At 57.2% G+C, this 95504-nt stretch carries 90 protein-coding genes, 1 tRNA gene and 9 pseudogenes; 49 read left to right on the top strand and 51 right to left on the bottom strand.

Translation table 11 applies throughout. The features are described from left to right. Window positions 1-37: 37 nt before the first annotated feature. Window positions 38-127, bottom strand: a tRNA-Ser gene (locus CAI21_RS09330). A gap of 232 nt (window positions 128-359) precedes the next feature. Between CAI21_RS09330 and mltF the strand changes: the two genes are divergently transcribed. Further along, a complete protein-coding gene (mltF, locus tag CAI21_RS09325; protein WP_116302032.1) occupies window positions 360-1817 on the top strand; it encodes a membrane-bound lytic murein transglycosylase MltF in 1458 nt (485 codons plus the stop codon). Here the strand turns inward: mltF and tadA are convergent. Both tadA and guaA read right to left on the bottom strand, forming a co-directional pair. Then, window positions 1748-2317 (bottom strand): tRNA adenosine(34) deaminase TadA, encoded by a 570-nt coding sequence (gene tadA / locus CAI21_RS09320; RefSeq protein WP_116302031.1) that lies wholly within the window; start codon window positions 2315-2317, stop codon window positions 1748-1750. The two genes, mltF and tadA, sit on opposite strands and share 70 nt — an antisense overlap. A gap of 12 nt (window positions 2318-2329) precedes the next feature. Next, on the bottom strand, window positions 2330-3907 hold the full coding sequence (gene guaA / locus CAI21_RS09315; protein WP_116302030.1) for a glutamine-hydrolyzing GMP synthase: 1578 nt from the start codon (window positions 3905-3907) through the stop codon (window positions 2330-2332). Window positions 3908-4162: 255 nt separating this feature from the next. On the opposite strand from guaA, the gene CAI21_RS09310 reads away from it, so the two are divergent. Continuing rightward, entirely contained in the window at window positions 4163-4984 is an 822-nt protein-coding gene (locus CAI21_RS09310; protein ID WP_116302029.1) for an ATP-grasp domain-containing protein, read from the top strand. A 44-nt stretch (window positions 4985-5028) separates the two neighbouring features. Here CAI21_RS09310 and guaB read toward each other — a convergent pair whose 3' ends face one another. Then, window positions 5029-6495: an IMP dehydrogenase gene (gene guaB / locus CAI21_RS09305; RefSeq protein ID WP_116302043.1), complete on the bottom strand. Its 1467-nt coding sequence runs from the start codon at window positions 6493-6495 to the stop codon at window positions 5029-5031. A gap of 214 nt (window positions 6496-6709) precedes the next feature. Between guaB and xseA the strand changes: the two genes are divergently transcribed. From xseA to CAI21_RS09290, 3 genes are all read left to right on the top strand, one after another. Next, window positions 6710-8080 carry an exodeoxyribonuclease VII large subunit gene (gene xseA / locus CAI21_RS09300; RefSeq protein ID WP_116302028.1) on the top strand — a complete coding sequence of 457 codons (1371 nt, stop codon included), beginning with the start codon at window positions 6710-6712 and terminating at the stop codon, window positions 8078-8080. Window positions 8081-8082: 2 nt separating this feature from the next. Further along, the gene (locus tag CAI21_RS09295; protein WP_116302027.1) at window positions 8083-8892 is read left to right on the top strand and encodes a peptidoglycan DD-metalloendopeptidase family protein; all 810 of its coding nucleotides are present in this window, start codon (window positions 8083-8085) and stop codon (window positions 8890-8892) included. Window positions 8893-9151: 259 nt separating this feature from the next. Continuing rightward, window positions 9152-9352 carry a PA3496 family putative envelope integrity protein gene (locus CAI21_RS09290; RefSeq protein WP_116302026.1) on the top strand — a complete coding sequence of 67 codons (201 nt, stop codon included), beginning with the start codon at window positions 9152-9154 and terminating at the stop codon, window positions 9350-9352. Window positions 9353-9730: 378 nt separating this feature from the next. Here CAI21_RS09290 and CAI21_RS09280 read toward each other — a convergent pair whose 3' ends face one another. The 4 genes from CAI21_RS09280 to relA form a co-directional block, all read right to left on the bottom strand. Further along, window positions 9731-10630, bottom strand: coding sequence for a sensor histidine kinase (locus CAI21_RS09280; protein WP_116302025.1), 900 nt, complete (start codon window positions 10628-10630; stop codon window positions 9731-9733). Window positions 10631-10635: 5 nt separating this feature from the next. Beyond that, window positions 10636-11247 (bottom strand): hypothetical protein, encoded by a 612-nt coding sequence (locus CAI21_RS09275; protein ID WP_147305076.1) that lies wholly within the window; start codon window positions 11245-11247, stop codon window positions 10636-10638. Window positions 11248-11396: 149 nt separating this feature from the next. After that, entirely contained in the window at window positions 11397-12326 is a 930-nt protein-coding gene (locus CAI21_RS09270; protein ID WP_116302023.1) for a hypothetical protein, read from the bottom strand. A gap of 177 nt (window positions 12327-12503) precedes the next feature. Beyond that, on the bottom strand, window positions 12504-14768 hold the full coding sequence (gene relA / locus CAI21_RS09265) for a GTP diphosphokinase (protein WP_258868178.1): 2265 nt from the start codon (window positions 14766-14768) through the stop codon (window positions 12504-12506). A gap of 131 nt (window positions 14769-14899) precedes the next feature. Here relA and lexA point away from each other — a divergent pair, with 131 nt between their 5' ends. The 3 genes from lexA (at window position 14900) to CAI21_RS09250 (ending at window position 17947) form a co-directional block, all read left to right on the top strand. Then, the gene (lexA, locus tag CAI21_RS09260; RefSeq protein ID WP_116302022.1) at window positions 14900-15502 is read left to right on the top strand and encodes a transcriptional repressor LexA; all 603 of its coding nucleotides are present in this window, start codon (window positions 14900-14902) and stop codon (window positions 15500-15502) included. Between the two features lie 122 nt (window positions 15503-15624). Next, complete coding sequence (gene imuA / locus CAI21_RS09255) at window positions 15625-16401, top strand: translesion DNA synthesis-associated protein ImuA (RefSeq protein WP_116302021.1); 777 nt, start codon at window positions 15625-15627, stop codon at window positions 16399-16401. A 124-nt stretch (window positions 16402-16525) separates the two neighbouring features. Next, window positions 16526-17947 carry a Y-family DNA polymerase gene (locus CAI21_RS09250; RefSeq protein WP_116302020.1) on the top strand — a complete coding sequence of 474 codons (1422 nt, stop codon included), beginning with the start codon at window positions 16526-16528 and terminating at the stop codon, window positions 17945-17947. A gap of 35 nt (window positions 17948-17982) precedes the next feature. Here the strand turns inward: CAI21_RS09250 and CAI21_RS09245 are convergent, their stop codons facing one another. Continuing rightward, window positions 17983-19113 carry an HD-GYP domain-containing protein gene (locus CAI21_RS09245; RefSeq protein ID WP_181919347.1) on the bottom strand — a complete coding sequence of 377 codons (1131 nt, stop codon included), beginning with the start codon at window positions 19111-19113 and terminating at the stop codon, window positions 17983-17985. A gap of 239 nt (window positions 19114-19352) precedes the next feature. Here CAI21_RS09245 and CAI21_RS09240 point away from each other — a divergent pair, with 239 nt between their 5' ends. After that, window positions 19353-20477: an aminotransferase class V-fold PLP-dependent enzyme gene (locus tag CAI21_RS09240; protein WP_116302018.1), complete on the top strand. Its 1125-nt coding sequence runs from the start codon at window positions 19353-19355 to the stop codon at window positions 20475-20477. 15 nt (window positions 20478-20492) lie between these two features. On the opposite strand, the gene CAI21_RS09235 is transcribed toward CAI21_RS09240, so the two are convergent. From CAI21_RS09235 to CAI21_RS09165, 15 genes and pseudogenes are all read right to left on the bottom strand, one after another. Beyond that, complete coding sequence (locus CAI21_RS09235; protein ID WP_116302017.1) at window positions 20493-21293, bottom strand: TatD family hydrolase; 801 nt, start codon at window positions 21291-21293, stop codon at window positions 20493-20495. A gap of 14 nt (window positions 21294-21307) precedes the next feature. Next, the gene (locus CAI21_RS09230) at window positions 21308-21670 is read right to left on the bottom strand and encodes a PilZ domain-containing protein (protein ID WP_116302016.1); all 363 of its coding nucleotides are present in this window, start codon (window positions 21668-21670) and stop codon (window positions 21308-21310) included. An 8-nt stretch (window positions 21671-21678) separates the two neighbouring features. After that, complete coding sequence (locus tag CAI21_RS09225) at window positions 21679-22158, bottom strand: hypothetical protein (RefSeq protein WP_258868177.1); 480 nt, start codon at window positions 22156-22158, stop codon at window positions 21679-21681. A gap of 48 nt (window positions 22159-22206) precedes the next feature. Continuing rightward, a pseudogene (locus tag CAI21_RS09220) lies at window positions 22207-22640 on the bottom strand (DNA polymerase III subunit delta'); the annotation flags it as partial. Further along, window positions 22640-23266 (bottom strand): dTMP kinase, encoded by a 627-nt coding sequence (gene tmk, locus CAI21_RS09215; RefSeq protein WP_116302041.1) that lies wholly within the window; start codon window positions 23264-23266, stop codon window positions 22640-22642. The gene tmk and the pseudogene CAI21_RS09220, both read right to left, overlap by 1 nt. A gap of 20 nt (window positions 23267-23286) precedes the next feature. Beyond that, complete coding sequence (gene mltG / locus CAI21_RS09210; RefSeq protein WP_309544948.1) at window positions 23287-24282, bottom strand: endolytic transglycosylase MltG; 996 nt, start codon at window positions 24280-24282, stop codon at window positions 23287-23289. A gap of 42 nt (window positions 24283-24324) precedes the next feature. After that, window positions 24325-25155 carry an aminodeoxychorismate lyase gene (pabC, locus tag CAI21_RS09205; RefSeq protein WP_116302012.1) on the bottom strand — a complete coding sequence of 277 codons (831 nt, stop codon included), beginning with the start codon at window positions 25153-25155 and terminating at the stop codon, window positions 24325-24327. A gap of 19 nt (window positions 25156-25174) precedes the next feature. Beyond that, window positions 25175-26415, bottom strand: a pseudogene (fabF, locus tag CAI21_RS09200) (beta-ketoacyl-ACP synthase II). Between the two features lie 95 nt (window positions 26416-26510). Continuing rightward, entirely contained in the window at window positions 26511-26750 is a 240-nt protein-coding gene (gene acpP / locus CAI21_RS09195; RefSeq protein ID WP_116302011.1) for an acyl carrier protein, read from the bottom strand. 98 nt (window positions 26751-26848) lie between these two features. Continuing rightward, complete coding sequence (gene fabG / locus CAI21_RS09190) at window positions 26849-27598, bottom strand: 3-oxoacyl-ACP reductase FabG (RefSeq protein ID WP_181919346.1); 750 nt, start codon at window positions 27596-27598, stop codon at window positions 26849-26851. Window positions 27599-27600: 2 nt separating this feature from the next. Beyond that, window positions 27601-28548 carry an ACP S-malonyltransferase gene (gene fabD, locus CAI21_RS09185; RefSeq protein WP_116302010.1) on the bottom strand — a complete coding sequence of 316 codons (948 nt, stop codon included), beginning with the start codon at window positions 28546-28548 and terminating at the stop codon, window positions 27601-27603. A 189-nt stretch (window positions 28549-28737) separates the two neighbouring features. Beyond that, a pseudogene (locus CAI21_RS09180) lies at window positions 28738-29714 on the bottom strand (beta-ketoacyl-ACP synthase III). Beyond that, window positions 29711-30738, bottom strand: a pseudogene (gene plsX, locus CAI21_RS09175) (phosphate acyltransferase PlsX). The pseudogenes CAI21_RS09180 and plsX overlap by 4 nt, the downstream one beginning before the upstream one ends. A 97-nt stretch (window positions 30739-30835) precedes the next feature. Next, a complete protein-coding gene (gene rpmF / locus CAI21_RS09170; RefSeq protein ID WP_116302008.1) occupies window positions 30836-31015 on the bottom strand; it encodes a 50S ribosomal protein L32 in 180 nt (59 codons plus the stop codon). A gap of 17 nt (window positions 31016-31032) precedes the next feature. Beyond that, window positions 31033-31428, bottom strand: a complete 396-nt coding sequence (locus CAI21_RS09165; protein ID WP_181919345.1) for a YceD family protein — start codon at window positions 31426-31428, stop codon at window positions 31033-31035. Window positions 31429-31772: 344 nt separating this feature from the next. Here CAI21_RS09165 and CAI21_RS09160 point away from each other — a divergent pair, with 344 nt between their 5' ends. Beyond that, window positions 31773-32345, top strand: coding sequence for a Maf family protein (locus CAI21_RS09160; RefSeq protein ID WP_116302006.1), 573 nt, complete (start codon window positions 31773-31775; stop codon window positions 32343-32345). 90 nt (window positions 32346-32435) lie between these two features. Here CAI21_RS09160 and CAI21_RS09155 read toward each other — a convergent pair whose 3' ends face one another. Next, complete coding sequence (locus CAI21_RS09155) at window positions 32436-33086, bottom strand: S49 family peptidase (RefSeq protein ID WP_116302005.1); 651 nt, start codon at window positions 33084-33086, stop codon at window positions 32436-32438. A 180-nt stretch (window positions 33087-33266) separates the two neighbouring features. Here CAI21_RS09155 and CAI21_RS23140 point away from each other — a divergent pair, with 180 nt between their 5' ends. The 3 genes from CAI21_RS23140 to CAI21_RS09140 all read left to right on the top strand — a co-directional run bounded on the left by CAI21_RS23140 (window position 33267) and on the right by CAI21_RS09140 (window position 34705). Beyond that, the gene (locus CAI21_RS23140; RefSeq protein WP_181919344.1) at window positions 33267-33479 is read left to right on the top strand and encodes a hypothetical protein; all 213 of its coding nucleotides are present in this window, start codon (window positions 33267-33269) and stop codon (window positions 33477-33479) included. Window positions 33480-33710: 231 nt separating this feature from the next. Continuing rightward, window positions 33711-34049, top strand: coding sequence for a CobW family GTP-binding protein (locus CAI21_RS09145; protein WP_116302004.1), 339 nt, complete (start codon window positions 33711-33713; stop codon window positions 34047-34049). A 101-nt stretch (window positions 34050-34150) separates the two neighbouring features. Then, the gene (locus tag CAI21_RS09140; protein ID WP_147305075.1) at window positions 34151-34705 is read left to right on the top strand and encodes a GTP-binding protein; all 555 of its coding nucleotides are present in this window, start codon (window positions 34151-34153) and stop codon (window positions 34703-34705) included. Window positions 34706-34732: 27 nt separating this feature from the next. Here CAI21_RS09140 and CAI21_RS09135 read toward each other — a convergent pair whose 3' ends face one another. Then, window positions 34733-35533, bottom strand: a complete 801-nt coding sequence (locus CAI21_RS09135) for a response regulator (RefSeq protein ID WP_116302002.1) — start codon at window positions 35531-35533, stop codon at window positions 34733-34735. Between the two features lie 312 nt (window positions 35534-35845). Here CAI21_RS09135 and CAI21_RS09130 point away from each other — a divergent pair, with 312 nt between their 5' ends. The 5 genes and pseudogenes from CAI21_RS09130 to CAI21_RS09115 all read left to right on the top strand — a co-directional run bounded on the left by CAI21_RS09130 (window position 35846) and on the right by CAI21_RS09115 (window position 40477). After that, complete coding sequence (locus CAI21_RS09130; protein ID WP_116302001.1) at window positions 35846-36055, top strand: dodecin; 210 nt, start codon at window positions 35846-35848, stop codon at window positions 36053-36055. A gap of 328 nt (window positions 36056-36383) precedes the next feature. After that, a pseudogene (locus tag CAI21_RS23740) lies at window positions 36384-36620 on the top strand (superoxide dismutase family protein); the annotation flags it as partial. A gap of 164 nt (window positions 36621-36784) precedes the next feature. Continuing rightward, the gene (locus tag CAI21_RS24775; protein WP_258868923.1) at window positions 36785-36997 is read left to right on the top strand and encodes a patatin-like phospholipase family protein; all 213 of its coding nucleotides are present in this window, start codon (window positions 36785-36787) and stop codon (window positions 36995-36997) included. 2 nt (window positions 36998-36999) lie between these two features. Further along, window positions 37000-37989 carry a patatin-like phospholipase family protein gene (locus CAI21_RS09120; protein WP_258868922.1) on the top strand — a complete coding sequence of 330 codons (990 nt, stop codon included), beginning with the start codon at window positions 37000-37002 and terminating at the stop codon, window positions 37987-37989. Between the two features lie 346 nt (window positions 37990-38335). Continuing rightward, window positions 38336-40477: an adenosylcobalamin-dependent ribonucleoside-diphosphate reductase gene (locus tag CAI21_RS09115; RefSeq protein ID WP_116302000.1), complete on the top strand. Its 2142-nt coding sequence runs from the start codon at window positions 38336-38338 to the stop codon at window positions 40475-40477. A 39-nt stretch (window positions 40478-40516) separates the two neighbouring features. Here CAI21_RS09115 and CAI21_RS09110 read toward each other — a convergent pair whose 3' ends face one another. From CAI21_RS09110 to hemN, 3 genes and pseudogenes are all read right to left on the bottom strand, one after another. Then, window positions 40517-41773 carry an acyl-CoA dehydrogenase family protein gene (locus CAI21_RS09110; RefSeq protein WP_116301999.1) on the bottom strand — a complete coding sequence of 419 codons (1257 nt, stop codon included), beginning with the start codon at window positions 41771-41773 and terminating at the stop codon, window positions 40517-40519. Window positions 41774-41846: 73 nt separating this feature from the next. Continuing rightward, on the bottom strand, window positions 41847-42875 hold the full coding sequence (gene moaA, locus CAI21_RS09105; protein WP_116301998.1) for a GTP 3',8-cyclase MoaA: 1029 nt from the start codon (window positions 42873-42875) through the stop codon (window positions 41847-41849). Between the two features lie 15 nt (window positions 42876-42890). After that, window positions 42891-44278: pseudogene (gene hemN / locus CAI21_RS09100) on the bottom strand (oxygen-independent coproporphyrinogen III oxidase). Between the two features lie 245 nt (window positions 44279-44523). Between hemN and CAI21_RS09095 the strand changes: the two are divergent. The 4 genes from CAI21_RS09095 (at window position 44524) to ubiT (ending at window position 47003) form a co-directional block, all read left to right on the top strand. After that, window positions 44524-44970: a hemerythrin domain-containing protein gene (locus CAI21_RS09095; RefSeq protein WP_116301997.1), complete on the top strand. Its 447-nt coding sequence runs from the start codon at window positions 44524-44526 to the stop codon at window positions 44968-44970. Further along, window positions 44971-45213: a DUF2249 domain-containing protein gene (locus tag CAI21_RS09090; protein WP_116301996.1), complete on the top strand. Its 243-nt coding sequence runs from the start codon at window positions 44971-44973 to the stop codon at window positions 45211-45213. It abuts the gene before it with no gap. Between the two features lie 840 nt (window positions 45214-46053). After that, window positions 46054-46521 carry a hypothetical protein gene (locus CAI21_RS09085; protein ID WP_116301995.1) on the top strand — a complete coding sequence of 156 codons (468 nt, stop codon included), beginning with the start codon at window positions 46054-46056 and terminating at the stop codon, window positions 46519-46521. A 17-nt stretch (window positions 46522-46538) separates the two neighbouring features. Continuing rightward, entirely contained in the window at window positions 46539-47003 is a 465-nt protein-coding gene (ubiT, locus tag CAI21_RS09080; RefSeq protein WP_116301994.1) for a ubiquinone anaerobic biosynthesis accessory factor UbiT, read from the top strand. Window positions 47004-47087: 84 nt separating this feature from the next. Here the strand turns inward: ubiT and CAI21_RS09075 are convergent, their stop codons facing one another. The 8 genes and pseudogenes from CAI21_RS09075 to CAI21_RS09045 form a co-directional block, all read right to left on the bottom strand. Further along, window positions 47088-47972, bottom strand: coding sequence for a U32 family peptidase (locus CAI21_RS09075; RefSeq protein ID WP_116301993.1), 885 nt, complete (start codon window positions 47970-47972; stop codon window positions 47088-47090). A 20-nt stretch (window positions 47973-47992) separates the two neighbouring features. Then, window positions 47993-48987 (bottom strand): annotated as a pseudogene (gene ubiU / locus CAI21_RS09070) (ubiquinone anaerobic biosynthesis protein UbiU). 9 nt (window positions 48988-48996) lie between these two features. After that, complete coding sequence (gene mnmL / locus CAI21_RS09065) at window positions 48997-49725, bottom strand: tRNA modification radical SAM protein MnmL/YtqA (RefSeq protein WP_309544686.1); 729 nt, start codon at window positions 49723-49725, stop codon at window positions 48997-48999. After that, entirely contained in the window at window positions 49710-49910 is a 201-nt protein-coding gene (locus tag CAI21_RS25555; RefSeq protein WP_309544685.1) for a hypothetical protein, read from the bottom strand. The genes mnmL and CAI21_RS25555 overlap by 16 nt, the downstream gene beginning before the upstream one ends. 133 nt (window positions 49911-50043) lie before the next feature. Next, window positions 50044-50796: a fumarate/nitrate reduction transcriptional regulator Fnr gene (fnr, locus tag CAI21_RS09060; protein WP_116301992.1), complete on the bottom strand. Its 753-nt coding sequence runs from the start codon at window positions 50794-50796 to the stop codon at window positions 50044-50046. Between the two features lie 109 nt (window positions 50797-50905). After that, window positions 50906-51595, bottom strand: a complete 690-nt coding sequence (locus tag CAI21_RS09055; protein ID WP_181919343.1) for a Crp/Fnr family transcriptional regulator — start codon at window positions 51593-51595, stop codon at window positions 50906-50908. Between the two features lie 212 nt (window positions 51596-51807). Then, window positions 51808-52446: a two-component system response regulator NarL gene (gene narL / locus CAI21_RS09050; RefSeq protein ID WP_116301990.1), complete on the bottom strand. Its 639-nt coding sequence runs from the start codon at window positions 52444-52446 to the stop codon at window positions 51808-51810. Continuing rightward, window positions 52446-54281: a type IV pili methyl-accepting chemotaxis transducer N-terminal domain-containing protein gene (locus tag CAI21_RS09045; protein ID WP_116301989.1), complete on the bottom strand. Its 1836-nt coding sequence runs from the start codon at window positions 54279-54281 to the stop codon at window positions 52446-52448. The genes narL and CAI21_RS09045 overlap by 1 nt, the downstream gene beginning before the upstream one ends. Window positions 54282-54701: 420 nt before the next feature. On the opposite strand from CAI21_RS09045, the gene CAI21_RS09040 reads away from it, so the two are divergent. Beyond that, the gene (locus tag CAI21_RS09040; RefSeq protein ID WP_116301988.1) at window positions 54702-56120 is read left to right on the top strand and encodes a NarK family nitrate/nitrite MFS transporter; all 1419 of its coding nucleotides are present in this window, start codon (window positions 54702-54704) and stop codon (window positions 56118-56120) included. Between the two features lie 432 nt (window positions 56121-56552). Here the strand turns inward: CAI21_RS09040 and CAI21_RS09035 are convergent, their stop codons facing one another. The 3 genes from CAI21_RS09035 to CAI21_RS09025 all read right to left on the bottom strand — a co-directional run bounded on the left by CAI21_RS09035 (window position 56553) and on the right by CAI21_RS09025 (window position 60353). Continuing rightward, a complete protein-coding gene (locus CAI21_RS09035) occupies window positions 56553-58109 on the bottom strand; it encodes an MFS transporter (protein WP_116301987.1) in 1557 nt (518 codons plus the stop codon). Window positions 58110-58163: 54 nt separating this feature from the next. Next, the gene (locus CAI21_RS09030; protein ID WP_116301986.1) at window positions 58164-58622 is read right to left on the bottom strand and encodes a universal stress protein; all 459 of its coding nucleotides are present in this window, start codon (window positions 58620-58622) and stop codon (window positions 58164-58166) included. Window positions 58623-58691: 69 nt separating this feature from the next. Then, window positions 58692-60353: an MFS transporter gene (locus CAI21_RS09025; protein ID WP_116301985.1), complete on the bottom strand. Its 1662-nt coding sequence runs from the start codon at window positions 60351-60353 to the stop codon at window positions 58692-58694. A 167-nt stretch (window positions 60354-60520) separates the two neighbouring features. Here CAI21_RS09025 and CAI21_RS23135 point away from each other — a divergent pair, with 167 nt between their 5' ends. The 7 genes and pseudogenes from CAI21_RS23135 to CAI21_RS24765 all read left to right on the top strand — a co-directional run bounded on the left by CAI21_RS23135 (window position 60521) and on the right by CAI21_RS24765 (window position 68522). Continuing rightward, on the top strand, window positions 60521-60688 hold the full coding sequence (locus CAI21_RS23135) for a hypothetical protein (RefSeq protein WP_181919342.1): 168 nt from the start codon (window positions 60521-60523) through the stop codon (window positions 60686-60688). Between the two features lie 287 nt (window positions 60689-60975). Continuing rightward, window positions 60976-64723: pseudogene (locus CAI21_RS09020) on the top strand (nitrate reductase subunit alpha). Window positions 64724-64805: 82 nt separating this feature from the next. After that, the gene (gene narH, locus CAI21_RS09015) at window positions 64806-66269 is read left to right on the top strand and encodes a nitrate reductase subunit beta (RefSeq protein ID WP_258868077.1); all 1464 of its coding nucleotides are present in this window, start codon (window positions 64806-64808) and stop codon (window positions 66267-66269) included. 11 nt (window positions 66270-66280) lie between these two features. Further along, the gene (gene narJ / locus CAI21_RS09010) at window positions 66281-67081 is read left to right on the top strand and encodes a nitrate reductase molybdenum cofactor assembly chaperone (protein WP_116301984.1); all 801 of its coding nucleotides are present in this window, start codon (window positions 66281-66283) and stop codon (window positions 67079-67081) included. Further along, window positions 66996-67676 carry a respiratory nitrate reductase subunit gamma gene (gene narI, locus CAI21_RS09005; RefSeq protein WP_116301983.1) on the top strand — a complete coding sequence of 227 codons (681 nt, stop codon included), beginning with the start codon at window positions 66996-66998 and terminating at the stop codon, window positions 67674-67676. Before narJ ends, narI begins: the two co-directional genes overlap by 86 nt. A gap of 76 nt (window positions 67677-67752) precedes the next feature. Continuing rightward, complete coding sequence (locus CAI21_RS24770) at window positions 67753-68100, top strand: hypothetical protein (protein WP_258868921.1); 348 nt, start codon at window positions 67753-67755, stop codon at window positions 68098-68100. A 32-nt stretch (window positions 68101-68132) separates the two neighbouring features. Beyond that, the gene (locus CAI21_RS24765; protein ID WP_258868920.1) at window positions 68133-68522 is read left to right on the top strand and encodes a peptidylprolyl isomerase; all 390 of its coding nucleotides are present in this window, start codon (window positions 68133-68135) and stop codon (window positions 68520-68522) included. Between the two features lie 85 nt (window positions 68523-68607). Here CAI21_RS24765 and CAI21_RS08995 read toward each other — a convergent pair whose 3' ends face one another. Next, complete coding sequence (locus CAI21_RS08995; RefSeq protein WP_116301982.1) at window positions 68608-69570, bottom strand: integron integrase; 963 nt, start codon at window positions 69568-69570, stop codon at window positions 68608-68610. A gap of 223 nt (window positions 69571-69793) precedes the next feature. On the opposite strand from CAI21_RS08995, the gene CAI21_RS08990 reads away from it, so the two are divergent. The 13 genes and pseudogenes from CAI21_RS08990 to CAI21_RS25905 all read left to right on the top strand — a co-directional run bounded on the left by CAI21_RS08990 (window position 69794) and on the right by CAI21_RS25905 (window position 82419). Continuing rightward, a complete protein-coding gene (locus CAI21_RS08990; protein ID WP_116301981.1) occupies window positions 69794-70162 on the top strand; it encodes a hypothetical protein in 369 nt (122 codons plus the stop codon). A gap of 90 nt (window positions 70163-70252) precedes the next feature. Further along, complete coding sequence (locus CAI21_RS08985) at window positions 70253-70726, top strand: hypothetical protein (protein WP_116301980.1); 474 nt, start codon at window positions 70253-70255, stop codon at window positions 70724-70726. A 100-nt stretch (window positions 70727-70826) separates the two neighbouring features. After that, window positions 70827-71789, top strand: coding sequence for an SET domain-containing protein (locus CAI21_RS08980; protein WP_116301979.1), 963 nt, complete (start codon window positions 70827-70829; stop codon window positions 71787-71789). A gap of 127 nt (window positions 71790-71916) precedes the next feature. Further along, on the top strand, window positions 71917-72870 hold the full coding sequence (locus tag CAI21_RS08975) for a potassium channel family protein (protein WP_116301978.1): 954 nt from the start codon (window positions 71917-71919) through the stop codon (window positions 72868-72870). An 80-nt stretch (window positions 72871-72950) separates the two neighbouring features. Then, window positions 72951-74051 (top strand): hypothetical protein, encoded by a 1101-nt coding sequence (locus CAI21_RS08970; RefSeq protein WP_147305074.1) that lies wholly within the window; start codon window positions 72951-72953, stop codon window positions 74049-74051. A gap of 512 nt (window positions 74052-74563) precedes the next feature. Then, window positions 74564-75559 (top strand): hypothetical protein, encoded by a 996-nt coding sequence (locus CAI21_RS22875; RefSeq protein WP_147305073.1) that lies wholly within the window; start codon window positions 74564-74566, stop codon window positions 75557-75559. A 312-nt stretch (window positions 75560-75871) separates the two neighbouring features. Further along, on the top strand, window positions 75872-76471 hold the full coding sequence (locus CAI21_RS08960) for a hypothetical protein (protein ID WP_147305072.1): 600 nt from the start codon (window positions 75872-75874) through the stop codon (window positions 76469-76471). Between the two features lie 100 nt (window positions 76472-76571). Continuing rightward, the gene (locus CAI21_RS08955) at window positions 76572-77390 is read left to right on the top strand and encodes an alpha/beta fold hydrolase (protein ID WP_116301974.1); all 819 of its coding nucleotides are present in this window, start codon (window positions 76572-76574) and stop codon (window positions 77388-77390) included. Between the two features lie 79 nt (window positions 77391-77469). Beyond that, window positions 77470-78027 (top strand): hypothetical protein, encoded by a 558-nt coding sequence (locus CAI21_RS08950; protein ID WP_220347815.1) that lies wholly within the window; start codon window positions 77470-77472, stop codon window positions 78025-78027. A 924-nt stretch (window positions 78028-78951) separates the two neighbouring features. Further along, window positions 78952-79794 (top strand): macrolide esterase EstX, encoded by an 843-nt coding sequence (gene estX / locus CAI21_RS08940; RefSeq protein ID WP_116301972.1) that lies wholly within the window; start codon window positions 78952-78954, stop codon window positions 79792-79794. Window positions 79795-80030: 236 nt separating this feature from the next. Next, window positions 80031-81404 (top strand): amidase family protein, encoded by a 1374-nt coding sequence (locus CAI21_RS08935; RefSeq protein WP_220347813.1) that lies wholly within the window; start codon window positions 80031-80033, stop codon window positions 81402-81404. 281 nt (window positions 81405-81685) lie between these two features. Further along, window positions 81686-82306 (top strand): annotated as a pseudogene (locus CAI21_RS08930) (IS3 family transposase); the annotation flags it as partial. 2 nt (window positions 82307-82308) lie between these two features. Further along, window positions 82309-82419, top strand: coding sequence for a DUF3703 domain-containing protein (locus CAI21_RS25905; protein WP_220347821.1), 111 nt, complete (start codon window positions 82309-82311; stop codon window positions 82417-82419). A 93-nt stretch (window positions 82420-82512) separates the two neighbouring features. Here the strand turns inward: CAI21_RS25905 and CAI21_RS08920 are convergent, their stop codons facing one another. The 4 genes from CAI21_RS08920 to CAI21_RS08905 all read right to left on the bottom strand — a co-directional run bounded on the left by CAI21_RS08920 (window position 82513) and on the right by CAI21_RS08905 (window position 85375). Beyond that, on the bottom strand, window positions 82513-82806 hold the full coding sequence (locus tag CAI21_RS08920) for a hypothetical protein (RefSeq protein WP_116301970.1): 294 nt from the start codon (window positions 82804-82806) through the stop codon (window positions 82513-82515). A gap of 52 nt (window positions 82807-82858) precedes the next feature. Beyond that, a complete protein-coding gene (locus CAI21_RS08915; RefSeq protein ID WP_116301969.1) occupies window positions 82859-83833 on the bottom strand; it encodes a DUF2382 domain-containing protein in 975 nt (324 codons plus the stop codon). A gap of 41 nt (window positions 83834-83874) precedes the next feature. Beyond that, window positions 83875-84315 (bottom strand): DUF2382 domain-containing protein, encoded by a 441-nt coding sequence (locus CAI21_RS08910; protein WP_116301968.1) that lies wholly within the window; start codon window positions 84313-84315, stop codon window positions 83875-83877. A gap of 508 nt (window positions 84316-84823) precedes the next feature. Next, the gene (locus CAI21_RS08905) at window positions 84824-85375 is read right to left on the bottom strand and encodes an IS110 family RNA-guided transposase (RefSeq protein ID WP_181919341.1); all 552 of its coding nucleotides are present in this window, start codon (window positions 85373-85375) and stop codon (window positions 84824-84826) included. A 145-nt stretch (window positions 85376-85520) separates the two neighbouring features. On the opposite strand from CAI21_RS08905, the gene CAI21_RS23130 reads away from it, so the two are divergent. From CAI21_RS23130 to CAI21_RS23125, 4 genes are all read left to right on the top strand, one after another. Further along, window positions 85521-85691: a hypothetical protein gene (locus tag CAI21_RS23130; protein ID WP_181919340.1), complete on the top strand. Its 171-nt coding sequence runs from the start codon at window positions 85521-85523 to the stop codon at window positions 85689-85691. A 177-nt stretch (window positions 85692-85868) separates the two neighbouring features. Continuing rightward, window positions 85869-86228 carry a hypothetical protein gene (locus tag CAI21_RS08900; RefSeq protein ID WP_116301966.1) on the top strand — a complete coding sequence of 120 codons (360 nt, stop codon included), beginning with the start codon at window positions 85869-85871 and terminating at the stop codon, window positions 86226-86228. Window positions 86229-86306: 78 nt separating this feature from the next. Beyond that, entirely contained in the window at window positions 86307-86756 is a 450-nt protein-coding gene (locus tag CAI21_RS08895; protein ID WP_116301965.1) for a hypothetical protein, read from the top strand. Further along, entirely contained in the window at window positions 86749-86925 is a 177-nt protein-coding gene (locus CAI21_RS23125; protein WP_181919339.1) for a hypothetical protein, read from the top strand. The genes CAI21_RS08895 and CAI21_RS23125 overlap by 8 nt, the downstream gene beginning before the upstream one ends. Window positions 86926-87347: 422 nt before the next feature. Here the strand turns inward: CAI21_RS23125 and CAI21_RS08890 are convergent, their stop codons facing one another. The 3 genes from CAI21_RS08890 to CAI21_RS08880 are packed head-to-tail and all read right to left on the bottom strand — an operon-like array spanning window position 87348 to window position 90165. Further along, window positions 87348-87575 carry a hypothetical protein gene (locus CAI21_RS08890; RefSeq protein WP_116301964.1) on the bottom strand — a complete coding sequence of 76 codons (228 nt, stop codon included), beginning with the start codon at window positions 87573-87575 and terminating at the stop codon, window positions 87348-87350. A 53-nt stretch (window positions 87576-87628) separates the two neighbouring features. Then, window positions 87629-89341, bottom strand: a complete 1713-nt coding sequence (locus tag CAI21_RS08885; RefSeq protein ID WP_116301963.1) for a serine hydrolase domain-containing protein — start codon at window positions 89339-89341, stop codon at window positions 87629-87631. 44 nt (window positions 89342-89385) lie between these two features. After that, window positions 89386-90165, bottom strand: coding sequence for a MipA/OmpV family protein (locus CAI21_RS08880; RefSeq protein ID WP_116301962.1), 780 nt, complete (start codon window positions 90163-90165; stop codon window positions 89386-89388). A gap of 491 nt (window positions 90166-90656) precedes the next feature. On the opposite strand from CAI21_RS08880, the gene CAI21_RS08875 reads away from it, so the two are divergent. Both CAI21_RS08875 and CAI21_RS08870 read left to right on the top strand, forming a co-directional pair. Continuing rightward, window positions 90657-91253, top strand: coding sequence for a response regulator transcription factor (locus CAI21_RS08875; protein ID WP_220347811.1), 597 nt, complete (start codon window positions 90657-90659; stop codon window positions 91251-91253). Further along, window positions 91250-92689, top strand: coding sequence for a sensor histidine kinase (locus CAI21_RS08870; RefSeq protein ID WP_181919338.1), 1440 nt, complete (start codon window positions 91250-91252; stop codon window positions 92687-92689). Before CAI21_RS08875 ends, CAI21_RS08870 begins: the two co-directional genes overlap by 4 nt. A 383-nt stretch (window positions 92690-93072) precedes the next feature. Here CAI21_RS08870 and CAI21_RS08860 read toward each other — a convergent pair whose 3' ends face one another. The 3 genes from CAI21_RS08860 to CAI21_RS08850 form a co-directional block, all read right to left on the bottom strand. Continuing rightward, window positions 93073-93606: an AAA family ATPase gene (locus CAI21_RS08860; RefSeq protein ID WP_116301959.1), complete on the bottom strand. Its 534-nt coding sequence runs from the start codon at window positions 93604-93606 to the stop codon at window positions 93073-93075. A gap of 297 nt (window positions 93607-93903) precedes the next feature. Further along, window positions 93904-94311: a hypothetical protein gene (locus CAI21_RS08855; protein ID WP_147305071.1), complete on the bottom strand. Its 408-nt coding sequence runs from the start codon at window positions 94309-94311 to the stop codon at window positions 93904-93906. Between the two features lie 81 nt (window positions 94312-94392). Continuing rightward, the gene (locus CAI21_RS08850; RefSeq protein WP_116301957.1) at window positions 94393-94869 is read right to left on the bottom strand and encodes an AAC(3)-I family aminoglycoside N-acetyltransferase; all 477 of its coding nucleotides are present in this window, start codon (window positions 94867-94869) and stop codon (window positions 94393-94395) included. Between the last annotated feature and the right edge of the window lie 635 nt (window positions 94870-95504).

Below are 95504 nucleotides of genomic sequence, written 5' to 3'. Positions count from 1 at the left end.
GTCTAAGGCTAAGGCGTCTCGTACGCTCTTGCTTATATGGCGGAGAGGGTGGGATTCGAACCCACGTGGGCGTAATGCCCCAACCGATTTCGAGTCGGTGCCGTTATGACCGCTTCGGTACCTCTCCAATGACTCCGCTTTTTTAAAGCCCCAGCGCCTTCCGGCGCTGGTTTCGGCGGCGGTCGAGTCGGTGTCGTTATGACCGCCTCGATACCGCGCCTGATAATCTTTTTGCCGTGCCTCTAATCGGCACAGGACACTTATCTTAAATTCAGATGCAGCTAAAATAAAGCCATGCCCTGAACACGCGGCGTAGTTTACAATAGTTTGACCAGAAAGACGAAGAGTTATCCCACCGAATGCTGAAATCGCCCGCACGCATGCTCATGGCCTTGGTCGCCGTTGGGCTTATTTACCTCGCCTGGGCTGGATACATCAGCCGCCCGAACTTGCTTGAGCGGATTCAGCAATCGGGAGAGCTTACCGTAATCACACGTGTAGGACCAGCCACTTATTATCAGAGCCAAACCGGTCTCGCCGGCTTGGAGTATGAGCTGGTCAACCGATTCGCTGAAGAGCTTGGCGTGGAGCTGCGCCTGATCACCGTAGAAAGTCGGGAAGAGATTTTCCAAAATCTCGCCAGCCGGCGCGCGCATTTGGCCGCCGCGGGCTTGACGGCGACAGAAACGCGGCTGGAACGGTTCCAGTTCACAGAGCCGTACATGACGGTACACCAACAGCTGGTCTACCGCCTCGGCGAGCGCCGCCCTAGGGACTTGAGCGAGATCGAGCCCGGCACTCTGAAAGTGGTCGCCAACAGCAGCTATGCCGATACGCTGCGAAGCGTTAGCGAGGAGTTTCCCAACTTAGAATGGGAAGAGACACAAAACTATAATATCGAAGAGCTGCTCTACCGGATCTGGAATGGCGAGGAGAAATACACGGTCGCTAATTCAAACGAAGTCATTCTGCACCAGACATTTTATCCGGAACTGCGCTCCGCCTTCGATTTATCAACCGGGCGCGGACTAGCCTGGGCGTTTCCTCGCTTCGACGACGACAGTCTCTTTGAAGAGGCCGAGCAGTTTTTCCACCGTATACGAGAAGACGGCACCCTCGCCCACCTGCTCGAAAAATACTACGGCCATCTTAGTCGCTTCGATTATGTGGGAACGCGTACCTATTTACGCGATATCACCGAACGTCTGCCGCAGTATCGCCCCTTATTTAAAGAAGCCGCCGAACAGTACGATCTCGACTGGCGGCTGCTAGCCGCTATCGGGTATCAAGAATCCCATTGGAATCCGCGCGCGGTTTCGCCGACAGGCGTTCGAGGCATCATGATGCTAACCCTGCGCACCGCGGGCGAGGTTGGCGTGACTAACCGTTTGGACCCCGAGCAAAGTATATTCGGCGGCGCACGCTACTTTGCGCACATGCACGAGCGAGTACCTGACCATATTGAGGAGCCAGTGCGCACTTGGCTCGCATTGGCCGCCTATAATGTTGGCCTGGGTCATTTGGAAGACGCTCGCATTATCACCGAGCAACGCGGCGGCGACCCCAACTCGTGGGTCGATGTCAAAGAAAACCTCCCCTTACTGGCGCAAAGGGAATGGTATACGCAGACACGCTTTGGCTATGCCCGCGGCTGGGAGCCGGTGCGCTATGTCGAGAACATCCGCGCTTACTACGAGCTGCTGGTCCGAATCACCGAGCCCGGCGGCCCGCCGGAGCTACCGGCGGATTATTCGCCCAATTCCCCTCGTAAAGCACCCGGCCTAAGGCTTTCGCCGGCAGTCGAATCTGCTTTCTGAACAACCGCTTGAGCGCCCTTTTTACGGCGACTGCGGAAGAAGTTTCGTAGCATGTCGGCGGCGTCCGCTTCGAGAACGCCGCCGCTCACGTCTACGCGATGATTGTGCTGCTCCGCCTGTAGTAGCGAAAACACACTGGCGACTGCGCCTGTCTTCGGCTCATAAGCACCGAAAACAACCCGTGCGATACGAGCATGGACGATGGCGCCTACGCACATGGTGCACGGCTCTAAACTGACATAGAGCGTCGTCCCGACCAGGCGATAGTTGCGCAAACGCTGAGCGGCCTCGCGAATAGCCTGGATTTCGGCGTGGGCGCTGGGATCGTGGGCACTGATGGGCCGATTCCAGCCTTCGCCAACGATTTCGCCATCCCGAACCAGAACCGCGCCAACCGGCACTTCGCCTTCGGCCGCCCCCCGTTCAGCCAAGGCGAGCGCATGTCGCATCCACGCTTCATCGCTCGCCTGTTGGGCTTGCTCATCGGTTTCAACGCTCATTACGGCGATCTATCACTCCCACTCGATAGTCGCTGGCGGTTTGCCGGAGATGTCATACGTTACCCGAGAAATGCCCTCTATCTCGTTGATAATGCGACGCGACACCAAATCGAGGAAGTCATACGGCAGATGCGCCCAGCGGGCGGTCATAAAATCGATGGTTTCTACCGCACGTAGCGCAATCACGTACTCGTAGCGCCGACCGTCGCCCGTCACGCCTACCGACTTCACCGGTAGGAATACGGCAAAGGCTTGACTGACTTTGTCGTAGAGGTCGTGTGCACGCAGCTCTTCGATAAAGATATGATCGGCAGGGCGCAGCAGATCGGCGTAGTCTTTTTTCACTTCGCCGAGAATGCGCACACCTAGGCCAGGCCCCGGGAACGGATGCCGATAGACCATATCGGCCGGCAAACCGAGCTCCAAACCGACCTTGCGCACTTCGTCCTTGAACAGCTCACGTAACGGCTCGACCAACTTCAACTTCATGTCCGCGGGCAAACCGCCCACATTGTGGTGCGATTTGATGACATGAGCCTTACCGGTTGCCGCGCCGGCCGACTCGATTACGTCGGGATAAATCGTGCCCTGCGCAAGCCATTGCACGTTCTTCAGCTTAGCGGCCTCCGCATCGAACACATCGATAAAGGTATTACCGATGATCTTTCGTTTTTGCTCGGGGTCGGTCACACCGGCCAAACGGCTCAAGAAAACGTCTTCGGCATCGACACGAATGACGCGCACGCCCATATGCTTGGCAAAAGTCGCCATCACCTGGTCGCCCTCGCCTTGCCGCAACAAGCCGTTGTCGACGAATACGCATGTTAGGCGATCGCCGATGGCTTTATGCAACAAAGCGGCAACGACCGAGGAATCGACGCCACCGGATAAACCAAGCAGCACTTCGTCCTCGCCCACTTGCTGGCGCACGCGCTCTATGGCGTCGTCGATGATGTTGCCAGCCGTCCAATCGCCGGCGCAGCCGCAGATTTCATGCACAAAGCGACTTAGAATGCGGGCGCCCTGTGCCGTGTGGGTGACTTCGGGGTGAAACTGCAAACCGTACATACGGCGTTCATCGTCGCCGATACCGGCAATTGGCGCACTCTCTGTGCTGGCGATCACCTTAAATCCGGCCGGCAACTCGCTCACGCGGTCGCCATGACTCATCCACACATCCAACAGCCCCCAGCCTTCGGGACTGGCGTGATCCTCGATATCCTGTAACAGGCGAGAATGCCCACGGGCCCGGATCTGCGCATAGCCAAACTCCTTGTGACTAGAAGGCTCGACGCGCCCGCCCATTTGGAAGGCCATCGCCTGCATGCCGTAGCAGATGCCAAGCACCGGGACGCCAAGCTCAAACACTAATTGCGGTACTCTCGGCGTCGCGTCAAAGGTTACCGACTCCGGACCGCCGGAGAGAATAACCCCCTTAGGCCGAAAGGCACGAATCGCTTCGGGGTCGCAATCGCAGGCATAGATTTCACAATACACCCCCGCTTCGCGCACACGACGCGCAATCAGTTGCGTGTATTGGGAGCCAAAATCGAGGATCAGAATCCGGTCGCTATGTATGTCTTGAGCCATTGCCTTCGCAGCACCTAAAAATCAGCGAAATCAGCCACGAACCTCGATCTGCACCAGTGCTTGACGAAATTCTGTAGCTGCAGTATATCCTTGCCACGGCCAGCCTCCCGGCTGCGCGCGCGGGTAGCATAACCTAATGGCCCCTTAACCTAAATTCCTGCGATACAGCGCATCGCGCGTCCGTGGGCTTGAGGATTCGAACCAAGCCCACCTCCGCCTTGCCCTGGCGGCAGGATTTGTCGTGAGCATTATACCGTGTCCGTCGCATCCGAACTGATCACGCTAAACGCTTATCGAGCACTCGGCATCCCTGGCGTACGCTACATCAAACCTGAGTTACTGTTCCGCCATCTTCCCGAGATTAGACAAGCACGATGGGTCTTATTTCCGGAATACTGGCAAGTCAACACCCTGACCTATGCGCTAAAGAAGCGCTTATTTCCTAACCCGGCCACCTATCACCTCGGCCACGATAAAATCGAAATGACGCGGGCCTTCCTCTCGGTAGCTCCCGCCCACGTACCGGAGACCCGTATCCTACCGAGCACAGAATGGGACGGCGATGCGGTACACGAGCTAGGCTTGCCGCTAGTCGCGAAAGAACCTCGCAGTTCGATGGGCATCGGCGTCCATCTTATAAAAACACGCCGCGAACTGCGGGAGTTCGCAGCCAAGCACGACACGCTTTATCTGCAAGAGTACCTTCCTATCGACCGCGATCTACGCGTCGTTTATGTCGGCCGAAAGGTTATCGCGGCCTATTGGCGCATCGGCGCCGAGGGCAGCTTTCACAACAACGTGGCGCGAGGAGGCAGCGTAAGTTTCGACGATATCCCGCAAGCAGCGTTGGAATTAGTCGATCAGGTAGCCACAGAGCTGGAGGTAAACCATGCCGGCTTCGATATCGCCGAAGTCGGGGGGCATTACTATTTATTGGAGTTCAATACGCTCTTCGGTAACGAAGCCTTGAACAGCCGGGGCATTTCAGTGGCTCAGCACATTTGGCACTACCTATGCGAGCAAGACGAAACGCCGCCTCTCAGCCCGCAGGATCCGCCGCTGTTGAAATCCGCCTAAAAGCGCCCCTCCGCCAGGAGGCTGCCGGAGGGGCACCGACACAACTAATCGATGCGGTAATTCGGCGCTTCCTTGGTAATCGTCACGTCGTGAACGTGACTTTCCCGCATACCCGCGCCGGTGACGCGCACGAATTGCGGTTTTGTCCGCATCTCTTCCATGGTGCGGCAACCGACATAGCCCATGCTGGCACGCACACCGCCCAGCATTTGATGAACAATCGCCACCAGGCTGCCTTTGTACGGTACGCGCCCTTCGATGCCTTCCGGCACCAGTTTGTCCGCCTGACCGGTGTTCTCCTGGAAATAGCGGTCGCTCGACCCCTGGCTTTGCGACATCGCCCCCAAGGAACCCATGCCTCGGTAGGACTTATATGAACGACCTTGATACAACTCGACTTCGCCCGGTGCTTCTTCGGTGCCGGCTAGCAAGCCGCCGACCATAACGGAGTAAGCGCCTGCCGCCAACGCTTTCGCCATATCGCCCGAGAAACGAATGCCGCCGTCGGCAATCAAGGGAACGCCGGTGCCCTTCAGGGCAGTGGCGACATTATCGATCGCCGTAATCTGCGGCACCCCGACCCCTGCGATGATACGGGTAGTACAAATCGAACCAGGGCCGATACCGACTTTAACAGCGTCGGCACCGGCTTCGGCCAATGCCGTGGCCGCATCGCCGGTGGCAATATTACCGGCGATGACCTGAATCTCGGGGTAGGTCTGCTTGAGCCAACGGACCCGATCGATCACCCCTTGCGAATGACCATGCGCGGTATCCACCGTAACCACGTCGACGCCCGCCGCGACCAAAGCCTCGACACGCTCTTCGGTACCGGCTGCGGTACCAACGGCAGCGCCTGCCCGCAGACGACCCTGCTCGTCTTTACACGCGTTCGGATAATCGGTCGCCTTTTGGATATCCTTCACGGTGATCATGCCGCGCAGCTGGAAGTTCTCGTTGACGACCAGGACTTTTTCAATGCGATGCTGGTGCAGCAAGCGCAATACTTCGTCGCGCTCCGCGCCTTCCCGCACGGTTACCAAACGGTCACGCCCGGTCATCGCCACCGACACCGGCTCGTCCAAGCGGGTTTCAAAGCGTAAGTCGCGGCTCGTTACGATACCGACCAGATCCTCGCCGTCGACAACCGGCACCCCGGAAATATTATTCGACCGGGTTAAGGCGAGCACATCGCGGATGCTGGCGCTGGGGTGTACCGTAATCGGTTCCTTGATCACGCCGCTTTCGAATTTCTTTACCTTTCGGACCTCAGCGGCTTGTTGCTCCACCGACATATTTTTGTGGATCATCCCGATACCGCCCTGCTCGGCCAAAGCGATGGCCAACCGCGCCTCGGTCACAGTATCCATAGCGGCCGACACCACGGGGATGTTCAAGCGGATATCGCGCGTCAGCTGCGTGGAAAGGTCAACATCGCGCGGCAGCACATTGGAGTGCGCCGGCAGCAGCAGAACGTCATCGAAAGTGAGAGCTTCCTGAGCTATTCGCATATAACGGACACCTTCTTGGCGGGGAGCGGCTGCCATTTTAAGCAGCTCATTGCGAAGTTAGCCGGACATTATAAAAAACCACAGGCAAAAGCGTAAACCTTATATATTGCATGGGTAGCATTTATCGTCTTTTTATTGAACCTCCAAGGGCGAGAGCAGCGAATATTTGCCTATCCCGATAGGCGCTACAGCACAGGCTTGCTATCATGCATCGATGCTTGTCGACGAACCTTTAACCACCGATTCCCGCCAAGTCTACAGTGTCTCACGCCTTAATCGAGAAGTGCGTACGCTGTTGGAAGGCAGTTTTCCGCTTATCTGGCTCGAAGGCGAGATCTCCAACCTCGCGCGGCCGGCCTCCGGGCATTTGTATTTTTCTCTGAAAGACGCACAAGCTCAGGTTCGCTGTGCGATGTTTCGAAACCGCAACCTGCTGCTGCGGTTCCGCCCGGAGAACGGAGCCAAAGTCCTGGTTCGGGCTCGGGTCAGCCTTTATCCGGCACGCGGCGAGTTTCAACTGAGTATCGAGCATATGGAACCGGCCGGCGCCGGTGCGCTACGACAGGCCTTCGAAGCGCTCAAGGCCAAGCTCGACCGAGAAGGCTTGTTCGCGACCGAGCACAAACGCCCCTTACCCTCGCTGCCGCAAAAGCTAGGCGTTATTACCTCGCCCTCCGGAGCGGCCATTCACGACGTATTGACCGTGCTCCGGCGCCGCTTTCCGGCAACCGAGGTATTAATATACCCGGTACCGGTACAAGGGGAAGGCGCTGCCGAAGAGATTGCCGCTACGATTCGATTAGCATCCGAGCAAGCGACAGTCGATGCCTTGCTACTGACCCGAGGCGGCGGATCGCTGGAGGACTTGTGGTCGTTCAACGAAGAAGTCGTTGCCCGTGCAATTTTCGATTGCGAAATACCCTTAGTATCGGCCGTTGGTCATGAAGTCGATGTAACCATTGCCGACTTCGTAGCCGATCGCCGCGCCCCTACGCCGTCGGCGGCAGCAGAGCTGCTCACGCCCGACGCCCAAAGCTGGCTGGCCACGCTAGCTCAGCAAGAGCAACGCTTGCTCGCTCTGACCCGACAACGGCTGGAGCGGCTGCACGAGCGCTCGTACTGGCTACAGCAGCGCCTCATGCAGCAGCACCCCCATCGACGACTACAGGATCGCAGCCAGCGGCTCGATGAGCTGGAACAGCGACTCCTGAATGTGACCCGCAACCGGATACAGACGGCCCAAACACGGTATAACCACGCTCTAAGCCGCTTGCGGCAAACAACGCCGGTGGAACGTTTCCGCACTGCCGAGCGTCAATGCGCCGACTTGCAGCACCGGCTCGGCACCGCAATAGAGCATATCGTTAGCCAGCAGCAGCGACAGCTAGAAGGCTTGGCGCGTGCACTGGATGCGGTCAGCCCCTTAGCGACCTTGGGGCGTGGCTACGCTATTGTGCGCCGACCGGACGACCAAACGGTGCTTCGCAACGCCGCGGAGGCAACTCCCGGCGATCGAATTGTAGCAAAACTCGGCCATGGCCAATTGCACTGCCTCGTCGAATCGATTGCCAAGGAGGAGAATTAACCATGCGCTCGCTCGCACTCGTTGTCGGCTTTTTAGGATTAGCTCTGCCTGCCGTGGTCAGTGCAAATTTACCTAACAATAAAGCCGTTCCCGGCGGGGTGGCCATCGTACCGCTGAGTAGCAGCGAGGAAACCCCGCCTACGGTAACATACAATGGACGCTCGGTACTGGTTACCAAGACCGACGATGGTTGGAGTGCAGTTGTCGGCATCGGCCTTAGTGCGGAAATCGGCGAACATCGCCTAAAGGTCAATGGCAAACCGACCGCTTTCGAAGTACAAGACAAACAGTACGCCGAGCAACGGCTCACCATCAGCAATCGGCGACAGGTTAATCCGTCGCCGGAAGATTTGGAGCGTATCGGCAGCGAACGGACCCGCATTCGTGCCGCGCTGGAAACATACAGCGAGGCGGCAAGCCCCGAAGCGTTACGGTTTGCCATTCCAGTAGAAGGGCGGCGCAGCAGCCCCTTCGGGTTGCGCCGCTTCTTCAACGATCAACCGCGCAACCCTCACAGCGGACTTGATATCGCAGCCCCCACAGGTACCCCGATTCACGCCCCAGCCTCCGGTACGGTTGTCGAAACGGGAGACTTTTTCTTCAACGGTAAATCCGTTTTCATCGACCACGGCCACGGCCTAGTCACCATGTACTGCCACATGGACAGCATCGACGTTGCCGTAGGAGATCGGGTAGAACTCGGGCAATTTATCGGCACGGTCGGCGCCACCGGACGCGTTACCGGCCCCCACTTGCACTGGAGCGTAGCGCTCAACGGCAATCTCGTCGATCCGGAATTATTTATCGATTAATAACTTACTTCAAACCGGCGGCATCTTGCCGCCGGCTATCCGCCCCTCCCTCCCCGGCATCATTCTTTTCATCGATTTTAAACACGTCAAAGTGTGAAAAAATCTATTTCTTGCAACCCCCGAACGCAGGTATATAGCAAGGGAAAGACAGGAAACGCTGAATGCCCCGCTCTCGCGCAGGGTCTTTCCACGCTTCCGAGAGAACCTTCAGGTAACACGACCTGGGGAGTCATAGGCATCTTTCCGGAGGAAGGAAAAGATGGATAACGACCTTGATTATGCCGATGCCTGGGATGACACCGAAGAAGATCTTGCCGGTCAATGGATTGAAGATAAGCTGACACGAAACAACAACAACCAGCGCCGACAACGAGGCAACTGGCGAGTCATAGAAGAGCTGCGGGAAGCGAAACGCTTACGCCAGCTACTCGACGACTATGACGATTACGACGACATCTGACCTAATTGGCCTGGGGTTGCCCATGCATTCGATGGCAACCCCACCCGCTCCTTAAGGAGACGCTGATTAATTCCCTGGGGTCTCTGCGAACCTGAGCCGTGCTCTGGCTAGGCGCGGCTCGCAGCGAATGGCCGTCGCCCTTTGCAAGAGTCGCAACAACGCCAGGGTGCGGCTCAGGTTCGCCCGCAGGGGCCGTGTGGCGCGCCCGCAGGCGGCGTTGCGCTCCTTGACAAGGGCGACGGCCATTGCCTGCGGAGCGCGCCTTGCCTGCGGAGCGCGCCTTGCCTGCGGAGCGCGCCTTGCCTGCGAACGCGCCACGCGGAGAGAGACCCCAGGGAATTAATCAGCGTCTCCTTAAGCAATTGGCACTCTGTTCTGTTAATTTGCAGGTAAAGTAAACCAAAAGCGCGCTCCGGCTCCAGGCTCCGACTCTACTCCGACCCGCCCCCCATGACGGGCCACAGCCCACTGGACACGCGCGAGCCCAGCTCCTAATCCGGGATACTCTTCCTCAGTATGCAAACGCTGAAAGGGCTGAAAGATTCGCTCGGCGAACTGAGGGTCCAGACCGATACCATTGTCGGTCACTGCAATTTCCCACTCCGAGCCGAGTCGAGCCGACGAGACCGTGATTCGGGGCGGCTTTTTTCCGCGGAATTTCAATGCATTATCCAATAGATTCCAAAGCGCCATCTCCAATAATTGACGGCTGCCTTGCACCATGGGTAAAGCACCGATCTCAAGTTTAGCGTCCGCGGTATTTAACTGATTAGCAAACTCTTCGCGCAGATCTTCAATCACAGCATTCAGATCGACCTCCGTACCGGATACCGGCTCTCGGAGAATACGGGACAGTTGCAGTACGACGCCCAACATAGCCGACATGCGTAGCGCACTTGCCGTGGTAAGCTCCAGAAACTCCCTCCCTTCGTCATCCAACGGCTCGGCATAGCGCTTCTCTAATAATTGGCTGAAACCAATCACCATCCGCAAAGGCTCTTGCAAGTCGTGGGAGACGACGTAAGTGAAATGCTCCAAGTTATCCTCAGCTCGCCGCCTAGCAGCATCCGCAACTTCCAGCTCGAGCTGAAGCTCGTCTCGCTCTGCCCGCAATTCCCGGAGCGCTTCCCGCAGATTCTTGCCTCCTACAGAGCGCGCCTCCGGCGCGGCAGAGCCGCCGGAGGCGTATGGTCGACGAAAGCGATTGGCATAGTGCCGCCAGAGCAACGCACCCGAAAGGCCAGCAGCAAAACCAGCGGCAAGCTTATCGGCAAGCATATCGCTTAATTCGGAACAGTACCGGGCATGGCGTGCTCAGCCTGCCGCTCTTCGTATTCCTGATGCTTCTCGGTAAACTCGGCGATAATCTCTTCCGTTTCCGGATCTTGCTCCTGCATCGCGGTCATAACGTTCTCTTCGAACTGCTCGTGAGCGGCCTGAACCTGCTCATCCTCCATTACCGCCATTTGCGCCTGCTCAAGCAGCAGGTACTCTGATTCCGCCTCTTCCATCAGTGCCATCTGCTCTTCCGGGGTAAGATCAGGCTGTTGCAAAGCCATCTGGATTTCCTCGATCCGCGATATGCTCTGCTGTGGATTGAACCCCTCTTCCTCCATCGCAGCAACCATGATGGTACTCAGCTCTTCGGCTTGTTGCTCCAGCTCTGGATTGGCATCCAAAGCGGCCATTTGAATTTCCTCCAAACGCTGCTGCAACATCACCAGCTCCAGCTCAAGCTCTAAGAGGTCATCGTCAGCCTCCGGCATCACCTCGCCTTCCGGAACCGGCGCAGGAGCGGGCTGCGCGGCCAACGCTTGACTGCCGAGAAACAAACCAATAATCAGAATACTCAGGATACAGAGGCTATAACGGAGTGGACGGCGTTCGACTGTCATCGGCAACATCTCCCGTTCGGGGCTAAAGCCCCTGCTGCGATCGTGCAATGGGCAACTGCCCGCCCTCTCACTTTCGTGAGCAACCAAGCAGCAACCGGCCTATTAGCCGAATCTGAGGGCATGCCAGCCTCTCCACAAGGAAAGCCTAATCAATCGCCTTTTAATACCATACGCAGATTCCGTTCATGCGGCGCCTCTTCTTGCTTGCGCGTAGCATGCTCCGAAGACTTCTTAGCGGCTGCCGGCGTATTCTTGGTACTTAACCGGCGTACGGCCTCTTCTAGCTCGTCGATACTGCTATGCGCCAGAATGCGATATTCGTCATCGTCGATCGGACTATCGAGCTCATCACGAATGGCAAGGTATGCCGGAATAGTTAACTTAGCGAGCTTTAATGAAGACTTAGCAGCTTCTAGGGCTAATTCGTGCTTGAGTCGATTACGCTCGCGCATCATCCTCGTCCGCTCATCAAGCGCACCGGTTATTTGCCGCTGCAAACGATCGAAACGAAGATTAAGGTCGTTCCAAATCCCCTGCTCTTGCATCCCCTCGCCGGCCACACGCGTAATTTGCGCCAATAGCTGGTCTCGCTCATACGCCATATGCGAGATTTTGCTATCGACCCCCTCCACTTCTTGCTCCAAATCCCAGATCGGGCGCTGCCGCGTGGTTAGCGTCATATACCCCATACTGAACTCGGTAGCGACGGCCATGGTGGTTCTTATCGCGTGCTCGCCACCCACCACATTCACTTTGCCTAAGGCGCCATTGAGATAATCGACGACAACGCTCCCTTCCTCTTTCGTCCAGTTTTTACCCGGAAACTTACCGAGAAAGTCTTGCGCGCGCGCCATGGCTTCCGCAGCGGGTAGAAAAACGTCTCGTTTCAATTGTTGAGATCGCTGTTCGGCGTCGCGCGCTCTATTTTCTTCGGCAAGGATTTGCCGGGCCCGTAGCGACCAACGGATAGAGACCATCGCCACCAACAACAGCGTAATCGCCACGCCGACATACAACCACTCAACCGGCACCGGCAGTTCCGATAAGCTCTGTATCCCGGAAGCATTAAACCCTTCCATGGAAACTCCTTTTTCTTTAGGGGGAGACACACACCGTACGCATCATCGAGAACACGACGGCATGCGCAAAAAAGCGAAGCGGGAGAAGTAGACAAGAAATGGGGGTCGAGAAAAGAAGAAGCAATAGACGAGCTTGAGCGCCCGCCTATTCAGCACGGCACCCTAAGCAGCTTACACTTATGTGCGCCGACGCACGTCGAGCACATTACGTAAACTGGCAATGCGATGCATAATCCGGCTCATCTGGGCGACATCGCGGATTTCCATCGTCAACGTCATGCGCGCTCGGTGATCGCGAGGGTCGGTTCGGGTATTTACGCCTAGAACGTTAATCTTCTCGTTCGACAGCACGGCCGACACATCGCGCAACAGCCCTTGCCGATCCACGGCATCGACTTCGATATCCACCGGGTAAGCTTTATCGCCCGGCCGCGTCCAGCTCACCTCGATTAAACGCTCTCCTTCGCTCTCGCTTAATCGGGAAAGATTGCGGCAGTCGCGCCGATGAATCGTCACCCCTTGGCCACGAGTAATAAATCCGACAATGGGGTCGCCCGGCGCCGGCTTGCAACAACGCGCCAATCGCGTTAACAAATTACCGACACCATAAATCGTTACATCGTCGCTGGCGCCCGAACGTTTCTTATCGCTTGAAGGCGTACCGGTCGGGATAACCTCCAACGACACATCCGGCTTGGGTAGAATCTGATCGGTCAGCAGATTGGCGATCTGGCTACTGGTAATATCGTTACGCCCAATAGCTGCCAAGAAGTCCTCGACCTTCGGGAAGCGGCTCTTTTGCGCCAACCGCTCCAAACTCACGTCCTGCACCCCCAAACGATGCAACTCCCGATCCAGGGCATGCCGACCGGCTGTCACGTTCAGCTCTTGATCCTGCTGGCGGAACCAGGCCTTAACCTTCGACCGCGCTCGAGAGCTGCGCAAATAGCCTGCGCCCGGGCTGAGCCAATCCCGGCTCGGCTTGCTATGTCGAGCGGTTAAAATCTCCACCTGCTCGCCGTTCTTGAGCTCGTAGGTCAGCGGCACGATACGACCATTAACTTTAGCGCCTCGGCAACGATGGCCGATATCGCTATGGACGTGATAGGCAAAATCCAGCGGCGTCGCCCCGCGCGGGAGGTCGATGACATCGCCGCGCGGACTGATAACGTAAACACGATCCTCGAAAATTTCCGCCTTAAAACGGCTAATGAAATCTTCCGCTCCGTCTTCTTCCTGCCCCCACTCCAGGATCTGGCGTAGCCAGGCGATTTTCTGCTCGTAGGATTGATCCTGCGAGCCGCCTTCTTTGTAACGCCAATGCGCCGCAATCCCAAGCTCTGCCTGCTGGTGCATCTCGTAAGTGCGAATCTGCACTTCCAAAGTCTTACCTTCCGGCCCCACCACGGCTGTATGCAAAGAGCGGTAATTATTCTCCTTCGGCGTGGCGATGTAATCGTCGAATTCTTTGGGGATATGCCGCCAAAGACTATGCACCACACCCAGTACGGCGTAGCAGGTGGCAACGTCCTTAACCATCACCCGCAGCGCGCGGATATCGAACAAGCCGTCGATACCCGACCCCTTTCGCTGCATTTTGCGCCAAATACTAAATAGATGCTTCGGCCGCCCATTAACCTCCGCTTCGATGCCAGCCTTTTGCAAGGCGTCGCGCAGCTGCTGGTTGACTTCGGCAATATAACGCTCGCGGTCCACGCGCCGCTCGGCAAGCATACGCGCAATATGTTTGTACGTGCCCGGCTCCAAATACCGAAAACACAGATCCTCCAACTCCCATTTCAAGCGCCAGAGGCCCAGACGATTAGCCAGCGGAGCATACAGATCTTGCGTCTCGCGAGCGAAGGCTTCCTGCTCGGCTAAGGAACGATGCTTTAGATTACGCATATCGTCCAGCCGCTCAGCGAGGATGATAAAGACCACACGCACATCCTGAGCCATAGCCAACAGCATCTTACGCAATGCCTCGGCATGCTCCGACTCCGGCATGACGGCCTCGGCATTGTCGTGCAGGGCGTTAATCACCTCCATGCGCGACACGCCGCCGATCAGATTCACCACATCGATGCCGAAATCGCTTTCCAGCGCCTTGGCATCGAAACGCTCCAGCGGCGGCAAATCATGCAACACCGCAGCGGCTAGCGTTTCTGCATCGAGCCGTAGCTCGGCAATCAAACTCGCCACTGTCAACGCATGGGTAAAATAGGTCTCGCCGCTTGGCCGTCGCTCATCGCCATACTGTTGACGAGCGGTATCCCAGGCTCTTTTCAAAAGCGCCTGATCGGCCTCATTGAAGCTTATCGGCAGGTGGCCGAGCCAGGTATCGAACTGGAGCGTATCGTCAGCGAGCAACTCGCTGAGCTCGGCGTTTACACTAACCATGTGCGTAATATGTCTTAGCTGGAACGCGAAAATCGGCGCCATTCTAACCCAGCCTGAGCCTTCAAGGTAAATAACCTGTCTCCTAATCGAGATTAACCTCCTCGGACATAGCCATCTTTCGCTTGCATCGCACAGGCCCAATACTGTAAAAATAACCAGCAAAGGGAGGTTGTATGCAAAAACTCACACCACGGCAGACCGAAATACTGGAACTGATCAGGGACCATATGGCCGAGTCGGGGATGCCGCCAACGCGGGCCGAAATTGCCAAAGCCTTAGGGTTTCGCTCGGTTAACGCCGCAGAAGACCATCTCAAGGCGCTAGCCCGAAAAGGGGCGATTGAGCTGGTTCCCGGCGCCTCGCGCGGTATCCGCCTGTTGACGGAAAACGGTTTGCCCGTGGTCGGCCGCGTCGCCGCCGGCAGCCCCCTGCTTGCTGAAGAGCATATCGACCGGCGCTATGACATCAGCCCCGATCTATTCACTCCACGAGCAGATTACCTACTCAAGGTACGCGGTATGAGCATGCGGGACGCCGGGATTCTGGATGAAGACTTGCTCGCCGTACACAAAACGAGCGAAGCCCGCGACGGACAGATCGTAGTGGCGCGCTTACAAGATGAAGTCACCGTTAAACGTTTGGAGCGGCGCCAACACTTAGTAAGGCTACTGCCTGAGAACCCGGACTTCGAACCCATCGAAGTCGACCTCCGGCGCGAGCCGGTGATTATCGAAGGTATTGGCGTCGGCATCATACGTAACGGCAGCTTGCTTTAACACAGCAGCAAGCACATAAGCACTGCGCAATGCCGCTAACGGGTCGCTGTAAGGTCTACAACTGCGGCAGCAGAGAACGGCTTTTCGCCTGATCACCACCTGCGGGATCAACGAGGTTGCTCATGAACAAGAACAAAGCCTTGGACGAATTGCTACAACAGCCCAGTATCTGGCGGGCTGGCGATCGACAGCGGCATAGCGACGAGCGCCATATCGGCAGCGGCTATAGCGAACTCGACAACGCTCTCCCCGGCGGAGGCTGGCCTATCGGGGCTTTAAGCGAAATTCTGCACGAACACAACGGTATCGGCGAATTGCGCCTAGTCATGCCGGCCCTCTCCCGGCTCAGTCGGCAAGGCCGTTGGATCGCTTTTATCGCCCCGCCGTTTATTCCCTACGCGCCCAGCCTAGCGGGATGCGGCATCGATCTCTCCCGTGTTCTGCTGGTACACCCGCGGACGGCGAAAGAAGGCCTGTGGGCTTTGGAGCAAGCTCTTCGCACTGGGACCTGCGGCGCCGTCTTGGCTTGGCCGCGCCATATCGACGAACAGAGCCTGCGGCGCTTACAACTGGCTGCCGAAACCGGCGGTGCCCTGGGGCTTTTATTTCGAGACGAGCAAGCCGCAGCGCAGGCCTCTCCCGCAGCCCTTCGCCTCTGCGTCGACCACACTTATGGGCAAATAAAAGTGCATTTGCTTAAATGCCGTGGCGGTCGCAGTGGCGGAACCGTGACTTTACAGCTGAACGATCCCGCTACGCACCATAATGTCCCGAGAACGCCCGCTAAAGCGCCAAGCAAACCTCAACCAAACCACCCTTGGCCGATGTCTTCCGTGCAGCGCCCCCGGCGACCGGCTATGCCGCCGCGAGGCACGACCCGTCCAGCGAGCCGCAACTAGAGCTGCCGTTAGCAACGACTAAGCATGTCGCAGCTACGGCTCCCCTCCAACGACAGGAAGTCGGCAAACAGGCGGCTAATGCCTTTTCTCGCGGTTAAACCGCGGCTCACGATCAGCGGCTACTATGTTATGGCTTGCCCTATGGTTACCTCAGCTTCCCGTTTCGGTATATACCCGCACGCAAAAAGCACAACTACCGCTTGCCGTTATCGAAGGCAAACGCCTGTTAGCCGTCAACCTAAGCGCCCGGCGATTAGGCATAGAACCAGAAATGTCGCTCGGTGCCGCCCACGCCCTGGCTCCAACGCTCGCCGTACTACCGCGCAACCTAACCGCGGAACAGGAAACGCTTGAGCGATTAGCAGGTTGGGCTTTGCAGTTCACCTCTTGGGTTAGCCTGCAACAGCCCAATGGCCTGCTACTGGAAATTGCCGGCAGCCTACGCTTGTTCAACGGTTTATCGCATTTAGTAAAAGAAATTCTCGCCGGCCTTAGGGCATTAGGCTTGCGGGCGCGATACGCGATTGCGCCAACGCCCAGCGGAGCTTGGCTACTCTGTCAGGGTAAGCAAACCCAGCCAGCCTGCGATACTGACACGCTGCACGCTCAGCTATCGGCCTTACCCTGCGAAGTGCTCGCGCTGGATAAGCGGCAACACAAACACTTAACCGCCTTAGGCCTTTACCGACTAGGCGATTGCCTAAAACAGCCCCGTGCCGGTTTCTCCCGTCGTTTCGGACTGGAGACGCTCGAACAGCTCGACCGCGCCTTCGGTTATGCGCCAGACCCGCGTCACGCTTACTCGCCACCGCCTCGATTTAGGCGGAAATTAATGCTACCCGCCCCCGTTGCCGAAACGGAACCGCTACTGTTCGCCCTACGTCGTCTGCTATTGGAGCTGGAAGGCTACTTACGCGGCCGAGACGCCGGGGTACAGCAGCTTAGGATTCTTTTATCCGATGACGATGCGCTCACTCAAAGCTTAGATATTCGTCTTTTAACGCCGCAACGGGCCGCCAGTCATTTGCTTATGCTCGCTCGCCACCGTCTCGAACACACGCCGTTAACTGCGCCAGCCGAATGCATCCAGCTCATTACGGGCCGTGTTTACGCTTATCAGCCGACCACGAACGATTTACTCGATATTCGGGATAGAGTAGAGGAAGACGATGATTTGCTTGAGCGCTTCCATGCTCGCTTAGGAAAAAACGCCGTGCATGGATTACAGGTAGTCGCCGAACACCGGCCCGAACGCGCCTGGCGCTATGCACCTCCTGGTTCGCATAGCAACGACACACAATCTCCCCCTCGGCCGCTCTGGTTGTTGCCGCAACCGCAAAAACTACCCCTGAGAGAAGGGTTACCTTATTGGAAAGGCCCTCTAATACTGGAATTTGGCCCGGAAAGAATCGAAAGCGGTTGGTGGGACGATGTTGATGTAAGCCGCGACTACTACATCGCGAGCAACAGCCACGGCGAGCGACTATGGATATTCAGGGAGCGGCGTGCGCCGCGCTGTTGGTATTTACACGGCCTGTTTGCTTAAGGCGCCACACAAACAGGCCGCACGATCGGCAACCCTTACACTGACCAAATCTTGCTTAGGTTGACCGGGTAGTTCAAATCGGGCTTACAGGTACCCTTCACCTCATACGCCAACTGCCCGGTATCGCGCCGAAACGGCCTCGGCAGCGGCGCCCCCCTAGGACCGATGTAACTCGATACCACAGGTTTCAGCGACGAGCGGCCTCGCTTGACGACAATGCCGACTTCACCGTTAGCCAATTTAACAAAAGAACCCGGCGGATAAACGCCGATCTCTCGGATAAACCGCTGGGTAAAGGCCGAGGCGTAGCCTTTATCCTGACTCAAGTAGATATCGCGCAAGCCCTCTTTCGCCGTCATCCCATCTCGATAACCGCGCGAAGAAATCAGCGCCGCATAGCGATCGCTGATGGCAATAATTTGCGCCTCCTGGCTGATCGCCATCCCCTCCAGCCCATAGGGGTAGCCTTTTCCGTCAAACCGCTCATGGTGCTGCGCAACCGCCAGCAACCAAACCGAATCGTCGACGCCGATATCGCGCAACAGCTTCACCGTCTGCTCGGGATGCTCGTCGACTTGATGGCGTTGCTCTTCGGTCAACGGTTTTGCCTGGTTATGCAGCCTCGTCTGCAGGCGCAACATGCTGATATTCTGGCTTAGCGCGGCAGCCGCCAGGCTTTCGGCCCGAGCCTCATCGTAACCGAACGCGTGCGCCATCATCTCGCAGAGGAACACGCAATGGACAGGGTGACACACAGGGTATTCGTACTCATGCGTCAGATGCACCGCACCTAACATCGCATCCGGATACTCGGCATATAAGCGACGCAAATCGCCGGCTAATCGACGCAAACGCTCCCCAGCCTGGGGCTGTCGCTCCAACGCCGAACGGAAAATGCCGGGGATTCGCATGATAATGCTATCCAAACGCTCGAACGGCGACCCGAAATCGCTTTCGCTGCGTTGGTCGGCGTTCTCGCTCTCCACATAGCTACGCCGTCCGTCGTTGTCCTCTAACCGATAAACGCCACGCAAAACTAGCGCTTCGAGCTGCCTCGCGGAGGCAACCGTCGCACCCGCCTGAAGCAACAACCACCCTCGCCCGTCGAATACTGCCCAAGGCACGATCATACCGACTTCCAGCTCATTTTTTAGGATCGGCACCATGGTCATCGCGTCTTTACTCTCCCCCTCCCGTAAGGGCTACTTTAGGAAAACGCGGAATCGACCTTTTATTCCTTCAAACCGCCAACCTGGCCGGCAGAGGAGCAAAGGCGATTCAACGCTTCATTAGACTATCAGAATAGGCTACCGCAAAAGCGGCGACTAACGTAGTGCAAGCCCCCCTATTTCCGCGTATCACCCCGCGTAGTGTTATCCTCGTTGATAACAAAGGAGAGCAAGCTATGACGGAATTTCCTCACGAAGAGGATCTTATCTACCTCAATCATGCAGGCGTCGGCCCCTGGCCCCGGCGCACAGCACAAGCGGTGGTTAACTTTGCCGACCAAAACCTTCGCAGCGGCGCTCGCCATTACCCCGACTGGCTCGCCGCCGAGCAACGCCTCAGGGAGCGTTTTGCGCGTTTACTGAACGCACCCAGTAGCGACGATATCGCTTTGGTAAAAAACACTTCCGAAGGCTTGTCGTTAGTCGCCTACGGGCTCGACTGGCAGAGCGGCGACGAAGTGATCATCAACAAGCAGGAATTCCCTTCCAACCGCATTGTCTGGGAGTCCCTGCAAGAGCGTTTTGGCGTACGCGTGCGCGACATCGATCTCGGCACCGATAGTAGCCCGGAAGAGCGTCTACTCGCCGCCGTGAACGAGCACACCCGTCTCTTAGCGGTCAGTTCCGTACAATACGGCACCGGGTTGCGCATGAATCTGGAGCGCCTCGGCGCAGCCTGTAGAGAACGGAATGTCTTATTCTGCGTCGATGCCATCCAAAGCCTTGGTGCGCTTCGTTTCGATGCCCAACGCGTACACGCAGACTTCGTCATCGCCGATGGACACAAATGGATGTTGGCGCCGGAAGGGCTCGGCGTATTTTACAGCCGCCCGGAAAGCCGCGATCGCTTACGCCTTTTACAATACGGCTGGCACATGGTCGCAGCGCCCGGCGACTATAGCCGTAGCGATTGGTCCATCGCGCCTACGGCGCGCCGCTTCGAATCGGGAAGCCCCAACATGCTCGGCATCCATGCCTTGGATGCCAGTCTGAGCCTATTCGAAGAGTTAGGCATGCAGCAGATAGAAAAAGCGGTATTAAGCAACAGCCAATACTTGTGCGAGTTGATTAGCGACACGCCGGAGCTTGAGTTGATTACAAATCCGGCGTCGGACCGACTGGCCGGTATTGTTACCTTCCGCCCCTGCGACCACGACCCGGAGCCTATCTATCGGCAGTTGATGGCGGCCGGGGTCATCTGTGCTCATCGTGCCGGCGGCATCCGCTTTTCGCCGCACTTCTATAACACAAAGGCACAACTTAAGACCGCGTTAACGGCCGTTAAACGGTATAGTCGCTAATCTCTAACCGCTCGCTCACACGGAGCGAGCGGCCAACGGAAACAGCTTAAAGAAATTATCCGTGGTGGCACTCGCCACTGCTTGGTAAGTACATGCTTGCAGCTCGGCAACCTGCTCGGCCACCAGGCGCACATACGCCGGTCGGTTTTGCTTGCCGCGGTGCGGGACCGGTGCCAGATAGGGCGCATCCGTTTCGACCAGTAAGCATTCCAGCGGAATTCTGCGAGCCACATCGCGCAGCATCTCGGCGTTTCGGAAGGTCAGAATACCGGATAACGAAATATAAAAGCCCAGATCCATAAACGCCTGGGCCGTATCCCAGTCCTCGGTAAAGCAGTGGATAACGCCGCCGGCTTCGGCCGCCTTTTCCTCACGCAAAATTCGTAAGGTGTCTTCCGGCGCTCCTCGCGTATGGATAATCAGCGGCTTACCGACTTCACGAGCAGCACGCACATGACGCCGGAATCGATCGCGCTGCCATTCAAGATCGCCCTCGTTGTAAACGTAATCCAACCCCGTTTCACCGACAGCGACGAACTCAGGCGCAGCTGCCAGCTCTACTAGTTCGTCCACACTAGGCTCATACCCGGTTCCGCTGGGGTGGACGCCGATCGAGACCGAAACTTGCGGAAACCGACGCGACATATTCTTCAACAGATCGGCCGACTCGACATCGACCGCTACGTTGAGAAAATGGCCGACCCCGGTTGCCTCCGCCGTCGCCAACGCTTCCGCCGGGTCGTTATCGTCCAGGCCCAGCATATGCAAGTGACAGTGGGAGTCCACCAACTCGATCGTCGCGTTTTCCGAATGCATGCTCGCCCTTGTTCCTACATCGTATGGGTCGGCCGCTCCGATTCGAGCGACCCTGCAAGATACGTCTCGATCTTAGTCCGCGCCGGGCCGCCGTCTTTATCGGTAAACTGCAAACCAATTCCAGGTGTTCGGTTACCCTGCGCGCCTTTAGGCGTAATCCAAACGATTCGCCCGACCACCGGAATTTTCTCTGGCTCGTCCATCAAGCTCAGCAAAATAAACACTTCGTCGCCAAGTTTGTAGGTATTGGCGGTCGGCACAAACAAGCCGCCGTTACGCACAAACGACATGTACGCTGCATAGAGCGCGTTTTTATCTTTGATCGTCAGCGACAAAATACCCTGACGGGCACCGGATGTGGGTTTGCGTGTTTCCATAATTCTTATTATCCAATCCTTGAGCGACGACAAAGGCCAGTCCAGTCGATGAACAACTGCTCGGCCGCTAACGCGTCGTTGAGCGGATGAGCGATGTGTCGCTTTGCTTCGAATACCGTATCAAGATAATCATGTAAGGCGAGCAAGTCCAACCCTTGGCCTAATTCCAAGATCGCCGCGTTGTTTGCTACCGGCCGTGCCTGCCCGCCGATTAGCTCGCTGACCAACCTGAGCAGTAACTCGACTAAAACCGCCCGCTCCCCCTGCCAATCGGCGGCTACCGCGACAGGGTCGGCCTGTCCGCTGCGCAGCCCTTGCAGAGCCGCCAGTAAATGCTCGTAACGCGCTGCCATACCGCTCTCGGCATACTGGAGCGCCTGCAAGGGCGCTCCGCCAGCCAAAGGCAGATTGCGCACGGCCTCCGCCCCGCCTTCCAGCTCGCGCAACCAGGCCTCTGCAACCTCGGCGGCCGGCACCGGAATACTCACCTGTTGACACCGACTACGAATCGTAGCCGGCAGGCTCGCGGGCTTGGCGGAAACCAAAATAAGCACCGCTTCCGAAGGGGGCTCCTCCAATGTCTTCAAAAGGCTATTTGAAGCATTAATATTCATTGCATCGGCGGGATTAATCACCCCGACGCGGAAACCTGCGTATTGACTCTTGAGGAGCAAAAATCCGACACCGCGCGGATTTGATCGACCCGAATCTGTTGCTTGCCTTCCGGTGGCACGATTGTTCGGCTATCCGGATGCGTCCCGGCGGCCTCTAATTCACACCCCCGACAGTGCCCGCACGCGCCCGCCTCCGACGGTTGTTCGCAAACCAGTAGGCGTACCATTTGCTCGGCCAACCAGCTCTTTCCAACGCCCGGCAACCCCGTCAACAACAAGGCATGCGGAAAGCGCCCCTGTAGCCTCCGCTCGCTGAACTGTTTCAATAGCGGTTCCAACCACGGTAACGCGCGCATTACAGGACTCCCCGTTCGAGAATCTGCTCTCGCAATACCTCTCCGATCTGCGCCTGCACGGCATCCAAAGGCTGGCTGGCGTCAACGATCCGAATCCGATCGGGATAGCGGCGCGCACGCTCCAGGTAACACCCTCGCACCCGGTCGAAAAAGGCCTGCCGCTCCTTCTCGAAGCGATCCGGCGCCCCTCGGCGCGCTGCCCGCTCTCTCCCCACCTCTGGCGGCAGATCGAGCAACAAGGTTAGATCCGGGCGCTGCTCGCCTAGCACCCATTGCTCCAAGGCCGAGATACGCGCTGGATCGATACCTCGGCCACCGCCTTGGTAAGCATAAGTGGCATCGGTAAAGCGATCGCTGACAACCACTCGTCCGGCACAGATAGCGGGGCTAATAACGGATGCCCAGTGCTCGGCGCGCGCGGCAAACATGAGCAACAACTCGGTATCGCTACTCATGCCGGCATAATCGTCGCCTAGCAACAATCCACGCACCGCTTCCCCTAACGGCGTTCCTCCCGGTTCGCGGGTAAGCAGAGGATCGTAGCCGGCTGACTTTAAATATGTCCCGATGTAGCTAAGGCAGGTGCTTTTCCCTGCCCCTTCGACTCCCTCGACCGTTATAAACATACCCTGCCCCGTTACGGTCATCACAACTCGCCGCAGTTAGAGCGCTTCAAAATATAAATGCAAACCGCGCGGTTATGCTCTCGTAAGGTGTTAGAAAAATGATGAGTGCCATCCCCGCGCGAAACGAAATACAGCTCCGTCCCGTCTTCGGGGTTAAGCGCGGCTCGTATCGACGCCCCGCTCGGCATTGCGATAGGCGTCGGCGGCAAACCGCCTCGCGTATAGGTGTTATAGGGCGTATCGGTACGCAAATGCACCGTCCGTAACCGCCCTTCGAAACCTTCGCCCAACCCGTATATGACGGTGGGATCGGTTTGCAGCCGCATGCCGATTTGCAATCTCCGAGTGAACACACCGGCAACTTTACCCCGTTCATGCGGTTGGCCGGTTTCGCGCTCGATGATCGACGCCAGAATCAGCGCCTCGTAAGGCGTATTAACCGGCAGCTCCTCGGCTCGCCGTTCCCACTCCGTCTCTAGTACTGCTTTCAAGCGCTCGTTCGCACGGCGCAAAAACTGCACGTCAGTCGTTCCGGATGGAAATCGATACGTATCCGGATAAAACTTACCTTCCGGGTACGCGGTATCAAGGCCGACACGCTCGCCAACTTCCTCCGGCGTCAACCCCTTCAGCTCCGACTCGATATGCGGATGTGCCTGCAAGGCGTTCATCAATTGCCAGAACGTCCAGCCTTCCACAATAGTAAAGCTGTACTGAACGACATCGCCACGCGCCATTTTCTCGACCAGTTCCGGCAAGCTCATACCCGGCGTAACGGCATACTCACCGGCCTGAATCCGCCCTGCACCCTCGCTCAGCCGCCCCCACACCCGGTACCATTCCGACGGTTCCAGCAGGCCTTGGGCGGCCAAGTTGCGGGTTAGCTGCTGAAAGGAAGTTCCTCTCTCGACCTGCACATGTACGGTTTGGTCGGATAGTACAAGCGGCCGCTCAATTGTGTGCTGATAGTCCCAATAGAGCCATCCGCCGACAGCTAACATCGCGACAACAAGCAGAACCCCTACACGGGCTATGATTTTTTCATGCGTATCTCGTCGTTAGGCAGTAAACCAGTCGGGAATATCCTCCCGCGCCCGCAGCTCGACCAGTAAACGTTGGCTTACAGGGCCGACCGGATAGGGTGTGCCGTCTAATTCCGTAACCGGCCACAACCCGATCAGGCTGTTACTCACAAACACCTCGTCCGCCACGACGACGTCCTCCGGTTCCAGACGCGTCACCTGTGTTTGCAACTCCAAAGCGGCAGCCAGCGCAAGCAGATGCTCACGCATAACGCCTGCAACGCCCGCCTCCGTTAACGCTGGCGTATATAAGACATTCCCTCGCACGATGAAAAGATTGGTCATAGTGCCCTCGACCACCGCTCCATTGTCCGACAGCAAAATGCCTTCGGCAACCGACGGCGTCTCCCATTCGGCACGCGCCAAAACTTGTTCCAAACGGTTAAGGTGCTTAATTCCGGCAAGCTGCGGCTGACGGGCCAAACGCAATTGACACCAACGCACCGCCACGCCATCCCTCCACCACTGTTTCGGGTAACGCGGCAGCTCGCTCCGAATCAGGACGCGAGTCGGTTCCGCACCGGCACGACGAAACCCTCGCCCACCGACACCGGCACTCCAAATAAGCTTTAACACACCGCCCGTCACTCCCTTACACAGCATTTCCGCTTCATAAAGCAGTTGTTCCTCGTCCGGCCGCGGCAAACCGAGTCGGTCGCAGCCAAGATACAAACGCTTTAAATGGAGATTCCAAAGGCGGGGTTTAGAATGAACAACGGCGACGGTTTCGAACAAACCGTCGCCGTAGGCAAAAGCTCGGTCAGCGATATCATGCACACGCTGTCGCCGACCGTTGATCAAAATCATTAAACTTGGCGTCGCCGCTTTATTTCAGCCGGCGGAACAATACGCTACCGTTCGTACCACCGAAGCCGAACGAATTCGACAATGCTATGTCGATCTTCATGGCGCGCGCTTCGTTCGGCACATAATCCAGGTCGCATTCCGGATCGGGCGTCGTATAGTTGATCGTCGGCGGCGCAACTTGATCGCGTAGTGCAAGCAACGTAAAGATTGCTTCGATCCCGCCGGCCGCACCCAGTAAGTGGCCCGTCATCGACTTGGTAGAACTCACGGCAACCTTATACGCCTTATCGCCAAGCGCCCCTTTAACCGCGTCGCTTTCCGCACGGTCGCCGGCCGGGGTGGAAGTCCCGTGGGCGTTGATGTAATCGACTTCGTCCGGGTTGATGCCGGCATCGCGAAACGCGTTCAGCATACAGCGCTTCGCGCCGTCTCCACCCTCCGCAGGCAGAGTCATATGGTAAGCATCTCCGCTCATACCGTAACCGATCAGCTCACCGTAAATGGTCGCACCACGTTTTTTAGCGTGTTCATACTCTTCCAATACTAAAACACCGGCTCCGTCGGATAGCACAAAACCGTCACGCTCTTTGTCCCAAGGCCGGCTTGCCGCCTGTGGGTCGTCGTTGCGCGTCGATAAGGCGCGCGCAGCGGCAAATCCGCCCAAGCCAAGTTCCGTGGTGGCATATTCGGCGCCGCCTGCGAACATTACGTCGGCATCGCCATATTGAATAATACGCGCTGCCTCTCCGATGTTATGAGCGGCAGTCGTGCAGGCAGTGACGACCGAAATGTTCGGCCCCTTAAAGCCGTACATGATCGACAAGTGCCCAGAAATCATATTGATAATTGCGCTTGGTACGAAGAAGGGCGAAATCTTCCGCGGCCCCCTTCCTGATAAGCGACGCAATTCTTCTCGATAGTGCCGATACCACCGATACCGGAGCCGATGGCAACACCGATCCGCTCGGCATTTTCCTCGGACACCTCCAAGCCGGAGTCCCGAAGCGCTTGCACTGCGGCACCGATCCCGTAATGGATAAACGGGTCCATTTTGCGGGCATCTTTCGCGCTCAGATATTCGGCCAGTTCAAACCCTTGAACCGTACCGCCGAAGCGAACCGAGAAATTGGACGTATCGAATTTATCGATCGGGGCTATCCCGCTCCTGCCGGCGAGAATGTTATCCCAGGCTTCCTTAACGGAACTGCCCACCGGAGAAACAATCCCCATTCCGGTGACTACAACACGCCGTTTGGACAAGATACACCTCTCAATCTCGTAACCGAGAAATAAGTCAGGGCCGGAAAACCGGCCCTGCAATATCGCCGGTTAAGGCGGCAGAAGCACCTAGAGGCTTACTCGCCCAGGTGCTGTTTAACGTAATCGATTGCCTGCTGAACAGTGGTGATCTTCTCGGCTTCTTCGTCAGGAATTTCGCACTCGAATTCCTCTTCCAGAGCCATCACCAGTTCGACGGTGTCAAGCGAATCGGCGCCGAGATCGTCAACGAAGGAGGCTTCACCATTAACCTCTTCTTCTTTCACTCCCAGCTGTTCTACAACGATCTTCTTAACGCGTTCTTCGATGCTACTCATCAGTCTTTTCCTCTCACGTTGCGCCCGGCACGGATGTATAACTGCGGGCGTATTGTATGTGAAGACCCTGACTCGCGCCACTCGGCAACGAATTCGGCCTAGCTCATATGCATTCCGCCATTGACATGCAGGGTTTCGCCGCTGATGTAGCCGCCGGCGGGAGACGCCAGAAAGGCGACGGCCGCAGCGATATCCTCGGGCTGGCCCAGCTGGCCAAGCGGAATCTGGTCCAACAACGCGGTACGGCTGGCTTCCGGCAGCTCCCGCGTCATGTCGGTATCGATAAATCCGGGGGCCACGGCATTGACAGTAATCCCCCGAGAGCCCAGCTCGCGAGCTAGCGATTTCGTCAAACCAACCAGCCCAGCCTTAGCAGCGGCATAATTGGCTTGACCGGGGTTACCGGTGGCGCCGACGACGGACGAAATATTAATGATGCGACCATGCTTTGCCTTCATCATGGCACGCAGGCAGGCTTTGATTACGCGATACGCCGACGTTAAGTTGGTGTCGATAATCGACTCCCATTCGTCGTCCTTCATGCGCATCATGAGGTTGTCGCGGGTAATACCCGCATTGTTCACCAATACTGTTGGCGCACCAAAGCGTTCGCCGATCTCTTTAATAACCGCAGCGATGTTCTCCGCATCGGTTACGTTCAAGACCATGCCGACACCTTTAACACCTGCCTCGGCAAGCCCGGCGCTAATCGCCTCCGCTCCCTTCTCGCTGGTAGCGGTGCCGATCACGGTTGCCCCGAGACTACCTAGCTCCAGAGCAATGGCCCTTCCTAAACCGCGGCTCGCACCCGTTACCAGTGCGACCTCTTGATCCATCTTCAAGTTCATTCTTATTTCGCCTCGTTATCGGCCAGCACCTTATCGACACCGGCAGGATCGAAAACCGGCGTAGCCGCCATACCCCGCACAATTCGCTTATTCAAACCGGCGAGGACTTTACCGGGGCCACACTCAACGACTTGCTCTATACCTTCAGACGCCATGCCTTGAATGGTCTCCACCCAGCGCACGGGACTATACAGCTGCCTAACCAAGCGCTCGCGTACCGCATCCGCATCGCCTGCTTTACTAACGTCGGCATTATGAACGACGGGAATGGTCGGTGCGCTAACCGTAATATTATTCAGCCGTTCAGCCAAGCGCTCCGAGGCCGGCTTCATCAAAGCGCAATGCGACGGTACACTGACCGGCAGCGGCAACGCGCGTTTCGCGCCCGCGGCTTTCGCAGCATCGACCGCGCGCTCGACAGCCGCTTTAGCACCTGCAATGACAACCTGGCCGGGCGCATTGAAATTGACCGGCTCGACAACCTCGCCTTGGGCGGCCTCGTCGCAGGCAGCCCGGACTTGGTCATCATCCAAGCCCAGAATGGCAGCCATCGCGCCTTCGCCCTCTGGAACGGCTTCTTGCATAAAACGCCCGCGATCTGCGACTAGCGCAACGGCGTCGCCAAAAGCCAAGGCTTCGGCGCAAACAAGGGCCGTATACTCGCCCAAACTATGCCCGGCAAGCAATGCCGGCTTTGGCGCGCCCTGCTCCGCCAATACGCGCCAAACAGCAACACCTGCGACCAACATTGCGGGCTGCGTCCTGTCGGTGCGATTCAAATCGGCCTCCGGGCCCTGCTGAACCAAATTCCACAAATCGTACCCTAACGAGTCGGATGCTTCGTCAAAGGTTCGTTTAACCACGTCGTACGCCTCAGCCAACTCCGCAAGCATGCCTACGGCTTGCGAGCCTTGACCGGGAAACACATAGGCGAGCGTTTTGTTAACCATCGATCAAACCTTCTCCACCTGAAGATACGCCTCTTCGTCGACCATTGGTCGCGTGTTCGTATAATGAGGCGAGCCTCCGGCGTAAAAATAGGCCAGAGAGCAAATATGTATCCGATTGCTTATCCTGAGCGAAAGCAATTGCTGCAAGGCCTTGCGGCCTACGCGCAATTTTCTCCGCACGCAGTACGCTCAGAAGCGTACCAGTGCCGACCCCCAGGTAAAGCCCCCTCCGAATGCTTCCATGAGCAACAAATCGCCTGCCTTGACTCGACCGTCTCGCACTGCTGTATCAAGCGCCAGAGGGATGGAGGCAGCCGACGTATTACCTTGCTTCTGCAAGGTCACGACGACCTTTTCCATCGGCATGTCCAGCATCTTTGCCGTGGCGCCGATAATGCGAATATTGGCCTGATGAGGAATTAGCCAGTCGATATCGTTCTTGTCCAGATCGTTTGCCGCCAGCGTCTCGTTGACAATGCGCCCAAGCGTACGCACCGCCACTTTGAACACCTCGCTTCCATTCATGCTAATAGCCGCCAACTCCGGCGCCGCGATGAGTTTCTCGATGCCATGCGACGTTCCCCATTCCGTATGCAGCAAGCGAGAATATTCGCCATCGGCATGCAGATGGGTATTGATAATGCCCGGCTCCTCGCCCGCCTCCAACACGACAGCCCCGGCTCCGTCGCCGAACAGCACGCAGGTTGTACGGTCCTTCCAGTTAAGAACCCGCGACATCGTTTCCGCACCGACCACTAAAGCACGCTTAGCGGCACCGCTACGAAGAAACTGATCGGCGATGCTCAATGCATACACAAAGCCAGAGCACGCTGCCGAAACGTCGAAGGCACAACTACCCGCTCGCATACCGATTCGCCGTTGGATCAAGCAAGCGGTACTTGGCAGCGCTGCATCGGGCGTACTAGTAGCCAGAACCAATAGGTCGATCTCAGCCGGATCGATGCCGGCACTCGCTATCGCCCGCTCGGCAGCCATTGCAGCAAGATCGCCGCATGTCTCGCCCTCAGCTGCAATTCGACGTTCCTGAATCCCGGACCGCTCGCGGATCCATTGATCAGAAGTATTAACGATTTTTCCAAATCCTGGTTTGTCAGGACCCGCTCCGGAAGATAACTTCCGGTTCCCGTAATTCTGCCATACATCATGAGGCGCGCCCTTTGGATAACAGGGAGTCGAGTTTTTGATCGATCAAACTCGGCACTGCCTTTTCAACTTCCAGCACGGCCATTTCGATGGCACGCTGGAAGGCTATCACATCCGCTCCGCCGTGACTTTTAAGAACAATACCGCGCAAACCTAAAAGGCTAGCACCATTGTACTGGCGCGGATCGATCCGTTGTCTCAATCGACGCAACACCGGAAGCGCTACAAGACCCGCCAAACGCGTGAACAGATTACGCCTAAACTCTTCTCGCAAAAACTGCGCGATAATCGAAGCAACGCCTTCGGTAGTCTTTAACGCGACGTTGCCGACAAAGCCATCACAAACGACCACATCGGCTACCCCCCGAAAGATAGCATCTCCTTCGACATAGCCAATGTAATTTAGGTCACTATTCGCCAACATTTGTGCGGCTTGTTTGACCTGATCGTTGCCTTTAATTTCTTCCTCGCCGATATTCAAAAGCCCGACACGGGGTTTTGCAGGCCATCGATCGCCTCCGTCAACACAGACCCCATAACCGCGAATTGGAATAGATGCTCTGCGCTTGAATCCACGTTAGCACCCAAATCCAGCATACGGGTATAACCGTTGACGCTTGGAATGGTCGTGATAATTGCAGGCCGATCAATACCAGGCAACGTTTTCAGGACATAACGCGCCGTTGCCATCAGCGCACCGGTATTACCCGCGCTGACTGCGGCATCCGCCTGTTCGGCCTTAACAAGGTTAATAGCAACCCGCATCGAAGAGTCCTTCTTCAATCGGAGCGCTTGGGAAGGAGGCTCGTCCATGCCCACCTGTTGAGATGCGTGATGGATACGCAGTCGTGCGTTTTGGCTGGTACCGTGCCGTTCGAGCATTGGCCCGAGCACAGCCTCGTCACCGACGAGCACCAGTTTAACCCGACGGTCGCGCTCCAACACGGCCAGAGCTGCGGGCACAACCACATCGGGCCCGTGGTCGCCCCCCATTGCATCGAGGGCGATAGTCGCTGCGTTTGGCATATTTGACAGGCGGCCGTTACAAATTTAGGAAGTGGACCGGACTCCGCCATTGCCACCCTCTGTCATAGGCGGGCAATGGCGGCGGTATTCGAATGGCTTACTCGCCTTTTCCAGGCAGGACTTTCCGCCCGCGGTAGTATCCATCCGGGCTGATGTGATGGCGGCGGTGAGTTTCACCCGTCGTCGGCTCAACAGACAGCGTAGACGCCTCGAGGGCATCATGGGAACGCCGCATGCCACGCTTGGACGGAGTCTTGCGGTTTTGCTGAACGGCCATAGCGCAGTCTCCTAATGCTAGTCTTGATGGTTTCGGTTCTTTAAATCGGCGAGTGCGGCAAACGGGTTTTCCCGCTTTTGCGCCGTCTCGGCTATGCTACCGTTGCCGGCGCTAAGCGCCTCCTGCGGTATACAATCAATCTCTTTGTCATGCAATGCCAGCAAGGGCAAAGCGAGAATCAGTTCATCTTCGATCAACGTCGAAGTCCGCTCTCGGTCGCTTACCAACCAAGGATCGTACTCCGAAGGCAACAACTCCGCCTCCGCCTCGGAACCAACGATCCCCAACAACAGTTGGGTGTCGATGGACTCCTCGCATGCCTCAAGGCAGCGTTGGCAAATACGCTCGACTTTGGCCCGCACACGCCCCTCGACGATAGGGCGACCGCCTTGGTCGCGCCCAAAGCGCAGCACAACTTCAGCTTCCCCTACATCAGAGGCTAGGCTGTCGCACAAACGCCTCAGAAGCCGTAAAGGAAGCACTCCTTTCAGCTCGGCGTTTTTATCCGCCAGACGCAGCGGATCGAGATATTCTGGAAGCGGCGTAGCCAACATAAGGCGCGAATATTAACCGTGCGGGGAAGGCCTGTCAAAACGCGCTGCACCAAAGCGTTCACATTTTCCTTGACCATAAAGGGAACACTGCATAAGTTGCGCTACGCGCCAAGCCCTTCTCGCCCAGGAAGGGCAACGCGCCAAGCGCGCACAGCCCTCACCCCGGCGCCGCCACAAGATCGAAAAGACAAGGAGATCCGCTCATGCTGGTATTAGCATCAAGCTCACCCTATCGCCGTGCGTTACTCGATCGGCTCGCCGTTGGCTATGAAGTATGTTCGCCGGATATTGACGAGACGCGCCTGGACAACGAAGCGCCCGCCGAATACGTCGCTCGCCTTTCCCGCGAAAAAGCCCAGGCGGTGGCAAGCCGTTACCCGCAACATCTGATCATCGGGTCCGATCAAGCCGCCACCCTCGACGACGAGGTGCTCGGCAAGCCCGGAGATCACTCGCGCGCCAGAGAACAGCTACGCAAAGCATCCGGCCGCAAGGTTGTTTTCTTTACCGGACTTAGCCTACTCAACAGCGCCACCGGCCGTATACAAACCGCTACCGAGCGCTATGCTGTCCACTTTAGAGACTTAAGCGACGAGCAGATAGAGCGTTACCTCAGTAACGAACAGCCCTACCAATGCGCAGGAAGCTTCAAAGCAGAGGGGCTTGGGATCGCACTGTTCGAGCGCTTGGAGGGCAACGACCCCAATAGCCTTATCGGGCTACCTTTAATCCAGCTCGTCTCGATGTTGGCGCAAGAAGGCGTGACTATCCCCTAACCCTCCCCCTCCACGGACTCAACGGTTAGCAACGCCGTCGAAATAAGGCGGCGGGACGTCTGCACAGCACCTCCCGCCAACAAGGCCGGCTCAAAAACTAGGCGATACGCCCTCACCGCCGAGGAAAGCCGCTATACGCGCGCCCGCGGACGCCCCTATCCGCTCAGCAAACTGCGAAAAGAAATCCAATCGAGGCGTATAATCGACCAGCTCCGGCGCACCAATGACTTCCCGAGCAACGAATTCCGTACTACCGAGTTCATCGGCCAAGCCCAACTCGATACTGCGCTCGCCAGTCCAAATAAGACCATTGAACACGTCGGCATCTTCCGGCAAGCGATCCCCACGCCCGTCGCGAACCACGTCGACAAACTGCAAGTAAATTTCATCGAGCATCGACTGGACATGCCGCTCATCCTGCTCGGAGGCGGGCAAAAAGGGGTCGAGAAACCCCTTCTGCTCTCCAGCGGTATATAAACGCCGCTCGACCCCCAGTTTATCCAGCGCCTCGGTAAAACCGAACGTGCTCATCACGGCACCGATAGAACCCACCATACTGGCTTTATCGACATAAATCTGCTCGGCTGCCACCGCTATGTAATACGCTCCCGAGGCACACATATCCTCAACAACCGCGTACACCGGAATATCGGGATATTGGCCGCGCAGACGAACGATTTCGTCGTTGATACGCCCAGCCTGAACCGGACTCCCGCCCGGGCATGAGTCAAGTATGAACACCGTAACTTTCGGTTTAACTACTCGCTAATCGAGTCTCATCGCAGCGGCGCCTGCGCTGAAAGTTGCGTCAGCAAAGGCTCTCCAGCGAGTTGCTCACGATCGGCGTGCACTTGGCACGGTGCCTGCTATACACGGGATGACAATTCACAAAAGGCCACTCTAAGGAGGCTCAGCATTATCATGCGTAAGGTATCCGTAGCAGCATTGTTCGCTTTCGTTCTCGGTCTGTTCGCGCTCGCCGGTTGCGAGTCCGGCGGTCAGGACGGGATGGGCGACTTTGAACAGCCGCCGGCTGGCCAGGGTGCGCCGCAACAGGATGAAGGCTTCGGCGCTCCGCAGCAGGACGACGGCTTCGGCGCTCCGGCGCAGGACGAGGACGGCGGCGGTATGTAAACCGGCGCGGTTGAGCATCTGGCCGGCCTTTGCGCCGGCTTTTTTGTGTGCGGCCGACGCCGCAGCGCTACGCGCCGATACGGCAGCGAGCGATAAACGATAGGGGCGGTGATCGGCCGCCCGTTAGGGGCTCGTTGCTTCTACGTGAGTCTGGCCTTATTATTCAGGCGCTTGAAGTTATCCGAACGAGGTTCGAGTTTAGGCTGCTCCCATTCTTTGCAAGGAGTGCATATGCCGCATCGGGTGCCTACCAATCTGATAACCGGGCCGCTTGGCGCCGGCAAAACTACCGCTATTTCCCATCTGCTGGAGCATCGTCCAGAAGGCGAACGTTGGGCCGTTCTGGTTAATGAATTCGGGGCGGTTTCGGTTGACCAGGCACTACTCCCACAGATCGATGGCGTTGTCGTGCGCGAACTTGCCGGTGGCTGCCTCTGCTGTACCTTAGGCGTGCCGCTCCGGGTCGCATTAACCGATATTCTGCGTAAGGTAAAACCGGATCGTTTGCTCATCGAGCCGAGCGGCTTGGGGCATCCGGCGCGGGTTGTTACGGTGCTCAAAATGAGCTGAGTGCTGCCGTCGAGTTGCGTCAGACCTTATGCCTTGTCGATCCCCGACGGCTTGCCGAGCCCAAGTTTAGACATTCCCCGCTGTTGCGCGATCAGGTGGCCATGGCGGATTTGCTGGTGGCGAGCAAAGGCGATGTTCTTACCGCTGAGGAAAAGGCGGATTTTTATGCTTTTGCGGCCGAACGGGGCGCGATGCGTACCGCGGAGATCGAACACGGTGCCTTGCCCTTTGCTTGGTTGGACGGGATGTCTCTCGATAAACCGCTACCGATGCATCCGGACCATGCGCATGAGGGCGAGAACGCGTTGGCGGTAACGGCAGGCTTCGACCAGACGCAGCCGCAACCTGGGCGACCGGTTATGAGGGAAAGCTCGGGGCAGGGGATGTATGCCTGTGGCTGGATTTTTCACCCCAGTGATGTGTTCGTGGCCGACCGCTTAGTGGCCGGCTTGGCGGCGCATAAGCACATGGCGCGTTTAAAGGGCGTATTTCAATTGGGCGGCGAGGCCTTGGCCGTGCAGACAGTTGGCGGCAGACTCAGTGTCGAATCGAGTATCTATCGCGGTGAAAGCCGGATCGAGGCAATTGCCGATGTGCCGCAAGATTGGAAGGCTATCGGTGCCATCTTGCAAGAGGCGTTGCGAACGGCTGCCTGAATCGATCCGGCTTTGGCGTTTCCTCGGTTACAGTGTCAGCAGGTTGCGTGCAATCTCGCGTATGTTGGCAACGTCGAACGGCTTATCGCACAGTGCCGAGACGCCGGCTTGCCTTACCGAAGCCAAGCGGGAGTCGTCTCGCTCGCAGGTTACCATCAGGACGGGTAGCTCGGGTTGGTCGCTAAGGTTGCGGATGTAGGAGACTAGTTGCTGGCCGTCCATTTCGGGCATGTTGTAGTCCGTTACCACCAAATCGAACCGCTCGTCGCGGATCAATTCCGCCGCTTCCCGGCCGTTCGGCGCTAAGCTGATGTGCTCAATACCGAGTTGATGCAATATGTGCTGAATATGCCGTTGCGAGAAGCGGCTGTCGTCGACGACTAATACCCGCAGATCCTCGACATCGATATGGCTGACTTCCAGTGCTTCCGGATCGAGGAATTCTAAACTTCCATAGAGCGCTCGCTTTAAATCCGCGAGATCGAACGGCTTGGGGAGAATCGCCAAGACACCGGCTTGCCGTATCGGCTCAAGATTGTGCGGATGCGTTTCGCTGGAAACCAGAATAAACGGCGTGTACTCAAGCATCGAGTCCGACCGCATCGTCTCTACCAAGTCGGAGCCGGTCATGTCCTCGAAGTACATAGCGCTGAGCACCAGGTCCGGAACATGGCGTTTCATTTCGGTCAGGGCGTCTCGGCCGTTGTGGACCACTTCGATTTTATTGAGCCCTACATTGGCCAGATGCTCGACGATAATGCGTGCCTGGGTCGATGAGGGCTCGACTAGCAAGATCGACAAGTCGTGTAGAGAAAGATTTTGACTCACGCTGGATACCGCCTATTGCTCTCGTGTTGGGGCGTTCTTGCACGGCTATCGCGTTGCGACTGCCGTGCGCATGGTCGGCATGATTCCTTGCCGAGACGTCCAGCCGCCGCGAGCCCCATGTCCTGCCGCTGACTGCGTCGCGAGTTTCGCGACCCTCGCCTGTACTTATTTGTATGTTCCGTCATAGCCAAAAGGAAACACCGGTACGCCTATTGAGTCAGAGGTGCAACGCCGTGTTTCGTTCACGTTTGGCATCCGTGGCCGGAGGCCATATTTCCTGGATGAACCGCATCGACAGTAACGGGAGCCATCATGAGCGATCACGTCTATAAGTCGATCGAGCTGACCGGCTCGTCGCAGCAGAGCATGGAGCATGCCGTGCGCAACGCGGTAACTAAAGCTGCCAAGACTTTGCACAACATGCACTGGTTCGAGGTCGTGGAAACCCGTGGGCATATCGTCGATGGCGATGTCGCGCACTGGCAAGTTACCCTTAAGATCGGCTTTACCTTGGATGACTGAAGGGCTTTATCGCTAACAAATACAAGCCTTGTGCAGGTGGTCCGATGAAGTGCTGGAAAATTGCCCTCGGGCTTATGCTCGGTGGGCTATGGAACAACGCGCAAGCAGTCACTGTGGAGATGCATAGCATCGACGATGACGGCGTTGGCCAGGCAATTGGGACGGTCGAACTAGCGGACCACGCGGGCGGCTTATTGTTGACGCCCGATTTGCAAGGCTTGCCGCCAGGTGCGCGCGGGTTTCATTTGCATGAGTATCCCCGTTGCGAGCCAGGTGAAGACCAAGGACATGGAAAAGCTGGTATGGCGGCCGGGGGCCCTATGATCCGCATGAGACGGGGCGGCATGAGGGACCGTATGGTGACGGCTATTTGGGCAATTTGCCGATTCTTTATGTACGAGCCGATGGGTCTGCGACAGATCCGGTGTTGGCGCCGCGTTTGACGCTAGACGATGTTCCGGGGCTATCCTTAGTGGTGTACGAAGGCGGCGATAATTACTCCGACGACCCCGAGCCGAATGGGGGCGGCGGCACCCGCATTGCGTGTGGCGTGATCCCTGAGTGAGCGGGGAGGTTTCGGAGGCCGAGCCTGGTACGGATAGTGGTTGCTGCCGTCGTTTGAGGACTCGTTCTCGACACCAGATTCCTTATTGAGATAATTAATCATATTAGACACTAATGAATGAAGCATTTGAACTAATGACTTCCCTCGTGATGAGGAAAAAGCCTGTGGCAAGCGGCGAGCAGCAGAAGAAAACGGCGCTTATTTTATCGGGCGGTGGGGCCCGTGCCGCCTACCAAGTTGGGGTGCTGAAAGCGATTGCCGAGCTATTGCCGCGCGATGTGCATAACCCTTTTCCGGTAATTTGCGGTACTTCCGCCGGCGGTTTGAATGCGGCAGCTTGGCAACGCATGCCGGTCGGTTTCGTGCCGGCGTTTTAGGCGTGGAATCGGTATGGCGTCATTTGAGCAGCGAGCAGGTATATCGCACCGAGATGGGCGTCATTTCCCGCCGCGCGCTGAAGTGGATGAGCGCGTTATTCCTCGGCCGGGCGCCCAGGCGGGCTCCGATATCGTTGCTTGATAACAGCCCTCTACGGGCATTGATTGAACGGACCATCCATTTCCGGCGGATACAAGCTGCTGTCGATGCCGGCGATTTGCACGCCTTAAGCATTACCGCTTCTGGGTATACGACGGGCGAGTCGGTGAGCTTTTACCAGGGGCATGGCGATATTCGCCCTTGGCGCCGCTCGCGTCGGTTGGGAGTGCCGGCGTTGCTGGCGCCAGAGCACCTGCTTGCATCAGCGGCGATTCCCGCCGTTTTCCCGGCCGTGCGGCTCGGCGACCAGTACTTTGGCGACGGTTCGGTGCGCCAGCTGGCTCCCTTAAGTCCGGCTTTGCATCTTGGCGCCGACCGTATCCTGGTTATTGGCGTAAGCGCGAATGCCGAGATTATGCAGGCGCCGGTCGATAACACGGACCCTGGCTATCCGTCCGTCGCCCATATTCTTGGGCACGTGCTAAATAGCGCCTTTGTCGACAGTTTGGAAGGCGATGTCGAACGCCTGGAGCGAATTAACCGCACGTTAGAGCAAATGCCGGCAGGGCAGGTGTTTGACGGTGCCGACCGCTTGCGAAAAATCGATGTTCTAAAGATTTACCCCAGCCAACCCCTAGACGTTATCGCCGCGGAGCACGCGGAGGATTTGCCGCGAACCTTGAGGATGTTTCTGCGCGGTAGCGGAGCGACCTCGGGGCAAGGGTCGACGCTTATGAGTTATTTGTTGTTCGAGCCGGGCTTTTGCCATGAGTTGATCAAGCTCGGCTATCATGATGCGATGCGCTTGGAGCGTCCTATTATGCGTTTCCTCGGCCACGATCCGTTGGCTGTGCACGGTAAGGCCGGTTTGCCGGCCTCGGATACCTGCTAAAAGCACGCTGAAGCAGCCTTTCAGAGAAAGGCAACGCCACTCCGCGATAACGACTCAACGCTTACCCCGTTTCTGCCTCGGGTTGCTGCTGCAGGAGCCGAAAAGTCGGTAGCGACTTCTTCCGGTTTGTTTGTTTTTGATCGAAAGATGGCTTCTCCTGCCTCGCTGGCTTCTTCTTTATCAGCTTGTTCAGGGCTTTAGGGCGGCCTTGATTAGAAGCTGGTAGGACCCCGATATATGGGGTAGAATTCCCGGCGACCACAAGATATAGGGGATATGCGGGGATCGCATGTTGATATGTTGTGGATAAGTTTTCCGTCGCTGTTCTATCGGAGGGGAGCTGTATATGACGACCGCAGCCAAGGTGCGCGTGGTGAGTAATGATGTCGCCGAAATCCCGGTTCAGGATGCGTCCCTGGATATCTGGGATAAAAAATACCGTTTGAAGGCAAAGGACGGTGAGGTTATCGACAAGACCATGGACGACACCTTCAAGCGTGTTGCTCGTGCCTTGGCCGATGCCGAGGAGACCAAAGAAAAGCGGGAAGAATGGTACCAGCAGTTTCTGTGGGCGCTCCGCCACGGTGCTATTCCGGCAGGTCGTATTACCTCGAACGCGGGTGCTCAGCAGCACAAGCCGGCAACCTCGACCATTAACTGCACCGTCTCAGGCACCATCGGAGACTCGATGGACGACATCCTTGGCAAAGTGCATGAGGCAGGGCTTACGCTGAAGGCCGGATGCGGTATCGGTTATGAGTTCTCCACGCTGCGTCCGCGCGGTGCTTATGTCTCCGGTGCCGGTGCCTATACGTCCGGCGCGCTCTCCTTCATGGATATCTACGACCGAATGTGTTTTACCGTCTCTAGCGCCGGCGGACGTCGCGGCGCGCAGATGGCGACATTCGATGTCGGTCACCCGGATGTGATGGACTTTATCCGCGCCAAGCGCGAGAACGGGCGTTTGCGGCAGTTTAATTTGTCCCTGCTGATTACCGACGAGTTCATGCAGGCGGTGGCCGACGACGCGGACTGGCCGCTGGCGTTTCCGTTGAGCGAGAAAGAGGCTGTCGAGGACGAAGTCGACCTGAAGGATTCGAGCCAGATTGTGTGGCGCGAATGGCCGAGTAACGAAGGCTACGTGACCAGCGAGGAAGGGCTGGTAGCATGCCGTGTCTACAAGGTGGTGAAGGCTCGCCGCCTGTGGGACATGATCATGACCTCGACTTACGATTTCGCCGAGCCCGGTTTCATTCTCATCGACCGTGTCAACGAGATGAACAATAACTGGTTCTGCGAAGATATCCGTGCCACCAATCCCTGCGGAGAGCAGCCTTTGCCGCCCTATGGCGCCTGCTTGCTGGGCTCGGTGAACCTGACTAAATTCGTCCGCGACCCGTTTACCGATAAGGCGCGGTTCGATTGGGACGAGTACGCCAAGGTTGTATCGATCTTTACCCGGATGCTGGATAACGTTGTCGAAATCAACGGCTTGCCGTTGGAAGAACAGCGTAACGAAATTATGCGCAAGCGCCGCCACGGCATGGGTTTCCTTGGCTTGGGTTCGACGTTGACCATGCTGCGTATGAAGTACGGCGAGCCGAAATCGCTGGAGTTCACCGAGCGTGTGGCGAAAGACATGGCCTTGGTGGGCTGGCGGACCGGCTTGGAGCTAGCCGAAGAGAAAGGTCCGGCGCCGATCATGGAAGAAGACTTCACGGTGACCACCGAGATGTTGGCGAAGCGGCCGGAGATGGTTGCCGACGGTCTGAAAGCGGGCGATACGATCAAAGGTAAAGTATTGCACGCTAAGTACTCGCGCTACATGCAGCTGGTGGCTAGCGAAGATAAGAAACTGGTTGAGAAGATCGCCAAGAAGGGCGTGCGCTTCACGCACCATAGCTCGATAGCGCCGACCGGGACGATTTCGCTGAGCCTGGCAAACAATGCCAGCAACGGTATCGAGCCGAGTTTTGCCCATCAGTACTCGCGGAACGTGATTCGGGAAGGCCGTAAATCCAAGGAAAAGGTCAACGTCTACTCGATGGAGCTGTTGGCCTACCGCCATTTCATCGACGAAAGCGCCACGGCCGAGGTTGGGCTGCCGGATTATTTCATCACGGCAGACGATATTACGCCGAAGGAGCACGTCGACATTCAAGCGGCGGCGCAGAAATGGGTGGATTCCTCGATCTCCAAGACGGCCAACGTGCCGACGGATTACCCTTACGAGGACTTTAAAGACATCTACCACTACGCGTATCGGCAGGGCCTGAAAGGCTGCACGACTTTCCGCTTCAACCCGGAAGCGTTCCAGGGCGTACTGGTCAAGGAGAAAGATCTGGAAAACACGACGTATCGCTTCCAGCTCGAAGACGGTAGCTGGGTCGAAGCCAAGGGCAACGAAGAAGTGGAGTACGACGGTGAAACCCACACCGCTGCTAACTTGTTCGATGCGCTGAAAGAAGGTTACTACGGTAAGTTCTAAGTCTGTAAAGAGGGGGCGAGCATAGCTCGCCCCCTTGTCCTATAAATTCTCCGGCAACGTGAAATACGGCATGGTTTCGCCGCGCTGTTCGCGCGCTTTTTTCATCTCTTCGCGGGCCACTGTCCGTAGATGCACTTCATCCGGCCCGTCGAGAATGCGCAACGCTCGCCCCCAGGTCCATAAATAACTCAGCGGTGTGTCGGGCGATAAGCCCATGGCGCCAAAGACCTGAATGGCGCGGTCGACGATGCGGGTCTGTAACTGCGCAACTACAACCTTGATGCCCGCCACCGCACTGCGGGCCGCTTCGTTACCGCCGGTATCGAGCAGCCAGGCAGCATGCAACACCAAAAGCCGGGCTTGCTCGATTTCGAGCCGCGATTGGGCAATCCAATCGCTTAAGTTCGCATATTCATGTAAATACTTACCGAACGCGCGGCGCTCTAAGGCCCGCTCCCGCATGAGCTCCAGGGCCAGCTCGCACTGGCCGATAGAGCGCATGCAATGGTGTACTCGCCCAGGGCCAAGCCGCGCCTGAGCCATGGCAAAGCCACCGCCGAGTTCGCCGAGCAGGTATTCGGCCGGCACCCGAACGTTGCGGAAGACCAGCTCGCAATGGCCTTCCGGCGCCTCGTGCTGCAAAACCGGGATGTTCCGCACGCAGTTCAGTCCCTCGCTATCCATGGGTACGAGGATCATGCTATGGCGTTGATGAGGCGGCTGCTTATCGCCCGGATCGCTGTTGCCTACCACGACAACTAATCGGCACTGAGGATGATTGGCACCGGAGACGAACCATTTGCGGCCGTTGATAACGTATTCGTCTCCCTCGCGCCGGATTGAGGTTTGTAGATTGGTCGGGTCGGCGGAGGCCGTATCCGGTTCGCTCATGGCAAAGCAGGAGCGAATCTCGCCTTCGAACAGGGGCGTTAACCAGCGCTGTTTCTGCTCCTCGCTGCCGAACCGGTGCAGCAGCTCCATATTGCCGCTATCCGGCGCGCTACAGTTGAAGGCTTCCGACGCCCAGGGGATGCGGCCCATGATTTCCGCCAGAGGCGCATACTCCAGGTTGCTCAGGCGCTGCCCTGGCGCGGTTTCGGGTAAATCGGGGAGAAACAGATTCCAGAGTTGCTCGTCTTTGGCGAGCGCTTTTAGATCGTTAAGCAAGGTAAGCGGATAGCGCCCGCTGCGGGTCTCCCGGTGCCATTCGTCGTTGTACGGCAGAATGAAACGGTCCATGAACGTGGCGAGCTCTCTACGCAGGGCCTCAACGCGGTCGCTATAGGCAAAGTCCACTCGGTGATCTCCTGTGCTTAACGTTTCGTTGCCTACCCAAGCAAGGCGGCCATCGAAAACTCAGGCGGTACGCTTATCCGCCTAACCCATGCATGCTGATGGGACGTGCGACAGCAGCACTGGTAACGGAAAAACCACGCCCTTTCTGCCAGATCGCCCCCCGAATGCGCTGCTCAAGCTGCGTTGGCGAGCCCTCGCGCAGGCAGGGTTTGAGATCGCTACAGACGGGAGAGAACAAGCAAGGGTAAAGTTCGCCCCCGGCTGTTACACGGACGCGGTCGCAGCTGGCGCAGAATGGATTGGAGACGGTGGAGATGATGCCAAGGGGGTAGTGATCGTCGATCAAATAACGCGTTGCCGGTTCGCGCGTCCTCGGCAAGAGGGCAGCGCGGTGCAAGGCGCGAATTCGGTTCAGTATCTCCGCTTCCGTAACCACCCGCTCCGGACGCCACGCGCCACGGCCGTCTAAAGGCATGAATTCGATGAAGCGTAACGGTATGTTCTCGCCCATAGCCCATTCGGTCAGCGGTACGACCTCGTCTTCGTTCTCGCCTTTAATGACAACGCTGTTGAGCTTGATGGATAAGCCGGCATCGCGAGCGGCTAATATGCCGTCCAGTACCGGCCCTATTTGGCCGCCGCCGGTCATGGCCGCGAAGCGCTGGGGAGATAAGGAGTCGAGGCTGACGTTAACATCGTCGATGCCGTATTGCTTCAGCGACTGCGCATAACGCGCCAGTAGCGTTCCGTTGGTGGTGAGGGAAATACGCCGCAACCCCTTGCTCCGTAGGGTGTCGAGCGCTTCTACCAGGCGTAGAATGTCGCGCCGCAGCAAGGGCTCGCCGCCGGTGAGCCGTATCTGCTCGATCCCAAGCCGTTCGACAAACAGTTCCGCCAGAGCCGTTAATTCGTCCAGGCTGAGGATCTCGTCCTTAGGGCGCCAGACCGGATCGGCCGGCATGCAATAGCCGCAGCGGAAGTTACAGCGGTCGGTAAGGCTTAAGCGAAGCTTCTTTTTGCTACGGCCAAAGCGGTCGACCAGCGGACCGCTGTTGACCGGTCCGCCGGCTTGTTGAAGGGCAGAGAGAGCAGGACTCGGCATAAGGGCTCCTAAACGCTAAACGGTGCGCGAGAACGTGCCGCGTTGGCTTTGTGCGATGTAGCGGTCGAACACCATGGCGATGTTGCGCATCAATAGCTCGCCGGCCGGTAGTAAGCGAAGATAATCGGCGCCGATTTCCAATAGACCGTCCTCTAGCATGGGCTTGAGGGCCATGAGTTCGCCGGCGAAATAATTCCGGAACACGATGGGATAACGTTCCTCGATGGCCCGAAATCCACCCGCCCGTGGCACATCAGTTTATTGATGACATCGCGACGCAACCGATCGTCGGTGGACAGCACATAGCCCTTAAAGACAGGCAGCTCGTTATTCTCTAAGCGGTGGTAGTAACGCGGAAGTTCGCGCACGTTTTGGCTGTAGGTGTTGCCAATCTTACCGATCGAGGTCATTCCCAAGCCGATCAAGTCGCAGTCGGCGTGGGTGGAGTAGCCTTGAAAGTTACGGTGCAAGGTGCCTTGGCGCTGGGCCTGGGTCAGCTCGTCCTCCGGCAGCGCGAAGTGATCCATACCGATGTGGACATAACCGGCACGCGTCAGCGACTCGATGGTCAAGCCCAGTAAATCGAGCTTTTGCTCGGCGCTTGGCAGGTCTTCCGCATGAATTAGCCGCTGTGCCCGAAATAACTGCGGTAGGTGGGCATAGTTGTAGACAGCGAGCCGGTCTGGCCGCAGTGCGATAACCTGTTCAAGCGTGGTGGCGAAACTTGTCGGCGTTTGATGCGGCAGGCCGTAAATCAGATCGATGCTGATCGAGCGAAACCGTGCGCGCCGCGCGGCGGCCATCAGCTCTTGCACTTGCTCAACCGTTTGCATGCGGTTGACGGCTGCCTGCACGACCGGGTCGAAGTCTTGTACGCCGAAGCTCAGGCGATTAAAGCCGAGTTCGGATAGCAGCGCGATTCGCTCCGGGCTCACTGTCCGCGGGTCGACTTCGATGGACGCTTCCCGGCGCTTGTGGCCGTCGAGCACGAACTGCTCGCTCAAGCTGGCTATCAGCTCCGCTAATTGCTCATCGTCGAAATAGGTCGGGGTGCCGCCGCCGAGGTGAAGCTGAGAGAGCGGCCGGTCGACATCGAACAGCGGCGCTTGTAGCTTAATCTCACGTTTCAAATAGCCAAGGTATTGCGCGGCCTTCTCTTGGTGCTGGGTAATGATCTTGTTGCAGGCGCAGTAATAGCAAAGGCTGCGGCAGAAAGGGATATGTACGTATACGGATAAACGCTTGGGAATGAGATCTTCATTGCTCGCAGCCGCGGCTTTACGGTACGCCTCCGGGCCGAAGCTCTCGTCGAACTGCGGCGCCGTCGGGTACGACGTGTAGCGCGGCCCTGTTTGGTCATACTTAGTGAGTAGTCGTTTGTCGAAACGGACGCTCTCGCTCATGGCGGTCAACCTTCCTCCATCCAGGAGCCTACTGTAAGCCCTGCGTCGCGTTTAGGTATTGATCGAAATCAGTCAAATCGTTGGCGGACTTGGCAAGCCTGTGCGTCCTGCCGCGGCCGGTTTAGTCGCAAGCTGGCCGCCGGCGAGCTTCATAGCTGTCTTTTTGATTTTGGTTAAGGCAACGCTGAGTTCAGACAGTAACAATCTCTGGTAGTTGTTCAGGGTTTCTCAGGAGAGCGCCGCTGATGAGTACCATTACCCGTGCCCTGCACCAAGAACACGCCGATTGCGATGCCCATTTTTCCGCCGCCGAGGCTGCCGTTAGCGAATCGGACTGGGATACCGGACGCATTTGCTTTGCGCGTTTTAAGCAGAGCTTGGAGGCGCATTTGGCGAAGGAAGAGCAGGTTTTGTTCCCCGAGTTCGAGCGCCGGACCGGTATGACGGCGGGGCCGACGGCGGTGATGCGGCAAGAGCACGAACAAATGCGCTGGCTTCTGGAAGATTTGGAAAGCGCGGTGTTTCAAGCCGATGCCGAGCGCTTTCTCGGGTTGGCCGAGAGCCTGATGATTCTTATCCAGCAGCACAACATGAAAGAAGAGAACATGCTCTACCCGATGGCGGATCGGGCTATTCCGTTATCGCCCGAGTTTCTCGCCGCCTTAGCGGTGGATCCGGAGGCGTTGGCCTGAATGCCGGTGCGTGTATTGGACGTGAGCGAGCTGGAGGCGCCGGAGCCGCTGGAGCGGGTATTACGGGCGCTTGAGGAACTGCCGCCGGGGCACTACCTACGCGTTTTGCACCGCCGCGAGCCTTACCTGCTGTATCCGCAATTGGATGCGCGCGGTTTTCGGTATCGGAGCTTGCCGGGGCGGCAGCGGCCGGTGGAAGTAATGATCTGGCACGCCGCCGATTCGCCGCCGGAGCGTTTATGACGCCGCGCTCGTTATCGTTTGGTTTAACACCGCCGCTGTCCGTGCCGATGCAGTTCATCCTCCCTGCGCCCTGGCTCGGGTCGATAGCGGCGGTGTTTCTTTTATGGAGTTTGCCCGAGTCGTTACAGAGCCGTTGGCGGCCGGAGCTGCTCGCGGCGACGCACCTTTTTACAGTGGGCTTTTTGTTGCCGGTTATGGTGGGGGCGCTGTTGCAGGTCGTTCCCGTCGTGTTCGGTCGCAGCCTCCCTGGGCGGCGTCGGTGGTCGGCCGTTATGGTCGCGTTGCTGGCAGGCACGATAGGGCTGGCGCTTGGGTTTACGACGCTCGAAACGCTCTGGTTTCTGCTTGCCGTAACGCTCTTGCTGATAGCGCTGGCGGTGGCTGGGTGGGGGCTATTGCCTCGCGTTTTTATGGCGGCCCCCGGTAACGCCAGCGCACTTCCTATGCGTTTAGCTTTCTTGAGTTTATTGTTTGGCCTATCGGTCGGCATCTACCTGGCCTTAGGCTATAGCTGGCCCGGACGATTCGGCGGCGCTCGGCTGTGGACCGATAGCCACGTGCTGTGGATCGCCTTCGCCTGGCCGTTGTTGCTGATTATGGCCGTCTCGATACAGGTTATCCCCATGTTTCAGGTGGCGCCGGCCTACCCGCGCCGATGGCCGAGCGCGCTTGCTTGTCTGATCGTTGCCGGGCTTGCCGTCGGCACGCTCGCTCCCGCCATAGGCCTCCCTCGGTTGCTCGCCGAGCTGGGGGTGAGCGTTAGTTTAGGGGCCGCCATCGCCTATGCGTTGCTAAGTCTCTCCCTGTTACGACGCGCGCCGGCGCCGCCGCGACCCTACCGTGTACTACTGGTACCTCGCTTACTTTCAACTCATCGCTGCCTGTGCGCTGGCGCTGTTCGCCCTGTGGAGCGGAGCGGTGCTGGATGTGAGCGTTCCGTTGGGCGTGATGGTGTTACTGGGCTTTGTGACCACCGTGATCGCCGGCATGCTGCACAAGATTGTCGGCTTTCTGGTGTGGCTGCATTTGCAGCAACGTTACCTGGCCAATCGTATCGCCCTACGCCGCTTGCCGAGCATGTACGACATCGTGCCGCCGGCGTGGGTCTGGTGGCAACTTGGCTTGCATGCAGCGGCCGTTTGTTTGCTGCCGATCAGCCTCTGGCTGCCGGCGATATGGCAGGCCGTGGCCTTGAGCTTACTGGCGGCCGCCTTTGCGCTGCTGGGGTGGAACGTTGTGGCGGCGCTGTTGCGTTATCGGCGCACGGTGCGTGCTTTCGACACGTTGCCGGTGATGCCGCGAAATTGACCGACTGGAGGATAGCTATGCCATTAGGACTAACCGGTGCGATACCGAATCTTGTATTGGCACCGATTCGCTTCTTGCCTAAGCCGTTGCTGAACTGTGCCTTTCTGCAGGTTCTTAACAGCAGCTTGCGGCAGCCGTTGAGCGAAGGCGAACTCGACTTTCTGGAGGGGCGCTGCTTGCGGGTTTGCGTCGACGATTTACAACTCCAGTGGCAGTTTAGCCTGTCGCCGCAGGGGCGCCTTACCTTGGTCGGCGGCGAGGCGGATGTGACTATCGGCGGCAACAGCAGCGACCTGTTGTTGCTGGCAGCCCGTCGAGAAGACCCGGACACCTTATTCTTCCAGCGTCGTTTAAGGCTGGAAGGCGATACCGAGCTTGGGCTGTACGTGAAGAATCTGATGGATAGCTTAGAGCTGGATGTATTGCCGCTGCCGCTGCGCTGGGGCGTCGAGCGGGGAGCGGATTGGGTGGGTAAGAAGTAAGAATCGGAGTAGCGTCCGGGCGCCGGGTTCGGCCCCGTTATTTTCGTTATTCCGGCAAGCCGGTGTGTCCTCCGGCCTGTTCGTTTAGGGCGCCGCGGCGCCGATATGGCGCATACCCTCGGCACCGTGCCAATAGCCGTTGCAAGGCTCGGCAAGCGCTGCCGTCGGTTGGCCGTCGAGGCGGCGGCGGAGGTCTTCGAGGATCGTGCCGGTCATCTCCGGTCGGGGGCTTACCCGCATGATGTCGACGCCTAGCGTTGCCATCGCCTGCCATTCGTCGCGTAAGTCGTACACCTCGCCCGATTGCGTTTGAATCCCGTTGATGGTCAGGAACGGTTTGCCTTCCTGGGTTTTCAGGGGGATACCTTCTGGGTTATCGATGCAGCGTAGGTCGCATTTGTCCTTCGGTAGGTTGTGGTGGCGAGCCGTGAAGCAGCGTGCGGAATAGGCTAAGGCCAGACGGCCGTAGCTGAAAACCTCCGTCTCGATATCGTCGATGCCCAGCTCCTGCGCGTGGGCGAGTAGGTTCGCTAAGGCGTCGCGGGACATTTCGGTGGGCATGACCCAGCGCCGTAGCCCGAGTTTGCGTAAGCGGGCTAAGGTGTGGGCGTTGTAGATGTTGATGGCGGGGCCGGTGACGAACGGGATGCCGCGCTCGGCTAATAATTGAACGGCGCCAATATCGTTCGCTTCGACGCGAATCTCTTTGTTGGTGCAGAGGCGTTTGACAACGCCGAGTTCGGAACGGGCTTCGATCAATGTCAGCGTCGATAAGACGGTTTCCTTGCCGTCAGCGGCCAGCTCGCGAGCTAGCTCGATCCATTCGGCCGTGCGAAAGGGACGCCGTTTGGCGCAGACAGTCTCGCCGAGGTAGACGATGTCCGCCGGCCAGGATTTGGCGCGGTCGTAGAAGTCGGCCAGGGTTTCTCGCGGCCAGTAGTAGAGTACGGGGCCTAGAGAGATGCGCATGTTAGGGACTCCTCGATTCTTCATTGCCAAGGGCGGTGGTAGGCGCCGAGCGTGGTTTGACTGCCTTCGGAAACGCTGGCGAGCGTGTCCTGCCAGTCGCGCTGGGCACTGAAACCGTCCGGTCGCCGTAAGCAGGCGTCGATGGCGGCACGCCAGACGGCGGTGACGCGGGCGACATAGGCCGGGCTGCGCTGGCGGCCTTCGAGCTTGATGGCGCCGATGCCGATGCGGTGTAGCTCGGGCAGTAGTTCCAAAGTGTTGAGGCTGGTCGGTTCCTCTAACGCGTGGTAAGTCTGGCCTTCGACCTGAAAGCGGCCTTTGCAGAGGGTGGGGTAGCCGGCGTTTTCCTCGGCACCGAAGCGGTCGATAAGCACGCCGTTGAGGCGCGACTCCAAGCCTTGCTCGGTTTCCTGCCAGCGAACGGCTTTGGCCGGCGAGCACACGCCGGCACTATTCGGCGATTCGCCGGTGACGTAGGAAGACAGGGTGCAACGGCCCTCTGCCATGATGCACAGCGAGCCGAAGCCGAAGACTTCGAGGTCTACCGGGGTTTCTTCGGCGAGCGCTTTGACTTGGGCCAGAGAGAGGACACGGGGCAGTACGGCGCGGCGAATGCCGAATTGCTGGTGGTAGAACTCTAAGGCCGCCAGGTTGGTGGCCGATGCTTGCACGGACAGGTGCAGCGGCAGCTCGGGGTAGTGGTCGGCAGCGTAGCCGAGGACGCCGATGTCAGCCACGATCAAGGCGTCTACTCCCAGCGTATGGGCGCTGTCGACCGCTTTTGCCAACGCCGCCAACCGTGGCTTTGAGGATAGGTGTTGATGGCGAAGAAGACTTTGGTGCCGCGCTCGCGGGCGTAGCGAATGCCTTCGGCGGCACGTTGTTCGTTGAAGTTGAGGCCGGCGAAATGGCGCGCGTTGGTGTCGTCGCGCAGGCCGATGTATACGGCGGAAGCGCCGTTGTCGACCGCGGCTTTGAGCGCAGGCAGATTGCCGGCAGGGCAAACTAAGTCCATAGATAGCTCCTAATCTAGCTGTGCGGCTTGACCGCCGTAGCGGGCCAGGTTGCGGCTTAATGCGTTCAGTACCGCCCACTTGCGAGCACACCACTCGGGTGCCAATAACAGCTCGGGTGAGGCCGTGGCGGTGAGGCGATGGAAGATCACTTCCTGCGGTGTGCGTCTTACTAAATCGCCGGCGATGGCGATGTAATCGGTGCAGGTGAGTGCCTGATACTCCCCGCGTTTCCATTGTTTGGCGAGCAGCGTGTTTTTAACCACATGCAGGGGGTGTAACTTCAAACCGTGGGTGCCGAGGTCGAGGACGCGTTGCAGGCTTTCCCGGTTATGGGCGGCGGTTTCGCCCGGCAGGCCGACGATAAGATGCGTGCAAAGCTGCAAGTTATGGGCGTGCGTACGGCGTACGGCGTCTTGGTATTCGGCAAAGCCGTGGCCGCGATTGACGCGCCGTAGGCTGTCGTCGAAGGCTGACTGGAGACCGAGTTCGAGCCAGATTTCGTAGCCCTGCTGCTGATAGTCGGCTAGCAGGGCGAGTACGGCATCGGGAAGGCAATCTGGACGCGTGCCGATGGAGAGGCCGACGACCTGCGGTTGGGAGAGGGCGTCGTCGTAGAGCTGTCGCAGCCGTTCGGCGTCATCGTAGGTGTTGGTATATGCCTGAAAGTAGGCGAGGTAGCGTTGGGCCCCGGTGCGACGGGCGATGACCGCTTTGCCTGCCGCTATTTGTTCCGCCACGGAAGGGGGCGTCGCCCGTTGGGATTGAAGGAGGCATTGTTACAGAAGCTACAGCCGCCCCAGCCTTTGCTGCCATCGATGGTGGGGCAGGTAAATCCTGCGTGCAGGCTGAGCTTATGAAGCTTGTGGCCGTGGCGGCGCTCCATGGCCGCGCCGAACGTGTTGACGTGGTCGCGTAACTGCACTCCCGCTCCCGTTTGTCATTTTTATCCAGCGCTGACTATAGGGAATGTATGCGGTAAGCGACTTGATGATCGTCAAGTAGGGGCGGGGGCCGGCTATCGCAGCGGCGACAGCCGGTCCGGGCAGGGAATGCGCTTAAGCGCGGCCGCTGCGTAGCGGTACTTCCGACTCGCCGTGGGCCAATAGACGCAGCTCGGTTTGGTTGAGCAGGGTGATGTCGCGGCCGTCGGTGCACACTAATTCTTGTTTTTCCAAGCGGCGGAAGATGCGGCTCATGGTCTCCGGCGCCAAGCCTAGATAATTACCTAATTCGTGACGCGACATCGGCAGGCGGAAGCGCTTTGGCGACAAACCGCGATTGCCGAACCGGTCCGAGAGGGAGACGAGGACTACCGCCAGGCGCTGTTCGGCGGAGCGGTGGACCAACACTTGGTTCAGCGTTTGTTCGGTCGCTAATTCCCGGCTCATGATGCGCATCATATGGCGTTGTAGCGCAGGCCGGTTGAGGCTTAGCTTTTCCAAATCCGAGAAGGGTACTTCGCAGACGCTGGTGGTTTCTAACGCTACCGCAGTGGTCGGGTGGTTGTTGTAGTTAATCGCATCGAGGCCGATGACTTCGCCAGGCAAGTAAAAGCCGGAGACGAATTCGTCGCCGTTGGGGAGCAGGCGCGAGGTTTTGACAGCACCGGTGCGGATGGCGTAGATGGCACGGAAATCGCCGCCGCTATGGAAGAGGGGGGCGCCTCGGTCTAAAGGGCGCGGCCGCTTGATAATGCCGTCAAGGTCGTTGACTGCGACATCGTCGAGGTTCTCCGGCAGGCAGAGGGTGGCCAGGCGGCAATCGCTGCAATTGGTGCGTTGCTGACGTAACGGAGTGACTTGTGGCATAACGCTCTCCCGAAGCCGGATTTCATTAATTTTATCTTAACCTAGCGCCGCAGCCTAGCCGATCCCTATTAAGGGGTACTCGCGTCGTTTTTATAGGTAGCGGATCTGCCTACTGCGAAGCTTGTCCATACAGCCCTTGCACGTCGAGAATAATCACGGTTGCCGTTTCCACCCGGATCAATTCGGCGCTACTAAGTTTTTTCAGCGCGCGGGAAAAGGTTTCCGGTTCGATGGCGAGTTTCGAGGCGATAACCTGTTTCGGGGCCGGTAAGCGCAAGCATGTACCGTTATCGGCATCCTCTGGGATTAACCTTAGGAGGTAGCGTGCCAGTCGATTCGTCGCGCTCTGGAGTGTCAGATCTTCGATTTCGGTTAGGCGCCGGTGCAGCCGCTGACTCAAATTGCCCAGTAAGCGCAGGCAGCTTTGATGGTCGTCTTTCAACAGCTGTAAGTAAACCTGGTTGGGAATCGCGAGCAATTGCGTTTTTTGTAATGCTTCCGCCGACACCGGATAGCTGCGTTGTTCCATGAACATAACCGCTTCGGCGAAGGTTTTGTTCGGTTGAATCACATCGACAACTTTTTCTTCCCCAGCAGCATTGCTGCGAAAAAGCTTTACTAGGCCTTTTACCAGGAGGAAGAAACGCTCGGCAGGCTCGTTATGGTTGAACAGGCGCTCGCCGCGTTCTAAGTGGATGAGGCGGACCCGCTTGGTCAATTGATTGAGTTTGGTAGGAGACAGGTGCGAAAACAGGTAGTGCGACTGCAACTGCTCCGCGATATGTGTGGCTGTATGCATAGCCGCTCCAGCTATTTCGATAAAGGCTGCGGCGGTTATTCTGCCACCGCGTATTATCCGCATTATCCGTGAAGCGGCGGTCTACTTTCTTGATGCGAGTCAAGTGTGGGCGGCCATCCGGCGAGTGTGCCAAGCGGCCCCTGCGGGCGGGTTGCGCAGGGGAGCGTAGTCGACCGGTTTGGCTCGAGGGGCGCGGCCCCGTATTGCCTCGCCTAGCCGATGCCGTTATTGACCGCCCATACCGCTGCTTCCACGCGCGAGCGTAGGTTGAGCTTTTTCAGCAGGTTCTTGACATGAACCTTGACCGTGCCTTCGGTAATGTCCAGTTTGCGCGCCACCATCTTGTTGCTCAGCCCTTCGGCTAGGCAGGCTAGGATTTGTCGCTCGCGCGCGGTCAATGCATTCTGGCCGGCGGCCGATTCGGCCCGGCCGCTGACGACGCCGGCCAATACGCTGGCCAGCTGCGGGCTGATGACCATCTTGCCGGCGGCGGCTTCCTGGATGCGCGCCAGCAGGTCTTCCGGTTCCATGTCCTTGAGCAGGTAACCGTCTGCCCCGGCGCGTAGCGCGGTAACGACGTCTTCGTTAGCATCCGACACCGTTAGCATGACGATGCGGCAGGTGATGCCGTTGTCGCGGATCGCTCGGAGGACTTCGAGGCCGTCGATTTGGGCCATGTTTAGGTCAAGCAGAATCAGGTCCGGGTCCAGTTCGGAAGCGAGGGCGATCGCTTCCTTGCCGCCGCTGGCCTCGCCGGCGATGGTCAATTCCGGGTCCATTTCCAGCAGTTGACGGACGCCGCGCCGGAACAGGGGGTGATCGTCGACTATCAGAATTTGTGTGTTTGTCATTAGTTGCCTGTCAGTAACGTGGTGGTATCTTCCTCGCTGGCGGCCGGGGTGAAAGTCAGTTTTACCTCGGTGCCGCCTTCTTGGCGTCGTGCCAGGCTGAGGGTGCCGCCCAGGCCGTCCGCGCGCTCCTGCATAATGGTGCTGCCGTAGTGATTGGTACGGCGTTGCCAATCCTCCGGTAGTCCGACCCCGTCATCGCTTACGCGCACGACGACGCGGCCGTGGGCGTCGGTGTGCAGTTGCACGTCGCAGGTGCGTGCCCGCGCATGGTGCACGACGTTGGCTAAGGCTTCGCGCACGACCTGCAGGGTGTGGATTTCCTCGTTCGGGGTGAGCGGGCAGTGCTTGAGATCGTACTCAAGCTGTATCTCCAGTTCGCCGCGCTTGGAGAATTCGCGCACCGTGCCTTGTAGGGCTGGCTCAAGCCCCGGTTGGTCCATCTTTAGGCGGAAGGTAGTGAGGAGTTCGCGCAACTGGCGATAGGCGGAGTTGAGGCCCTCGCGCAGTTCGTCGATGACGGCCTGTTTGTCCTCGGCCGGCGCCTGATTGCGGATCAGGGTCTGGAGCCGTGTCACCTGTATCTTCAGGTACGACAGCGCTTGTGCCAGCGAGTCATGCAGCTCGCGGGCGATGACCGCCCGCTCGTCCATCAGTGCGAGGCGGCGCTGTTCCTCATGACGGCGGGATAGGGTCAATGCCGTGGCTATATGGCCGGCTACCGTTTCCACCAGTTCCAGTTGCCAGCGTTGAGGTTGGCGGTCGGGCGGATATTGGACCAGTAAGACGCCGTAACGGTGATCGGATTCGCCTACCGGTACCGTGCGCACGTGCATACGGCCGCGTATGCCTTGGAAACAGTCGCCGCATTCCGGCGCCTGACAGAAGCCGGGTTGACGCTCGTTTAGGGTCGAGATGCGCTGATAGGCTCGGTCGGCTTCCTCGTGGGATAGACACAGTGTGATCGGCCCTAGGCCGGTTACCTGTTCCATCTGTTCCAGGACGCTGCGATAGGTATGGCTGGAGGCAGGTTCGCCGTTGAGCTGACGGGCGGCCTGATACATAAGTCGCAGCGATTCGTTGCTGCGCTTGAGGGCGGCGGTTTTGTCCTCCACCCGCTGTTCTAGCTCTGCGTACATCCGTGACAGACTATCGTTCATCTGGTTGATGGTGCGCGAGAGCAAACCGAGCTCGTCGCCGCCTTCGTACGTCGTCCGGCCGCTAAAGTCGGCTCGCCGCACTTGATTGACCACCTGGAACAGGGCACGCAGAGGGGGTACGACGTCGGTGACCAGCTTATACATCGCCAGAAACACCAAAGCCAGCGTCATGAACAGTGTTGCCCCTTGTATAAGGCGCAGCAGTTGTAAGCGTGCTTCGGCTTCGCGTTGCAGCAGGGTGACGAATCCATCCACCTCGGTGGCAAAGTCAGATACCCCCTCATTATAGGCTGAGATAGCTGCGGTCGAGCCGGTGGCAGCCAAGGACGCTAGCGGGCGCAGCTCTTCCTCCCAGCGTTTGCGTAACCGCTCGTAGCTGGCATTAACGTCATGGCGTTGGGAGGCGGGAACCAGGCCTCTGATGGCGGGGCTATCTAAAGTGGCCTCAAACTGCTCGGCGTATTGCTCGATCTGTTGCGGTTCGGCATCCGGCAGCCTGGCGGCGATGCGGTAAGATTGCATCCGCAGCGAGCCGGCGTGATTGATGGCAGCAGCGTCGTCGCGGGCGGTTTCGGCGATGATGATCGACCCTAGCATGCTTGTTAGCGCCAGTATGACGATGCCGCCCATGGTAACCCCGGCGCGGAAGATCAGGGACTGGGTAATTGAGTTCTGCATATGTCCTCGATAGGTGTACCTCGAACCGCTTCGGCGGTGCTTTCGAGTCCCTTCGGTTATCGCCGTGGCAGTCGCGACCTCGGATAAATCATACGCTTGCGATTCTACTCCCCAATACCTCTTTCGAGATAGGGCGCGACAATAGATACAAACTGATGCTTGGACTCCTTGATCGCGGTCAAGGTTGCATTGGCCACGGCTTTTTAATGTTGCGCTAGCACGCCGTCGCGTTTCAATCTTTGGGTTCACCGAGCTTGTGCGCGCCCGAAGGGGCGTCTTTTCCGGCTCCTGATGGCATGCGCCACTGGGCCCACGACGGTGTTGTCTTCGAGAGACGCGTCTGGCCAGGCAACGGGGGAGGCGCTCTGAACCCGCAGATTGGAGCGTAATGGCGTACTACGCGCACAGGAGAGCTTAGCCATGGTTGCTACCCCCGAAATAGTCGGGCGCGATACCGGTAAGGGTCGCGTGCTGACCGATTGGCGGCCTGAGGATCCGCGCTTTTGGCATACGGTCGGTAAGCCCGTCGCTGCCCGCAACTTGGGGTTGTCCATCCCCGCGTTAGCCCTGGCCTTTGCGGTTTGGATGGTGTGGAGCGTTGTCGTAGTCAATCTCCCCTATGTGGGCTTTGACTACAGCACGAATCAGCTATTTTGGCTTGCTGCTTTACCTGGTCTGTCCGGCGCTACGCTGCGAGTGTTCTTTGCCTTTATGGTGCCGATTTTCGGTGGCCGCCGTTGGACTGCGTTATCCACCGCTGCGCTGGCAATTCCGGCGTTGGGTATCGGTTTCGCGACCCAGAATCCAGAGACGCCCTATTGGGTTATGGCTGTGTTGGCGGCGTTTTGCGGTGTGGGCGGCGGCAATTTTGCCTCGTCGATGGCTAACGTGAATTACTTTTTCCCCCGCAACGAAAAGGGTACCGCACTGGGGCTGAACGCAGGGCTCGGCAACCTCGGCGTGTCCTTGATGCAGTTCTTGGTGCCGGTGGCGATCACGGCGGGTGTTTTCGGAGCCTTGGGCGGGTCGCCGCTGATGTGGAGCGACGGCGAGTTCAGCAAGCCAATTTGGTTGCAGAATGCCGGTTTTATATGGGTGCCTTTCATCCTCCTCAGTGCCGTCGCGGCCTGGTTCGGGATGAACGATATCGCCTCCGCTAAGGCCTCGTTCAAAGATCAAGCAGTAGTTTTTCGGCGCAAGCATAACTGGCTGATGTCCTGGCTTTATATCGGTACCTTCGGTTCCTTCATCGGTTTCAGCGCCGGCTTCCCGATGTTGACCACAACGCTATTTCCTGGCGTGGATGCCATGCAGTTCGCCTTTATTGGACCTTTGTTGGCGGCACTGGTGCGGCCGGTAGGGGGGTGGGTATCCGACCGGGTGGGCGGTGCGTTGGTGACCTTGTGGACCTTTGTGCTGATGGCGGCGGCGGTGCTGGGGGTTATGTACTTTCTGCCAACCAGCGAGGCCAGCGGCAACTTCTATGGCTTTCTGAGCATGTTCTTGCTGTTGTTCATACTTGCCGGCGTCGGTAATGGTTCGACCTTCCGGATGATCCCGGTGATTTTTCTTAATCAGTGGCGCAAGAGGCTCGGTAACGGTCCGCTCGCCCTGGAGAGGGCGACGAGTAAGGCCGCTAAGGAATCTGGCGCCGCGCTGGGTTTCAGCTCCGCGGTAGGTGCCTTCGGCGGCTTCTTTATTCCCGGCAGCTATGGGGTGTCCATCACCCTTACCGGCGGCGTTCAGGCTGCTTTATTCGCATTCGTCGCGTTCTACGCTAGCTGCATTGCGATCACCTGGTGGTACTATGCCCGGCACGGCGCTGAGGCGCCGTGCTGAGCGCTCTGTAGCCAGCGCAGCGATGCGATACTCATCGGTACTTGCCGGCGCGATCGGCGCTCGTTACTCCTAATTACACTCCCCACTACCGGCGGCGTTCTACGAAACTGCGGGTTTTCGATACTGGTTTTAGTTCCGGTGTCGTGGCTAGCTAGGCAATAAACCGCTGACCAATTCCCTTGTCGGCTCTGGTGGCGCGGCGAGTTCGCTGCCAGGGGCGGCTGTATCGCCCTTGGTCACAAGCGCAACGCCGGCTGCGGCTCCGCCACGCGCCTTATCGGGTGGTGCTGCCGGTACGCGCGGTGTGGCCTTGGTCTGCCAGCGCAATGAGTTACGGCTTGACATTCAGGTGGCGGGTTACGGAGAAGGAGAAGCGGCCGCTCCGTCGGTCTAGACCGACGGAGCGAAGAGGAGAGGCAAGAGGGCACTAGGCTAGCGTGCCTCTCGGCCTCCGGTGGACTCCTCGACAGCGGTTTCCCTATTTGCGGAGGATAGAGCGACCTCACTGGTGGCAGTCTCGCTGGCGGCGATCTCCCGATCCACCGAGGAGAGATAGTAGTCTTCGTCGAAGGCGCCTTCCGGCTCCGCCAACCATAGGTAGCAGATCAGCCAGCTGACAAAGGCGCCGGCGGCGATGATCAAGAAGAACTGGGTGGGTGTGACGAACAGGAAAAGCGTCAGGTAGAACACCGCGCCAACGTTGCCGTAGGCGCCGGCCATCCCCGATATCTGGCCGGTGAGGCGGCGCTTGATCGAGGGAATGATGCCGAAGGTGGCGCCTTCCGAACCCTGTACGAAGACCGAGCAGGTGATGGTGATGGCGATCGCTACGATTAGCGGCCAACTCTCGTTCAACATCGCCATGAACAGGAAGCCGACGCCGATGCCGAACATATAGCTGAGCATCACGAAGCGGCGGTTACCCATGCGGTCGGAAACGAGGCCTCCGGCCGGTCTTGCCACGAGGTTGACAAAGGCGAACGAGGCGGCGATGGCGCCGGCGACAGCGGCCGTCAGGCCCCAGGTTTCTTCGAAGAACATCGGCAGCATGGAGACTACGGCAAGCTCTGCACCGAAGTTGGCGAAGTAGGTGGAATTCAGTGCGACCACGCTTTTGAAGGGATACTTATCGTCCTCGGGTACCCCTTTCTTCAGAATTGGGATATTCACCCGCAGCGCTTGTACGATCTGGTAGAGCACCGCGGCGCCTATCAGTACGTAGCAGATGATGGCGCCGGTTTGGCTGATGTAGCCCATCATCTGTACCCGCCAAACCAGTAGCGCGAGGATGCCGATCAGCGGGATCGTCATGATAACGAGCATGACCAGATCGCCCCAGGTGCTGACCTCCAGCGCGCTGGCGTTGCGCGGTTTGCGGTGCGTATCGGCCGTGGGGCCGTCGGTGATGGCAAACCAGTAGAAAATGCCGTAGCCGGCCATGATGATGGCGCTGATGCCGATGGCGTAACGCCAGCCGTCGTCGCCGCCGAGCAGGGTGAGGGCGATGGTGGGCAGCGTCATGGCGGCGGCGGCCGAACCGAAGTTGCCCCAGCCGGCATAAAAGCCTTCGGCGAAGCCGATGTCGCGCGGTTTGAACCACAAAGCCGTCATATGGATGCCGACGACAAAGCTAGCGCCGATGGAGCTGAGCACCAGACGGGAGACCAATAGCTGAGTCATCGTGTTGCCGAAGGCGAATACCAGGGCTGGAATGGCCATGGCCACCATAAGCACGGAGAACACCCGGCGCGGTCCGTAACGGTCCAGCGCCATGCCGATGATGATGCGGGCCGGAATGGTTAAGGCCACGTTAGCGATGGCGAAGAGCTGAATATCTTGGCGGGTCAGCCAGTCGACGCTACGCAGCATGCTGGTAGCCAGCGGCGCCATGTTGAACCAGACATAGAAACAGATGAAAAAGGCGATCCAGGTTAAGTGCAGTGCCTTGATCTCTGGGCTCTTGAACTTGAAGACGTCTGCGACTTTCATCGTTGTAATCCTCGGTCGGTGGGTCCGCTACCCTCGCCGCAGTGCGCGGGCAAGCTAGCGGCTCGGCAAGATCAGCAGGGGGCATTCCACGCGGCGGGCGAGAAATGAGCTGACGCTGCCGAAGGTCATGTAGTCGATCTCGTCGACCAAGGCCGTCAGCGCGCGCCCGACCAGTCCGGTGTCCGATTCGTTGCTATGGCGGGCGATGACCAGCAGATCCGGCACTCGCTCCTTGGTGGCGCGCAGGATCATCTTGCGGGCATCGCCTTCAGCGATGATGATCTCGACGGCGAGGCCTTCCTCGCGCAATAGCCTGGCGGCGTTGTTGGCGCCTGTTTTGAGGGCCTCGTACTCCTCGTTGAATTTGTCTTCGTTAACGGAGGTGTTGGAACGCGGTTCTTCGACAACGCTGATCAGCACGATTTGAGGGGCTAGAGCCTTGAACAGCGTCACCGTCTGGGCCAATGCGAGCCGCGCATTACGCGAGTCGTCGTAAGCAACCATGATTTTCATCGGGTACTTTCCCCCCGGCGGCTTGCGCCGCCGGTTTAATTGGATGGGTTGGCGGTGTCAGTGCATGCCTTAGGGGTTTTTGACGTAGGCGTTGCGCCGCAGGTAGAACCACCAGTTGAGAATCAGGCACAGGGCGTAGAACACCGCGAAGCCGTAGAAGGCCAGCTCCGGCGTGCCGGCGCGGATCTGATCGCCGATGACCAGCGGCGCGACGAAGGAGCCGTAGGCGCCTACCGCCGAGGTCCAACCCAGGACAGGGCCTTTTTGCTCCTGATTGAAGATCACCCCGATGGTGCGGAAGGTGGAGCCGTTACCGATGCCGGCGGCGGCGAAGATCACCATGAACAGCAGAATGAAGGCCAGGAAGTAATCTTCGGGGCTTGGCGAGGCGTAGGCGAGCGTGAGCAGGTAGCCGACGGCGGCCGAGGCGATCACCATCACCACCGCAATCACCTGAGTGACGATCGATCCACCTACCTTATCGGATAGCCAGCCACCTACCGGGCGAATCAGCGCGCCGACGAACGGTCCGATCCAGGCGTAGGTCAGGGCGCTCGGAGCGTTGGGGTTGGCTACGTGCTCAATGACCTGCCCATCGGGGCCCAGTACGGCGCTTTGGCCGAAGATGACCGTGATCGACAGCGGCAGAGCCATCGAGAAGCCGATGAACGAACCGAACGTGAGGATGTAGAGGATCGTCATCGACCAGGTGTGTCGGTCGTTGAAGATTCGGTACTGACGCTTGAGGTTGCTGTTGATATCGCCGGGGATGAGGAGCATCAGGCCCAGAGTGAGGCCGATTACCAGCGGCATCATTATCCAGACGTTGAGCACGCCCAGTCCGGTGGGGGCAGGCAGATACAGGTACAGGCCAATTGCCGAGGCAATGAAGCCGATGCCGTACAGGCCGATGATTTTGCCGAAGGCGGCGGAGGCACTCGGTAGCTTGGGAGTGATCGGCTTAAGATTGTTCATGCCGAACCAGGTGGCGAAGGCCAGCGGGATCAGGAAGAGCAGCCAGATTAAGCCGCCGTTTTGGATCCAGGTCGGGGTGCCGGCCTCGATGCGGCCGATCAAGGTGCCGCTGGAGCGCTCCAGCAGCATCGGTTCACCCGCCAGGGCGCCGAAGATGCCGACTGTCATCACCGCCGGGATTAGGATCTGCATGGTGGTAACGCCGAAGTTACCGAGACCCGCGTTCAGGCCCAGGGCTAACCCTTGCTGCTTCTTCGGATAGAACGTGCTGATGTTGCTCATGGAGCAGGCGAAGTTGCCGCCGCCGATGCCTGATAGGAAGGCCAACAGTTGGAATACCCAAAGCGGGGTTTCCGGATTCTGCAGCGCTAAGCCCGCACCGAGGGCGGGAATCATCAGCATCGTGGTGGTGAGGAAGATGGTATAGCGCCCGCCCGCGATCCGGATGAAGAACGAGGCGGGTATGCGCAGCGTGGCGCCGGTTAGGCCGGCGATGGCGGTCAGGGCGAAGAGTTCGGTTTCGGAAAACGGAAAGCCGAGGTTATGCATCTGCACTGTGAGAATGCCCCACATTAGCCAGACTGCAAACCCCATCAATAACGCCGGGATGGAAATCCAGAGGTTACGCGTTGCAACGCGCTTGCCTTCCCGTTCCCAAAATTCCGGGTTCTCGACGTCCCATTGCTCAATGTCCGCGTTGGCGGACTGCTTACCTTCTTGAGGAGTTTCGGCTCCCCACTTTTTTGTGTTCGCCATTGTTAGGTCCTTCGCTTTCTGATGACTGTCTGATGACTGTCGCGCGCGTGTGCTAAACAAGCAGGAGTACGCTTGCTCTGGACGCTACGATAGGGCGAGGCCGTAGAAATTGATTGAAAGCAAGTTTATATGGCAGTAGGGATGTGCTTTTAAGGAGGTTACCACTAATGGGGTATGTTTTTGATATTGGTATAAGGTGTTGTTTTTTAGTGATTTTTATGGTTTTCCTTGGTTTTGTTGAGGGTTGTAGAGAGGCTTGGGAAATATTTGGGGGTAGCGTTAATAATGCCGCTTTATTTTTGTTCCGTGCGGTTTTGATTTTCGGTTTGCGCTGATATTTTCCAGGGGGGTTATTTAAAAGCGGGTCGGTTGAATTTGGCTTTATGTCATCGTCCTATTTCGGCTTGGGTAGGCTCTATCTCGAAGGAGGTAGAAGGGAGGTATTCCTGTCGATTAAGGCGGGCGAAAGGGTTGATTCAAGTCAATGTTCCGAGAGGCTCCGCTACCTAATGTGGCGTCATGCCCGATGTGTACGAGGGCCGAATCGTAGCGATCTGCACCCCTAGGGCTGGGACGCCGGTGCACGCTGCCGGACCGAATTCGGAATATAGGAAGAAACCAAATGAGTCACTTACTCGACAGGCTGATGTTCTTTAAGAAGGTCCAAGGCGAGTTCGCCGACGGCCACGGCCAGACGACGAAAGAAGACCGCTCCTGGGAGCAGGCTTATCGTGCCCGTTGGCAGCACGATAAAGTCGTCCGCTCCACGCACGGCGTGAACTGCACCGGCTCTTGTAGCTGGAAAATCTACGTCAAGAACGGTTTGGTTACCTGGGAGACGCAGCAGACCGACTACCCCCGCACGCGGCCGGATCTGCCGAACCACGAACCGCGCGGTTGCCCGCGCGGCGCAAGTTATTCCTGGTATATGTACTCGGCCAACCGGGTGAAGTACCCGATGATCCGTGGCGAGTTGCTCAAGCTCTGGCGGGCAGCGATCAAAGAACACCACGATCCGGTTAAGGCTTGGTCCTCCATCGTCGAGGACTCGGATAAGGCCAAAAGCTACAAATCCCGCCGTGGACGGGGCGGTTTCGTGCGCTCCACCTGGGATGAGGTTAACGAGCTTATTGCTGCGGCCAACGTCTATACGGCTAAGCAGTACGGACCGGACCGCATCATCGGTTTTTCGCCGATCCCGGCGATGTCCATGGTCTCTTACGCTGCCGGGAGCCGCTACCTGAGCTTGATCGGCGGTACCTGCATGAGCTTCTACGACTTCTACTGCGATCTGCCGCCGGCCAGCCCGATGACCTGGGGTGAGCAGACCGACGTGCCGGAGTCCGCCGACTGGTACAACGCCGGTATGATCATGATGTGGGGTTCCAACGTGCCCCAGACTCGGACCCCCGACGCTCACTTTATGACCGAGGTGCGCTACAAGGGCACCAAGGTCGTGACCGTGACGCCGGACTTCTCCGAGGCTTCCAAGTTCGGCGATTTATGGTTGCACCCCAAACAGGGCACCGACGCCGCCGTCGCAATGGCCATGGGCCATGTCATCCTCAAGGAATTCCACCTCGATAAACCCAGCGAGTATTTCCAAGAGTACTGCCGCAAGTACACCGACATGCCGATGCTGGTACGCCTCGATGAAGGTAAGCACGGCTTGGTGCAAGGCCGCATGCTTCGGGCCTCCGACCTGGAGAAAAACCTAGGCGAGGACAACAACCCCGACTGGAAAACCATCGCCATCAGCGAACAATCGGGCGATTTGGTAGTGCCTAACGGTTCGATCGGTTTCCGTTGGGGCGAGCAGGGCAAGTGGAATCTCGAAGAGAAGGCCGCCGGCAAAGAGGAAAAGCTGCGCCTGACCCTGCTCGGCGAGCATGACGAGGTAGCCTCGGTAGCCTTCCCGTACTTCGGCGGTATCGAGCACGAGCATTTTCAGAACACTGACCACCCGGACGTACTCACACATAAGGTGCCGGCCAAGCGGATCAAGTTGGCCGACGGGTCGGAAGCCCTGGTCGCCAGCGTTTACGACTTGATGATGGCGCACTATGGGATCGACCGCGGCTTGGACGACCCTAACGCTGCGAAAAACTTTGACGAAGACCTGCCCTACACCCCGGCTTGGCAGGAGCGCATCACCGGCGTGCCCCGCAGCCAAATCATTCAGGTCGCGCGCGAGTTTGCCGACAACGCGCACAAGACCCACGGGCGCTCGATGATCATCATCGGCGCGGCGATGAACCACTGGTACCACATGGACATGAACTACCGTGGCGTCATCAACATGCTGGTGATGTGCGGCTGCATCGGCCAAAGCGGAGGTGGTTGGGCGCACTACGTCGGCCAGGAGAAATTGCGGCCGCAGGCCGGTTGGGCGCCGTTCGCCTTCGCGCTGGACTGGAATCGTCCGCCGCGCCACATGAACTCAACCTCCTTCTTCTACAATCACTCCGATCAGTGGCGTTATGAGAAGTTGTCGGTACGCGAGATCCTCTCGCCGCTGGCCGATCCGAAGGAGTACTCCGGTTCTCTGATCGACTACAACGTTCGCTCCGAGCGCATGGGTTGGTTGCCCAGTGCGCCGCAGTTGGGGCGTAACCCGATCGAGGTCTGCCGCGAAGCCGAAGCCGCCGGCATGGATCCCAAGGATTACGTGGTCAAGAGCCTCAAGGACGGTTCCCTGCGCATGGCCTGCGAGGACCCGGACAACCCGGTCAACTTCCCGCGCAACATGTTCGTTTGGCGCTCCAACATCCTGGGCTCTTCCGGCAAGGGCCACGAGTACTTCCTCAAGCATCTGCTCGGCACCCGCCACGGCCTGCAAGGCAAAGACTTGGGCGAGCAGGGCGGGGAGCTACCGGAAGAGGTCGTTTGGCACGAAGAGGCGCCGGAAGGCAAGCTCGACTTGCTGGTGACGCTGGACTTCCGCATGTCCAGCACCGCCTTGTACTCGGATATCGCCCTGCCCACGGCGACCTGGTACGAAAAGGACGACCTCAACACCTCAGACATGCATCCGTTTATCCACCCCCTATCGGAGGCGGTCAAACCGGCGTGGGAGGCACGCTCGGACTGGAATATCTACAAAGGCATCGCCGAGGCCTTCTCGAAAGTGGCCGAAGGCCATTTAGGTGTGGAGAAGGACATTGTCACCCTGCCGTTGTTGCACGACTCGCCGGCTGAGTTGGGTCAGGCGCTGGACGTACAGGAATGGAAGAAAGGCGAGTGCGAGCCGATTCCAGGTAAGACGATGCCGAATCTGGTCGTGGTAGAGCGCGACTATCCCAACACCTACAAGCGGTTCACCTCGCTCGGGCCCTTGATGGATAAATTGGGCAACAACGTCAAAGGCATGACTTGGAATACCGAGCATGAAGTGGAGAACCTGGCCGCGCTCAACGGCACCGTCCGCGAGGAGGGGCAGACCAAGGGCCGGCCGCGGATCAACACGGCCATCGACGCTGCCGATACCATCATGATGCTGGCGCCGGAGACCAACGGCGAAGTGGCGGTCAAGGCCTGGGAGGCGCTTTCCAAGACCACGCCGCGACCATACCCACCTGGCGCGGCCGAAGGAAGACGAGAAGATTCGTTTCCACGATATCCAGACCCAGCCGCGCAAGATTATTACTGCGCCGACCTGGTCTGGCATCGAGTCGGAGAAGGTCTGCTACAACGCCGGCTGGACTAACGTCCATGAGCTGATTCCCTGGCGCACCCTGTCCGGGCGGCAGCAGTTCTACCAGGACCACAAGTGGATGCGTGCCTTTGGCGAGACGCTGACCAGCTACCGGCCGCCGATTAATACGCGGACCATCGCCCAGGTGCACAATAAGAAGCCCAACGGCAACAAAGAGATCGTGCTGAACTGGATTACTCCTCACCAGAAGTGGGGCATTCACTCCACGTACAGCGACAACCTGCTGATGCTCACCTTGGCCCGCGGCGGTCCCATCGTGTGGATGTCGGAAGACGACGCCAAGGCGGCCGGCATCGAGGATAACGATTGGATCGAGGTCTTCAACGTCAACGGCGCGCTCACCGCGCGGGCGGTGGTCTCGCAGCGCGTCAATCCAGGCATGGTGATGATGTATCACGCGCAGGAGCGGTTGGTGAACGTTCCCGGCTCCGAGGTTACCGGTACCCGCGGCGGTATGCATAACTCGGTGACGCGTCTGGTGGTCAAGCCGACGCATATGATCGGCGGTTATGCCCAGCAAAGTTACTTTTTCAACTACTACGGCACAGTCGGCTGCAACCGCGATGAGTTCGTCGTCGTCCGCAAGATGGACAAAGTCGACTGGCTAGATGACGACACCGTCCACGGTGTTGACCAATCGGAGGTGGCGCAATGAAAGTCCGTGCACAGATCGGTAAAGTCCTCAACCTCGACAAGTGCATCGGCTGCCATACCTGCTCGGTGACGTGTAAGAACGTTTGGACCAGCCGCGAAGGAATGGAGTATGCCTGGTTCAACAACGTCGAAACCAAGCCCGGGATCGGTTACCCCAAAGACTGGGAGAACCAGGACCGCTGGAACGGCGGCTGGAAGGTAAAAACGGCGAGCTGACGCCGAAGATCGGCGGTAAATGGCGGATACTGGCGAACGTCTTCGCCAATCCCGACCTGCCGGCGATCGACGACTACTACGAGCCGTTCAACTTCGACTACGAGCGTCTGCACAATGCGCCGGCCTCGCAGCACCAGCCGACGGCGCGGCCATTCTCCGCGCTCACCGGCCAAACCATGGAAAAAATCGAGTGGGGCCCGAACTGGGAGGAAATCCTCGGCGGCGAATTCGAAAAGCGCAGCAAGGATTACAACTTCCAGCAGGTGCAAAAGGACATCTACGGGCAGTTCGAAAACACCTTCATGATGTACCTGCCGCGGTTGTGCGAGCACTGCCTCAACCCGACTTGCGTAGCGAGCTGCCCCTCGGGCGCGATCTACAAGCGGGAAGAGGACGGCATCGTCCTGATCGACCAGGACAAATGCCGCGGTTGGCGGATGTGCATCAGCGGCTGCCCGTACAAAAAGATCTACTACAACTGGTCTTCGGGTAAGTCTGAGAAATGCACCTTCTGCTTCCCGCGCATCGAAGCCGGCTTGCCGACGGTATGTTCGGAAACCTGCGTCGGCCGTATCCGCTACTTGGGTGTCCTGCTGTATGACGCCGACCGTATCAAAGAAGCCGCCTCGGCGCCCAACGAGCGTGAACTCTACGAGCAGCAGTTGCGCGTGTTCCTCGATCCCAACGACCCAGAGGTGATCGAGGCGGCGCGCAAGGAAGGCATACCGGAGTCCTGGCTGGAAGCGGCGCGTAACTCGCCGGTTTACAAAATGGCGATGGAGTGGAAGGTTGCCTTCCCGCTGCACCCGGAATATCGCACCTTGCCGATGGTCTGGTACATCCCGCCGCTGTCGCCGATTCAAAATGCCGCCGCTCAGGGCGAGCTAGGCGCCAACGGCTTGATTCCGGACGTCAAGAGCCTGCGCATCCCGGTCAAATACCTGGCCAACCTGCTGACCGCCGGCGATGAGCGCCCGGTGGTGCACGCCCTGGAACGGATGCTCGCGATGCGGGTGTTCAAGCGCGGGCAAACGGTGGAAGGCATCACGGACCAACAGGTGCTCGACGACGTCGGCCTGACCGAAGATCAGGTCGAGGAGATGTACCAGGTGATGGCCATTGCCAACTACGAAGACCGCTTCGTCGTGCCCAGCGGCCACAAGGAACTGACGGAAGAAGACGCCTACGGCGCACGCAGCGGCTGCGGCTTCTCCTTCGGCGACGGTTGTCATGGCGGCGGTACCTCGAAAGTCAGCCTGTTTGGCGGCAAAAGCCCGACCAAGCGCGGCTTTCCGGCCCGCGTCGAGTTTAAGCCGAAAGATAGGGTCTGAAGGAGGCGGAGATGAAAATACTCAAGCTTATCGCAACCTTGCTGCATTATCCCGAGCAAGCGCCCGCCGAGTATCGGAACGCCTGTCTGGAAGTTCTGCAGGAAGACACCTTGCTGTCTGCCGAGAGCAAACAACGCTTAGCGGCTTATGTGGACGGTATGGCCGATGCGGATCTGATGGATCTCCAGTCCCGCTACGTAGAAACCTTCGACCGCGGCCGCGCCGTCTCCCTGCACCTGTTCGAGCATGTGCACGGCGAATCGCGCGATCGCGGCCAAGCGATGGTCGATCTGCTGGATGTTTACCGCTCGCACGGTATGGAAGTGGCGCTCTCCGAACTGCCGGATTATCTGCCGCTGTTTCTGGAGTTTCTCTCCATTCTGGAGCCGGAGGAAATCGTCTCCTGGCTGCAGGAAGTCGCGCATATCCTTCAGGTTCTGCACCTGCGCCTGAGCGAACGCGGCAGCCCGTACGCCGTGCTGTTCGAGCCGCTGCTGGAGCTGGGTGAACTGGAGCCTGCCTCGGAAGTGCTGCGTGAACAGATCAAGGCCGAGCCGCGCGACGACACGCCGGAAGCGATCGACGAGGCCTGGGCGGAAGAGCCGGTAAGCTTCGCCGGTATGCCCGGCGGCGCTTGCGGCAGTCAAAGCGACGGCCAGGTCAAAGTGGTGCAATGGGGGACCCGCGCAAGGCCGCGGGTTCGGCGAACGCCTAAGGAGACGCATTATGGACTACATCAACCAATTCCTATTCGGGTACTTCCCGTATATTGCTCTGGCGGTGTTCGTCATCGGGAGCATTGCCCGCTTTGATCTGTCGCAGTACACCTGGAAGGCCCATTCCAGTCAGATGCTGGACAACAGCAAAGCTTTCCAACTTGGCAACAAGCTCTTTCACAGCGGGATCATCTTGCTGTTCTTCGGCCACTTGTTCGGCTTATTGACGCCAAGTTCGGTTTACTACGCGCTTGGCCTTACCGCGTCGAGCAAGCAGCTACTGGCCATCATTGCCGGCGGCATCTTCGGCACCATGACCTTCATCGGCATGACCATTCTGGTTCACCGCCGCTTGTTCAATCCGCGGGTACGGGCCAACTCCAGCCAGATGGATACCTTCATCCTGCTATTGCTGTATGTGCAGCTGATTCTCGGCATGCTCACCATTCCGATCTCGGCCGGCCACCTGGACGGCGGCGTGATGCTGCAACTGTCCGACTGGGCACAGCGCATCGTCACCTTCCGCGCCGGTGCGGCGGAAGCGATTGCCGACGTCAACATCATCTTCCAGCTGCATATCTTCCTTGGGCTGGTGATGTTCCTAGTCTTCCCCTTCACCCGTCTGGTGCACGTCTTCAGTGCGCCGGTGTGGTACCTGGGGCGGCGTTATCAGCTGGTGCGGCAGCGCTAAGCCCGGCGAAACTGCCATATCCTTGTAACACGACGCCGGGTAATCCCGGCCGTCAGCGCGAATAAAGGTGGTCGTGATGACAATCCAAGTGAACGGGCGTGCTATCAGCGAACGGGAAATCAACATCGAATCGGCACACCATCCGGCCGAAGACCCGCGACTGAGCCAACGGCAGGCTGCCGTGGCCTTAGTCATCCGCGAGTTGCTTCTTGATCGCGCCGAACAGGCGCTGGCTAAGCCAGGCGCCGACGATGCCGCCGAGCAGGAAGCCATTATCGAACGTTTGCTGGAAGCGGAGCTGGTTTACCCGAAAGCTGACGACCAGGCTTGTCGCCGTTACTACCAGCAAAATCCAGACCGTTTCCGCAGCCCCGACCTCTATGAAGCACGCCATATTCTGCTGGCTGCGCGCCGGAAGACTTAGCGGCGCGCGAACAGGCCCGCGATGCGGCCGAAGTGTTGATCGAGCAATTACAAGCCGCGCCGGAGCGGTTCGCCGAGCTGGCCGGTCGACATTCTGCTTGCTCATCCAAAGAGCAGGGCGGCAACCTCGGGCAGCTTAGCAAAGGGCAGACTGTGCCCGAGTTTGAAGAAGCTTTAGCGCTGATGCCTATCGGTCTGGCCACCAGTCCGGTCAACACGCGCTACGGATTCCACGTGGTGGAGCTCGTGCACAAGGTGGAAGGCGCGCTGCTGCCGTTCGCCCAGGTGCGCCAGCGGATCGCCGATTACCTGGAGCAAAAGGCCTACCGGCGGGCATTAAGCCAGTACCTACAGATTTTGATTAGCGAGGCGGTGATCGAAGGCATCGAATTGGACGGGGCAGATTCGCCGTTGTTGCAGTAGCTTCGTTTGATTTGAGTGGCGAGCGCTGGTGTGCCGCTTACTCAGCGGGGGGCAACCGCAGTCTGTGACCGCCGCTGCCACACAACTACCCCAGAGGGCTGCGAACCCCCGCGAAACGTTGACCGAGCACGTGAGTGTAAATCTGGGTCGTGCGCAAGTCGGCGTGGCCGAGAAGATCCTGCACCGTGCGAATATCGGTACCACCGCGCAATAGCTCTGTCGCGAAACTATGGCGGAATGTATGGCAACCAGCGGGCTTGTTAATCCCGGCCGCCTTCACCGCCCGTCGGACAGCTCTCTGAACAGATGTAACGTGACGATGGTGCCGGACCACATTACCGAGGTTATCGCTACTGAGGCTATGGGAGCTGAATAGCCATTGCCATTCGAGCGACGTTCCAGCACTGGGATATTTGCGAGAAAGCGCGTGGGGCAGGCTCACCGGGTGCTTATATTCAGGGTCCTGCTCTTTCCAGCGCTTCTCAATATCCGCAATATGCGCCTGAAGCTGCGACATGAGGGAGCTTGGCATTAATGTGGCCCGGTCTTTGGCTCCCTTGCCGTCTCGTACCGTAATCAATTGACAACTAAAATCGAGGTCTTTAACTCTGAGTCGACAGGCCTCCGTAACCCGTAAACCGGCGCCATACATGAGTGATGCGATTAACCGATGAGGTGGGCCGAGCTTATCAATAATCTGTAGGACTTCGTCATGGCTGAGCACAACAGGTAACTTCTTGGGTTTCTTAGGCCGAGCGACCTCCCCGATATCGCCTAGTGGCATGTTTAGTACTTTGTTGTAGAGGAAAACGAGTGCATTCAAAGCCTGCGCCTGAGTGGCTGATGCTACGTTGCGATGCAGCGCCAGCCAGGTGAGAAACTCATTGACCTGCAGCGGTCCCATCTCCTTGGGATGTTTCATCCCGTGAAACCGTATGAAATAACGAATCCAATACCAGTACGCCTTTTCCGTGCGAATGCTATAGCGATGGACGCGCATCAGGGCGCGAACCTGATCTCGCAGACGCGGCTGTGCCTTCCTTGTCATATACGCGCTCCCTGTTTTTGGCGACTGTATGGATACACAGTATTATTGTTGGAGCGAATCATAGACGTCAACCGAATACATGGTGCTGAGCGAGGAAGTTCGCTAAAGTGTTGGTAATCAAGAAATATAAGCAGTGCGTTGTGGCAGCCAAAGCGCGGAATAATGAAGCGCGCGGTTTTTTGCAATGATAAAGCGCGCTGTCTAACCACTGTTAAATTTCACTATGGATACTGAGCTTCGGGAACAACTAAAGGCCAATTTCCGAAAGGAGGTCTTTGAAGTACTTGATCTGATTTCCTCGAAAGAGGAGCAATTGGATTACCAGGCAAAAGCTCCTATCGCTTATGTCTCGGCAGAGCTATTCAATCAGTGGGAGGACTGTTACCAAACTCCCAAAGAGCAGGATTGGTACAAAGAGGCATTCTCGAAAGCAGAGCTAAAGGTCTTCCAAGAATTTGATGAAGCATTAGAGGCTGTTTCTAAAGATGTGCCGCAGAATCCACCGGATATACATGATTTCGTCAAAACCCCTGAGTGGGAGAAGCTATCCAATGCAGCTAGGATTGCTCTTACTAAGCTGCAAAAAATTTAACAAGTGGCAGCAGTCGGAACGTTTTTCCGCTCCTTCGTCGCTCCAAAACGTCCGCTGTGCCAAGCGTTAAACATCAAGGAGTAGCCGGCAGTGGATTGGCTAAGTAATCTTGCACCTGTTTTATTGACTCTGATTGGTGGCGGAGCCGGATGGCTTCTGAAGTCAAAGCTAGAGGCTAAACGCAGAGTTGAGGAATCTCTACAAGAAGAAGCAGCTCAAATCTATCTTGAAATCTTGCTGCCTTTTGCGACCCTATTTTCGGACTTGTCTCCTAAGAGCCAGGCAGAAACGTTGAAAAAAATTAAGTCCCGTGAGTACCGGGAAAAGTCATTTAAGTTAGTTCTTGTTGGTTCTGATGAGGTAGTTTCCTCATGGAACTCCATGTGGTCAACTATATATGCAGCTGAGCGTGGAGAAGGCAAAAGTACAGATATACTAATAGAATTTGGAAATGTGTTGCTGGCAATTCGTCGCAGTCTCGGAAATAGTTCTACGTCAATGTCGAACAAAGATTTGCTAAAGTGGTTGATAAAAGACATTGATACGGTGGAGTCCAATGTTTAACAAGGCCAATCACAGCGACAGCTTTTCCGTTTCGGCTTCGCCTACACTACAAAGCTGCGCGTGTTGGCGGCGTTATGCGACTCAAAAGAACTGAGGTGCTATGACCAAAGGTTTGAAGATGGACGAAGCTCGCCGCGATGGTTTCGGCGAGCGAATATTTCCGATCAAGGAACTTTGTAAAGAGTTGAATGGCACATTGCGCTGCAAAAACTGCAATGCTCAAGTCCAATACGTGTCCTCGTATACCAAAGAGTCCTCAAAGAGGCCCGTGGCGGCGTATCTGAAGTTGTGGCAAGGCGCTGAACATGAACAAAGTTGCCCTTTTACGGTGAAGGGGGCAGTCGAGCAACTAGTTGCGACGTCAGAATCGGTCGAAGGTGCGGACCCGCTGATGGTGCTTCAGTCTGATGGCAACTATTTGTTTCGAATGAATGTGTTAGTTGACGCGGTTGGGGAGTTGGAACGGTCTCGCGAGGGTGGTGCTACGGCAGCGCAGCCAGGCCATAACCGAGAGGCAGCAACATTTCGGCCGTCTGGCCGACGACTAGCGTCATATTTTCGGTCTGCTGTGGGAGTTGCGCGCATCAGGTCATTGATTCAAGAGTCGGATGACTTAAATCTTCTGAAGCAACTTTTAATTATTGAGTACAAGTCCAATAAAGTCTCATGGAACAACTTTTACTACGATGATGAAAGGTATCAGGCACTTTACAAAGCGCTTAAGTCCCGACGTATTCAATACCCGGTTGCCGTTCAAGTAACAGTAAAGGGGAGCATTGAGCACTACGCCAACGCTAAAAAATTTGCTTGGAGCTGTCGCTGCTACAGTCAGATCGTTGAAATTGATGGTACAAGGCATATATTCGTTCCGACGATACGCTTTTCAGACGAGCAGGTGGCAAGTGGAATCGCTGCTGGAAAAACTTACTTGCTTGTGTGCTCTGCGTGGCTTGGAAATGATTCTGACCCACAAGCAAAGGATGGCAAAGTAATCGTTTACAAAAATGTGAGTTTCGGTGTTCACAATCCATCGCAGCTAAGACTGGACGTTGGTGGCGAGTGATTTCCATAACAAGTGGCAGCAGTCGGAACGTTTTTCCGCTCCTTCGTCGCTCCAAAACGTCCGCTGTGCCAAGCGTTGGGCAGCGTCCCTAAAAAGCTTTGGGCGGATCAACTGCGAGATCGATTAGGTGTTTAAGCGAAGGCGGCCTGGTTTCTACGGAATCATCTATCTATGCAATGTGGCGGCGTTTGGGGTCGTATATGCCTGCTTGTTCGCCGACGATTTTGGCGTTGAGGGCGGCTTGACCCCTCTGCTAGCGCTTTACTTTAGCGTTGTTACCGTCACGACGCTCGGTTTTGGTGATATCACCCCATCACTAAACAGCACCTACCTTCTAATCGCTGTTGTCGCCCAAGTGGTGGCTGGGGTGACGACTATCGGCTTGTTCCTGAACGCTCTATCCCAAAAGTGGAGCGACATAAAGGACGCGCAAGTCCGGGCAAGGTACGAAGAGGAGGAGGCGCGCCGTATAGCTAGATATTTGTCAATTCTACGGCCTATCATCGCCGATCATCTGAAGGTGTTGGCGGAATGCTATAAGGTTACTGCCACCGAAGTCGGTAAGAGATTCAGAATTCGGCCGCGGGATATGTTTACGGAGCGGTACTTCGATCAGGTCTCCCTCATCGACTACTACTCTGATAGAACGAGGTTCGGAAAAGGAAGGCTTTTGGGGGAGGTGCTGCACGAAGATAATGATAGGTTCAGGAAGGACTTGGAAGGTTATCTGGCAAAATTTGCGCACGGACTTCCAGTTGATACGGTGCAGAAGATAAGCGCAATGCAGCGTTCTCAGTTTCTAAATTACCCGTCAGTCTCGATTCAAATATATCGGCTGAACAAACAAATGGGCGTGCAGACGGCGCGTCAGCACATAATATCGCTTGAGCATAGTTCGCGCGCTGAGCCGGGGCATGCGAAGCCAATGCGAGAGTATCATGCGCTCCTGCAAGACGTTATCGATGATATCGAAAGATATCTTCCTGATGATCCGATGGAGGTCTCCATCATGCTTGAGAATCATGTGGCTCCCCCTGTTGGATCAGCGATCGCTGAGCCTCTGAAGGGGCGTGGCGGCTAGCCCAACTAGGCGCTGGAGCCGACGCCAGCAAGCTGGCGCGGCTCAGCTTCGTCGTTAGGCTACTTTGGGTGGAGTGATCATTGCGTAAGATGTGTGTTTTCTGCGGGAAGCATCCGGAGAAGAAGTCGAAGGAGCACGTCGTCCCGCAGTGGCTGATCGAGGCGACCGGCGACCCTAACAGGGCCGTGTACTTGGGGATTGTTAAAGACTTCGAAAATGGTTTTCGGCCCCGAACCTATGCGTTTGATCAATTTTCCTTCCCAGCCTGCGAAGAATGTAACAACCGACACTCCTCGCTCGAGGATGCGGCGAAGTCGGTTCTCAATGCCATTACGGCGCAGCAAAAAGTTGGGCCAGCGGAGATGTCCGTCCTCCTCGACTGGTTCGACAAGGTTCGTGTGGGGCTTTGGCTGGGATTAAATCAACTCGACAAAAACTACGTAGATATAGAGCCGCAATTCGCAATAGCGAGCCGCATGGGCCAGTACGATCGGATGCTCTGCATTGAGAAGTCGGACGGCGAGACCAAGAAGCTCAACTTTGGTGGCGTTGACACTGTTGCCTTCGCCTTCTCGCCGACCGCTTTCGTGTTAATTGTAAACAACTACTATTTCACCAATATATCGCACATGTTCTTGATATCGCGGAGGATCGGGTTTCCTTACCCTCGCTCCGCCTACATCCTCCCTGACAGCGACCGCCTTGAGATAGACCTGCATCCTGGTCGCGAGCGAATGTCTTTGCCGCTAATAAGGCGGCGCATGAAAGAGCGAGGAACCGTGATCTACCAGCCTATGTTTCCTGGTGGGTTAGTCGACGGCGACATGAGTATTTATGATAAGCCGTACGTCAGAAAGCATAGCCTCGATCACGCGCAAGGCAGGGGGAGCCTTTTTCTTGAAGTCCGCAACGGTCTTCAGGAGCTTCGACCGGGTCAAAGCATCTCAATAGAGCCACACCATGTGCATGACGACTGGGAGCTCTTCGTCAGTACAGCGGTCCACGTGTGCGAATGGCAGAACTGGCTGAACAGCCAACTCCCCAGCATGGACAAACTATCAAAGGCCCAGCAGGCCTATATCAAAAAGCGTTACGGGCTTGCTAGGAAATTGAACAACATGCTGATTCGGCATCACACAAGCTTGCTCCGACCCGAGGCAAGGGGCAAGGTCAAGGGTTAGCCTAACGAGGCGCCGCAGCCGACGGCTCCGCCGCGGCTGAGCTTCGACGTTAGATTACGCATGAAGTACATCGCACCTGAACAACTAGGACTGCATCTGCGCTTGGGCCGATCCCTCGCCCAGTTCATACGAATTGGCCAGTACTTCGAGTCCAAGACGTTTGACTGGGTCACCCTGACGGGAACCGAAGACCAAGCTCGGATTACGTTAGTCCGGTCGCGGGATGAGGGAGCGCCATGGTTTTGCGACGTTGCAGCGTTCACAACCGTCGCGGAGGATGACCCCTCTGAGGAGCTCCATTTCACCGGGAGCCTCGAAGAGTGTCTTGTGTGGCTTGAGTCTGAGCTCGGAGGCAGCCGGAGTCGCTTCCTAGGCCCCGGCATGATAGACGACGTCTACAGTCAGTACGTCGCCAAAAGGGATGAAATCTAACACGGCGCTCAAGCCGACTGGCCTACGCTGCGCTCCGGCCAGCGGCTTAGCTATGCGTTACACATCAACGGATATATCGAATGACCTCAAATAGATTCTGTGTTTTTTGTGGAAACCCACCAGAAAAAAAGAATCGAGAGCACATACTTCCTCAGTGGCTGATTGAGTTAACTGGAGATCCCAAAAGAGTTGTAAATTTTGGTACAAATTTTAGAGACGGGCGAACTATTAGATTTGATTGGTTAAATTTCTGTGTTCCAGCGTGTGAGAGCTGCAATACGGAATACTCAGATCTGGAAGGTAGAGCAAAATCCTATGTTCTGACGTTGCTTGATAGAGGCGCTCTAACAAGTAATGAATACATAGATTTTATGGATTGGATGGATAAAGTTCGTGTAGGACTTTGGATTGTATATCATTTTATTCAAGGTAACCCCACCAATATTCAGCCCAGCTTTCATATCAAGTCGAGGATAAGTCAAAAAGATCGAATGATTGCTATCTATCCGATCGAGGGTGACGGGGTTGGCTTAAATGCCTTTGGAACAGAATCACTAGTATTTCATAGTCAGCCATCTTGTATGGGGTTGAGAATAAATAATATCTTGATCATTAATATGTCCAGTGATTTTCTTTTTTCCGCACGTTGTGGTTTTCCGTTTCCCAAAAGCCGTTTTACTAGGCTTGATGGAGAAAACCCTTACATGATGCATACTAGTGATTTTTCGATAGCTAGAAAAATTAAGCACCCGCTTATAAGAAAACCAATAATTAAACCTTCCATACATCTTTATCAACCGATTATGGGTAGGTCCTTGGGTAAGAGATTTCAATCAGATTTCATGGGTGATTACAATAGCTTTGATTCATATTTGGCTAAACATACACTTCCGCCTTACCCTTCGGGTAAGGGCATATTGTACTTTCAGCATTTGGATCGAGTCGAACCAATATATGATATTAATGAGCCGATAGAGTTTCAGACTTGCACAGGAATACATTCAAAACCAATGTATAGTCTCGTGAGACAGGTCTATGAATTTCAAAATTATATCTACAAAAAGAAAGATATTTAGCAGAAGATCGCGAGCTAGTTCTGAATCATGCAAAGAGAACGAAATTGCTCTTAAAGTGGAATGATAAGGTTGTTGCACATTACTCAGGCATGAAAATGTGTAACAAAGCCATCAATTTGACCGCCTTACGCTGCGCTTCAGGCGGCAAATTATGGCGACGTTATGCCGTGGGAAACATACCGAGTTAAAATTATGCGGAGTCGAGATGTTTACGTAATTGGTAGCCTTGGTGTTTTTCTCACCGCAGTTATAACTTTGTCGTTGTGGGCGGACGTCCTAGAGACGTCATCGGCATTAGGAGCGGGGGCCACCTTGTTGGCAGCGTTCCTTGGCGCATACTTCGCGTTCACATTGAACGAGCAGCGAGAGCTGAGGAAAGCTCGTAATGAGCAGAAGGTTGCACTCAACCGTTCATTGTTTGTCCTAGCGCGCCAAGCGAATGCCATCGAGAACTACTATCGGCAAGTTGCGCCTTTCACCTCGCCCCACGAAAGAGCATTCAGTATGCCCGCGTTCAAACCTCCCAGTTACGCGCAGCTTGCTCATGATTTCGACGGGCTTTCCTTCCTGCTCGAATCCTCTGAGCCCCAACTCTTAATGGAATTAGCGGTTGAGCAGGAAAGATTCGAGCAGGTCATCGAATCAATCAGGATCAGAAACGAGTTCTATGTGGATGAGATTCAGCCTGCGCTAGTTGAGCAGGGGCTGACCGGAAGGCCACTCTCTGTTGAGGAGCTTTGTCAGGGCTTAGGCGAGAAGCTTTTTGGTGGCGCGATGGATGGTGCAAGGAATGTCTGGGAACACCTTGAAGCGTCCCGGAAGTCATTGCCTGACGTGCATAGTGAATTGCTTGGGATGGGGCGAGAGCTTTTCCCAGGGGAAAGTCTGGTGATGTGGAACACTGAAGCATAACCAGCCGTTTTTGCCGGACAATTTTTCCACCGCTGCGCGGCTCCAAAATTGCCGCAAAGCTCTGCGTTATGCGGATTGAGCGTTCAAGCGAGGTGCAAAGATGACGATGGTGACCGTCAACGGCGTCCAGTTGGCTTATGAAATTCATGGAACCGGAGAGATCCCTCTTGTCATGGTGCACGGGTCATGGCTGTCCCGCCGGACTTGGGACCCAATGGTTCCGCAATTGGCGAAGTCGTTTCGCGTACTCACCTATGACCGCCGTGGGCATGGTGAAAGTGAGCGGTCGAGCGCACAGGGCAGCGTCCGCGAGGATGTCGACGACCTTGCCGCTCTGATCGAGCATCTGGGGCTAGCTCCCACGTGGGTGGCTGGACAGTCCTTCGGTGGCTCGATAACACTTCGGTTGGCCAGCGAGCGCCCCGAACTCCTCCGAGGCATCATCGCCCACGAGCCGCCGCTGTTCGCACTGGTTGCCGGTGACCCTGCCGTAGCCCCGATGCTCGAGGGGTTTGCTCAACTAATCGCGGCAGTTAGTGAGCGAATCGCAGCTGGCGATCATGCCGGTGCTGCCGAACAGTTCATTGAGGAGGGGTTGGGACCGGGCCTGTGGACCCAACTTCCGCCCGAGTTGAGGCAAGTTATGGTAGAGAACGCACCGACTTACCTCGATGAGGCGAAGGATCCAGATCAACTCGCCTTTGATCCCAAGTGGATCACTGGATTCCCGCACCCGGTCTTCCTTACGCAAGGGGATCAGAGTCCGCCCGTGTTCCCGCCGGTCATCACCAAGCTTACCGATGCGCTGCCATCCGCGGAAGTTGGCTCTATCTCGGGAGCGGGGCACGTCGTACATGCGGAGCAGCCAGAGGATTACGCCGAAGCGATTACCGATTTCATCCGCAGGCACACAACATGATTACGGCCCACCACAAGGATCTACCGCATAACAACGGCATGCACCTGACGGTCCGCTTCGCAGCCCGCAGGTGATGCCCATGGCGTTAGGCATCATGAAGATTACTGAGCAACAGCTAATACGAGCCATATATTCGACTTGGGACTTTCAGCAGGCGCTGTCAGCGCTCACGTTTCTACTCGAAGATTGTGATTTCGATCGTAACTACGACAAAGTTAGCCTACGTCGTTTCCGTTGCTACGAGTCGACACTGATCGTTTCAATGGCACGCCCATTCGAAACCACCAGGAGGGGTACGACTATTGGCTTGCGAGCTTTGGGCATAACCTTGTCACAGGAAGAGAAAAAATTGGTTGCAAGGATTCTTGAGCTAAGGCGGAAAATTGTTGCGCACTCAGATGAAGAGGAAATGTACTTTAGGTCTACGTCGTTTCCTGTGCTAGACGGGAAGGGCAATTTCCCCCACTTTCAGTTCAACGAAGGGCTTCACCTAGAACAGCACGAATTACATAGGCTAGAAACTTTACTACGAAGTCTCAAAGCCAAATTAGCGGAGTTTTTCTTTCGAGTGGCACAGGAACAGCCAGAGCTTCTAGAGAAGTATCGTGAACCAGACTCCATTGCCAAGTCCGAGTGACAAAAATGCCTAACCAGTTGCTGCACGCGGAAAAATTACTCGCTACGCTCCCAATTTTCCGGTGAGCAAAGCGTTATAAGCTTTCGGGCGCATCTTCATCCGACTTTCAGTTGATGTTATATTGTTCTTCTGGCAGGATAAAAATATGAATCTAAATCTTATGCGCAAAGTATCTCGAATTATCATCATTCCATAGGAATGGTGGGTATTTTGATGCGCCTGTAATTTATCAAACCCACCCCATTGAGGTGGGTTTCCTTTTTCTGCCTCATGGGAGTAATTTACACAAAGGAGGCAGTATGAAAAAATAGCAGTTTTTGGTAAGCCCGGAAGCGGTAAATCTACTTTAAGCAAAGCGCTAGCGTTGGCAACTGGTATACAGTTACACCAGCTAGATTCGATAGCTTACAAAAAGAATGGGGAACTGGTAGATCGAAGTTCATTCGATGAAGCACATGAGCGTATCTTATCGTCTGGAAATTGGATCATTGATGGGTTTGGGCCAATAAACTCATTTCGCCAGCGTTTGGAAGCAGCTGATACATTGGTTTACGTTGATCTGCCATACATAACAAGCTACTGGTTTGTGACAAAGAGACTTCTGAAAGGGCTTTTCGTCAAACCTGAAGGTTGGCCTGAGGGCAGTTCGGTACTAAAAGGTACTTTTGAGAGCTATAAAGTTTTACGGCTATGCCCAAAATTCTGGAATGATGACTTCACTGCCAGATTAGAAGCAATGTCAGATAAAAAGTCATTATACATTGTTAAGTCAGTCTCTGAGCTAAATAACTTTGTATCCAGAAATGTCAATTAAATGCATATAACAATCCAAGGCAGTTGGGAATATTTTGCTTCGCTACGCTCAAAACGCAAAATATTCCCCTGCTTGGGGTGTTGTACGTAAAACCTGAAGGCAGTTTAAGTATGAAAGAAAAGGTAGTTTTTGATAACGCAATTTCACTCTATACCGAATCATTCGGTGACCCGACCGATGAACCAATTATTCTGATCATGGGGGCGATGTCGTCGGCGGTATGGTGGCCTGATGAGTTTTGCTCCGAACTAGCCACAATGGGTCGCTATGTGATCCGGTACGACCACCGTGATACCGGGAAATCAACAAGCTATGAGCCAGGTCAAGCTCCATATTCCGTTGAAGAATTAGCAGATGATGTGGTTCGCGTCATTGACGGTTATGGTCTGGAGGCTGCTCATTTAGTCGGCATGTCTTTGGGGGGATTTCTTTCCCAGCTTGTAGCTATCAAGTATCCGAAACGTGTGAAGAGCTTGACGCTGATTGCTTCAGAACGGCTTGCAGATGCAGATCCTGATATGCCCTCTTTTGATCCTGCCATCATTGAGTATCACCAACGGGCGGAATCGCTGGACTGGTCTGATAGAGATGCTGTCGTCGCGTATCAGGTCGGAGCGTGGCGAATCAACTCAGGTACCGCGCATGTTTTTGACGCTGAGAAGATACAAAAGATTGCTGAGTTAAATTTTGACCGTACGCCAAATATCCTGACAACATTCAACCACACTACGTTAGGTGGTGGCGAGAAATGGCTCGGCAGATTAAATGAGATAGCTGTACCAGCTTTGATTATTCACGGCACGGAGGATCCTGTACTTCCATATGTTCATGGATTGGCGTTGAAGGATGCGATTCGTGGTTCAAAAATCCTGAAACTGGAAGGCTCCGGGCATGAATTGCATCATGAAGACTGGCCGAAGATTATCCAGGCGATCAAGGAGCAGACGTCGTAGCTATGGGTGCGAAACGTACAACAAGTTGCTGCACCGGAAAATTACTCGCTGCGCTCCCAATTTTCCGGTGAGCAAGGCGTTGGGCACGGCTGATAAGCAGGTTCTGGGTGCAGCGCGACACGAGGGTATGGGGAAGAATGGTTGCTGGGTCTAACGATGAGACAGATGTTTTCTATCTTTCTGCGAGTCAGCTCGCGCAACGGATCCAGGCTGGCAGTTCCACTAGCGAGTACGTCGTGGGGGCCCTGCTTGAGCGTATTCGCGCGTACAACGGGGCTATCAATGCGGTCGTGACGCTAGCCGAGGACAGCGCGCTGCGGGAGGCGCGCGCTGCCGATGAAGCGGTCAGACGCGGTGAGCCGCTGGGGCCACTGCATGGGGTGCCGATTACGGTCAAGGATACCTTCGAGGTCGCGGGGCTGCGCTGTACCGCCGGGGCAACAGAGATGTCGCACCACATCCCTGAGCGCCACGCCGACTGTGTGCAGAGGATGACCGACGGCGGCGCCATCGTGATTGGCAAGACCAACGTACCTGCGTATGCAGGGGACCTACAAACGAACAACAAGATTTTTGGCTGTACCCGCAACCCTCACGACATTAGCCGCACCAGCGGCGGGTCCTCGGGCGGTAGCGCGGCTGCCCTGGCGGCAGGGTTTGCTCCGCTGGAGATTGGCAGCGACTTGGGTGGGTCGAACCTCACTCCATCGCACTTTTGCGGTGTGTTTGGCCATCGGCCTTCAACAGGCCTGACTTCGATGCGCGGACATATTCCCCCTGCACCTGGGCACCTCGTTACGGTCGATATGGAGGAGGCCGGTCCCCTCGCGCGGACGGCGGATGATCTTGAACTCGGGCTGCGCGTTATGGGTGGCAGCGATGCAAGGTTCATTGTTCCGCAGGTTGAGAAGCTGGCCGACTTTCGGGTTGGTTGCTGGTTCGTGGACTCAAGTTGCCCCATCGACAGCGAGCTGTCGCAGGGCTACTCAGCGCTTTGCAAGTCGCTGGTTGAGCGGGGAGCGCGGGTATCGGAGGCGCGGCATGAGTTGCTGCAGTTGAACAAAATCTTGCCGGTGTACTTCAATCTGCTTGGGAGCGGACTGACGCACATGTTATCACCTATCGAACGGGCGGAGATGCAACTGCTCAGCTGGGTAGGTCCGATGCTCCCAAAGCTCCTAGGGTTGACGAGGGGAGCTCAGGAGTATCCGAAAGGCGCGGTCCAGTCGCACAGAGCATGGGGGCTTTGGAATGAAGAGCGCGAGCGCATGCGGCGCCAGATTGCCAGCCTGTTCGATGACCATGATGTCCTTTTGACGCCGGTCAACCCGGTGGTCGCGATCAAGCACGATCACAGAGAGCCGAATTTCCTGCGAAAGCTGTTTGTGAACGGCGAGAGGCGAAGCTATGTGGATCAGTTTTGCTGGATAGCGCTGCCGACGTTGCTGGGGCTTCCCGCGACCTCGGTTCCGATAGGCAAGACCGAGTGCGGGCTGCCCTTTGGAGTTCTGGTTGTTGGAGCGCCCGGCCAGGATCTCACCACGATCCACTTCGCTCGGCGGCTTGAGCAGGCTGGTATCGCAGGGTTTCAACGGCCGCATGGTTTTTGATTGGCTCTAAGAAGAAACGAGCCCTGGGCAGTCATCCTGGGGTTTGTCGGCGCGTTAGCTGTGGGTGAGCGCCCAACCAGCGCGTGGAGCCGACGCGCTAAAGCGCGCGGCTCACGCACATCGTTGGGCAGTTGAGCGATCGGCCTCGGCCTGAGCGTTATTGAGAATGTTGAGTGGCTCTGATGAATAGAAAGTCGATCCCCGAAGACACCGGAAGACACCGGGACACCCATTCGACCGCACCCTGTCTTTCGCTAACGTGATGGGTGTCTTCCGAAACCGTGCGCGGCAAGCCGGTCAAGACGACGGTGAGCGACAAGGCCGTGCCGTGTCCGCAGGATCGCGCGAATCGCCAGTTTCACGCTGATCGGCCGAACGCGCTGTGGGTGTCGGATTTCACCTACGTCTCCACCTGGCAGGGCTTTGTCTACGTCGCGTTCGTTATTGACGTCTTCGCCCGACACATTGTCGGCTGGAAGGCGTCGCGCTCGGCCCGCACGGATTTCGTGCTCGATGCGCTCGAGCAGGCCTTGTCGGCGCGCCGGCCTACGCAGCACGGATTGATTCACCATAGCGACAGAGGGGTGCAATACGTCTCCATCCGTTACAGCGAACGGCTTAAGGAGGCCGGCATCGAGCCGTCGGTCGGCAGTGTCGGCGACTCTTATGACAATGCCCTGGCGGAGACGATTAACGGCCTGTACAAGGCCGAGGTCATCCACCGCCAGTCATGGAAGAGCTGTGAGGCGGTGGAGTTGGCCACCCTGATCTGGGTCGATTGGTTTAACCACCGCCGGTTATTGGGGCCGATCGGCCGCCTGCCGAAGCCGAGGCGGCGTGACTCACACCCACGAGCCTCCGAGATAACCGGGGCGGTTCAGTCGTTACGAAGACTGCTGTAGGCCTGATACCCGCAGGCAATACCGGCGGTGCGAACGTCAGCCCATTCAAGCCAATGCCGATACCGCCAGACTTGGCGGAGCTCATCGATGAAGCTCGCAGGCCCAACTGCTGAAGCCCAAGAAACCACCACCGAGCGAATGGGCAAAAATAGGCTTAGGAAAGGACTCGAGGAGTTCCTTCCAACCGAGACAAACGTGCCAGCAGGCTAGCTCTTTACCATGCTTTCGGGCAGTTTGTGGCTTGGGGGTTCTGTAGAGCCTACCTTCGGCGACAGTGGCGGTGTTGGGGTGGTTTCCGTTATCGGCTCGGATTGCGAATACGGCTGCGCCCCTTGAGCCGGGGACCACACCAACAGCACTATCACTGCGATTGCGAACGCCATCGCGAGCACTAGCAACATCCAGTTGCGGCGGGAGTGATCAGCCGGCTTTTGCTCCGGCCGATCGTAGATGCCCACCTTCCGTTCGGGCGGCTGATTCTTCTGATCTTGATCTGCCATAACACCTCCTGTTGCCGCCGGCCGTTGGACCGGCGGCAAATTCGGCACGCGGTTAGGGGTTTAGCGGGCGGCCGGGTTCGTCGGGGTGACGGGGCGGCTGCCCCTGGCGGTGTTCCTCGTCGTCGATTTCCACATCCGTGCGGCGAACAGTGTCGTCGATCTCCTCCGTCCGCTCGCGGGACTCTTTGCCAACGCGCACCTCTTCTGTGACGCGCGGCGTCTTTTGCACGACGGGTTCTTCCTTTGTCTCCCTAAACTCCATGCTTTGATCGCGGGAAGCTTCCAGATCGCGCTCGGATGCTGGGCGGTCCACCGGGCGACGCTCCACATGAAGATCGTCCTCCCGCAACTTGATTTCTTCGTGGGCAGGTTCTTCCGTACTACGGACATACACCCGCGCACGGCCGCTCTCAACTTCACGCTTACCGACTTCCAACTCTTCGTTTACCGCCGGGATAACCTGCTCCTGCTCGGCTTCATAAGGTTCGGCATTTTCGTCGAAACCTTGCCATCCCGATTGCTGCCACTGTTCGCGGCGGCGGTCGATGTCGATCGCCCCATGGTTATGCATGATGCCGGCGGCTTGTTCTGCATCCGCATCCGTTGCATCCACCACCACAACAGCGCCGCCACGCCGGATGTTTTCGGCGTATGCGTGCGCATCCTCTTCGCCGACGCCAAGCTTGGTCAAGGCGCCGATGGCACCGCCGGCGGCTGCGCCGATCCCCGCGCCGGCGAGTGCCGTCGCGAGCGGACCGGCAGCCAGTACTGGCCCGATCCCTGGTACGGCAACGGCAATTACGCCTGCCGCCAGCCCTAGCCCCCCTCCGGCGAGGGCGCCCTTGCCTGCGCCGGAGGCGACGTCGCTGGTATCGCCGCCAGCTTCTGAGCCCTCGCGGTCGCGCCGCTCTTGGTCCTTGGCCATGATGCTAATGTTGTCGTGGTCAAACCCAGCCTGAGCGAGCTCCTCTACAACTGATTGAGCCTCTTGGTAGTTGTCAAACGAACCTACTACTGTCTTAGCCATGTCTATATCCTTCTACATCAAATCATCAGAACGGGGCGGAATCATTCACCGGGTGGGCTGACGCCTCGCTCGCCGTTCCCGCTACTGCCGTTGGATCTGCCACGCTCTACGGTTACTTTCTCGGTCTTTATCGGAATGTCGTCGACGTAGCTGCTTGTATTGCGCGTCCTAGTTACATGCACCTCCTCTCGCAGAACCAGCCTTTTTTCCAGAACGATTTCTTCCTCAATAACCGGTATGATCGTGGTATCTCCTTCTGTGCGAACCGCTAGCCGTTCCTGAATTAATTCATTCTTCGGTATCCGCGTAACCTCCACGTTTTCCCGAAATAGGGGTTCCTCGACATGCTGGAGAGTTTCTTCATGCTGCTTCGTGACGAGCACTCTATCCGTTTCACGCTCACGCTTCTGGATATCCAGCTCTTCCCGAACGACGGGAATGACCTCGCTCTCGCTGCGCGGCGGGTCTTGTTCTGCACTCATGGCTCATCCTTCCGTCGTTGATCCACAGCGTATACCGGAGGGCTACGGTGCGTTGGGAGTAGCTGAAGCCTTTGATTGGCCAGGGTGGATAGGGTGTTCTGCACGGTGTAACCTCCTTGTAGGCGTCGCCCGTAACCCGGCTGTCCTGTGTATTGGGGCAATATGCCGCCACCCGAGTGGCTTTCAATGCGTAGGGAAAAAGAATTCTCGACGGCGCACAAAACGCTGTATTACATGTTCGTTTTGTGCGCCGAAAATATAACAGTGATAGAGGGTTACGTGATTGACACTACACTAGGGGACATATATGGACGCCTCCCCGTGGTCAAGGGTGTTCGTCGATAAAGCAGTGGGTTCGCGGACAACTATCCGGCGTCGTTAATGGGGCGGTATTGGCGGGCCCCGCACCGTGATGACATCCGGTCCCTGACCGCCTATACACCCACACGTGCTCGGTTGGCGACGTGTCCCACGACCAGGCTCTTATCAGGGCCGGAGACCGGTTGCTTTATCGGTAACCGCAAAACCCAGGGTAAGTAGTTCTGTTATTGTGCCCGCGTCGGGCCTTGGGCTGAACGACCCAGCGGCCGAGCGGATTGAGCTGTTTGGGGAACACGACCCCGTACTCGGCGGCCAGCCCGCGCATTTGGTTGGCTAGCTGCGTGCGCTGACGGACCGAGCGCTGGCGTAAGCGATGCAGCAGCTGCAAGTCTTGCTGTGCGACCGATTTCACTGGGACACAATGCAGGCCCGGTCGCTGGGCGGCCTCGCAGATGGCGAGCGCATCGCCGGCATCGTTTTTGTTCACGCGCACGAAGGGCTTGACGTGCTGGGGTGGGATGAGCCGGACGGGGTGGCCCAGCGCCTGAAAGGTTCTTCCCCAGTGGTGGGCGCTATAGCAGGCCTCCATGACCAGGGGGACCGCGGGGTGTTGGCGCAACACGGCAAGCAGTCGATCGCGTTTGACCGCCCGGTTGAACACCACCTGGCCCGCTTGGTTCACCGCGCAGAGTTGAAAAACCGACTTTGCCAGATCGATGCCGATGAGTTTAACTTCCATGGTGGACGCCTCCTTTTCTTTGACTTTGGTCTCGTATCCAAAAGTCTGGCGCATCGTGACGCCGTGTGAAGGGGAGGCGTCCATCTCATCACCCATTCGACCGCACCCTGTCTTTCGCTAACGTGATGGGTGGCTAGAGCGGGATATGTTCAAGCTACTCGACAACGCGTATATCGCCGCGCGCTACCATCTCGACTTTAATGTCACTCAAGAAGACCTCGATTACTTAGCGCCCAAAGCGCAGCGTTTGTTGGAGGTAACCAAAGCGCTGTGCGAGCAGGAGCTGGGGCGCTTGCGGGAGGAAGGCCGGGAATAAGCGTGGGCGGCATTGCTTGAGGCGTAAGAAAACCGAACGCATGGTGCCGAATGCAGAAGTTCGCTAAGGCACTGGCAATCAACATAAGCAGGGCGTTGTGGCAGCCAAAGCGCGGTATCATGTAGCACCCGGTTGTTTGCCATCATAACGTGCGCTGTCTAATCACTGTTACATACTATGAATATCGAAGATCCAAATGAGTTGCTAGCGCTGCATCGATGCTTGTTGGAGGCAAAGTTTAGCCCCGATCCGGACGACCGCGATATAGCAGGTAGTCCAATTGTAGCCAAGCTTGCCAACAACGTTGTAGCGGAGTTGGAAGCACGCGAGGGAGCTCAGTGGGGCGAGTGGAGAAGAGCTGAGAATCATCCCCAAAAGGTCTCGGCGCTAGTAAGTGCCCTTAGCCAGCGATCACTGCAAGATCTACCGCAGAGCGAGAGGGCCGCATTCATCCACGATGCTCTGGCCCCGCTAGTCGCTTCTGAAGAGCTCATCGATGAAGTTGTCGAGAAAGTATTTGGGCTTGGAAAGGTGTAACAAAGTGGATCAATTCGCTGCGGCCTTCGCCGCATGGCCTCCTGCGTCGGCCACCGTTGTACACGGCGGTAGGGCTCTATGAAAATTGTGCGAGATTCAAGGCTGGAAGCGCTCAAGGGAGTCGAGCATCTCCTATACGGGATTAACTATGAGGTCTGGCTCAATCTGTATGGGCCCGCTGAATCGGATTTAGGCTTGGCCGAAGCTCTCAGAAGCTTGATTTCAAAGGAATGTGAAATATCGAGTGTTGTGCCTTCATCGCCGCAGGAAGCCATATCCGAAATTATGGATAAGGTTTTATATAAAGGTCACATTGGCTCGGGCCCACTGGAGCTAGAGTCCAAAGAGGCTGAAATCACTGAATTAATGAATAAAGTGTTTTCGCTCATTGGTCTTGAGAAAGCGGAACTGGTTACTGAGTTTGGATTTAAAAATGGGCATCCTGCCTATCCCGTATTTTGGGACTTTGCTTATGATATCCATTCAAACGACCAGCGCTGGATACTTGTAGGTTCTAGCAGTGACTAATCTTAACAAAGCGCTCCGCATTAACTGGGCACTCAGGGCCTGTAGTGACTCCAGCTACGACTGCACCGAGGTTAACGCCAACAACTACAACCGCGTCCAGACCGGCCGTGCCGAGGTCTGCAGCTCGCGTATGCCTGCGCCGGCGGCAGCGGCGACAACCTGGGGCTGAACAACGCTTAATGCCTATGCCATCCTGGCGGAGACGTCGGACGGCTACTAGTGGCGCCCGTCGGAGCAGGCGCCGAAAGGCACTTTCAGTTCGCCAGAGCCCTCGGTCGCTGCCATAGGAAGTTGGATGGAAGCCTCCCCGTGCTCAAGCGCTAACGTGATGGGTATCTTCCGAAGCCCCGGCTTCAGGCCCGTCCACCAGGCGTTCACGAGATACAGACTGCCGAGGGTGGCGACGATGGGCGCGCCTGCCAGACCTTGAACAGTAGCGGAACGTCCCCGAACAGCGATTCCATGACCTCGGACTGCACTGCGGCACCAGGGTAGGGTATCTGCCGGCAACGCGCCGCCCAGTGAAGACAAGCACGCAACCGGGACGCCGGCCGCCAGCCGGCGAATGAGCGTTGGCGTGATCCCCTTTCCTTAGTAATTCAGATCGATACTGATCAGGCCAAAGGCGAGAGAGAACCAGGCCAGTTGGACCATGGCGAGGGCTACGATAATGCTCCAGATCTTGGTCCCCAGGCTGTGTGGCCCGATCAGTGTCTGCCATGCGCTCCATGCAGCGACCACCGTGGCCACGATGCTAAGGAGACCGATGGCCTGAACTGCGCGGATCCATCGATCAAGCCCGGTATCAAACTCTGCCACGCCTGCGGCGACCAGCAGGAGCAGGGCCGCCCAGGCAAGCAGAAAGGCAAAACCTATCGCGGCGGCCAGGCGAATCCGCCGGTAGTGCCGCCCATCCCGCGCGGCAGCTGCGAATGCCGAGCGTAGCGCCTGCGTATCACGGTTGCTATCGGCCATTGCAAACAAACTGCGAACAACACGGTGGCAGTGGCCGCCAACAATGGCAGGTTCCATGTCGCTGAGCGCAGAGCCGGCACCGGCCTGAGTTCGAAGGTGGAAAGGTCCCGAGGCAGCCAACGGACTACGCGCCCGTCCTCTATTAGCACGTTCAGTTTGCCGCGTCCGCCTACCTCACTCCAGACGGACGGAGCAGTCTGCCGCCAGGTCTGTGGGCGACCCGTTTCCAGATTGATAAGTGGCGAAGTCATGATGGTTCCATCCTCGTTCGCGACAACTCTCACGCGTGCCGCCAAGTACAACGCACTTAGAAAATCTCCGGACGGTCGGCGCGACATCTCATACTCGCCTGCCATAAGGCGGGCATGCTCGGGCGCGGCTATCAGGGTGAGTTCCGGCGCTGCCGGCGAGGCCGGGAAGTAACGGTCCATGAACTGAAAATACAAGGAAGCCCGCAAGCGATACGCGGCACCGATCAGACCACCATTGCCACTGCTGTTCACAAATAGAAACAGCCCGACGCCTTCGTCGAGCAGCAGCTTCAGGTCGCTGTGACTGCCTGCGTCATCGCCTGTATGGCCTATCACTCGAGAGTCGTTGTAATCGGCTCCAAAGAATCCGAGCGTAGTGCCGGGCGCACCGGGAATTGGCCTATACGCCGGCTCCTGCATCAACCGCATCGTGTCCGGCTGCAGTAGCGCATAGTCGGCGACGGGTCGGCGCTCGAGATGTGCCAACATGAATCGGGCCATATCCGGAACGGTGGTAACGAGGCTACCCGCCGGATCCGCGGTCAGCTCGGGCCGCATCTCAAGCGGATAAGGAGCACCCGCAGAGCGGCGCGAGTAGCTCCTGGCGAGATCCGTTTGCAAGGCTTCTGGAACGGGACTCCGGAAAGAAGATCGCACCATACCTAAAGGGGCGAGTATATGGTGCGCCACATAGTCCTCGAACGGCTGGTCAGATACCCGCTCGACAATATAACCGGCTAGCACGGTGCCATAGTTGGAATACGCCTGAACCTCGCCCGGCGGGTCAATCCGCGCGGGTACGGGCACCTCACGCAGATAGCTTCCCAGGGGTTGAGGCCCATTCCGCCGATATTGCTTGATACGCTCCTCGAAGCCCGCTGTGTGGGTCATCAGGTGGCGCATCGTGATTGCGCTGTCGTAGGCATCGGGAATCCGAAAGTCGAGATAATCGTTAATGTCGCGGTCCAATTCGAGCAGGCCCTGCTCGACCAGTTGCATAACCGCTGTCCAGGTAAGGGTCTTGCCGACCGACGCCACCGGAAAAACCGTGCTTTCCGGGTCCATTGGAACAGCATGTTCCACGTTCGCGTAGCCATACCCTTTCTTCAGCAAGACCTGCCCGTCTTTAACGACCAAAACCAGCGCTCCGGCTATGTCGCCTTGTGCCAAAGCGTACGGTACGAAACCGTCCAGCCAAGCCTCGAGGTCAGCGCGGGTCAGGTGCCGGGAAGCGGTTTCTTCCGACCCCAGCACCGCCGCCGCGCGCCCCTCGGAAGCCGTTGTTTCCGCGTGCACCAGAGGCGGTAGCGAGCCGACCCCAGTGAACGCCAATAGGAGCGCGATAATGCGCAGCATCATTGCGAATTTTCCTCTAGTTTCGTTGAGATTTGGCAAGGCTTCGACTAGCGTCGATACACGATCCCCACGCCACCGGATGGTTGTAAACGCTCTTGAACTAGAGGACTTTCGGCCGCTTCATCAAGCAGGTAGCTGGCGTGAATGCCGAGATTGAGTGTCCAGTGATTATTGAGCCCATACACTGCTTGGAAACCGACACCGACGTCCTTGATGCCGGCGGCAGCCGTGTAGCGGGCATAACCGGAGCGGCTCGCCTGAGACTGAGAAACACCGAAGTACGACGACATGTGCTTGTCATCCGCCCACGAGGCGGACAGGTTCGGCACGAACACTAGCCTTTCACCCAGTAGCACCGGATAGGCAAGCCCGGCCTCAGCAACCGTGCCACGGGCGCCGCCGAGCGTACGGGCCACGCTTATGGAGAAATCGAGACCAAGCCAGCTATAGCCCGCGAAGACCATTCCCAGCGCTGCGTCATCGATGTTTCCCATTCCGCGCAGGTTTTGTCGGTCGTGGCGTTCCCGCCGGCCAAAGTCGTAGCCGAGGCTAGCACCCAACTGCAAGCGGTCGTGGTTAATCGCGTAGAAGCCTGCGCCCTGACTGGTGTTCGCAAACAGCGTGTCACGCCAAGTAACGTCTATCTCTGGAAGTGCCAAAATCGTTAAGCGGTCACTACCCTCATAGCGGGGTATGGCGCCGCCGCTTAACCCTATCGTGACGTCGAACCCGGAGGTACCGGCGTTGGCGGAGCCACCGCCTATAGCTGCCGCAACAAGCAACGTCGCAAAGGCAGTGAGCACGCATTTCCTTCTTGTTATAGTCATTTCATTTCTCCGAGTTTGTCTGCGAGTCTCGGAGAGACTACGTCTCGAAGGTTGTGCGGAAGTGTTGCCGCTGGGAAGTCGCCGTGAGGCCCGGGCCGACGAAGGGGTTAGTCGCAAGCAGCCATCAGACCCGCCAATGCGCAGCGGGACCGGCAAGCGGAAACTTTCGCGCAACCTTGGCCTGACAAACTAAGCCCTTGCCGACGCGGAAACCGAGTGTGCGGCCTTTGGTGCGGCTTGTTCGCTCCCGAGCAGGAATCCAGCGCTCCTGCCATCGCTGTGAGAGCGAAATCTTGTACAGTCTGCTGCCTAGAAATAGGCGATACTTCGATTACCCACGGGTGCTAAGCGGTTGGTGGAGCGGCAGAAGCCATGGCTGCGCCGTTCGGTACCTTTCTAGTGAAAGGAATTGCGATGACACGGATTCTCTTGGTCGAGGACGAACCGGAGATGGCGGCTTTAGTGAGGCGCAACCTCCGCGCCTGCGGTTTTTGGTTGACCGCGTCGGCTCGTGCGACGAAGCGAAGCTGACCCTCGGCACCGCCTGCTACGCGCTGATTCTGCTGGATCGCCTGCTACCGGATGGGGACGGGCTCTCCCTGCTTCCCACGATTCGCGCTTGCCACGCGGGCACGCCGGTGATCCTGTTGACCGCACTCGACGATTTGGGCGACAAGGTTCGCGGGCTGGATGCCGGAGCAGATGACTATCTCACCAAACCTTTCTTCGCCGATGAACTCATGGCACGGATACGGGCAGTGTTGCGACGCCCGGGCGCCGAGCCCTTGTCGCCACTGATCTGCGGCCGCCTATGCTTCGACCCTCAGTACCGAGAAGCCACTGTCGACGGTCACCCTCTGGTACTAAAGCACCGCGAACTGCTGCTGTTCGAGGCGCTGATTCAGCGAGCTGGGCGCGTCGTTCAGCGTGATGCTCTGCTCAACGCCGTGTATGGGCTAGATGACGACGTGCAACCCAAAGCCCTCGACGGCCACGTGTCGCGCCTGCGCGGGCGCCTTATACGATGCAACGCCGGAGTGGCGATTCATGCGATACGGAATGTCGGGTACATGATGAAGCAAGCATGAAACCAATCCGATTGTCGCTCGCGAGTCGCGTGAGCATCCCGCTGGTCGTCCTTCAATTCGTCGTTCCCATCCTTACGACGGTGATTTGGGTCATTTTCTGGCCAAGTCCAGGAGACGAGTACGCGGTTTCCCAGTTCCGCGTAAGCCATCTGGTAGCGTCTGCCCTTGTAGACGGATCGGATGGGCGTCCGGCCATCACTGCCACACCGGCCTTGAAGCGCTTCCAAAATGCACGCCCGGAGGTTCGTATCGCGATCATCGATAGACAGGGTAATGCCGTGGAGGGGTCTGACCCTGACTTGGTTGCCGCATTACAGCGCTATGGTTATCTGACGTTCTTCGATGCGTTGTTTATCTTCCCCGACAACCTCGATAGCCCGCTGGCGGGAAGCGTTGTGGTCGCGACATCCGGCACTAAACCATACTCAGAGAGCACCTTGTTCGTAGCTGACAACCGTGTGCGGGCCTCTGACATACCCACCTTCATTCGCCTCTTAGCGACACAAGTCATAGAGAAGCTCGGTCCTTTCCTGCTGGTCGTCGTTCTCGCTGTGCCCTTCTTCGTTCGGCGAGCGCTACGGCCTTTGGTAGCCGCCTCTCGGGAGGCCGCCGCCATCGATCTGCGATCGCGGGAAAAGCGGCTGCCGGATGGGCCAGGAGTGCCTTCCGAGCTGTTACCGCTAGTCCAAGGGATCAATGCCGCACTTGACCGGCTCGATCAAGGTGTCAGCCGCCAACAGCGCTTCTCGGCCCAAGCAGCGCACGAAATGCGCACCCCCTTGGCAATTCTTGCGGCGAGAATCGACAGCTTGAAGGATGTCCAGGCTGGGGTAGGACTACGTCGGAACGTCGAGCGGATGCGCACGCTGGTAGACCAGTTGCTTTTCGTTGCCCGATTGGAACGGCTCGACCTTCCCCTTGACGAAGCTATTGACCTTGTAGCATTGGCGCGCGACGTTGTTGCCGACTGCGCGCCGCTTGCCATCGCAGAAGGCAGGCAACTCGCACTGGTACCCGAGGTTGCTCGGCTGACTATGCGGGGTAATTCGCATGCCTTGGCAAGTGCCATCGTAAACCTCGCCGAGAATGCGTTACGAGCCGAGCCGCCAGGGGGCACTGTCGAGATCGTTATACAACACCGCGACATGGCCAGGGTTCTGGTTGTCGATCACGGACCGGGCATCGCACCGGCCAACAGAGAGCAAATATTCGAGCCATTCTGGCGACGCGAAGAACGTGTTCCTGGTGCGGGGCTGGGGCTGGCCATCGTTAAGGAAGTTGCCGCTGCTCATGGTGGGAGTATCACCGTGGACGAGACACCGGGCGGAGGCGCCACCTTTTGCCTCAGCCTGCGAAGGGCGGGATCAGGCCTAACATCTGTATGTGAGAGCAAAGTATGTGAGAGGACAGCCATCCACTTTCGCTTCGGGGTTTAATAATCTTTCATGGTTCTACCGAGCGTTTCGGCGCCGCTATGGTAAAGCGCCGTCGGAACTGCGGTCCCCATCTTGATATCGATCATATCGAGCTCGTTTCAGACCTGCGTCTTCGCCCAGTACCGTGCCCAGGCCGTTGCGGCTTGGTTGCAGGGGCAGGGGGTGAGGGCAGGCGCGATCGTCGTGCAGGCAGCGGGCGAGAAAACGCCGGTAACCGAAACCGATGTCGGGTCCCGGCACGCTTGAGCGTACGGCCCATATTGCTTGCCTCGCCCCTGATCGCCGCGCTGGGGTGGATAGTTATAATTAGTCAACCCGATTAGGCATGCACGGCACGTGGGGAGTGCAGGGAGGCAAGGGCGGAAGGTCCGCGCCGTGTCTTGTTACACGCCTATACGCTCAATGAAAGCTTTTGCGTCGTTAGGGCTTTGTAAGCGAATAAAGTGTATGTGGCTATGCGCGGGCGATCTAGTCAAAGCTTCATATCTTATTTTGTTTCGCTTATAGCAACGGAAGAACCAGATGAAAATGGAGTCTTTTGATGCGAAAGACTTGCTGAATGATTCCCTGTTGCCCGTGCCTGGCCAAAGCTCCTCTTTTGTTATAGCGCGAGTGACGGTACGCCTTAGTAGCTGAAGAAAAGTCCGAGCGTAGGAGTAGTCTAGCCAGATAATGGTGTCGGCATGCTGCCACTTGATATCGTTAGTTCTACTGTAGTTGCCATCAAGAACCCAAGATTCTCCTGAAACCGCTGACTCAACTTTCGGGATGAACTCTTCATCGCTCGACTCTACCCAATTCGGCTTCCAGAAAAGCTGATCCATATGGATGCACGGGTAGCCGAGCTTTTTGGCTAGCAGCTTAGAGAATGTTGACTTGCCGCTCCCTGTCGTGCCGATGACGTTGATCTTCTTCATTTCTCGGTCGTTAATCTATTGCCTGTGTGTAGAGAGTAACCCGGTCAACGCTGCAACGGGCGATGCTACGAACAGCCCGCGGAGGCGAGCACAATAACGCCTCGCAGACCGAAGTGCATCGCGAAGTCATTGGGAAAAGCGTGAATCCAGATGGTATACCCGCCATGGAATCAGACCGCTACGCCGCCGGTGAGTAACGCGAGCGACCGCCCAACCGTCCAGCGATCGTTCGATGTCATGCATATCCTTTTTATGCCCAATGCCCAGCGTAAAAGCCGATCCGTATTGGTGCCGTTGCTAGGGAGATACCTCTCGAATCTGGTACTCGCCTAAGCCATCTGCTTTGATCTCGAATGCATGCGATTCATGCGAGTAGATATGGGTGGCGATCAGCGAGAATTTCTTACAGGGCCATCCCGCTAAACATGCTGGGGATTCGAATGAAAAGAATCCATCATTCAGTTCATTAATAGCCACTGATCTCACTGCTGCTGATTCGCCATCAGACCCCTCGGGATAGGCAACCCATTGCATCCACAGGCTGGTAGAAGCATGCTCAAAACCATGCGTCTTGGTCACAAATCGAAATGTGCCACGTTGACCTCCATTATTCCACTCGCCAATCGACACCACAAAAGCCACCCGAGGGTCCAGATCGTCCGCGGCCAGCGCGGATGAAACCGCCAGGAAAAAGGCGAAAATCAATAGGCATGACCTCATCTGGTATGATCTCCATAATGCTCGCGTTTAGGCGCGCGAGGTACGAGCATCGTCTGGAACCAATGGCTACGTGTCGTGTCCTTCAACAGGGATATCAAAATGGAGCACATCTTCTCTGGTTCCCAGTTTGCTGTATAGGGAAATGGCTTTTCTATCCTCAACGCCGGTATCAGCCTGGACAAAGATGACATAGGCGCCGCGGATAGCCGCTAACTTCTTGAGTTCCATGATCAGGGCAGTAGCGATTCCCTGGCATCGGTGTTCCTCCGATACAGCCAGATCGTAGATGTAGATCTCACTTCGCTCTTGCTCAAACTTCTGTAACTCGTACGCGGCGATGCCACCAACCACCGCGTCGTGCTTCGTGGCTACAATGGCGATGAAATAGTCGCTACTGAGCAGACGGCGCGTATAATCAGGGCTAGGCCGTTTGCCAACGTACGTCTCAGGCTCGTTGAAGGCTTCGCCGAACATATCCAGGAGCCTATCCATCAGACCCAAATCTTCTTCGTTGAGTTGCCGCAATGTGTAGCCATTAGGCATTGATGCCGTTTCCTCCTGTGTCACATAACGTTAGGCAAGGTCTCCCTGCAACTCATAAACCATGACATAAGGAAACCGGTGAGTACATGTGGGTGTCTAGGCGGTCGGCCCCCCATATATGACCCTCCGGCACTCGCTGGTCCTACAGCCTCAAGTATGCCGCCGGGATGCCGTTAATAGGGCAAAGGGGAACTCCGTTGCGCCGGGGCGGGCCTGCAATAGCCCGCCGTTCAACGGCAGCGTTGGAGACAATTAGCACAAGCAGCTCTTAGGCGCGGGGTTTGTGGAAAGCCAGCCACGCAATCCTGGCCGGCTCCATCGATTCGGATCTCGAGCCGCGGGGCAGTCCCGCGCCTGAGCCGTCACGGCCCCGGCCGCTCCCGCCGGCGTTTGCACCTTGGCAATAATCGGCGCCGTATTCCCCGGTGTAGGCGAGCTGGTTCGTCGCCGCTGCTTATGCATCCTATCGGATTGTGGTCCATTGAGAGAGCGCTTCGTTTGCTGCGCGACTGCCGCTTCGGTCTTATCTCCAACTGAGTACTGCAAGAAGGGGCATGAACGGACTTTTTCAGCACCCTGTCAGTGGATGAGCTACCTGTACGTCACTCCCGCCGTCCAGGTCAACGAAAACAGAA

The sequence above is a fragment of the Alkalilimnicola ehrlichii genome, assembly GCF_003399765.1.
Lineage (GTDB): Bacteria > Pseudomonadota > Gammaproteobacteria > Nitrococcales > AK92 > AK92.
The sequence above is the reverse complement of the archived record's forward strand: the minus strand, read 5'-3'. Positions and strand labels throughout refer to the sequence as shown.

Bases quoted from the DNA above. Each gene is read 5' to 3' on its own strand.
- acpP (WP_116302011.1), bottom strand. From the start codon at position 26,750: ATGAGTAGCATCGAAGAACGCGTTAAGAAGATCGTTGTAGAACAGCTG.
- CAI21_RS09230 (WP_116302016.1), bottom strand. From the start codon at position 21,670: ATGGAAACACGCAAACCCACATCCGGTGCCCGTCAGGGTATTTTGTCG.
- mltF (WP_116302032.1), top strand. From the start codon at position 360: ATGCTGAAATCGCCCGCACGCATGCTCATGGCCTTGGTCGCCGTTGGG.
- CAI21_RS08910 (WP_116301968.1), bottom strand. From the start codon at position 84,315: ATGAGTGCAGAACAAGACCCGCCGCGCAGCGAGAGCGAGGTCATTCCC.
- CAI21_RS09270 (WP_116302023.1), bottom strand. From the start codon at position 12,326: ATGGAAGGGTTTAATGCTTCCGGGATACAGAGCTTATCGGAACTGCCG.
- CAI21_RS08885 (WP_116301963.1), bottom strand. From the start codon at position 89,341: ATGATGCTGCGCATTATCGCGCTCCTATTGGCGTTCACTGGGGTCGGC.
- CAI21_RS09130 (WP_116302001.1), top strand. From the start codon at position 35,846: ATGAGCGATCACGTCTATAAGTCGATCGAGCTGACCGGCTCGTCGCAG.
- CAI21_RS09275 (WP_147305076.1), bottom strand. From the start codon at position 11,247: ATGACAGTCGAACGCCGTCCACTCCGTTATAGCCTCTGTATCCTGAGT.
- CAI21_RS08915 (WP_116301969.1), bottom strand. From the start codon at position 83,833: ATGGCTAAGACAGTAGTAGGTTCGTTTGACAACTACCAAGAGGCTCAA.
- CAI21_RS08955 (WP_116301974.1), top strand. From the start codon at position 76,572: ATGACGATGGTGACCGTCAACGGCGTCCAGTTGGCTTATGAAATTCAT.
- CAI21_RS09030 (WP_116301986.1), bottom strand. From the start codon at position 58,622: ATGAAAATCATGGTTGCTTACGACGACTCGCGTAATGCGCGGCTCGCA.
- narL (WP_116301990.1), bottom strand. From the start codon at position 52,446: ATGACAAACACACAAATTCTGATAGTCGACGATCACCCCCTGTTCCGG.
- CAI21_RS08990 (WP_116301981.1), top strand. From the start codon at position 69,794: ATGGATACTGAGCTTCGGGAACAACTAAAGGCCAATTTCCGAAAGGAG.
- guaA (WP_116302030.1), bottom strand. From the start codon at position 3,907: ATGGCTCAAGACATACATAGCGACCGGATTCTGATCCTCGATTTTGGC.
- CAI21_RS09075 (WP_116301993.1), bottom strand. From the start codon at position 47,972: ATGCGCATCTCTCTAGGCCCCGTACTCTACTACTGGCCGCGAGAAACC.
- CAI21_RS09040 (WP_116301988.1), top strand. From the start codon at position 54,702: ATGGTTGCTACCCCCGAAATAGTCGGGCGCGATACCGGTAAGGGTCGC.
- moaA (WP_116301998.1), bottom strand. From the start codon at position 42,875: ATGCCGAGTCCTGCTCTCTCTGCCCTTCAACAAGCCGGCGGACCGGTC.
- CAI21_RS09245 (WP_181919347.1), bottom strand. From the start codon at position 19,113: ATGGTGCCGATCCTAAAAAATGAGCTGGAAGTCGGTATGATCGTGCCT.
- guaB (WP_116302043.1), bottom strand. From the start codon at position 6,495: ATGCGAATAGCTCAGGAAGCTCTCACTTTCGATGACGTTCTGCTGCTG.
- lexA (WP_116302022.1), top strand. From the start codon at position 14,900: ATGCAAAAACTCACACCACGGCAGACCGAAATACTGGAACTGATCAGG.
- CAI21_RS09025 (WP_116301985.1), bottom strand. From the start codon at position 60,353: ATGGCGAACACAAAAAAGTGGGGAGCCGAAACTCCTCAAGAAGGTAAG.
- CAI21_RS23130 (WP_181919340.1), top strand. From the start codon at position 85,521: ATGTTCAAGCTACTCGACAACGCGTATATCGCCGCGCGCTACCATCTC.
- CAI21_RS09115 (WP_116302000.1), top strand. From the start codon at position 38,336: ATGACGACCGCAGCCAAGGTGCGCGTGGTGAGTAATGATGTCGCCGAA.
- CAI21_RS09145 (WP_116302004.1), top strand. From the start codon at position 33,711: ATGCCGCATCGGGTGCCTACCAATCTGATAACCGGGCCGCTTGGCGCC.
- estX (WP_116301972.1), top strand. From the start codon at position 78,952: ATGAAAGAAAAGGTAGTTTTTGATAACGCAATTTCACTCTATACCGAA.
- CAI21_RS09140 (WP_147305075.1), top strand. From the start codon at position 34,151: ATGGCGGATTTGCTGGTGGCGAGCAAAGGCGATGTTCTTACCGCTGAG.
- tmk (WP_116302041.1), bottom strand. From the start codon at position 23,266: ATGTTTATAACGGTCGAGGGAGTCGAAGGGGCAGGGAAAAGCACCTGC.
- CAI21_RS08995 (WP_116301982.1), bottom strand. From the start codon at position 69,570: ATGACAAGGAAGGCACAGCCGCGTCTGCGAGATCAGGTTCGCGCCCTG.
- relA (WP_258868178.1), bottom strand. From the start codon at position 14,768: ATGGCGCCGATTTTCGCGTTCCAGCTAAGACATATTACGCACATGGTT.
- CAI21_RS09045 (WP_116301989.1), bottom strand. From the start codon at position 54,281: ATGCAGAACTCAATTACCCAGTCCCTGATCTTCCGCGCCGGGGTTACC.
- narJ (WP_116301984.1), top strand. From the start codon at position 66,281: ATGAAAATACTCAAGCTTATCGCAACCTTGCTGCATTATCCCGAGCAA.
- CAI21_RS09235 (WP_116302017.1), bottom strand. From the start codon at position 21,293: ATGCATTCGGAAAACGCGACGATCGAGTTGGTGGACTCCCACTGTCAC.
- CAI21_RS08870 (WP_181919338.1), top strand. From the start codon at position 91,250: ATGAAACCAATCCGATTGTCGCTCGCGAGTCGCGTGAGCATCCCGCTG.
- xseA (WP_116302028.1), top strand. From the start codon at position 6,710: ATGCTTGTCGACGAACCTTTAACCACCGATTCCCGCCAAGTCTACAGT.
- CAI21_RS08980 (WP_116301979.1), top strand. From the start codon at position 70,827: ATGACCAAAGGTTTGAAGATGGACGAAGCTCGCCGCGATGGTTTCGGC.
- pabC (WP_116302012.1), bottom strand. From the start codon at position 25,155: ATGATTTTGATCAACGGTCGGCGACAGCGTGTGCATGATATCGCTGAC.
- fnr (WP_116301992.1), bottom strand. From the start codon at position 50,796: ATGCCACAAGTCACTCCGTTACGTCAGCAACGCACCAATTGCAGCGAT.
- CAI21_RS09035 (WP_116301987.1), bottom strand. From the start codon at position 58,109: ATGAAAGTCGCAGACGTCTTCAAGTTCAAGAGCCCAGAGATCAAGGCA.
- CAI21_RS08880 (WP_116301962.1), bottom strand. From the start codon at position 90,165: ATGACTATAACAAGAAGGAAATGCGTGCTCACTGCCTTTGCGACGTTG.
- CAI21_RS08895 (WP_116301965.1), top strand. From the start codon at position 86,307: ATGAAAATTGTGCGAGATTCAAGGCTGGAAGCGCTCAAGGGAGTCGAG.
- tadA (WP_116302031.1), bottom strand. From the start codon at position 2,317: ATGAGCGTTGAAACCGATGAGCAAGCCCAACAGGCGAGCGATGAAGCG.
- imuA (WP_116302021.1), top strand. From the start codon at position 15,625: ATGAACAAGAACAAAGCCTTGGACGAATTGCTACAACAGCCCAGTATC.
- CAI21_RS09090 (WP_116301996.1), top strand. From the start codon at position 44,971: ATGCCGGTGCGTGTATTGGACGTGAGCGAGCTGGAGGCGCCGGAGCCG.
- CAI21_RS09095 (WP_116301997.1), top strand. From the start codon at position 44,524: ATGAGTACCATTACCCGTGCCCTGCACCAAGAACACGCCGATTGCGAT.
- ubiT (WP_116301994.1), top strand. From the start codon at position 46,539: ATGCCATTAGGACTAACCGGTGCGATACCGAATCTTGTATTGGCACCG.
- CAI21_RS08950 (WP_220347815.1), top strand. From the start codon at position 77,470: ATGGCGTTAGGCATCATGAAGATTACTGAGCAACAGCTAATACGAGCC.
- rpmF (WP_116302008.1), bottom strand. From the start codon at position 31,015: ATGGCCGTTCAGCAAAACCGCAAGACTCCGTCCAAGCGTGGCATGCGG.
- CAI21_RS22875 (WP_147305073.1), top strand. From the start codon at position 74,564: ATGACCTCAAATAGATTCTGTGTTTTTTGTGGAAACCCACCAGAAAAA.
- CAI21_RS08850 (WP_116301957.1), bottom strand. From the start codon at position 94,869: ATGCCTAATGGCTACACATTGCGGCAACTCAACGAAGAAGATTTGGGT.
- CAI21_RS09240 (WP_116302018.1), top strand. From the start codon at position 19,353: ATGACGGAATTTCCTCACGAAGAGGATCTTATCTACCTCAATCATGCA.
- fabG (WP_181919346.1), bottom strand. From the start codon at position 27,598: ATGAACTTGAAGATGGATCAAGAGGTCGCACTGGTAACGGGTGCGAGC.
- CAI21_RS08920 (WP_116301970.1), bottom strand. From the start codon at position 82,806: ATGGCAGATCAAGATCAGAAGAATCAGCCGCCCGAACGGAAGGTGGGC.
- CAI21_RS23140 (WP_181919344.1), top strand. From the start codon at position 33,267: ATGCGTAAGGTATCCGTAGCAGCATTGTTCGCTTTCGTTCTCGGTCTG.
- fabD (WP_116302010.1), bottom strand. From the start codon at position 28,548: ATGGTTAACAAAACGCTCGCCTATGTGTTTCCCGGTCAAGGCTCGCAA.
- CAI21_RS23135 (WP_181919342.1), top strand. From the start codon at position 60,521: ATGGGGTATGTTTTTGATATTGGTATAAGGTGTTGTTTTTTAGTGATT.
- CAI21_RS09160 (WP_116302006.1), top strand. From the start codon at position 31,773: ATGCTGGTATTAGCATCAAGCTCACCCTATCGCCGTGCGTTACTCGAT.
- CAI21_RS08860 (WP_116301959.1), bottom strand. From the start codon at position 93,606: ATGAAGAAGATCAACGTCATCGGCACGACAGGGAGCGGCAAGTCAACA.
- CAI21_RS09250 (WP_116302020.1), top strand. From the start codon at position 16,526: ATGTTATGGCTTGCCCTATGGTTACCTCAGCTTCCCGTTTCGGTATAT.
- CAI21_RS09295 (WP_116302027.1), top strand. From the start codon at position 8,083: ATGCGCTCGCTCGCACTCGTTGTCGGCTTTTTAGGATTAGCTCTGCCT.
- CAI21_RS08900 (WP_116301966.1), top strand. From the start codon at position 85,869: ATGAATATCGAAGATCCAAATGAGTTGCTAGCGCTGCATCGATGCTTG.
- CAI21_RS08905 (WP_181919341.1), bottom strand. From the start codon at position 85,375: ATGGAAGTTAAACTCATCGGCATCGATCTGGCAAAGTCGGTTTTTCAA.
- CAI21_RS09280 (WP_116302025.1), bottom strand. From the start codon at position 10,630: ATGCTTGCCGATAAGCTTGCCGCTGGTTTTGCTGCTGGCCTTTCGGGT.
- narI (WP_116301983.1), top strand. From the start codon at position 66,996: ATGGACTACATCAACCAATTCCTATTCGGGTACTTCCCGTATATTGCT.
- CAI21_RS09055 (WP_181919343.1), bottom strand. From the start codon at position 51,595: ATGCATACAGCCACACATATCGCGGAGCAGTTGCAGTCGCACTACCTG.
- CAI21_RS24770 (WP_258868921.1), top strand. From the start codon at position 67,753: ATGACAATCCAAGTGAACGGGCGTGCTATCAGCGAACGGGAAATCAAC.
- CAI21_RS09290 (WP_116302026.1), top strand. From the start codon at position 9,152: ATGGATAACGACCTTGATTATGCCGATGCCTGGGATGACACCGAAGAA.